The 110,779-nt window shown below is 66.7% G+C and carries 117 protein-coding genes, 2 tRNA genes and 1 riboswitch (1 of these 120 cut by a window edge); of the genes, 69 read left to right on the top strand and 50 right to left on the bottom strand.

Annotated elements, in window-relative coordinates:
- Together OM960_RS07560 and OM960_RS07555 are read left to right on the top strand one after the other, a co-directional pair.
- On the top strand, nt 1-527 hold the final stretch of the coding sequence (locus tag OM960_RS07560) for a class I SAM-dependent RNA methyltransferase (protein ID WP_264771546.1). The gene continues 685 nt to the left of window position 1, outside the view; only the last 527 of its 1,212 coding nucleotides appear in the window; its start codon lies beyond the left edge, outside the window; the stop codon is at nt 525-527.
- A gap of 96 nt (nt 528-623) precedes the next feature.
- Nucleotides 624-1,118, top strand: coding sequence for a L,D-transpeptidase family protein (locus OM960_RS07555; protein WP_264771545.1), 495 nt, complete (start codon nt 624-626; stop codon nt 1,116-1,118).
- A 46-nt stretch (nt 1,119-1,164) separates the two neighbouring features.
- Here the strand turns inward: OM960_RS07555 and dalA are convergent, their stop codons facing one another.
- A complete protein-coding gene (gene dalA, locus OM960_RS07550) occupies nt 1,165-1,674 on the bottom strand; it encodes a divisome-associated lipoprotein DalA (RefSeq protein WP_263335208.1) in 510 nt (169 codons plus the stop codon).
- Nucleotides 1,675-1,861: 187 nt separating this feature from the next.
- Between dalA and OM960_RS07545 the strand changes: the two genes are divergently transcribed.
- A complete protein-coding gene (locus OM960_RS07545) occupies nt 1,862-2,467 on the top strand; it encodes a L,D-transpeptidase (RefSeq protein ID WP_263335210.1) in 606 nt (201 codons plus the stop codon).
- A gap of 145 nt (nt 2,468-2,612) precedes the next feature.
- A complete protein-coding gene (locus tag OM960_RS07540) occupies nt 2,613-2,795 on the top strand; it encodes a hypothetical protein (RefSeq protein ID WP_263335211.1) in 183 nt (60 codons plus the stop codon).
- A 74-nt stretch (nt 2,796-2,869) separates the two neighbouring features.
- On the opposite strand, the gene hemH is transcribed toward OM960_RS07540, so the two are convergent.
- Nucleotides 2,870-3,937 (bottom strand): ferrochelatase, encoded by a 1,068-nt coding sequence (gene hemH, locus OM960_RS07535; RefSeq protein WP_264771544.1) that lies wholly within the window; start codon nt 3,935-3,937, stop codon nt 2,870-2,872.
- A gap of 50 nt (nt 3,938-3,987) precedes the next feature.
- The gene (locus OM960_RS07530) at nt 3,988-4,833 is read right to left on the bottom strand and encodes a methyltransferase domain-containing protein (RefSeq protein WP_264771543.1); all 846 of its coding nucleotides are present in this window, start codon (nt 4,831-4,833) and stop codon (nt 3,988-3,990) included.
- Nucleotides 4,834-4,864: 31 nt separating this feature from the next.
- Between OM960_RS07530 and OM960_RS07525 the strand changes: the two genes are divergently transcribed.
- The 4 genes from OM960_RS07525 to OM960_RS07510 are packed head-to-tail and all read left to right on the top strand — an operon-like array spanning nt 4,865 to nt 7,155.
- Nucleotides 4,865-5,581: a ComF family protein gene (locus OM960_RS07525; RefSeq protein ID WP_264771542.1), complete on the top strand. Its 717-nt coding sequence runs from the start codon at nt 4,865-4,867 to the stop codon at nt 5,579-5,581.
- Nucleotides 5,582-5,619: 38 nt separating this feature from the next.
- Nucleotides 5,620-5,877, top strand: coding sequence for a glutaredoxin 3 (grxC, locus tag OM960_RS07520; RefSeq protein WP_263335218.1), 258 nt, complete (start codon nt 5,620-5,622; stop codon nt 5,875-5,877).
- Nucleotides 5,878-5,880: 3 nt separating this feature from the next.
- On the top strand, nt 5,881-6,711 hold the full coding sequence (locus tag OM960_RS07515) for a carbon-nitrogen hydrolase family protein (protein WP_264771541.1): 831 nt from the start codon (nt 5,881-5,883) through the stop codon (nt 6,709-6,711).
- A 3-nt stretch (nt 6,712-6,714) separates the two neighbouring features.
- Nucleotides 6,715-7,155: a MarR family winged helix-turn-helix transcriptional regulator gene (locus OM960_RS07510; protein ID WP_263335222.1), complete on the top strand. Its 441-nt coding sequence runs from the start codon at nt 6,715-6,717 to the stop codon at nt 7,153-7,155.
- Nucleotides 7,156-7,158: 3 nt separating this feature from the next.
- Here the strand turns inward: OM960_RS07510 and ubiG are convergent, their stop codons facing one another.
- Entirely contained in the window at nt 7,159-7,902 is a 744-nt protein-coding gene (gene ubiG, locus OM960_RS07505) for a bifunctional 2-polyprenyl-6-hydroxyphenol methylase/3-demethylubiquinol 3-O-methyltransferase UbiG (RefSeq protein WP_264771627.1), read from the bottom strand.
- 67 nt (nt 7,903-7,969) lie between these two features.
- Here ubiG and pip point away from each other — a divergent pair, with 67 nt between their 5' ends.
- The 7 genes from pip (at nt 7,970) to OM960_RS07470 (ending at nt 15,895) form a co-directional block, all read left to right on the top strand.
- Nucleotides 7,970-8,938 carry a prolyl aminopeptidase gene (gene pip / locus OM960_RS07500; protein WP_263335226.1) on the top strand — a complete coding sequence of 323 codons (969 nt, stop codon included), beginning with the start codon at nt 7,970-7,972 and terminating at the stop codon, nt 8,936-8,938.
- A 73-nt stretch (nt 8,939-9,011) separates the two neighbouring features.
- Nucleotides 9,012-9,644 (top strand): CDGSH iron-sulfur domain-containing protein, encoded by a 633-nt coding sequence (locus OM960_RS07495; RefSeq protein WP_263335228.1) that lies wholly within the window; start codon nt 9,012-9,014, stop codon nt 9,642-9,644.
- 154 nt (nt 9,645-9,798) lie between these two features.
- Nucleotides 9,799-10,368, top strand: a complete 570-nt coding sequence (gene rimP, locus OM960_RS07490; RefSeq protein WP_263335230.1) for a ribosome maturation factor RimP — start codon at nt 9,799-9,801, stop codon at nt 10,366-10,368.
- Nucleotides 10,369-11,979: a transcription termination factor NusA gene (nusA, locus tag OM960_RS07485; RefSeq protein WP_264771540.1), complete on the top strand. Its 1,611-nt coding sequence runs from the start codon at nt 10,369-10,371 to the stop codon at nt 11,977-11,979.
- A 23-nt stretch (nt 11,980-12,002) separates the two neighbouring features.
- Nucleotides 12,003-12,632, top strand: coding sequence for an RNA-binding protein (locus OM960_RS07480; RefSeq protein ID WP_263335234.1), 630 nt, complete (start codon nt 12,003-12,005; stop codon nt 12,630-12,632).
- Nucleotides 12,629-15,166 carry a translation initiation factor IF-2 gene (infB, locus tag OM960_RS07475; RefSeq protein WP_264771539.1) on the top strand — a complete coding sequence of 846 codons (2,538 nt, stop codon included), beginning with the start codon at nt 12,629-12,631 and terminating at the stop codon, nt 15,164-15,166. Before OM960_RS07480 ends, infB begins: the two co-directional genes overlap by 4 nt.
- A 423-nt stretch (nt 15,167-15,589) precedes the next feature.
- The gene (locus OM960_RS07470; RefSeq protein ID WP_263335238.1) at nt 15,590-15,895 is read left to right on the top strand and encodes a hypothetical protein; all 306 of its coding nucleotides are present in this window, start codon (nt 15,590-15,592) and stop codon (nt 15,893-15,895) included.
- 114 nt (nt 15,896-16,009) lie between these two features.
- Here the strand turns inward: OM960_RS07470 and mutT are convergent, their stop codons facing one another.
- The 3 genes from mutT to OM960_RS07455 are packed head-to-tail and all read right to left on the bottom strand — an operon-like array spanning nt 16,010 to nt 18,707.
- Nucleotides 16,010-16,408: an 8-oxo-dGTP diphosphatase MutT gene (mutT, locus tag OM960_RS07465; RefSeq protein ID WP_263335240.1), complete on the bottom strand. Its 399-nt coding sequence runs from the start codon at nt 16,406-16,408 to the stop codon at nt 16,010-16,012.
- The gene (argJ, locus tag OM960_RS07460) at nt 16,405-17,835 is read right to left on the bottom strand and encodes a bifunctional glutamate N-acetyltransferase/amino-acid acetyltransferase ArgJ (protein WP_264771538.1); all 1,431 of its coding nucleotides are present in this window, start codon (nt 17,833-17,835) and stop codon (nt 16,405-16,407) included. The genes mutT and argJ overlap by 4 nt, the downstream gene beginning before the upstream one ends.
- 23 nt (nt 17,836-17,858) lie before the next feature.
- Complete coding sequence (locus OM960_RS07455; RefSeq protein WP_264771537.1) at nt 17,859-18,707, bottom strand: peptidylprolyl isomerase; 849 nt, start codon at nt 18,705-18,707, stop codon at nt 17,859-17,861.
- Nucleotides 18,708-18,895: 188 nt separating this feature from the next.
- Between OM960_RS07455 and secA the strand changes: the two genes are divergently transcribed.
- Nucleotides 18,896-21,592, top strand: a complete 2,697-nt coding sequence (gene secA, locus OM960_RS07450) for a preprotein translocase subunit SecA (protein WP_264771536.1) — start codon at nt 18,896-18,898, stop codon at nt 21,590-21,592.
- A gap of 218 nt (nt 21,593-21,810) precedes the next feature.
- On the opposite strand, the gene radC is transcribed toward secA, so the two are convergent.
- The 3 genes from radC to dnaK form a co-directional block, all read right to left on the bottom strand.
- A complete protein-coding gene (gene radC / locus OM960_RS07445) occupies nt 21,811-22,572 on the bottom strand; it encodes a RadC family protein (RefSeq protein WP_263335247.1) in 762 nt (253 codons plus the stop codon).
- A gap of 110 nt (nt 22,573-22,682) precedes the next feature.
- Entirely contained in the window at nt 22,683-23,840 is a 1,158-nt protein-coding gene (dnaJ, locus tag OM960_RS07440) for a molecular chaperone DnaJ (RefSeq protein ID WP_263335249.1), read from the bottom strand.
- Nucleotides 23,841-23,910: 70 nt separating this feature from the next.
- A complete protein-coding gene (gene dnaK, locus OM960_RS07435; RefSeq protein WP_263335252.1) occupies nt 23,911-25,824 on the bottom strand; it encodes a molecular chaperone DnaK in 1,914 nt (637 codons plus the stop codon).
- A gap of 165 nt (nt 25,825-25,989) precedes the next feature.
- On the opposite strand from dnaK, the gene OM960_RS07430 reads away from it, so the two are divergent.
- Nucleotides 25,990-26,634, top strand: coding sequence for an alpha-ketoglutarate-dependent dioxygenase AlkB family protein (locus OM960_RS07430; RefSeq protein WP_411709792.1), 645 nt, complete (start codon nt 25,990-25,992; stop codon nt 26,632-26,634).
- A gap of 105 nt (nt 26,635-26,739) precedes the next feature.
- On the opposite strand, the gene OM960_RS07425 is transcribed toward OM960_RS07430, so the two are convergent.
- Entirely contained in the window at nt 26,740-27,561 is an 822-nt protein-coding gene (locus OM960_RS07425) for an ABC transporter permease (protein WP_263335254.1), read from the bottom strand.
- A 135-nt stretch (nt 27,562-27,696) separates the two neighbouring features.
- On the opposite strand from OM960_RS07425, the gene cysQ reads away from it, so the two are divergent.
- The 7 genes from cysQ (at nt 27,697) to OM960_RS07390 (ending at nt 35,780) form a co-directional block, all read left to right on the top strand.
- A complete protein-coding gene (gene cysQ / locus OM960_RS07420; RefSeq protein WP_263335256.1) occupies nt 27,697-28,494 on the top strand; it encodes a 3'(2'),5'-bisphosphate nucleotidase CysQ in 798 nt (265 codons plus the stop codon).
- On the top strand, nt 28,491-29,291 hold the full coding sequence (locus OM960_RS07415; protein WP_263335258.1) for a 3-deoxy-manno-octulosonate cytidylyltransferase: 801 nt from the start codon (nt 28,491-28,493) through the stop codon (nt 29,289-29,291). Before cysQ ends, OM960_RS07415 begins: the two co-directional genes overlap by 4 nt.
- 227 nt (nt 29,292-29,518) lie before the next feature.
- The gene (gene galU, locus OM960_RS07410; protein ID WP_263335260.1) at nt 29,519-30,412 is read left to right on the top strand and encodes a UTP--glucose-1-phosphate uridylyltransferase GalU; all 894 of its coding nucleotides are present in this window, start codon (nt 29,519-29,521) and stop codon (nt 30,410-30,412) included.
- Between the two features lie 5 nt (nt 30,413-30,417).
- Nucleotides 30,418-31,407 (top strand): UDP-glucose 4-epimerase GalE, encoded by a 990-nt coding sequence (galE, locus tag OM960_RS07405; protein ID WP_263335261.1) that lies wholly within the window; start codon nt 30,418-30,420, stop codon nt 31,405-31,407.
- Between the two features lie 270 nt (nt 31,408-31,677).
- Nucleotides 31,678-32,655, top strand: coding sequence for a glycosyltransferase family 2 protein (locus OM960_RS07400; RefSeq protein WP_264771535.1), 978 nt, complete (start codon nt 31,678-31,680; stop codon nt 32,653-32,655).
- A complete protein-coding gene (locus tag OM960_RS07395) occupies nt 32,652-34,349 on the top strand; it encodes a DUF5927 domain-containing protein (protein WP_264771534.1) in 1,698 nt (565 codons plus the stop codon). Before OM960_RS07400 ends, OM960_RS07395 begins: the two co-directional genes overlap by 4 nt.
- 12 nt (nt 34,350-34,361) lie before the next feature.
- Nucleotides 34,362-35,780: a sulfotransferase domain-containing protein gene (locus OM960_RS07390; RefSeq protein ID WP_264771533.1), complete on the top strand. Its 1,419-nt coding sequence runs from the start codon at nt 34,362-34,364 to the stop codon at nt 35,778-35,780.
- A 7-nt stretch (nt 35,781-35,787) separates the two neighbouring features.
- On the opposite strand, the gene OM960_RS07385 is transcribed toward OM960_RS07390, so the two are convergent.
- From OM960_RS07385 to dapF, 11 genes are all read right to left on the bottom strand, one after another.
- Nucleotides 35,788-36,252: a PTS sugar transporter subunit IIA gene (locus tag OM960_RS07385; RefSeq protein ID WP_263335269.1), complete on the bottom strand. Its 465-nt coding sequence runs from the start codon at nt 36,250-36,252 to the stop codon at nt 35,788-35,790.
- Between the two features lie 38 nt (nt 36,253-36,290).
- Nucleotides 36,291-36,863, bottom strand: a complete 573-nt coding sequence (gene hpf / locus OM960_RS07380) for a ribosome hibernation-promoting factor, HPF/YfiA family (RefSeq protein ID WP_263335271.1) — start codon at nt 36,861-36,863, stop codon at nt 36,291-36,293.
- Nucleotides 36,864-36,940: 77 nt separating this feature from the next.
- On the bottom strand, nt 36,941-38,242 hold the full coding sequence (locus OM960_RS07375; protein WP_264771532.1) for an RNA polymerase factor sigma-54: 1,302 nt from the start codon (nt 38,240-38,242) through the stop codon (nt 36,941-36,943).
- 15 nt (nt 38,243-38,257) lie between these two features.
- Nucleotides 38,258-39,019, bottom strand: coding sequence for an LPS export ABC transporter ATP-binding protein (lptB, locus tag OM960_RS07370; RefSeq protein WP_263335275.1), 762 nt, complete (start codon nt 39,017-39,019; stop codon nt 38,258-38,260).
- On the bottom strand, nt 39,016-39,519 hold the full coding sequence (lptA, locus tag OM960_RS07365; RefSeq protein WP_263335277.1) for a lipopolysaccharide transport periplasmic protein LptA: 504 nt from the start codon (nt 39,517-39,519) through the stop codon (nt 39,016-39,018). Before lptA ends, lptB begins: the two co-directional genes overlap by 4 nt.
- A gap of 10 nt (nt 39,520-39,529) precedes the next feature.
- Nucleotides 39,530-40,135, bottom strand: coding sequence for a hypothetical protein (locus tag OM960_RS07360; RefSeq protein ID WP_263335278.1), 606 nt, complete (start codon nt 40,133-40,135; stop codon nt 39,530-39,532).
- Nucleotides 40,136-40,139: 4 nt separating this feature from the next.
- On the bottom strand, nt 40,140-41,108 hold the full coding sequence (locus tag OM960_RS07355) for a KpsF/GutQ family sugar-phosphate isomerase (protein ID WP_263335280.1): 969 nt from the start codon (nt 41,106-41,108) through the stop codon (nt 40,140-40,142).
- Nucleotides 41,109-41,111: 3 nt separating this feature from the next.
- Nucleotides 41,112-41,726, bottom strand: a complete 615-nt coding sequence (locus OM960_RS07350; RefSeq protein ID WP_264771531.1) for a ribonuclease D — start codon at nt 41,724-41,726, stop codon at nt 41,112-41,114.
- A 111-nt stretch (nt 41,727-41,837) separates the two neighbouring features.
- Entirely contained in the window at nt 41,838-42,245 is a 408-nt protein-coding gene (locus tag OM960_RS07345; RefSeq protein WP_263335283.1) for a c-type cytochrome, read from the bottom strand.
- Between the two features lie 95 nt (nt 42,246-42,340).
- Nucleotides 42,341-43,594, bottom strand: coding sequence for a tRNA (N(6)-L-threonylcarbamoyladenosine(37)-C(2))-methylthiotransferase MtaB (mtaB, locus tag OM960_RS07340; RefSeq protein ID WP_264771530.1), 1,254 nt, complete (start codon nt 43,592-43,594; stop codon nt 42,341-42,343).
- Nucleotides 43,591-44,430, bottom strand: a complete 840-nt coding sequence (dapF, locus tag OM960_RS07335) for a diaminopimelate epimerase (protein WP_264771529.1) — start codon at nt 44,428-44,430, stop codon at nt 43,591-43,593. Before dapF ends, mtaB begins: the two co-directional genes overlap by 4 nt.
- A 96-nt stretch (nt 44,431-44,526) precedes the next feature.
- Here dapF and OM960_RS07330 point away from each other — a divergent pair.
- A tRNA-Lys gene (locus tag OM960_RS07330) sits at nt 44,527-44,602 on the top strand.
- 161 nt (nt 44,603-44,763) lie between these two features.
- Here the strand turns inward: OM960_RS07330 and OM960_RS07325 are convergent.
- The 5 genes from OM960_RS07325 to OM960_RS07305 all read right to left on the bottom strand — a co-directional run bounded on the left by OM960_RS07325 (nt 44,764) and on the right by OM960_RS07305 (nt 49,762).
- A complete protein-coding gene (locus OM960_RS07325) occupies nt 44,764-45,669 on the bottom strand; it encodes a DUF2950 domain-containing protein (protein ID WP_264771528.1) in 906 nt (301 codons plus the stop codon).
- Between the two features lies 1 nt (nt 45,670).
- On the bottom strand, nt 45,671-46,969 hold the full coding sequence (locus tag OM960_RS07320; RefSeq protein ID WP_264771527.1) for a DUF3300 domain-containing protein: 1,299 nt from the start codon (nt 46,967-46,969) through the stop codon (nt 45,671-45,673).
- Nucleotides 46,970-47,273: 304 nt separating this feature from the next.
- Nucleotides 47,274-48,389 (bottom strand): site-specific DNA-methyltransferase, encoded by a 1,116-nt coding sequence (locus OM960_RS07315; protein ID WP_263335292.1) that lies wholly within the window; start codon nt 48,387-48,389, stop codon nt 47,274-47,276.
- 84 nt (nt 48,390-48,473) lie between these two features.
- Nucleotides 48,474-49,109, bottom strand: coding sequence for a ribonuclease HII (rnhB, locus tag OM960_RS07310; RefSeq protein WP_264771526.1), 636 nt, complete (start codon nt 49,107-49,109; stop codon nt 48,474-48,476).
- 125 nt (nt 49,110-49,234) lie between these two features.
- Nucleotides 49,235-49,762: a hypothetical protein gene (locus OM960_RS07305; protein ID WP_264771525.1), complete on the bottom strand. Its 528-nt coding sequence runs from the start codon at nt 49,760-49,762 to the stop codon at nt 49,235-49,237.
- A 184-nt stretch (nt 49,763-49,946) separates the two neighbouring features.
- Here OM960_RS07305 and OM960_RS07300 point away from each other — a divergent pair, with 184 nt between their 5' ends.
- From OM960_RS07300 to OM960_RS07285, 4 genes are all read left to right on the top strand, one after another.
- Nucleotides 49,947-50,183, top strand: coding sequence for a hypothetical protein (locus OM960_RS07300; RefSeq protein ID WP_263335298.1), 237 nt, complete (start codon nt 49,947-49,949; stop codon nt 50,181-50,183).
- Between the two features lie 19 nt (nt 50,184-50,202).
- The gene (locus OM960_RS07295; protein WP_263335412.1) at nt 50,203-50,907 is read left to right on the top strand and encodes a winged helix-turn-helix domain-containing protein; all 705 of its coding nucleotides are present in this window, start codon (nt 50,203-50,205) and stop codon (nt 50,905-50,907) included.
- Between the two features lie 90 nt (nt 50,908-50,997).
- Complete coding sequence (locus OM960_RS07290; RefSeq protein WP_264771524.1) at nt 50,998-52,092, top strand: carboxynorspermidine decarboxylase; 1,095 nt, start codon at nt 50,998-51,000, stop codon at nt 52,090-52,092.
- Between the two features lie 38 nt (nt 52,093-52,130).
- Nucleotides 52,131-53,372 carry a saccharopine dehydrogenase family protein gene (locus tag OM960_RS07285; protein WP_264771523.1) on the top strand — a complete coding sequence of 414 codons (1,242 nt, stop codon included), beginning with the start codon at nt 52,131-52,133 and terminating at the stop codon, nt 53,370-53,372.
- A 94-nt stretch (nt 53,373-53,466) separates the two neighbouring features.
- Here OM960_RS07285 and OM960_RS07280 read toward each other — a convergent pair whose 3' ends face one another.
- Nucleotides 53,467-54,054, bottom strand: a complete 588-nt coding sequence (locus OM960_RS07280) for a VOC family protein (protein ID WP_263335302.1) — start codon at nt 54,052-54,054, stop codon at nt 53,467-53,469.
- A gap of 337 nt (nt 54,055-54,391) precedes the next feature.
- On the opposite strand from OM960_RS07280, the gene OM960_RS07275 reads away from it, so the two are divergent.
- From OM960_RS07275 to OM960_RS07250, 6 genes are all read left to right on the top strand, one after another.
- Nucleotides 54,392-55,597: a tyrosine-type recombinase/integrase gene (locus OM960_RS07275; protein ID WP_264771522.1), complete on the top strand. Its 1,206-nt coding sequence runs from the start codon at nt 54,392-54,394 to the stop codon at nt 55,595-55,597.
- On the top strand, nt 55,594-56,379 hold the full coding sequence (locus OM960_RS07270) for a hypothetical protein (protein ID WP_264771521.1): 786 nt from the start codon (nt 55,594-55,596) through the stop codon (nt 56,377-56,379). The genes OM960_RS07275 and OM960_RS07270 overlap by 4 nt, the downstream gene beginning before the upstream one ends.
- Nucleotides 56,380-56,452: 73 nt before the next feature.
- Nucleotides 56,453-56,623, top strand: coding sequence for a helix-turn-helix transcriptional regulator (locus tag OM960_RS07265; RefSeq protein ID WP_264771520.1), 171 nt, complete (start codon nt 56,453-56,455; stop codon nt 56,621-56,623).
- A 112-nt stretch (nt 56,624-56,735) separates the two neighbouring features.
- On the top strand, nt 56,736-57,020 hold the full coding sequence (locus OM960_RS07260) for a hypothetical protein (protein ID WP_264771519.1): 285 nt from the start codon (nt 56,736-56,738) through the stop codon (nt 57,018-57,020).
- A 263-nt stretch (nt 57,021-57,283) separates the two neighbouring features.
- Nucleotides 57,284-57,772, top strand: coding sequence for a helix-turn-helix domain-containing protein (locus OM960_RS07255; protein WP_264771518.1), 489 nt, complete (start codon nt 57,284-57,286; stop codon nt 57,770-57,772).
- A gap of 72 nt (nt 57,773-57,844) precedes the next feature.
- Nucleotides 57,845-58,327 (top strand): helix-turn-helix domain-containing protein, encoded by a 483-nt coding sequence (locus OM960_RS07250; RefSeq protein WP_264771517.1) that lies wholly within the window; start codon nt 57,845-57,847, stop codon nt 58,325-58,327.
- Here the strand turns inward: OM960_RS07250 and OM960_RS07245 are convergent, their stop codons facing one another.
- Entirely contained in the window at nt 58,328-58,840 is a 513-nt protein-coding gene (locus OM960_RS07245; protein WP_264771516.1) for a hypothetical protein, read from the bottom strand.
- A gap of 188 nt (nt 58,841-59,028) precedes the next feature.
- Nucleotides 59,029-59,113, bottom strand: a tRNA-Leu gene (locus OM960_RS07240).
- A gap of 147 nt (nt 59,114-59,260) precedes the next feature.
- On the opposite strand from OM960_RS07240, the gene OM960_RS07235 reads away from it, so the two are divergent.
- From OM960_RS07235 to OM960_RS07185, 11 genes are all read left to right on the top strand, one after another.
- Nucleotides 59,261-60,247, top strand: a complete 987-nt coding sequence (locus OM960_RS07235) for a complex I NDUFA9 subunit family protein (RefSeq protein ID WP_263335303.1) — start codon at nt 59,261-59,263, stop codon at nt 60,245-60,247.
- 413 nt (nt 60,248-60,660) lie between these two features.
- Nucleotides 60,661-61,464, top strand: coding sequence for an undecaprenyl-diphosphate phosphatase (locus tag OM960_RS07230; protein WP_263335307.1), 804 nt, complete (start codon nt 60,661-60,663; stop codon nt 61,462-61,464).
- Between the two features lie 160 nt (nt 61,465-61,624).
- Nucleotides 61,625-63,061, top strand: a complete 1,437-nt coding sequence (locus OM960_RS07225; protein ID WP_264771515.1) for an NAD(P)-dependent oxidoreductase — start codon at nt 61,625-61,627, stop codon at nt 63,059-63,061.
- Nucleotides 63,062-63,183: 122 nt separating this feature from the next.
- The gene (locus OM960_RS07220) at nt 63,184-63,906 is read left to right on the top strand and encodes a hypothetical protein (protein ID WP_264771514.1); all 723 of its coding nucleotides are present in this window, start codon (nt 63,184-63,186) and stop codon (nt 63,904-63,906) included.
- A complete protein-coding gene (locus OM960_RS07215) occupies nt 63,903-64,343 on the top strand; it encodes a GFA family protein (protein ID WP_264771513.1) in 441 nt (146 codons plus the stop codon). The genes OM960_RS07220 and OM960_RS07215 overlap by 4 nt, the downstream gene beginning before the upstream one ends.
- The gene (gltB, locus tag OM960_RS07210; RefSeq protein ID WP_263335313.1) at nt 64,340-68,878 is read left to right on the top strand and encodes a glutamate synthase large subunit; all 4,539 of its coding nucleotides are present in this window, start codon (nt 64,340-64,342) and stop codon (nt 68,876-68,878) included. The genes OM960_RS07215 and gltB overlap by 4 nt, the downstream gene beginning before the upstream one ends.
- 214 nt (nt 68,879-69,092) lie before the next feature.
- On the top strand, nt 69,093-70,037 hold the full coding sequence (locus OM960_RS07205; RefSeq protein ID WP_264771512.1) for a Hint domain-containing protein: 945 nt from the start codon (nt 69,093-69,095) through the stop codon (nt 70,035-70,037).
- Nucleotides 70,038-70,090: 53 nt separating this feature from the next.
- Nucleotides 70,091-70,837 (top strand): monofunctional biosynthetic peptidoglycan transglycosylase, encoded by a 747-nt coding sequence (gene mtgA / locus OM960_RS07200; protein ID WP_432759513.1) that lies wholly within the window; start codon nt 70,091-70,093, stop codon nt 70,835-70,837.
- A gap of 52 nt (nt 70,838-70,889) precedes the next feature.
- Complete coding sequence (fzlA, locus tag OM960_RS07195; protein ID WP_264771511.1) at nt 70,890-71,555, top strand: FtsZ-binding protein FzlA; 666 nt, start codon at nt 70,890-70,892, stop codon at nt 71,553-71,555.
- A 76-nt stretch (nt 71,556-71,631) separates the two neighbouring features.
- Nucleotides 71,632-72,669 (top strand): tRNA epoxyqueuosine(34) reductase QueG, encoded by a 1,038-nt coding sequence (queG, locus tag OM960_RS07190; protein WP_264771510.1) that lies wholly within the window; start codon nt 71,632-71,634, stop codon nt 72,667-72,669.
- A 112-nt stretch (nt 72,670-72,781) separates the two neighbouring features.
- Nucleotides 72,782-72,976: a hypothetical protein gene (locus OM960_RS07185; protein ID WP_263335320.1), complete on the top strand. Its 195-nt coding sequence runs from the start codon at nt 72,782-72,784 to the stop codon at nt 72,974-72,976.
- 24 nt (nt 72,977-73,000) lie between these two features.
- On the opposite strand, the gene OM960_RS07180 is transcribed toward OM960_RS07185, so the two are convergent.
- The gene (locus OM960_RS07180; RefSeq protein WP_264771509.1) at nt 73,001-73,750 is read right to left on the bottom strand and encodes an ankyrin repeat domain-containing protein; all 750 of its coding nucleotides are present in this window, start codon (nt 73,748-73,750) and stop codon (nt 73,001-73,003) included.
- A 1-nt stretch (nt 73,751) separates the two neighbouring features.
- On the opposite strand from OM960_RS07180, the gene OM960_RS07175 reads away from it, so the two are divergent.
- Entirely contained in the window at nt 73,752-74,540 is a 789-nt protein-coding gene (locus OM960_RS07175; protein ID WP_263335323.1) for an ion transporter, read from the top strand.
- A gap of 6 nt (nt 74,541-74,546) precedes the next feature.
- Here OM960_RS07175 and dxs read toward each other — a convergent pair whose 3' ends face one another.
- The 6 genes from dxs to OM960_RS07145 form a co-directional block, all read right to left on the bottom strand.
- Nucleotides 74,547-76,463, bottom strand: coding sequence for a 1-deoxy-D-xylulose-5-phosphate synthase (gene dxs / locus OM960_RS07170; RefSeq protein WP_264771508.1), 1,917 nt, complete (start codon nt 76,461-76,463; stop codon nt 74,547-74,549).
- 82 nt (nt 76,464-76,545) lie between these two features.
- Nucleotides 76,546-77,412, bottom strand: coding sequence for a polyprenyl synthetase family protein (locus tag OM960_RS07165; protein ID WP_264771507.1), 867 nt, complete (start codon nt 77,410-77,412; stop codon nt 76,546-76,548).
- Nucleotides 77,413-77,649 carry an exodeoxyribonuclease VII small subunit gene (locus tag OM960_RS07160; protein WP_263335328.1) on the bottom strand — a complete coding sequence of 79 codons (237 nt, stop codon included), beginning with the start codon at nt 77,647-77,649 and terminating at the stop codon, nt 77,413-77,415.
- The gene (locus OM960_RS07155) at nt 77,646-78,578 is read right to left on the bottom strand and encodes a histone deacetylase family protein (protein WP_264771506.1); all 933 of its coding nucleotides are present in this window, start codon (nt 78,576-78,578) and stop codon (nt 77,646-77,648) included. The genes OM960_RS07160 and OM960_RS07155 overlap by 4 nt, the downstream gene beginning before the upstream one ends.
- 75 nt (nt 78,579-78,653) lie before the next feature.
- Complete coding sequence (locus tag OM960_RS07150; RefSeq protein WP_264771505.1) at nt 78,654-79,373, bottom strand: response regulator; 720 nt, start codon at nt 79,371-79,373, stop codon at nt 78,654-78,656.
- On the bottom strand, nt 79,370-79,879 hold the full coding sequence (locus OM960_RS07145) for a MarR family winged helix-turn-helix transcriptional regulator (protein ID WP_264771504.1): 510 nt from the start codon (nt 79,877-79,879) through the stop codon (nt 79,370-79,372). Before OM960_RS07145 ends, OM960_RS07150 begins: the two co-directional genes overlap by 4 nt.
- A 167-nt stretch (nt 79,880-80,046) precedes the next feature.
- Between OM960_RS07145 and OM960_RS07140 the strand changes: the two genes are divergently transcribed.
- Nucleotides 80,047-80,916: a branched-chain amino acid aminotransferase gene (locus OM960_RS07140; protein WP_264771503.1), complete on the top strand. Its 870-nt coding sequence runs from the start codon at nt 80,047-80,049 to the stop codon at nt 80,914-80,916.
- 36 nt (nt 80,917-80,952) lie between these two features.
- Here the strand turns inward: OM960_RS07140 and OM960_RS07135 are convergent, their stop codons facing one another.
- Both OM960_RS07135 and OM960_RS07130 read right to left on the bottom strand, forming a co-directional pair.
- Nucleotides 80,953-81,222, bottom strand: coding sequence for a hypothetical protein (locus OM960_RS07135; RefSeq protein WP_264771502.1), 270 nt, complete (start codon nt 81,220-81,222; stop codon nt 80,953-80,955).
- 286 nt (nt 81,223-81,508) lie between these two features.
- Entirely contained in the window at nt 81,509-82,366 is an 858-nt protein-coding gene (locus OM960_RS07130) for an SDR family oxidoreductase (RefSeq protein ID WP_264771501.1), read from the bottom strand.
- A 94-nt stretch (nt 82,367-82,460) separates the two neighbouring features.
- Between OM960_RS07130 and OM960_RS07125 the strand changes: the two genes are divergently transcribed.
- The 5 genes from OM960_RS07125 (at nt 82,461) to OM960_RS07105 (ending at nt 86,291) form a co-directional block, all read left to right on the top strand.
- Nucleotides 82,461-83,090: a class I SAM-dependent DNA methyltransferase gene (locus OM960_RS07125; protein ID WP_264771500.1), complete on the top strand. Its 630-nt coding sequence runs from the start codon at nt 82,461-82,463 to the stop codon at nt 83,088-83,090.
- Nucleotides 83,090-83,386 (top strand): Rdx family protein, encoded by a 297-nt coding sequence (locus OM960_RS07120; protein WP_411709793.1) that lies wholly within the window; start codon nt 83,090-83,092, stop codon nt 83,384-83,386. The genes OM960_RS07125 and OM960_RS07120 overlap by 1 nt, the downstream gene beginning before the upstream one ends.
- A gap of 4 nt (nt 83,387-83,390) precedes the next feature.
- A complete protein-coding gene (locus OM960_RS07115; RefSeq protein ID WP_264771499.1) occupies nt 83,391-84,230 on the top strand; it encodes an SDH family Clp fold serine proteinase in 840 nt (279 codons plus the stop codon).
- Between the two features lie 150 nt (nt 84,231-84,380).
- Nucleotides 84,381-85,862, top strand: a complete 1,482-nt coding sequence (locus OM960_RS07110) for an AMP nucleosidase (protein WP_264771498.1) — start codon at nt 84,381-84,383, stop codon at nt 85,860-85,862.
- A gap of 141 nt (nt 85,863-86,003) precedes the next feature.
- Complete coding sequence (locus tag OM960_RS07105) at nt 86,004-86,291, top strand: HU family DNA-binding protein (RefSeq protein WP_263335347.1); 288 nt, start codon at nt 86,004-86,006, stop codon at nt 86,289-86,291.
- Nucleotides 86,292-86,449: 158 nt separating this feature from the next.
- Here the strand turns inward: OM960_RS07105 and OM960_RS07100 are convergent, their stop codons facing one another.
- A complete protein-coding gene (locus OM960_RS07100; protein WP_264771497.1) occupies nt 86,450-87,409 on the bottom strand; it encodes an MBL fold metallo-hydrolase in 960 nt (319 codons plus the stop codon).
- Between the two features lie 158 nt (nt 87,410-87,567).
- Complete coding sequence (locus OM960_RS07095; RefSeq protein ID WP_263335352.1) at nt 87,568-87,789, bottom strand: hypothetical protein; 222 nt, start codon at nt 87,787-87,789, stop codon at nt 87,568-87,570.
- A gap of 147 nt (nt 87,790-87,936) precedes the next feature.
- On the opposite strand from OM960_RS07095, the gene OM960_RS07090 reads away from it, so the two are divergent.
- Nucleotides 87,937-88,827, top strand: coding sequence for a DMT family transporter (locus OM960_RS07090; RefSeq protein ID WP_264771496.1), 891 nt, complete (start codon nt 87,937-87,939; stop codon nt 88,825-88,827).
- On the opposite strand, the gene OM960_RS07085 is transcribed toward OM960_RS07090, so the two are convergent.
- Complete coding sequence (locus OM960_RS07085; RefSeq protein ID WP_264771495.1) at nt 88,824-89,720, bottom strand: LysR substrate-binding domain-containing protein; 897 nt, start codon at nt 89,718-89,720, stop codon at nt 88,824-88,826. The genes OM960_RS07090 and OM960_RS07085 overlap by 4 nt on opposite strands.
- A 130-nt stretch (nt 89,721-89,850) precedes the next feature.
- Here OM960_RS07085 and OM960_RS07080 point away from each other — a divergent pair, with 130 nt between their 5' ends.
- From OM960_RS07080 to OM960_RS07070, 3 genes are read left to right on the top strand one after another with little or no spacing between them, the layout of a single operon-like run.
- Complete coding sequence (locus tag OM960_RS07080; RefSeq protein WP_264771494.1) at nt 89,851-90,819, top strand: NAD(P)-dependent oxidoreductase; 969 nt, start codon at nt 89,851-89,853, stop codon at nt 90,817-90,819.
- A gap of 11 nt (nt 90,820-90,830) precedes the next feature.
- Nucleotides 90,831-91,856 (top strand): sterol desaturase family protein, encoded by a 1,026-nt coding sequence (locus tag OM960_RS07075; protein ID WP_263335359.1) that lies wholly within the window; start codon nt 90,831-90,833, stop codon nt 91,854-91,856.
- Between the two features lie 23 nt (nt 91,857-91,879).
- The gene (locus OM960_RS07070; RefSeq protein ID WP_263335361.1) at nt 91,880-92,203 is read left to right on the top strand and encodes a 2Fe-2S iron-sulfur cluster-binding protein; all 324 of its coding nucleotides are present in this window, start codon (nt 91,880-91,882) and stop codon (nt 92,201-92,203) included.
- A 58-nt stretch (nt 92,204-92,261) separates the two neighbouring features.
- On the opposite strand, the gene aroC is transcribed toward OM960_RS07070, so the two are convergent.
- Nucleotides 92,262-93,371 carry a chorismate synthase gene (aroC, locus tag OM960_RS07065; protein WP_264771493.1) on the bottom strand — a complete coding sequence of 370 codons (1,110 nt, stop codon included), beginning with the start codon at nt 93,369-93,371 and terminating at the stop codon, nt 92,262-92,264.
- A gap of 182 nt (nt 93,372-93,553) precedes the next feature.
- Nucleotides 93,554-93,658: riboswitch (TPP riboswitch) on the top strand.
- Nucleotides 93,659-93,697: 39 nt separating this feature from the next.
- On the opposite strand from aroC, the gene thiB reads away from it, so the two are divergent.
- From thiB to OM960_RS07050, 3 genes are read left to right on the top strand one after another with little or no spacing between them, the layout of a single operon-like run.
- Nucleotides 93,698-94,687: a thiamine ABC transporter substrate binding subunit gene (gene thiB / locus OM960_RS07060; protein ID WP_264771492.1), complete on the top strand. Its 990-nt coding sequence runs from the start codon at nt 93,698-93,700 to the stop codon at nt 94,685-94,687.
- Complete coding sequence (locus OM960_RS07055) at nt 94,663-96,228, top strand: ABC transporter permease family protein (protein ID WP_264771491.1); 1,566 nt, start codon at nt 94,663-94,665, stop codon at nt 96,226-96,228. Before thiB ends, OM960_RS07055 begins: the two co-directional genes overlap by 25 nt.
- Nucleotides 96,215-96,910, top strand: a complete 696-nt coding sequence (locus OM960_RS07050; RefSeq protein ID WP_264771490.1) for a thiamine ABC transporter ATP-binding protein — start codon at nt 96,215-96,217, stop codon at nt 96,908-96,910. Before OM960_RS07055 ends, OM960_RS07050 begins: the two co-directional genes overlap by 14 nt.
- A gap of 87 nt (nt 96,911-96,997) precedes the next feature.
- Here the strand turns inward: OM960_RS07050 and OM960_RS07045 are convergent, their stop codons facing one another.
- The 5 genes from OM960_RS07045 to OM960_RS07025 all read right to left on the bottom strand — a co-directional run bounded on the left by OM960_RS07045 (nt 96,998) and on the right by OM960_RS07025 (nt 100,807).
- Complete coding sequence (locus tag OM960_RS07045; RefSeq protein ID WP_263335371.1) at nt 96,998-97,792, bottom strand: cytochrome c1; 795 nt, start codon at nt 97,790-97,792, stop codon at nt 96,998-97,000.
- Nucleotides 97,793-97,810: 18 nt separating this feature from the next.
- Complete coding sequence (gene petB, locus OM960_RS07040; RefSeq protein WP_263335372.1) at nt 97,811-99,133, bottom strand: cytochrome b; 1,323 nt, start codon at nt 99,131-99,133, stop codon at nt 97,811-97,813.
- A gap of 11 nt (nt 99,134-99,144) precedes the next feature.
- Nucleotides 99,145-99,708 (bottom strand): ubiquinol-cytochrome c reductase iron-sulfur subunit, encoded by a 564-nt coding sequence (gene petA, locus OM960_RS07035; RefSeq protein ID WP_263335373.1) that lies wholly within the window; start codon nt 99,706-99,708, stop codon nt 99,145-99,147.
- A 202-nt stretch (nt 99,709-99,910) separates the two neighbouring features.
- Nucleotides 99,911-100,519: a glutathione S-transferase gene (locus OM960_RS07030; RefSeq protein ID WP_264771489.1), complete on the bottom strand. Its 609-nt coding sequence runs from the start codon at nt 100,517-100,519 to the stop codon at nt 99,911-99,913.
- A 9-nt stretch (nt 100,520-100,528) separates the two neighbouring features.
- Entirely contained in the window at nt 100,529-100,807 is a 279-nt protein-coding gene (locus OM960_RS07025; protein ID WP_264771488.1) for a hypothetical protein, read from the bottom strand.
- 277 nt (nt 100,808-101,084) lie between these two features.
- Between OM960_RS07025 and pcaF the strand changes: the two genes are divergently transcribed.
- The 8 genes from pcaF to paaZ are packed head-to-tail and all read left to right on the top strand — an operon-like array spanning nt 101,085 to nt 108,787.
- On the top strand, nt 101,085-102,290 hold the full coding sequence (pcaF, locus tag OM960_RS07020; RefSeq protein WP_264771487.1) for a 3-oxoadipyl-CoA thiolase: 1,206 nt from the start codon (nt 101,085-101,087) through the stop codon (nt 102,288-102,290).
- Nucleotides 102,291-102,302: 12 nt separating this feature from the next.
- Nucleotides 102,303-103,298: a 1,2-phenylacetyl-CoA epoxidase subunit PaaA gene (gene paaA / locus OM960_RS07015; RefSeq protein WP_264771486.1), complete on the top strand. Its 996-nt coding sequence runs from the start codon at nt 102,303-102,305 to the stop codon at nt 103,296-103,298.
- Between the two features lie 10 nt (nt 103,299-103,308).
- Nucleotides 103,309-103,593, top strand: coding sequence for a 1,2-phenylacetyl-CoA epoxidase subunit PaaB (gene paaB, locus OM960_RS07010; protein ID WP_263335383.1), 285 nt, complete (start codon nt 103,309-103,311; stop codon nt 103,591-103,593).
- Nucleotides 103,593-104,348 carry a 1,2-phenylacetyl-CoA epoxidase subunit PaaC gene (gene paaC, locus OM960_RS07005; RefSeq protein WP_264771485.1) on the top strand — a complete coding sequence of 252 codons (756 nt, stop codon included), beginning with the start codon at nt 103,593-103,595 and terminating at the stop codon, nt 104,346-104,348. The genes paaB and paaC overlap by 1 nt, the downstream gene beginning before the upstream one ends.
- 4 nt (nt 104,349-104,352) lie before the next feature.
- Nucleotides 104,353-104,862: a 1,2-phenylacetyl-CoA epoxidase subunit PaaD gene (gene paaD / locus OM960_RS07000; protein ID WP_264771484.1), complete on the top strand. Its 510-nt coding sequence runs from the start codon at nt 104,353-104,355 to the stop codon at nt 104,860-104,862.
- Between the two features lie 16 nt (nt 104,863-104,878).
- Complete coding sequence (locus OM960_RS06995) at nt 104,879-105,955, top strand: 2Fe-2S iron-sulfur cluster-binding protein (RefSeq protein WP_264771483.1); 1,077 nt, start codon at nt 104,879-104,881, stop codon at nt 105,953-105,955.
- 7 nt (nt 105,956-105,962) lie between these two features.
- Nucleotides 105,963-106,730 carry a Phenylacetic acid catabolic protein gene (locus tag OM960_RS06990; RefSeq protein ID WP_263335389.1) on the top strand — a complete coding sequence of 256 codons (768 nt, stop codon included), beginning with the start codon at nt 105,963-105,965 and terminating at the stop codon, nt 106,728-106,730.
- Entirely contained in the window at nt 106,730-108,787 is a 2,058-nt protein-coding gene (paaZ, locus tag OM960_RS06985) for a phenylacetic acid degradation bifunctional protein PaaZ (RefSeq protein WP_264771482.1), read from the top strand. The genes OM960_RS06990 and paaZ overlap by 1 nt, the downstream gene beginning before the upstream one ends.
- Before the next feature lie 5 nt (nt 108,788-108,792).
- Here the strand turns inward: paaZ and OM960_RS06980 are convergent, their stop codons facing one another.
- Both OM960_RS06980 and paaI read right to left on the bottom strand, forming a co-directional pair.
- Nucleotides 108,793-109,392 (bottom strand): TetR/AcrR family transcriptional regulator, encoded by a 600-nt coding sequence (locus tag OM960_RS06980; protein WP_264771481.1) that lies wholly within the window; start codon nt 109,390-109,392, stop codon nt 108,793-108,795.
- Between the two features lie 39 nt (nt 109,393-109,431).
- Entirely contained in the window at nt 109,432-109,857 is a 426-nt protein-coding gene (gene paaI / locus OM960_RS06975; RefSeq protein ID WP_263335394.1) for a hydroxyphenylacetyl-CoA thioesterase PaaI, read from the bottom strand.
- A 273-nt stretch (nt 109,858-110,130) separates the two neighbouring features.
- Between paaI and OM960_RS06970 the strand changes: the two genes are divergently transcribed.
- Nucleotides 110,131-110,779: ABC transporter transmembrane domain-containing protein (locus OM960_RS06970; RefSeq protein ID WP_264771480.1), on the top strand; the 649-nt coding region annotated here is incomplete at its 3' end.

Genomic DNA, 110,779 nt, shown 5'->3' with positions numbered 1-110,779 from the left:
CAAGCGTCTCTCCGCCGGCCGGCGCCTTTCTGCAGGCCACGGAGGAAGGCGAGGCGGCGCTGGTCGCGGCGGTGCGCGACGCGGTCGGCAACGCGCGGCGGATTGCCGACCTCTTTTCCGGCTGCGGGACCTTCGCGCTGCCCCTGGCCGAGAATGCCGAGATCCATGCGGTCGAGGGTGAGGCAGCGATGCTCGCCGCGCTCGATGCCGGCTGGCGGCGCGCCGAGGGGCTGCACCGGGTCACGACCGAGGCACGCGATCTGTTCCGGCGGCCGCTTATGCCGGACGAGCTGAAGCGGTACGACGCGGTGGTGATCGACCCGCCCCGCGCGGGGGCCGAGGCGCAGGCGCGCGAACTCGCGGGTTCGGGGGTACCCGTCATTGCCGCCGTCTCGTGCAATCCAGTCACCTTCGCGCGTGATTCGCGAATCATCGCTGCCGCCGGCTACCGCCTCGACTGGGTCCAGGTCGTGGACCAGTTCCGCTGGTCGCCGCATGTCGAACTGGTGGCCCGGTTCTCGCGCTGACCGGATTTCCCATCGGCGGAAATCTGCCTGCTTCCGGTACGGCGCAGTTGCGTGTAAAAAGGAAGAAAACAAAGTTGGCAGGCAAGGGCAGTGATCATGTTGAACCGCAGATCATTCGTGTGGATGGCGGCGCTGGGCGCGCTGGCCGGGTGCGGATCGAAATTCCGGACCTACAACGGGCCTGAGGTCACCCGGATCGTCATCTACAAGGGAGAGCGCAAGATGCATCTCGTCAACGGGACGACTGCGCTCAAGAGTTACAAGATTGCGCTGGGCGGCAATCCGATCGGCGACAAGCAGTACGAAGGAGACCAGCGTACGCCCGAGGGCGCCTATCTGATCGACCGTCGCAACCCGAACAGCAGCTACCACCTGTCGCTCGGCATCTCCTATCCGAACGAACAGGACGTTGCCCAGGCCAATGCGATCGGCAAGTCTGCGGGCGGGGACATCTTCATCCACGGCCGTGCGAGGAAGCATCGCAGGCGCGGCAAGGACTGGACGGCGGGCTGCATCGCCGTCAAGGACCGCGAGATGGAGGAGGTCTACTCCATGGTCCGGGTCGGCACGCCGATCTATATCCTGCCATGAGAAAAGGCGGCCCGAAGGCCGCCTTTTTCACTTGTATCGCAATGATTTAACCGCCGGTGACCAGCGTCCACCAGATCTTGCCGCTCGGCTCCTGATACCAGGAGAAGCCGACATCGCGCGCGTTCGGATCGAGGATCACCGCGCGCGTGTCAGGCACGTCCATCCAGGCCGAGAGCGTCTCGAGCTCGGTCTCGTAGGTCTCCGAGATGTTCTCGCCGAGCATCATGCCGGGATAGCCCGCGCGCTGCACTCGCAGGAGCGGCGAGGAACCGTCGGAGCCGAAATGCCACGGCCGGTTCTGCACGGCCATGTCGCGCGAATGGGTCGCCGCAGCGGCGGTAAGCTGCGAATTCAGGTTCAGTGGTGCGGCACCGGAGGCGCCGCGCAGCGTGTTGACCGAATCCACCATGGAATAGGTGACGCGTCCCTCGTCGCCGGGCTTGATCACATATGCCTTGGGCAGGGGGCGCCCGTCAGGACCGACCGCCGGCGGTGTCGTGGCGCAGCCCGCGACGGTCAGCGCGGCGACAAGAAACAGGCCGAGAAGTCTTATCATGGAATGGCTACCTTCGTTTCTGCAATCCCGTCCTTTACAGGCTCGGCCAACGGTGTTCAAACGCGTTCTTGCGCGGTCGGCATGTTCTGACGTCAGAGTGAATTGAGAAACTCGGCCGGTGCCGATAATCTGCGCCGCGTCACGGGCAACGGCCCGCCTAATAACATCGGAACAAGGTGACCTGAGGATGAGCTCCAATCCCACCCGCACATTCAGCCGCCGCGCGGTCCTGGGAACCGCGGCCGCGTTCGGCGCGACGCTCGCGGCGCCCGCGCTGGCGCAGACCGGTCCCGAAACCTACGAGGTCGAGGGCGATATCGGCTCCAACACGCGCCGCAACGTCTCGAGCTTCCGCTCGTTGCAGTGGCAACCCTATTTCAGCAACACACGGAATGGCGCGGTCCTCGTGGACACGACTTCGCGTGCGCTGCACTTCTGGTCTGAAGACCAGACGATCTACCGGCTCTATCCGACCAGCGTGCCGCTGACCGAGGACCTGACCCGTCGCGGCCGGACCGAGATCGTGCGCAAGGTCGTGGGCCCGGAATGGCGCCCGACGCCGGAAATGAAGAAGCGCAACCCGGAATGGCCGGACTATGTCGGACCGGGGCCGGACAATCCGCTCGGGACCCACGCTCTGTACCTGTCCTGGCAGTATTATCGGATCCACGGGACGCACGACACGCGCAAGATCGGCCGTCGGTCGTCGAATGGGTGCGTCGGCCTTTATAACGAACACATCGCCGAACTCTATTCGCTCACGCAAGTTGGCACACAGGTGTTGCTAATTTGACGACAAGCGCGAAACCTTTGGTATTACCCGCTAACTGCCGGTTGCAATGTCGGAATCTTGTGCGCTAGTGGGTATTACGAGGTGAAGTATGAAACCGTGGCGGACCTCACCGCAACTTTCGCTACGGCATAAATGGAGAGAATACATGAAAAAGCTCGCGCTTGCCGCTGCCCTTTCGATTTCCGCCACCACCGCTTTCGCCGGTGGCATGGCTGAGCCGGTCATGGAGCCGGAGCCGATCGTCGAAGAGCAGTCCAGCAGCTCGTCGGCCGGTATCGTTGTCGGCATCCTCGCGCTCATCCTGATCGCGGCTGCTGCCAGCAACTGATCGGACGCACGTCGTTCAAGGAAAAGGCGGTGGCTCGGTCCACCGCCTTTTTCTTTGCCTGACTTTCACATCGGTCAGGCGATCCAGCCTGCCAGATTGTCGGTGATGATCGCCATCAGCGCCGCGATATGAGCGTCGTCGTCGTTGAGGCAGGGGATGTAGGTGAAGCTCTCGCCGCCGGCATGTTCGAAAGCCTCGCGAATCTCGCCCTGGATCTCCTCCAGCGTCTCGATGCAATCGGCCGAGAACGCGGGCGAGATCACCGCGATCCGCTTCTTTCCCGCTTTCGCCAGTTCGGCGACATGCTCCACCGTATAGGGGCGCAGCCATTCTTCAGGTCCGAAGACCGACTGGAACGTGGTGTCGATCGCGCCTTCGCCCCAGCCGAGCCGCTCGCGCAGGAGCCGGGAGGTCTTCTGGCACTGGCAGTGATAGGGGTCACCCTCCATCAGGTAGCGCTTTGGCATCCCGTGGTAGGAGGCGACAAGCACATCCGGTTTCTGATCGAGCCCGGCATAGGCGCGTTCCACCGATTGCGCCAGCGCCTCGATATAGAGCGGATGGTCGAAATACTCCGGCGTGGTTCTGACCGCCGGCTGGCGTTTTTCGTCCATCAGGGCGCGGAAGAACTCATCGTTCGCGGTGGCCGAGGTTGCGCCGGCATATTGCGGGTAGAGCGGCAGGAACAGGATCTTCTCGCAGCCCGCGGCAACCATCCGGCGCACGACGCTGGCCGTCGAGGGATTGCCGTAGCGCATGCAGAACTCGACCATCACGCCGTCGCCGAACCGCGCCGCCGAAGCCTCGCGCAGCTTCGCGACCTGCGCCTTCGTGATCGTCATCAGCGGGCTTTCGCCCTCCTCGTGGTTCCAAATCGAGCGGTAGTTCGCGCCCGAGGTGAAGGGCCGCTTCGACAGGATGATGAGCTGCAGGAGCGGCTGCCATTTCCACGACGGATAGTCGATGACCCGCTTGTCGGAGAGGAACTCGCTCAAATAGCGCCGCATCGGCCAGTAGTCGTAGCCGTCCGGCGTGCCGAGATTTGCGACGAGGATGCCGATGCGCGGCCGCGCCACGGGCGGATGGTCGGCGGGTGCATGGACGAGGCGCCCGTCGCCGGGCCGGTCGATCTGGTCCTTCATGTCCGCTCCCTTGCTGTCCGAGTTCCGAGATAGTCGGATTGGCGCCCGCGTCAATGATCGCCCGGCTTCATGACGGGCCCGAGCGGCGTCTCGGCGGTACCGAGCGCGTCTGCGAGCCGCGCTGCGGCCGAGCCGGGACGGAGCGGTTTTTGCTGGCTCGGATCGGGCGCCCAGCCGGTGAGAAAGATCAACTCGAAGGTCGCAGCGATGCGGCCGTCGTTGGCGGGATAGCTCTCCGCATAGATTCGCGACGCCTCGGGGAAGAGCGCGCGCGGCGTCGCACGGCGGGTGCGGGCGCTGAGCGCGTTGCCCTCGCCCATCGCTCTCAGATCCGCGATCAGGTGGAAGGCGGTGCGGTAGGTCACCGTCTTCTTTACCGCGTCGGCGACCGGCAGCGCGAAGCCCGCGCGCTGCAGGAGCGCGCCGAGGTCACGGATCTCGCCCATCGGCAGGACGCGCGGCGACAGCCCGCCCGAGATCCGGCTTTCGGCCTCGGCGAGCGCGGCGCGAAGTTCGGCAAGGGTGCGCCCGCCGAACATCGCGCCGAGGAACAGCCCGTCCGGCCTCAGCGCCCGCCGGCATTGCACGAGCTGGCCGACCGGATCGTTGGCCCAGTGCAGGCCAAGACCGTGAATCACGAGGTCATGGGCGCCGGGTTCCAGATCCAGCGTTTCCGTATCCTCGACAATCCGCGCGCCGGGCAGGATCGTCGCCCAGGGCTCCGGGAAACCGGTGACCACCACAGGTGCGGTAAACCGTTTGTTAACCTCGCTCAGCCTTTCCTCAATCTCGGCGGCGGCCTCGTCATGCAGGAAGGTCTCGGCGCCCTGGCGTCGGGCGCGGGCGCGGTTGCGGCGAAGTGCGGCGCGGTCGGTGAGGGGCGGAGGCTGGGTCATGATCGGCGAAACTAGAAGCCTTCGGGGCGGAATGCAAAGCGCGCTTGCGGTGCTCTTCCCGCCGCAATGCATCAGCTGCGGCGAGCCGACCGATGCCGATTTCGGCCTCTGCGGCCCATGCTGGCGCACGACACCCTTCATCACGGGCCTCGTCTGCGACCGCTGCGGAGCGCCGCTGCCCGGCGAGGACGAGGGCCGGGCGGAGTATTGCGACGACTGCCTGACGCTCGCGCGGCCCTGGCAGCGCGGGCGGGCGGCGATGCTCTACACCGATAACGGCCGCAAGCTGGTGCTTGCGCTGAAGCATGGTGACCGGCTCGACCTCGCGCGACCGGCCTCCGACTGGCTCCTGCGTGCGGCGCGGCCGATTGTCACGCCGGGCATGCTCGCGGTGCCGGTGCCGCTCCACTGGACTCGGCTCCTGAAGCGGCGTTTCAACCAGTCGGCGGAGCTGTCGAAGGCGCTCGCGCGCAAGGCCGGGCTCGACCATTGCCCCGACCTGCTGCAGCGGGCGCGGCGGACCGTAAGCCAGGATGGCCGCGATCGCGACGGCCGTTTTCGCAATGTCGCGGGCGCGATCCGGCTCCATCCCCGGCGCGGCAATCTGGTCCGGGACCGTGACATTCTGCTCATTGACGACGTGATGACCTCGGGCGCGACGCTTGCGGTGGCGGCCGATGCCTGTCTCGGCGCGGGGGCTGCCTCGGTCTCGGTCCTGGTTCTGGCACGCGTTGCGAAGGACGCCTAAATCCCTATAGTCGCCCCGACCAAAGGATCAGGACCTTCATGCCCCGCGTCGAGATCTACACCACCCCCTGGTGCCCGTATTGCCTTGCCGCCAAGCGGCTGCTGCTCGCCAAGGGCGTCGCTTTCGAGGAGATCGACGTCTCGGGCGACCCCGAGCTTCGCGCCGCGATGATGGAGCGCGCGCATGGTCGCTACACCGTGCCGCAGATCTTCATCGACGGGGCACACATCGGTGGATCGGACGACCTCCACGCGCTCGACCGGATCGGCAAGCTCGATCCCATGCTGGCGGCTTGAGTCATGAAGGCGGCGCTTCTGCAACTCTCATCCAGCGACGACCCGGCGGAAAACCTGCCGGTTGTCCGGACGATGGTGCGGGAAGCCGCCGCTGCGGGCGCCGGATTCGTGCTGACGCCCGAGGTCACCAACTGCGTCTCCTCGGACCGCGACCACCAGACCGCGGTGCTGCGCCACGAGGAGGACGATCCGACGCTCGCAGCGCTTCGGACCGAGGCGGCGGAGCTTCGCCTCTGGCTCCTGATCGGCTCGCTCGCGCTCAAGACCCACGACGCGGACGGGCGATTCGCCAACCGGTCGTTCCTGATCGGTCCCGATGGTGCGATCGCCGCGCGTTACGACAAGATCCACATGTTCGACGTCAAGGTGTCGGAGGCAGAGCAGTACCGGGAATCGGCCGGCTACCGCCCCGGCGCACGGGCGGTTCTGGCCGGGACGCCCTTCGCCACGATCGGCATGACGGTTTGCTACGATGTCCGCTTCCCGCATCTCTACCGCCGCCTTGCCAAGGCCGGGGCCGAGGTGCTGACGGTGCCCGCCGCCTTCAACGACACCACGGGTGCGGCGCATTGGGAATCGCTCCTGCGCGCCCGCGCGATCGAGAACGGTGCCTATGTGCTCGCCCCGGCCCAGACCGGAAGTCACGCCGCACATGGCGGCAGGCAGCGCCGGACTCATGGCCATTCGCTTGCCATAGCCCCCTGGGGCGAGGTCATTTGCGACGGCGGGACCGGGATCGGCATCAGCTATGTCGATCTTGACTTGGCCGAAGTGGCGAAGGCGCGCGGCCGGGTACCCTCGCTTGCCCACGACCGCGACTACGAGGGGCCGTGACCGATGGCGGAAGCAAATGACCCCCTGGCCATTGCGCTCTTCTCCGAGGTCTTCATGGCCGACCAGCTTGCGCGCAACCTCGTGAGCCGGGCGCTGCCGAAAGGGATGGAGCTCAGCCATTTCTCGGTGCTGAACCACCTTGCCCATGTGAACGACGAACGCTCGCCGGCGCAGCTCGCGGATGCCTTTCACGTCACCCGCGGGGCGATGACCAACACGTTGAGCAAGCTCGAATGGGCGGGCCATATCCATATCCGGCCCGATTGGGACGACGCGCGGCGCAAGTTCGTCTCGATCAGCCCGGCGGGAAGGGCCGCGCGCGATGCCGCGCTCGCCTCCGTTGCGCCGATCATCGGCGATGTCGTCAAGGCGATCGGTTCCGACAAGGTGCGCGCGGTCCTGCCGATCCTGCGCGAACTCAGGCTGCGGCTCGACAAGGCGTAAGGGTCAGCGCCGCAGGCCCGCCGCGACGTGGTTGACGGAAAGGTCGCGGTCCGAGATCGACCATTGCCAGCTCACCGGATTGAAGACGAAACCCTTGCGGTCGACCGGGTCAAGCCCCGCCTTCCGCATCTGCCCGGCCAGCTCGTCGGGGGTGATGAACTTCGCCCAGTCATGGGTGCCCTTCGGCAGCCAACGCATCACCCATTCGGCGCCGATGATCGCAGCGAGGAAGCTCTTGGTGTTGCGGTTGATCGTCGAGGCGATCATCAGCCCGCCGGGCTTCAGAAGCTCACGGCAGGTGGTCACGAATTCCTGCGGGTCGGCGACATGCTCGACGATCTCCATCGCGAGGACGACGTCGAAGACCTCGCCCGCGACGGCGAGCGCCTCGGCGGTGGTGTGGCGGTAGTCGATGCCGAGCCCCTGCGCCTCGGCATGGAGTTGCGCGACGGGAATGTTGCGCGCCGCCGCGTCGGCGCCGATGACGGTGGCGCCGAGCCGTGCCATCGGCTCGCTGAGAAGCCCGCCACCGCAGCCGATATCGAGCAGCCGCAAGCCGTCGAAGGGCCGTTCCGACGCCAGGTCGCGGCCGAACTCTGCGGCGATCTGGCGGGTGATGTAGTCGAGCCGCACCGGGTTCATCATGTGGAGCGGCTTGAACTTGCCATGCGGATCCCACCATTCGGCGGCCATCGCCTCGAACTTCGCCACTTCGGCGGGATCGACCGTGTTGGTCTCGGCGTGCATCATCGTCTCCGGCATTTCCTGTCGGACCCCATAGCGGGCCGCTTCGATTGCGTTATATAATTTAATCATGGACCGGGTCGCAGGGCAAAAGCGCGCAGGCGCCTTTCTTTATCCGCAGATCGAACCGTTCGATCAGCGCATGATGGATGTGGGCGACGGCCACCAGATCTATGTCGAACAATGCGGCCACCCCTCGGGCCTGCCGGTGGTGATCCTGCATGGCGGGCCGGGCGGCGGTTGCTCGCCCGCGATGCGGCGCTATTTCGACCCCTCGGTCTACCGGGTGATCCTCTTCGACCAGCGCGGCTGCGGCCGCTCGCGGCCCCATGCCAGCGTCGAGGCGAACACGACCTGGCACCTCGTCGCCGATATCGAGCGGATCCGCGAGGCGCTCGGCATCCGGAACTGGATCGTCTTCGGCGGCAGCTGGGGCGCGACGCTCGCTTTGATCTACGCCCAGACCCATCCCGAACGGGCCCGCCATCTGGTACTGCGCGGCGTGTTCCTGATGACCGAGGGCGAGCTCGGCTGGTTCTATGGCGGCGGCGCCGGGGCGTTCTGGCCCGACCGCTGGGCCGATTTCACCCGGCCGATCCCGCCGGATGAACACGGCGACCTGATCGCCGCCTATCATCGCCGCCTGTTCTCGGGCGACCGCGCCGAGGAGACTCGCTACGCCCGGAACTGGGCGGCCTGGGAGAACGCGCTTGCCAGTGTCGAGCATGACGGGATCGTCGGCGAGGCGCCGGCCGACTATGCCCGCGCCTTCGCCAGGCTCGAGAACCACTTTTTCCTCAACAAGGGGTTTCTCGAGACCGACGGCCAGATCCTGCGCGACCTGCCGAAGCTGCGCGACGTCCCCGCGACGATCGTGCAGGGCCGCTACGACATGATCTGCCCGCCGGTCTCGGCCTGGACGCTCGCGCAGAACTGGGCGCGTGCCGATCTGCGGATGGTCGCGAGGGCCGGTCACGCGCTGTCCGAAGCCGGGATCAGCGCCGAACTGGTAAGGATCATGGACGGGCTTCGGGCCTGAGTCTCACGCCATCGGGATTTGACGCCTGTCGGTTGCGCACCGACACTGCCCTTTGAACCTAAGGGAGAAGCGCATGACTGATGACACCAAAGTCACCATCGAGGCGCGCGAGAACGGTCCCTTCGTGGTCAAGCGGCTGACCCGCCTCAAGGGCGAGGACGGGGAGATGCTGGAAACCAAGTCCGTCACCACGCTTTGCCGCTGCGGCCACAGCGCCAACAAGCCTTTCTGCGACGGCAGCCACAAGCGCGTGGGCTTTCAGTCGGGCGCGGAGATCCCGGCCGCCGGGCGCGACCGGCTGATCGCCTACGAGGGCGAGGAGGTCACCGTCACCTACAACCCGCGGCTTTGCTCCCACGCCGCCGAATGCGGCCGCATCGCCGGGCATGTCTTCAACCCGGCGGAAAAGCCCTGGGTCCAGCCCGACAGGGGAAGCCGCAACGAAATCGAGGCGGTGATCGCCGCCTGTCCCTCCGGCGCGCTGGCGCTCGCGGGGCCCGAGCACCTGCTGCCGCACGGTCGCGCCGAGATCGAGGTGCAGAAGAACGGACCCTACTGGGTGCTCGGCCTCGAGCTTGTCGGCGCACCGCCGGCGGGCGAGGGGGCGAGCCGCGAGAAATACGTCCTCTGTCGCTGCGGGCTCTCGGGCAACAAGCCCTATTGCGACGGCAGCCACCGCGACAAGGGCTGGAAAAGCGGGGGGTAGGGTGGAACGCATCTGCGCTTGCAGACTCACCCCCTTTCGCCTATATCCGCTTCAACAGCGGCGCTGCGGGGTCCAAACTCGCAGCCCACCGGGAAAGATCGACGGGCCGCAGGGCCCGTTTTTTATTGCCCGAAGCCAGGACAGACAGAGACCGATGACCGAACTGATCGCCAAGACCGCCATCGACCGGCGCCTCGCCGAGATCGTGACCCCGACCATCGAAGGCCTCGGGTTCGAACTCGTGCGGATCCGGCTCATGGGCGGCAATACCAAGACGCTGCAGATCATGGCCGACCGGCCCGAGGGTGGCATCGACGTCGACGATTGCGGGAAGATTTCCGTCGCGGTCTCGGCTGTCCTCGATGTCGAGGACCCGATCGACGAGGCCTATCACCTCGAGGTCTCCTCGCCCGGCATCGACCGGCCGCTGACCCGGCTCAAGGATTTCGACGCTTGGAAGGGCTACGAGGCCAAGATCGAGACCTCCGAGCTCATCGACGGGCGCAAGCGGTTCAAGGGTCAGATCGCCGGGACCGAGGGCGACGAGGTGCTGATCGAGATCGAGGAAGGCACGATCGGGCTCAAGTTCGACTGGCTCTCGGACGCCAAGCTGGTGCTGACCGACGAGCTGATCACCGAAATGCTGCGGCAGAAGAAGGCCACCCAGGCCGTCGACGAATCCGCGTTTGACGACATCGAAGAAGAGACTTCCGAGGAGGAGTGAATGGCGATTACCTCTGCCAACCAGCTGGAGCTGCTGCAAACCGCCGAGGCGGTCGCGCGCGAGAAGATGATCGACCCCGGCCTCGTGATCGAGGCGATGGAGGAAAGCCTCGCCCGTGCCGCGAAGTCTCGCTACGGGGCGGAGATGGACATCCGCGTCGCGATCGACCGCAAGACCGGCCGCGCCACCTTCACCCGCGTCCGCACCGTCGTCGAGGATGACGCGGTGGAGAACTACCAGGCCGAGATGACGGTCAAGCAGGCCAAGCAGTACATGGCCGATCCCCAGATCGGCGACGTCTTCGTCGAGGAAGTGCCCCCCGTGGACCTCGGCCGGATCGCGGCGCAGTCGGCCAAGCAGGTCATCCTCCAGAAGGTGCGCGAGGCAGAGCGCGACCGCCAGTTCGAGGAATTCAAGGACCGCAAGGGCACGATCATCAACGGCGTCGTCAAACGCGAGGAATACGGCAACATCATCGTCGATATCGGCCGCGGCGAGGCGATCCTGCGCCGCAACGAGAAGATCGGCCGCGAGAGCTACCGCCCGAACGACCGCATCCGCTGCTACATCAAGGACGTGCGCCGCGAGCCGCGCGGCCCGCAGGTGTTCCTTTCCCGCACCGATCCGCAGTTCATGGCCGAGCTCTTCAAGATGGAAGTGCCGGAGATCTACGACGGCATCATCGAGATCAAGGCCGTGGCCCGCGATCCCGGTTCGCGCGCGAAGATCGGCGTCATCTCCTATGACAACTCGATCGACCCGGTCGGCGCCTGCGTCGGCATGCGCGGCTCCCGCGTGCAGGCGGTCGTGAACGAGCTTCAGGGCGAGAAGATCGACATCATCCCGTGGAACGAGGATCAGGCGACGTTCCTCGTCAACGCGCTGCAGCCCTCCGAGGTCGCGAAGGTCGTGATCGACGAGGAGGCCGGCAAGATCGAGGTCGTGGTGCCGGACGAGCAGCTTTCGCTCGCGATCGGCCGGCGCGGCCAGAACGTGCGGCTCGCCTCGCAGCTCACCGGGCTCGACATCGACATCCTCACCGAGGAAGAGGAAAGCCGCCGGCGTCAGGCGGAATTCGCCGAGCGCACCAAGCTCTTCGTCGAGGCGCTCGATCTCGACGAGTTCTTCGCCCAGCTTCTGGTCGCGGAAGGCTTCACCAGCCTCGAAGAGGTCGCCTATATCGAGATCGACGAACTTCTGTCGATCGAGGGCGTCGACGAGTCGACCGCCGAGGAGCTTCAGGCGCGCGCCCGTGACGTGATCGAGGAGCAGAACCGCAAGGCGCTCGAGAACGCCCGCGCGCTGGGCGTCGAGGACAGCCTGATCTCGTTCGAGGGGCTGACGCCGCAGATGGTCGAGGCGCTGGCCAAGGACGACGTCAAGACGCTCGAGGACTTCGCCACCTGTGCCGATTGGGAACTGGCCGGCGGCTGGACCACCGTGAACGGCGAGCGGGTCAAGGACGAGGGCATCCTCGAGAAGTTCGACATGAGCCTCGAAGAGGCGCAGCACCTCGTGATGACCGCGCGAATCCAGCTCGGCTGGGTCGATCCGGCCGAGCTTGAGGCCGAGGCCGACGAGGGCGAGGAAGAAGAGGAGGCCGAGGCCTGACAAGGGCCTCGGGAGTGACAGCGATGACCCGCGGGGGAAGCGACAAGGTGAGGGACGAGCCGGAACGGCGCTGCATCGTCACGGGCGATGTGCAGCCGAAGGCCGGGCTGATCCGCTTCGTCGTCAGCCCCGACGGGCAGGTCGTCGCCGATCTTGCCGGCAAGCTGCCGGGCCGCGGCATCTGGGTCACCGCCGACAAGGCGGCAATCCAGAAGGCGGCGGCGAAGGGGCTCTTCTCGCGCGCCGCGAAGGCGCCGGTGACGGTGCCCGCGGATCTCGCCGATCTGGTCGAGGCGGCGGTCGCGCGGCGGGTCGTCGACCTCGTGTCGCTGGCGCGCAAGGCGGGCCGCGCGGTCGCGGGGTTCGAGAAGGTCAAGGGCTGGCTGGCCGAGGGCAGGGCCAAGGTGCTGCTCCAGGCCTCCGACGGATCGGAGCGCGGCAAGGGCAAGCTCTGGACCCCGGAGGGCGGGCGCTGGTTCGGCTGCCTGACCTCCTCGGAGCTCGGGCTGGCATTTGGCCGCGATAGTGTGATACATGGCGCGCTTGCCGCTGGCGGACTCTCTGCGCGTGTAGTAGAGGAAGCGGCAAAGCTTTCGGGTTTGCGAAAAGATGACGGCGGAAGGTCCGCCGGGAAGGATACGAAGTCGGCATGAGCGAAACAGACGGTAAGAAACCTCTCGGCCTCGGTGGCGGGCGTTCCGGCCAGGTGAAGCAGAGCTTCTCGCATGGCCGGACGAAGAGCGTCGTCGTCGAGACGAAACGCAAGCGCGTCGTCGTGCCGAAGCCCGGTGCCGCTGCGGGCTCGTCCGGTTCTGCCGGCGCCAAGGGTGCGGGCGATCCGTCGCGCCGTCCGGCCGGGATCTCCGATGCCGAGATGGAGCGCCGTCTGAAGGCGCTGCAGGCCGCCAAGGCGCGCGAGGTCGAAGAGGCCGCTCAACGCGCCGAGGAGGAGCGTCAGCGCGAGGAAGAGCGCGAGCGTCGCCGCGCCGAGATCGAAGCCAAGGAGCGCGAGGATCGCGAGCGCGAAGAGGCGCTGAAGGCCAAGGCCGAGGAAGAGGCCCGCAAGGCCGAGGAAGCCGAGGCCCGCGCCGCCCGCAAGGAAGAGTTCAAGAAGCCGGCGGCGGCGAAACCCGCGCCGGTCGACCCGGCGGCCGTCGAGGCTGCCGCGAGCCGTGCCGAAACCAAGGGCGTCAGCGTCGGTGGCCCGCGCAAGACCGACCGTGAGCGCGACACCCGCGGCGCCGCCACCGACAAGGATTCGCGCGGCAAGGGCGCGCGCGACGACAGCCGTCGCGCCGGCAAGCTGACGCTTTCCGAGGCGCTTTCCGGCGAGGGCGGGCGCCAGCGTTCGCTGGCCGCGATGAAGCGCAAGCAGGAGCGTGCCCGCCAGAAGGCGATGGGCATGAGCCAGCGCGCCGAGAAGCAGTCGCGCGACGTGCAGCTGCCCGAGACGATCATCGTCTCGGAACTTGCCAACCGGATGGCCGAGCGCGCCGCCGACGTGGTCAAGGCGCTGATGAAGATGGGCATGATGGTCAACATGAACCAGCCCATCGACGCTGACACCGCCGAGCTGGTGATCGAGGAGTTTGGCCACCACGCGGTCCGCGTCTCCGACGCCGACGTCGAGCAGGTCATCGACACGGTCGAGGACAAGGCCGAGGATCTTCAGCCGCGCCCGCCGATCATCACGATCATGGGCCATGTCGACCACGGCAAGACCTCGCTGCTCGACGCGATCCGCCAGACCAACGTCGTCTCCGGCGAGGCCGGCGGCATCACCCAGCACATCGGCGCCTACCAGGTGACGACCGAGTCGGGTGCCGTGCTGACCTTCCTCGACACGCCGGGCCACGCCGCCTTCACCTCGATGCGCGCCCGCGGCGCGCAGGTGACGGATATCGTCGTGCTCGTGGTCGCCGCCGATGACGCGGTCATGCCGCAGACGATCGAGGCGATCAACCACGCCAAGGCCGCCAAGGTGCCGATGATCGTCGCGATCAACAAATGCGACAAGCCGTCCGCCAATCCGCAGAAAGTGCGGACCGATCTGCTGCAGCACGAGGTTGTCGTCGAGGCGATGTCGGGCGAGGTGCAGGATGTCGAGGTTTCGGCCAAGACCGGCAAGGGGCTCGACAGCCTCCTCGAGGCGATCGCGCTGCAGGCGGAGATCCTCGAACTCAAGGCCAACCCGGAACGCGCCGCGATGGGTGCGGTGATCGAGGCCAAGCTCGACGTCGGCCGCGGCCCGGTTGCCACGGTTCTCGTCCAGCACGGCACGCTGAAGCAGGGCGACATCTTCGTCGTCGGCGAGCAGTGGGGCAAGGTGCGCGCGCTGATCAACGACCAGGGCGAGCGGGTAACCGAGGCCGGGCCGTCGGTGCCGGTCGAGGTCCTTGGCCTCAACGGCACGCCGGAGGCCGGCGACGTCCTCAACGTGGTCGAGACCGAGGCGCAGGCGCGCGAGATCGCGAACTACCGTGAGCAGGCCGCAAAGGACAAGCGCGCGGCGGCCGGTGCGGCGACGACGCTCGAACAGCTCATGGCCAAGGCCAAGGAAGACAAGAACATTTCCGAGCTGCCGATCGTGGTGAAGGCCGACGTGCAGGGTTCCGCCGAGGCGATCGTCCAGGCGATGGAGAAGATCGGCAACGAGGAAGTGCGCGTCCGCGTGCTGCATTACGGCGTCGGCGCGATCACCGAATCGGATATCGGTCTTGCCGAAGCGTCGGGTGCGCCGGTGATCGGTTTCAACGTGCGGGCCAACGCGCCGGCACGGACGGCGGCGAACCAGAAGGGCGTCGAGATCCGCTACTACTCGGTCATCTACGATCTCGTGGACGACGTGAAGAAGGCGGCCTCGGGACTTCTCTCGGCCGAGATCCGCGAGAACTTCATCGGCTATGCGTCGATCAAGGAGGTCTTCAAGGTCTCCGGCGTCGGCAAGGTCGCGGGCTGCCTCGTCACCGAGGGCGTGGCGCGTCGCTCGGCCGGCGTCCGGCTCCTGCGCGACGATGTCGTGATCCACGAGGGCACGCTGAAGACGCTGAAGCGCTTCAAGGATGAGGTCAAGGAAGTGCAGTCCGGCCAGGAATGCGGCATGGCGTTCGAGAACTACGACGACATCCGCCCGGGCGACGTCATCGAGATCTTCGAGCGCGAGGAGGTCGAGCGCAAGCTCGCCTGATCGCGCCCGCGATTGTGAATTGGAAAGGCCGCCCGGGTTCGGGCGGCTTTTTCTTTGGAGATGTCCGCAAGTCGTGTTGGTCCGCCTTGTGGACCCGGCAGACCTTTGCATGCGCAGCGGATTCATGCCTATGATCGGACCGTTCGCAGAGAATTTTGTTAACAGGCGCCCTCTTTTGCCAAGTTTCAGATCTATCTTGTTGAGCTTGGCAATCCAACTCGCTTGCTTCGTGCAAGCCCAGGCGGATCAATGGGGATCCGTGGTTCTGGCACATTGCTACGAGCTTGATGGTATTTCCTATCAGCAGCATTTCTTCGTCAGGGTATTTCGGACTGAAGTCGGAGGGGGCAGCTCCATTCAGATGCCCGAGAGCGAGATGCTCCCCGCGATTTGCATGCCCTTAACGAGGACCCGGCAGAGTGCATGATCGAGAACAAGAAGGTCGTTTTTGAGACCGTCGATTATCGCGCGCCGACACTCCGAGGCGCATGCGGTCTTTGTGAGCAAACCGGATTTCGAATTACTGTCGATCGCGAAGCTGTCTGGGAAACAAGAAGGCCGGACAAGAGGGGCGATTCGATTTTCAATGGCACAATAGACATGCACAAAGACATGCTGCGTGTCTGCGAAGAACACCCGCCTGCAGCGCTCGGCGTTGATATCCCCTTCGCACGGGACTTTTTCACCTCACGAACGAGCATTCTGGTTTGTGAAACGCACTCTTACTGATTTCCCGAGCACAGCTCTGGGAATGCGATGCCGCCATGTGGCTTTGGGTTCAATCCCGGCCAGCACGATTTGCGGACACCCCACTTTGTTGGCGGATCGTCGCTCGGGTGGCTATCAGAGCCAGTCGCGCAGGATCGGGATGAGCGGGACGTCGGCGGGCGGCATCGGGTAGCTGCGCAGGTCCTTCGGGCGGACCCAGGCCAGTTCCTGACCCTCGCGCGACTGCAGCATGCCCTGCCATTTCCGGCAGGCGAAGAGCGGCATCAGCAGGTGGAAGTCGTCGTAAGCGTGGCTCGCGAACGTCAGCGGCGCAAGGCAGCTTGCCCAGGTGTCGATGCCAAGTTCCTCGTGCAGTTCGCGGATCAGCGCGGCCTCCGGCGTCTCGCCGGGTTCGACCTTGCCGCCGGGAAACTCCCACAGGCCCGCCATCGACTTGCCCTCCGGCCGGCGTGCAAGGAGCACCCGGCCGTCGGGATCTATGAGCGCCACCGCCGAGACGAGGAGCGTTCTCACGACCGGTAGTCGGCGTTGATGTCGATGTAGCGATGCGTGAGGTCGCAGGTCCAGACCGTGCGCGCGCCCTTGCCGAGGCCGAGGTTGACCGAGATCACCAGCTCGTCGCGCTTCATGTAGGCGGCCGCCTCCTCCTCGCTGTAGTCCGGGCTGCGCCAGCCCTTCTCGGCCAGGAGCAGGTCGCCCAGACGGATCGACAGCGTGTCGCGGTCGGCCTTGGCGCCGGACTTGCCGACCGCCATGACGATGCGCCCCCAGTTCGGGTCCTCGCCCGCGATCGCGGTCTTCACGAGCGGCGAGTTGGCGATCGCCATCGCGACCCTGTGGGCGTCGCTGGCGTCGGCTGCGCCGGTGACGCGGACCTCGACGAATTTCGTCGCCCCTTCGCCGTCGCGCACCACCTGTTTCGCCAGATCCAGCATCACCACGCCGAGCGCCTTTTCGAAGGCCTTGGCGGGCGCCGAGCGCATGTCCGCGATCTCGGCGGCTGGGCTCTTGCCGGTCGCCGCGACGATCAGCGCGTCGGAGGTCGAGGTGTCGCTGTCCACAGTGATCGCGTTGAACGAGGCGTCGACCTGGCGCGAGACCATTTTCTGCAGGTTGGCCGAGGAGATCCTCGCGTCGGTGAAGATGTAGACAAGCATCGTCGCCATGTCGGGCGCGATCATGCCGGAGCCCTTGGCGATGCCGGCGATGCGGATCGGCCCGCCGTCGCCCTTGATCTCGGCGGAGGCGCCCTTGGGGAAGGTGTCGGTCGTCATGATCGCGCGCGCCGCCAGCTCGATCCCGCCGGCGTCGAGCGCGGTTCTGAGGTCACCAAGCTTGGCGGTGATCCGGCCATGCGGCAGGGGTTCGCCGATCACGCCGGTCGAGGAGGAGAGGACCCGCGATGACGGGATCGAGAGCGCGCGGGCGACGGCATCGGTGACAGCGTCGACCGACTCCTGCCCGGCCTTGCCGGTGAAGGCGTTGGCGTTGCCGGAGTTGACGACGATCGCCGCGCCCTCCTCGGAGGCGGGCTTCCCGGCGAGCTTGGCCTCGCAGTCGAGCACGCAGGCCGCGCGGGTGGCCGAGCGGGTGAAGGCGCCCGCGATCGCGGTGCCGGGGGCGAGCCGCACCAGCATCACGTCGGTGCGGTTCTTGTAGCGCACGCCGGCCTCGACGGCGGCGAACTCCACGCCGTCGATCACCGGCAGCGCGGGGAAACCGTCCTGCGGGGCGAGCGGCGAGACCGGGCTCGGCTGCTTCACCCGCGCGCTGACCGCTTCCGCACCGGTCGCGACCGCGTCGATCACGGCGTCGACGCCGGCCTCGACAGTCTCGCCCAGGGCCGGCAGGACGCGGTCCTCGATGGTCTTGCGCAGCCGCTTGACCTGATCCTTCAGCTTCTTCGCCTCGGCCTTCCAGTCGTCGTCCTTCTTGGCCATGTCGGTCCCCCGTTCCGGCGTTGTCAGTTCTCGATGAGCGCGGTGTTCTTGAGGATGGCGGGATCGATTCCCTCGACCATCTTCTCGACCTTCGCCGCCTCGGTCAGTTCCGTCACCTTGGCCTCGACTGCCGAGCCCTGCAACTCGCCTTCGAGTTCGGCGCGCACGTCCTCGATCGTCGGCGCGGTGGCGGCGCGGGTCTCGTTGAGCTTGATCAGGTGCCAGCCGAAATCGGACTGGACCGGATCGGAGACCGTGCCGGCCTCCATCGCCAGAACCGCGTCCTCGAAGGGCTTCACCATCATGCCGACGCCGAACCAGCCAAGGTCGCCACCGGCTTCCGCCGAGCCACGATCGGTAGATTTCTCCTTGGCGATCACGGCAAAATCGGCGCCGCCGTCAAGTTCGGCCTTGATGGCCTTGGCCTCGTCCTCGGTCGCGACGAGGATATGGGCGGCGTTGTATTCGGTGCCGGGATCGGTGTTGGCGTATTTCTCGTCGTAGAGCGACTGCACCGCCTCGTCGGTGACCGCAGAGGCGGCAGTTTCCTCGAGCGTGGTGCCGGCAAGGTAGCTGCGGCGCTGGTTGTCGAGGAAAAGCTTGTCGCGCGTGCCCATGTCGGCCTCGGCGGCCTCGGCGAGCGCGGCCTGCTGGATGATCTGGTCGAGGATGCCGTTGAACAGCGTCTCGTCGTCGAGCTGGAGATATTGCGGCGGCAGGCTCTCGCGCAAAGCGATCATGTGGCCGAGCGTGATGTCCACGCCGTTGACGGTGGCGACAACGGTCTCGGCGCTCGGTTCGGCGGCGAGGACGGGCGCCGACAGCGCCAGCGACAGGGCAACAGCGCCAAGGCGGGCGGCTGGTTTCAGCATGATCTCAACTCCTCATCGGGCCGCGCACGGGGCGCGACGTTGACTATCGGACGGCAGACCCTTACATCGCGATGGTCCCGTGAGGGCCGAGCCGCACCCGGTTTCGCAGCCGTTCTAGGCACAGCGCGAGGCAGCGGCAAGGCCGCGTTTCTTCACAGGTCAGTCAGTCGAACCCGAGCGGAGAAAAAATGCTGGGCCTCGGAACAATCGCGAAGAAGGTCTTCGGCACGCCGAACGACCGCATGGTCAAGTCGGTCCGCCCGCTGGTGGTGAAGATCAACGCGCTGGAACCGGAGTTCCAGAACCTCACCGACGAGGGGATAAAGGAGAAGACCGAGGAGCTGGCCAAGCGGGTGCAGTCGGGCGAGAGCCTCGACTCGGTGCTGGTCGAGGCCTTCGCCAACTGCCGCGAGGCGGCGAAGCGGGCGCTGGGGCTTCGGGCCTTCGACGTGCAGCTCATGGGCGGGATCTTCCTCCATCAGGGCAACATCGCCGAAATGAAGACCGGCGAGGGCAAGACGCTGGTCGCGACCTTCCCGGCCTACCTGAACGCCCTCTCGGGCAAGGGTGTGCATATCGTCACCGTCAACGACTACCTCGCCAAGCGCGACGCGGAATGGATGAGCAAGGTCTACGGAGCGCTCGGCCTGACCACCGGCGTCGTCTATCCGTTCCAGTCGGCCGAGGAGAAGAAGGCCGCCTACGAGGCTGACATCACCTACGCCACGAACAACGAGCTCGGCTTCGACTACCTGCGCGACAACATGCGCAACTCGATCGACGAGATGATGCAGCGCGGCCATTTCTTCGCCATCGTCGACGAGGTCGACTCGATCCTGATCGACGAAGCGCGGACGCCGCTGATCATCTCGGGGCCGAGCCAGGACCGGTCGGAGCTCTACAAGACGCTCGACGCCTTCATCCCGGAACTGACCGAGGAGCACTACAAGCTCGACGAGAAGGCACGCAACGCGACCTTCACCGAGGAGGGCAACGAATACCTCGAGCAGCGGCTGACGGAGGCCGGCGTGCTGCCCGAAGGCCAGACGCTCTACGACCCGGAATCGACCACCATCGTCCACCACGCCACCCAGGCGATGCGGGCGCATACGCTCTTTCACAAGGACCAGCACTACATCGTCCGCAATGGCGAGATCGTGCTCATTGACGAATTCACCGGCCGGATGATGCAGGGCCGGCGGCTCTCGGACGGCCTCCATCAGGCGATCGAGGCCAAGGAAGGCGTGTCGATCCAGCCCGAGAACGTGACACTCGCCTCGGTGACCTTCCAGAACTACTTCCGCCTCTATGACAAGCTCGGCGGGATGACCGGCACGGCTTCGACCGAGGCCGAGGAATTCATGGAAATCTACGGGCTCGGCGTGGTCGAGGTGCCGACCAACCGGCCGGTGGCACGGAAGGACGACCACGACCAGGTCTATCGCACGGCGCGAGAAAAATACGAAGCGATCCTAAAGCGAATCAAGACCGCCAACGAGAAGGGCCAGCCGGTCCTCGTCGGCACGACCTCGATCGAGAAGTCCGAGATGCTCTCGGAGCTGCTGAAGAAGGAAGGCATCAGGCACAACGTGCTCAATGCCCGCCAGCACGAGCAGGAGGCGAAGATCGTCGCCGATGCCGGCAAGGTCGGGGCGGTGACGATCGCAACGAACATGGCCGGTCGCGGTACCGACATCCAGCTTGGCGGCAATGTCGAGATGAAGGTGATGGAGGCGCTTGCCGCCGATCCCGAAGCCCATCCCGACGAGATCCGCGCCCGGATCGAGGCGGAGCATGCCGAGGAGAAGAAACAGGTCCTCGAGGCCGGCGGGCTCTTCGTCCTTGCCTCCGAGCGGCACGAGAGCCGGCGCATCGACAACCAGTTGCGCGGCCGGTCGGGCCGTCAGGGCGATCCGGGGCGGTCGTCGTTCTACCTTTCGCTCGAGGACGACCTGATGCGGATCTTCGGGTCCGAGCGGCTCGACAAGGTTCTGTCGACGCTCGGCATGAAGGAGGGCGAGGCGATCATCCACCCTTGGGTGAACAAGTCGCTGGAGCGGGCCCAGGCCAAGGTTGAGGGCCGCAACTTCGACATCCGCAAGCAGCTCCTGAAATTCGACGACGTGATGAACGACCAGCGCAAGGTGATCTTCAGCCAGCGGCTGGAGATCATGGAGGCCGAGGATCTCGAGGAGATCGTCGGCGACATGCGCCACCAGGTCATCGACGACGTAGTGGACCAGTTCCTGCCGCCGAAAAGCTATGCCGAACAGTGGAACATCTCCGGGCTCGACGCCGCGGTGAAGGAGAAGCTGGCGCTCGCGCTTCCGGTCGCGGACTGGGCGGCCGAGGAAGGCGTCGATCAGGAAGAGATGCGCGAGCGGGTCTGCAAGGCCTCCGACGAGCTGATGGCCGAGAAGGCCGAGGCGTTCGGGGCCGAAACCATGCGCCAGATCGAGAAGCAGTTCCTGCTGCAGACCATCGACACCAAGTGGCGCGAGCATCTGGTGACGCTGGAACACCTGCGCTCGGTCGTTGGCTTCCGCGGCTATGCGCAGCGCGATCCGCTGTCGGAGTACAAGACCGAGGCCTTCACGCTCTTCGAGAATCTGCTCGACGGCCTGCGCGAGGACGTGACGCGCAAGCTCGCTCAGGTCCGGCCGATGACCGAGGAGGAGCAGCAGGCAATGTTGCGCCAGATCAACGAGCAGCAGGCCGCCCAGAACGCCAATGCTGCGGCGGCGGCTCCGGTTGCCGCGATGGCCGGGGCGGCGGCGGGATTCGATGAGACGGATCCGGCAAGCTGGGGCGACCCCGGACGTAACGATCCCTGCCCGTGCGGGTCGGGGGAAAAGTTCAAGCATTGCCACGGCCGGCTGGCCTGACGCGGGTTCGTACTGCCGACCGCATAGCAAGACGGACGCACGGCTTAAGGGAATATGCCAACGGCTGCGTATTGATGGCGGGTACCCGGATCGGGGCCCGCCATTTTCACGAATGGTCGTGTGTAATGTCACGCCCGGACCGCGCGACGCAACTGCGGTCCGGGTGCAACGCGCGTATACGCCACGATTGCCGGAGTCTCATGATCCGGGCCGGTTCATCAGAAGTACCCCTCGGCCCGGAAGCTGAGTTCGCGCGATTTGCCGACGATCAGATGGTCGTGGACGACGATCCCCATGACGCGAGCGGCGTCCTGGATCTGGCCGGTGACGACGATGTCCTGCTCCGACGGCGTCGGGTCGCCCGAAGGGTGGTTGTGGACGAGGATGAGAGCGCTCGCATTGAGCTCCAGCGCCCGCTTGACCACTTCGCGCGGATAGACCGGCACATGGTCCACGGTGCCGCGCGCCTGTTCCTCGTCGGCGATCAGCACGTTCTTGCGGTCGAGGTAGAGCACCCGGAACTGCTCGGTCTCCCGATGCGCCATCGCGGTGCGGCAATAGTCGAGAAGCTGGTCCCACGACGACAGGACGGCGCGGTGCATCACCCTGGTTCGCGCCAGCCGGTGCGCCGCCGCCTCGACGATCTTCAGCTCCTGCACCACGGCGTCACCGACGCCCTGCACCTCGGTGAGCCGGTGCGCCGGCGCGGAGAGCACGCGGTTGAAATCGCCGAACAGGTCGAGCAGCCGACGGGCGAGAGGCTTCACATCCTGGCGCGGGATCGCTCGGAAAAGCACGAGTTCAAGGAGTTCATAGTCGGGAATCGCCGCCGCGCCGCCGTCCATGAAACGGGCGCGCAACCGTTGGCGGTGGTCCTTGATGTAGGAGGGCAGCCTGCCCTCGGGCAGCGCGACCGCGAGCGCTTCGTCGCCCGGAAAGAGCGGCATCGGAGCTTCATGAAAGGCGCGAGTCGGTCCCATGCGGCCAGATTCCCGCGTCGTGGTGAAGGATTGGTTAACATGCGCCCGAAAGACAAACGGCGCAGCCGGGGAGCCGCGCCGTCAAATTCAACCTTCTCAGGAGGCCCGGCTCAGCCCTTCATGCCGTCCCAGAAGCTCTTGACCTTGGAGAAGAACGACGAACCTTCGGGGTTGTTGTCCTCGCTCAGGCGTTCGAACTCGCGCAGGAGCTCGCGCTGCTGCGCGGTGAGGTTCACCGGCGTTTCGACCGCAATCTCGATCAGCATGTCGCCGACGCCGCCGCCGCGCAGCGCCGGCATGCCCTTGCCGCGCAGCCGCAGCTGCTTGCCGGTCTGCGCCCCCGACGGGATCTTCACCCGGCTGCGGCCGCCGTCGATCGTTGGCACCTCGACCTCGCCGCCGAGCGCCGCGGTGGTCATCCAGATCGGCACCCGGCAGAAGAGGTTGACCCCGTCGCGCTGGAAAAGTGCGTGTTCGCGGACCTCGATGAAGATGTAAAGGTCGCCGGCCGGACCGCCGCGCAACCCGGCTTCCCCCTCGCCGGCGAGGCGGATCCGCGTGCCCGTCTCGACCCCCGCGGGGATGTTGACGGAAAGCTGGCGCTCCTTCTCGGTACGCCCGGCGCCGTGGCAGACCTTGCACGGGTTCTTGATCGTCTGGCCGAGCCCGCCGCATGTCGGGCAGGTGCGCTCGACCGTGAAGAAGCCCTGCTGGGCACGGACCTTGCCCATGCCCGAACAGGTCGGGCAGGTCTGCGGTTCGGCGCCGCCCTCGGCCCCGGTGCCGTTGCAGATGCCGCAGGCAACCGAGGTCGGCACGGTGATCGACTTCTGGGCACCGCTATAGGCCTCCTCGAGCGTGACCCGAAGATTGTAGCGCAAGTCCGAGCCGCGCTGGGCGCGGTTTCGTCCGCCGGCGCCGCCGCGGCCGCCCATGAAGTCGCCGAAGAGGTCCTCGAACACGTCAGAGAAGGCGCTGGCGAAATCGCCCTGCTGGCCATAGCCGCCGCGCCCGCCGCCGCGCGGACCGCCACCCATTCCGCCCTCGAAGGCGGCATGGCCGAAGCGGTCATAGGCCGCCTTGCGGGTGTCGTCCTTGAGGACGTCGTAGGCCTCGTTCACTTCCTTGAACTGGGCCTCGGCCTCCGGCTTGTCCTTGTTGCGATCGGGGTGAAGCTCCTTGGCCTTCGCCCGATAGGCCTTCTTGATCTCGTCGGCCGATGCGCCGCGTCCGACACCCAGAACCTCGTAGAAGTCGCGTTTCGCCATTCTTCGCCCTCTCGGGGAACGCGCGGGCCGGCCCGACGCGCGTCAGGCCGGCCCCGGGGTTCCGGTCGCGTTACTTGCGCTTGTCTTCGCCCAGATCCTCGAAGTCGGCATCCACGATGTCGTCATCGACGCCGCGCGGACCCTCGTCGTCACCTTCCGGCGCCGCGCCTTCGGCCTGTTGCGCCTTGTAGATCGCCTCGCCGAGCTTCATCGCCGCGTCGGTGACGTTCTGGATGCCGCCCTTGATCTTGCCGGCATCCTCGGACTTCAGCGTTTCCTCGAGCGCGCCGATGGCCAGCTCGATCGCCTCGACGGTGGAGGCGTCGACCTTGTCGCCATGCTCCTCGAGCGCCTTGCGGGTGGAGTGGATCAGGCTTTCGGCCTGGTTCTTGGCCTCCACCAGCTCCTTGCGCTTCTTGTCGCCCTCGGCATTGGCCTCGGCGTCCTTGACCATCTTCTCGATCTCGTCGTCGGAAAGTCCGCCCGAGGCCTGGATGGTGATCTGCTGCGCCTTGCCGGTGCCCTTGTCCTTGGCGTTGACCGAGACGATGCCGTTCGCGTCGATGTCGAAGGTCACCTCGATCTGCGGCAGGCCGCGCGGCGCGGGCGGGATTTCCTCGAGGTTGAACTGGCCGAGGAGCTTGTTGTCCGCTGCCATCTCGCGCTCGCCCTGGAAGACCCGGATCGTCACCGCGTTCTGGTTGTCTTCGGCCGTCGAGAAGATCTGGCTCTTCTTCGTGGGGATCGTGGTGTTGCGGTCGATGAGGCGGGTGAAGACACCGCCGAGCGTCTCGATGCCGAGCGAGAGCGGGGTCACGTCGAGCAGGACCACGTCCTTCACGTCGCCCTGCAGCACGCCGGCCTGGATCGCCGCACCAAGCGCCACGACCTCGTCCGGGTTCACGCCCTTGTGCGGCTCCTTGCCGAAGAAGTTCGTCACTTCCTCGATCACCTTCGGCATCCGGGTCATGCCACCGACGAGCACGACCTCGTCGATGTCGCCCTTGGAAAGTCCGGCATCCTTGAGCGCGTCGGCGCAAGGCTTCATCGACTTCTTGATAAGGTCCGCGACCAGCGATTCGAGCTTCGCACGGGTCAGCTTCATGACCATGTGCAGCGGCGTGCCGGTGTTCTTGTCCATCGAGATGAACGGCTGGTTGATCTCGGTCTGCTGGCTGGAAGAAAGCTCGATCTTCGCCTTCTCGGCCGCTTCCTTGAGACGCTGCAGCGCCATCTTGTCGCCGGTCAGGTCGACGCCATGCTCCTTTTTGAACTCCTCGGCGAGGTAGTTCACGATGCGCATGTCGAAGTCCTCGCCGCCGAGGAAGGTGTCGCCGTTGGTCGACTTCACCTCGAAGAGGCCATCGTCGATTTCGAGGATGGTGATGTCGAAGGTGCCGCCGCCGAGGTCATAGACCGCGATGGTCCGGGTTTCCTTCTTGTCGAGACCGTAGGCGAGTGCCGCCGCCGTCGGCTCGTTGATGATCCGCAGGACTTCGAGACCGGCGATCTTGCCGGCGTCCTTGGTGGCCTGACGCTGGGCGTCGTTGAAATAGGCCGGGACGGTGATGACCGCCTGGGTGACCGATTCGCCGAGGTAGCTTTCGGCGGTTTCCTTCATCTTCTGCAGGATCACAGCGGAGATCTGCGCGGGAGAGTATTTCTCACCCTTCACCTCGACCCAGGCGTCGCCGTTGCCGCCGTCCACGATGTGGTAGGGGACGAGCTTCTTGTCCTTCTCGACCTCGGCGTCGCCGATGCGGCGGCCGATCAGGCGCTTGACGGCATAGACCGTGTTGGTCGGGTTGGTGACCGCCTGGCGCTTGGCCGGCTGGCCGACGAGACGCTCGCTGTCGGTGAAGCCGACGACGGAGGGCGTGGTGCGGGCGCCTTCCGAGTTCTCGATGACGCGCGGCTGCGCCCCGTCCATGATGGCGACGCAGGAGTTCGTGGTCCCGAGGTCGATCCCGATGACTTTGGCCATGTATGTACCTTTCCTTCGGCGATGATGTGGCGCCAGATCCGATCGCGGCCCCTGACGCCGATCCCTAGATTTCGGCCGGGTGATCCCGACCGGCTTCGTGGGGTATATAAGGAGGGGAATCTGACGCTGCAAGCGCCGTGACGGCGGGAAAAACAGGGAAAATCCGTGGAAAATCGCGACCACTCTCCGGCGTCGCCCGTACCGCCCGATCCCACCGCCCGGATCGCGGGCGCGGCCTTGTATGCTCTCTATCTCGACGCAGACGAACAAGCTGCGCTGGTCGGGGATATCCGCGCCGTCGTCGCGGCTGCGCCCCTGTTCTCGCCGCTGACCCCATGGGGCAAGCCGATGTCGGTGCGGATGACCTCGGCCGGGAAATACGGCTGGTACGCGGACCGGAAGGGCTACCGCTACGTTCCGCGCCATCCCTGTGGCTCAGACTGGCCGCCGATCCCGGAGCGGGTACAGGCGGTCTGGCGCCGTCTCGTGGGCGCGGAGCGCGCTCCCGATTGCTGTCTGGTGAATTTCTACGATGTAGATGCGCGGATGGGCCTGCATCAGGACCGTGACGAGGCCGATTTCCGCTGGCCGGTCCTGTCGATCAGCCTCGGTGACGACGCCCGGTTTCGGATCGGCGGCACGACCCGCGGCGGGCCGACGAAAAGCTTCTGGCTTCGTTCCGGTGACGTCCTGGCGCTCGGCGGGGAGGCGCGGCTCGCCTATCATGGCGTCGACCGGATCGCGTCCGGCTCATCGACGCTCCTGCCGAAAGGCGGACGCATCAACCTCACGCTCCGGGTCGTGGACTGAACTGCGAATCGCCACCCGGACAAAGACCGACAGAGCAAGACGCCGGGCCCAATCACGGCCACACTCGCCGGCCCAACTGTCGAAATCCGCGACGGAGCACCCGGATCAGCGCGCCGCGTTCCAGCTCGCTGAGGCGTGTTTGCGGGTCTTGAACTCGCCCATCAGCCCGACGGCGATCAGCGCGAGCGTGAAATAGACAGGGTAGGTCAGCGACGAGTTGTGCGGATTGTAGTTGATGAACACGAAGCCGCGCATCTGGTCGATGATGTGAAAGAGCGGGTTCCAGTCGAACATCGCCAGCAGCGAGAAGCTGAGTGTGTTGCCGACGAACATCTTACCCGAGGCGAACATGTTGACGCGGGTGTAGATCTGTTGCGCGACGCGTGCGAACGCCGGCCACCACGGCTTGATCGCGAGCACGACCATGCCGATCCCGATCCCGTAGAGCCAGGAGAGGATGAGCATTCCCAGCGCGCCAACGGGATCTTCGATCTGCACCGGCGCGTAGGCCATGTGATAGACCCCGAGTATCACGACGATCGACAGGACCTGGGTGTAGAGAGCCGCGAGCGCCGCCGAGCCGATCGCGATGGCGGTGTTCATCGGCGCGTGCAGCATCATTCCCGAGGTCGGACCTTCCGAGCCGATGACCGCGCCCGACGTCTTGATGTTGCACATGAACGTGAAGATGCCCGTCATGATGTAGACGGTGAAATCGCCGCGAATCGCGCTGCCGCGCATGCCGAGCAGGTTGAAAGTTACGATGAAGGCGCCGATGAAGATCACCGTCTGCAGGATGTTGGTCAGAAGCCCCACCAAGGCATTCTTGTGGTTGCGCCGGATCGCGCGCACCGTGCTGTGATAGATGAGTTCGAGGATCGCCAGCGACGAGTTCAGCCGGGATTTCCGCCGCTCTACTCCGAACATGCCGCTCTGCCCGATTCCGCTGATGATGCCTGAGACTGGTGTTTTTTCGCCCGGAAATCTTGCCGATCCCTTAGCGGGCGATCATAAGGTGAACCGCTCTGCCGATCAACTCGCACCGAATGAGGAGATGCCGCCTTGGATTTCGACCGCCTGACAATGGTGATGCGGCGCCTCGCGCTCGAGGCCGGGGACCGGATCATGGAGATCTACAGTTCCCCCGATTTCGAGGTGCGGTCCAAGTCCGACGCGAGCCCGGTGACCGAGGCCGACGAGGCTGCAGATGCGCTGATTTCCGAAGGACTCGCCGAGGCGTTTCCCGCCGTGGCGCTCGTGACCGAGGAGCAGGCGGCGAGCCACGGGCAGGCGGTCTCGACCTTCCTCATCGTCGACCCCCTGGACGGAACCAAGGAATTCGTCCAGCGGCGCGGCGACTTCACCGTGAACATCGCCTATGTCGAGGCCGGCGTACCCTTGCGCGGCGTCGTCTATGCGCCGGCCAAGGGACGGCTCTTCTACACGCTCGGCGATGGCCGCGCGGTGGAGGAGAAGGGCGCCTTCGACAAGGAAGCGCCCGGCGAACAGGTGCCGATCACGGTTTCGGTGCCCGACAACCGGGGCCTGATGGTGGTGGCCTCGAAGTCGCATCGCGACCAGGCGACCGACGACTACATCGCGGCATATGCGGTGCGCGACATGACGAGCGCGGGGTCGAGCCTCAAGTTCTGCCTCGTCGCGACCGGCGAGGCCGATCTCTACCCGCGGCTCGGGCGGACGATGGAATGGGACACCGCCGCGGGCGACGCGGTGCTGCGCGGCGCGGGCGGCGAGGTCGTGCGCTTCGACGACCACAGTCCGCTGACCTACGGCAAGCCGGGTTTCGAGAACCCGTTCTTCATCGCCTATGCGCCGGGTGTTCTTCTGGTGAAACAGTGACCGTTCTCGTCGTCATTCCCGCCCGCTATGCCTCGACACGCTATCCGGGCAAGCCGCTCGTCGCGCTGAAGGGTGCTGACGGCGAGGCGCGCACGCTGATCCGGCGCAGCTGGGAAGCGGCGACGCAGGTCAAGGGTGTCGACCGCGTCGTCGTGGCGACCGACGATGACCGTATCAAGGCGGAAGCCGAGGGTTTCGGCGCCGAGGTCGTGATGACGTCGGAAGCCTGCCGCAACGGCACCGAACGCTGCGCCGAGGCGCATGCGGCGCTTGGCGGCCGCTATGACATCGTCGTCAACCTGCAGGGCGACGCGCCGCTCACGCCGCACTGGTTCGTCGAGGCGCTGGTCGCGGGGCTGCAGGCCGATCCCGGCGCCGATATCGCGACGCCGGTGCTGCGCTGCGACGGCCGCGCGCTGAACGGGTTCCTCGAGGATCGCCGCGCGGGGCGCGTCGGCGGCACGACCGCGGTTTTCGGCGCCGGCCGCCGGGCGCTCTACTTCTCGAAGGAAGTGATACCATATACCGGCCGGCGTTACGGCGCGGACGAGGCGACGCCGGTCTTCCATCATATCGGCGTCTATGCCTACCGCCCCGCCGCGCTCGCCGCCTATCCGGGCTGGGAGACCGGTGCCCTGGAGACTCTCGAGGGTCTGGAACAGCTCCGGTTCCTCGAGTGCGGACGGACGGTTCTTTGCGTCGAGGTCGAGGCGCGCGGGCGGCAGTTCTGGGAGCTGAACAACCCGGAAGACGTCCCGCGAATCGAGGCGATGTTGGCCGAGATGGGCATGTCCTGAGCGCGGCCTGATAGCGCGCCCAAGGTCCTGATTCGGGACACTATACGGTGAAACGGAACACTGTCCGGCGAAAGGCCGCTCCGGGCAGGTGTTTTCGAACTTTTTTCCGGAAACCGAGGGAAAACATCGTATGGTTGTCGTTCGGGATTAGAACCGAGTATCAGTCGACGCAAAGCATACGAACGCAGGGCGACAGGCCCGCGGGGAACGAAACGACGGTGGTTTAAATGAACTCGAAAGTCACGAAAGCAATTTTTCCGGTTGCTGGCCTTGGAACGCGTTTCCTGCCGGCAACGAAGTCGATTCCGAAAGAGATCATGACGCTCGTTGACCGGCCGCTGATCCAGTACGCCATCGACGAGGCCCGCGCCGCGGGGATCACGGAGTTCATCTTCGTGACCTCGCGCGGCAAGAGCGCGCTCGAGGATTACTTCGACCATGCCAACGAGCTCGAGGCGACGCTCGAGGCAAGCGGCAAGACCGCGCTGCTCGAGACACTGCGGGCGACCAACATGGAATCGGGGGCCATCGCCTACATCCGCCAGCACAAGGCGCTTGGCCTTGGCCATGCGGTCTGGTGCGCGCGTCGGCTTCTGGGCGACGAACCCTTCGCGGTGATCCTGCCCGACGACGTGATCGCCGCCGAGAAACCCTGCCTGCAGCAGATGGTCGAGGCGCATGCCGAGGTCGGCGGCAACATGGTCGCCGCGATGGAAGTGGCGCCGGAGAAGGCGTCATCCTACGGCGTGCTCGACATCGGCGAGGACATGGGCTCGATCGTGTCGGTCAAGGGCATGGTGGAAAAGCCGAAGCCTGCGGATGCGCCGTCGAACCTTGCGGTGATCGGGCGCTATATCCTGACGCCCGAGATCATGACCAACCTCGACCGTAAGAAGACCGGCGCCGGCGGCGAGATCCAGTTGACCGACGCGATCGCCGAAGAGATCGCCAAGTCGAACAACGTCTACGGTTTCCGCTTCCGCGGCCAGCGGTTCGATTGCGGATCGAAGGCGGGCTATCTTCAGGCGACGGTCGCCTTCGGGCTGGCCCGCGAGGAGCTGCGTGACGAGTTGCGCGACTTCCTCGTCGGCATCACCGCGATGCAGAAGGCGGCCGAATAGCGTCGATGGACCGGCACATCCTCGTCACCGGGGGCGCGGGGTATATCGGAGCTCACGCCTGCAAGGCGCTCAAGGCGGCGGGCTACGTTCCGGTAACTTTCGACAACCTCGCCACCGGCTGGCGGGCGGCCGTGAAGTTCGGCCCGTTAGAAGAGGGCGACCTTTCCGACCGGGCCCGGCTTGACGAGGTCTTCGCGCGCTGGCGGCCCGAGGCGGTGATGCATTTCGCCGCGTTGAGCCTCGTCGGCGACGCGATGCGCGACCCCGGCCCCTACTGGCGCGTGAACGTGCTCGGCGCGCTCAACCTCGTCGAGGCGGCTCTGGCCGCGGATTGCCGGCGCTTCGTCTTCTCGTCGACCTGTGCGACCTATGGCGACCAGGACGGCGTGATGCTCGACGAGGAGACGCCGCAGGAACCATTGAACGCCTATGGCAAGTCGAAGCTCGCGATCGAGCAGATGCTCGGCGACTTCGGCGCGAGCCAGGGGCTCGAAGCGGTGATCTTCCGCTATTTCAACGTCGCCGGCGCCGATCCCGAGGCCGAAGTGGGCGAGTGCCACCGGCCCGAGACCCATCTCATCCCGCTGATGCTCGACGCGATCGAGGGACGGCGCGCGGCGCTGACGGTGTTCGGCACCGACTATCCGACCCGCGACGGAACCTGCGTCCGCGACTACGTCCATGTGGCCGATCTCGTGGACGCACATGTGGCCGGGCTGCGGTGGCTTGAGGCGGGCAAGGGCTCGCGGGTCTACTGCCTCGGCACGGGGCGGGGGTTCTCGGTGCGCGAGGTGATCGACCAGTCGCGCGCGGTCACCAACCGCGAGGTGCCGGTGACCTTCGGCGCGCGCCGTGCCGGCGACGCGGTGAGCCTCGTCTGCGGCAGCGCGCGCGCGGCGCAGGAACTCGGCTGGCGGCCGGCGCGGTCCGACCTCGCGACGATGATCGCCGATGCCTGGCGCTGGCACCGCTCCGGCGGCTACGACGGGGCGTGACCGCGCTGCCTCTGCGCCGTGCGGCGGCCGGTTTGATCGTCATTCCGCAGTTTACCTGAAGGGTCGCCACCTGTATTGTCCCGTCCCAACAAGAAAGTTCTGTTGGGGCTGGAACTGACGGGCAGGAACGGAAGCGGACATTTCGGCCGCGATCCGGCCAGTTGGTGCAACCTCACCTTAATCAGAATGCGTCAAGGATGACGCGGCCGCCTAATATTGCGGGGCGAGAGGGTCGGGTTGGGAGTCTGGAAGCGATATCGTTTGCGGCTCATGCGCAAGAGGATGCGGTTCCGCGCGTTCCGCAAGCGCCGCGATTTGTCGATGGTGGCGGACCGGCTGCGGCGGATCCGGCGCAGCGACATTCTCGTCGCCGCGGTGCTCCGTAACGAACGGATCCGCCTGCCCTATTTCCTGCGCTATTACCGCGAGCTCGGGGTCGGTCACTTCCTGTTCGTCGACAACGGCTCCGATGACGGCTCGCGCGAGTATCTCGCCGCGCAGGAGGACGTGACCCTGTGGACGACGCGGGCGAGCTACCGCGAGGCGCGCTACGGTGTCGACTGGCTCAACTGGATCCTGATGCGCCACGCGCGCGAGCACTGGGTGCTCGCGCTCGATGTCGACGAGTTCTTCGTCTACCCGTTCTGCGACACGCGGCCGATCCGCGCATTGACCGACTGGCTCGACACCTACGAGATCCGCAGCTTCCCGGCCATGCTCGTCGACATGTACCCGAAGGGCGCGATCAACTCAGTGTCCTATCGCGAGGGCATGAACCCGTTCACGATCGCCGATCATTTCGACAGCGGCAACTACACGATCTCGAAGAACGCCGAGTTCGGAAACCTCTGGATCCAGGGCGGACCGCGGGCGCGGGTCATGTTCGCGGAAACGCCCAAGGAGGCGCCGAGCCTGAACAAGATCCCGCTGGTGAAATGGCGCTGGGACTACTGCTTTGTCAGCTCGACCCACACGTTGCTGCCGCGCTCTTTGAACCTGACCTATGACGAGATGGGCGGCGAAAAGGCTTCAGGATGCCTGCTGCACGCCAAATTCCTGTCGACTTTCGAGGCCAAGGTCGACGAGGAGTTGACGCGGCAAGAGCACTTCGCCACCGGCCGGGAATACGCCGCCTATGCCGAAGCCCTGAAAGAACAGCCCGACCTGTGGTGCAGATGGTCCGAGAAATACATCAACTGGCGCCAGCTCGAGATCCTCGGGCTGATGTCGAAGGGCAACTGGGCATGACGCTCGGTTTCATCATGATGTGCCACACCGCACTCGACCGCGCCGCCCAGGTGGCGCGGTTCTGGGCCGAGGCCGGCTGCCCCGTCGTCATCCACGTCGATCGCCGGGTGAAGCCGCGGGCGTTTCGTGCGATGACCGGCATGCTCGCCGACCTTGGCAACGTGAGCTTTTGCGAGCGCTTCGCCTGCGAATGGGGAACCTGGTCGCTGGTGGCCGCGACCCAGGCCGCCGCGGCGCAGATGCTGGCGCAGCATGCGCATGTCCGGCATGTCTACCTCGCCTCCGGTTCCTGCCTGCCGCTCCGGCCGGTCGAGGAACTCACCACCTATCTCGACGCGCGCCCGGACACCGATTTCATCGAGAGTGTGACCACCGCAGATGTCGGCTGGACCGTGGGCGGCCTCGATGTCGAGCGGTTCATGTACCGGTTCCCGTTTTCCTGGCGCCGCCAAAGGGCGCTGTTCGACGCCTATGTGAACCTGCAGCGGCGGCTCAAGCTCCGGCGCCGGATTCCCGACGGGATCGTGCCGCATCTCGGCTCGCAATGGTGGTGCCTGACCCGCCAGACGCTGTCGGCGATCCTCGACGCTCCCGACCGGCCCGCCGTCGACCGGTACTTCCGGCGTGTCTGGATCCCTGACGAGAGCTATTTCCAGACACTGGCGAGGCGCCATTCGCGGCAGATCGAAAGCCGCTCCCTGACGCTGTCGAAATTTGACAATCAGGGCAAACCGCACACGTTCTACGACGATCACCTGCAGCTTCTCCGTCGGTCCGACTGTTTCGTCGCGCGCAAGATCTGGCCGCGCGCCGACCGCCTCTACCGCACGCTGCTCGCGCCCTCCGAGGCGCAGCCGGAGCGGGCCGAGCCCAATCCGGGCAAGATCGACAGGCTGTTTTCCAGCGCGGTCGAACGGCGGGTGCGCGGCCGGCCCGGTCTTTACATGCAAAGCCGCTTTCCGAGGAATGACCGCGAGAACGGCAGGACCTGCGCACCTTATTCGGTGTTTCACGGCTTTACCGACCTGTTCGAGGATTTCGACCTCTGGCTGGCCAAGACGATCGGCGGCCGCGTGCACGGCCATCTCTTCAGCCCGGAAGGCGCGGAGTTCTCGGGTGGCGCCTCCGTCTTCAACGGCGCCCTTAGTGCCGATGCAACCTTGCGCGACTACAATCCGCGCTCCTTCCTCACCAACCTGGTCTGGAACTCCCGCGGAGAGCGGCAAGTCTTCCAGTTCAGCCCCCGTGACAACCAGGCCTGCAACGCGTTTATGGCCGCCGATCCCAATGCGCAGATCTCGGTGATTTCCGGCACCTGGGCGGTGCGGCTCTGGCAATCCGGCGGCGATTTCCCCGATATCCGCCGCAACGCGGCCTTGCTGCAAAAGCGCGAGGCCGAGCACCTGGCGATCCTGCGGTCGATGCAGGTCAAGGCGCGTGTGCGGAGTTGGACGATGGCAGAGTTTATCGAAAGCCCGATGGAATCCCTGCAACCGATCTTAGACGAGATCCGGCCGCGTGGGGCGCCTCCCTTGGCCGAGGCTCCGCGGATGGCGGACCTGTCAGGATTCCAAGCGTTTCTGCAACGGCTCAAGAACGAGGGCATGCAGCCGACGCTGGTCGGAGACGTCAGTTTAGCCGGCGCGCAACGGCCGGCAGTGCAGGACTGTGCACGCCCCTATCTGGTTCGCTAAGGAGGACGCCGGTTGCGGGGCGATTTCGACTATTTCGTGATCTTTGGCGAGATGCGCACCGGCTCGAACCTGATCGAGTCGACGCTTTCGACGGCTCCGGGCATCAGTTGCCACAGCGAGGCGTTCAACCCGGTCCATATCGGCGGGCCGAATATCGAAGAGATCCTCGGCATCACCATGGCCGAGCGGCAGCGCGACCCGATGGAACTGCTCGACCGGATCCGCAATGCCGAGGGTCTGAACGGCTTCCGGTTCTTCCACGACCACGAGCCGCGGGTGCTCGACGCGATTCTCGCGGATCCGCGCTGCGCCAAGATCGTGCTGACACGCAACCCGGTCGACTCGTTCATCAGCCTGCGGATCGCAAACGCGACCAAACGCTGGAAGATGACCAATGTGAAGCACCGGACCACTTGGCAGCCGGTGTTCCAGTTCGAGGAATTCGAGTCGTTCCTCGCCGAACGGCAGGCGTTCCAGCTCCGTCTGCTCAGCGCGCTTCAGGTCTCCGGACAAACCGCCTTCTACCTTGATTACGACGATTCGCTCCGGGTCGACGTGATCAACGGGCTCCTTCGATTCCTTGGCGTCGACGCGGAAGTCGCGCGGATCTCCAACAAGCTCGTGCGGCAGAATCCCGAGGACATGGAGCAGAAGGTCCGCAACTTTCCCGAGATGGAGGCCGCGCTGCAGCGGATCGACTGGGCCAACCTCTCTCGCACGCCCAATTTCGAGCCGCGTCGCGGGCCCGGCACGCCTCAGGCGGTCGCTGCGGCCGGCGCGCCCCTGCTCTACGTTCCGATCCGCCCAAGGCGGGACGAGGATCTGCGCGCCTGGCTGTCGCAGCTCGGATCGGGTGGTCTCGTTGACGGGTTCAACAATATGACGCTGCGCGCCTGGAAGCGCGACCGGCCGGGCCACCGCAGCTTCACTGTCCTGCGCCATCCGCTCGCGCGCGCGAACGAGGCGTTCAGTGAGGTTCTGACCAGCGACACCTACACGGATATTCGCACCGCGCTGCGCAAGCGACACGATGTGCCGGTTCCGCCCGAGGACGAAATCGAAGGGCTGGGCGACACGGCCTATCGGGCCGCCTTTCTCGCGTTCCTGAGATTCGTGACGGTCAATCTGAACGGCCAGACCTCGATCCGGCAGGACGTGCTGTGGGCCAGCCAGTGGTCCGTGATCCAGGGCTTCGCGCAGTTCGCGACTCCCGACCTTCTGTGCCGCGAGGACCATCTCGTCGAAGATCTTGCCTATCTCGTACGGTCCGTCGGGCTTCATGATGCGCCGACTCCGCCGGCAGCCGGGCCGGAGCTTGCCCTGGTGCCGCTGGCGCGGATCTATGACGCCGAACTCGAGAAGGCGGCGCGCGGCGCGTACGGGCGTGACTACGTGTCTTACGGTTTCGGGAACTGGAGCTCGGGGGCCTGAGCGCCGCTCACGCCGCCTGGGAGGAGCGCGCTTCGGTCAGCACCGCATGGAGCGCTGCGGGATCGTTGTTGGCGCGCAGCTTGACGCAGGTGGCCGGGTCGCGCATCCGGCGCGAGACCGAGGCCAGCGCCTTCAGGTGCTCGACCCCGGAATCCTTCGGCGCGAAGAGGGCGAAGACCAGATCGACGGGCTGGCGGTCGACGGCGTCGAAATCCAGCGGCTTCTCCAGCCGCAGGAAGACGCCGACGACCTGATCCAGGCCATCGATTCGTGCATGCGGCAGCGCCACGCCGTGGCCGACGCCGGTCGGCCCGAGGCTTTCACGCTCCTGCAGCGCGTCGACGGCTTCAGACGCATCCAGCCCGCAGACCGAATGCGCCACTTCCGCAAGATCCTGAAACAGGCGTTTCTTGCTGGTTGCGTGACCGATAACCCGGACCGCCGCCGGCTTGAGAAGGCTCGAAAGGTCCATTTGCCTCTACTGTCTCACGCCGGCGGGCCGGCGCTATCCTAGCCGGCCGACGTATCGATCCAGCCCACGTTTCCATCGTCGCGGCGGTGGACGACACTGACCCCGCCGTTCTTCTCGTTGCGGAACACCAGAAGCGGTGTGCCGGCCAATTCCATCTGCATCACCGCCTCGCCGACCGAGAGCGAGGGGATCCTCGTCTCCATCTCGGCGATGATCATCGGCTGCAGGCTGTCCGGCTCCATGTCCGACGTCTCGCCATTCGCGGCGAGCACATACATGGGCGCGCCCGCGAATTCAACAGGCTCCGTCCGATCGCGGTGATGGTCCTTCAGCCGGCGCTTGTAGCGGCGCAACTGCTTTTCCATCTTCTCGCGGCAGTTCTCGAAGGCCGCGTAGATGTCGGTGGCGTGGCCCTTTGCGGCTGCGGTCAGGCCGGTCGAGAGATGGACCGTGGTCTCGCAACTGTATTCGTAGGCGTCGCGGGCGAAGATGACGGTCGCGTCGGTGGGCCGCTGCGAGAACTTCTCCACGGTCTCGCCCAGTTCGGACTTGACATGGGTCTGCAGAGCGTCACCCACGTCGATCTGCTTGCCACTGATCCTGTATCGCATGACACCTCCTTCTACTTGATGGGTCGGTTCCGGCCCGCCCTTTGCGGCGCCGGTCCGGCGAATGCCGTGTGCTCGGGTCAGGAAATCTTGTCGTTCTTGTGCACCGTCCGCGGCTGGTTCTGTGTGGAAACCTTCCGACGCTTTCGCCCGAACGATGAGGGTATGCGCATGCATTTGCGGTATTTGGCGACAGTTCTGCGGGCGATGTCAACGCCCTCTCTCCTCAACTGTGCACAAATAACTTCGTCTGCAAGGGGCGCATCGGCGGATTCAGCGGCGATCAGCTCACGCATCCGCCGCTGGACGTCGAACGGAGACACACGGCCGTCGGGGCCGTTCAATGCGCGCGAGAAGAAGTGAGAAAGCGGGTACACACGGTTCCCGGCCATGAGCGCCTTGCCCGCCAGTGCGCGGCCAAGCGTCGAGCCGTGCATGGAGAGTGCCGCGGCGGCCTCCGCGCGCGTGACCGGCCGGATCGTGTCATGGGAGCCGAGGAAGAAGGCCGACTGCGTCGTCGCGATGAAGCGGCCGATCCGCAATAGGGTTTCGCTTCGCGCCGCGACTCCGCGCACCATCAGGCTGGCGCGGTCGTAGAGCGCCCTGAGCGCGTCGGTGTCGAGCGTGTCGCGGCGCGCATCCAGCACGCCGAGCCGCGGAAACGCGGAGTGCACGGGCACAACGGAGATCTGCCCCTGCGGACCCGTTTCGACCACGAGTTCCGGCACGATCATCGCCACCATGTCCCGATCATCGCGCACCGGCGCAGAGGACAGGCCGCGCAGAAGACCGGAGATCCGCGTCAACTCGGCGGGCGCGAGGCCGAGTTCGCGGCCAAGCCGGGCCCAGCGTTCGAGCGCGAAATCATCGATCCGGAGCGCGACGGCACGGGCCAGACTGCGTTCCAGCCCAGCCTCGGCGAGTTGCAGCTCAAGGCACTCCGCGAGCGTCCGTGCGCCGATTCCCGCCGGCTCGCAGCGTTGCAAAGCGGCGAGCCCGGCTTCGAGGATGGCACGGGGGAGGCCGGCTGCATCGGTCAGTTCCCCAAGTGGTTGGTCGAGATAGCCGTCCTCCCTGAGCTCGCCGACGAGGTAGAGCGCGGCGGCCTGCTCGACCGACCCGAGCCGCTGCAGCGCGATCTGGCGGTGCAGGCTTTCCACCAGCGATTCCGTCGCGGCGGTGGTGGCGAGCGCGTAGTCGTATGCGCTCGATCCGGTGCCGGGATCAGCGACGGTCAGGAACGGATTCTCGGCCGCCTCCCGGGCGATCTCCTCGGCGAGGGCGGCCGTCGGCAGGCGCAGGATCGCGAGCGACTGGCGCAACTGCGGCGACACCGCGAGCCGCTGCCGCTGCGCGAGGTCAAGCCGGGCAGTCAGCGCCATCGAGGCCCCGATGGCTCAGGAGATCCGGAAACTCTGACCGAGATAGACCCGGCGGACATTCTCATCGCGCACGACCTCCTCGGCGCTGCCGCTCATCAGCACCGCGCCGTCATGCAGGATATAGGCCCGGTCGACGATTTCCAGCGTCTCGCGGACATTGTGGTCGGTGATCAGCACGCCGATGCCGCGGGTCTTGAGGTCGTGGACCAAGGCGCGGATGTCACCGACCGAGATCGGGTCGACACCGGCGAAGGGCTCGTCCAAGAGCAGGTATTTCGGATCGGCGGCAAGACAGCGCGCGATCTCCACCCGGCGCCGCTCGCCGCCCGACAAAGCCAGCGCGGGGGCGCGGCGCAGATGGGTGATGGAGAATTCCGACAGAAGCTCCTCAAGCCGCTCGCGGCGTTTGTGGACGTCGCTCTCGGTGATCTCGAGCACGGCGAGGATGTTGTCCTCGACCGAGAGACCCCGGAAGATCGAGACTTCCTGCGGCAGGTAACCGATACCGAGCCGGGCGCGGCGGTACATCGGAAGGCCGCTCACGTCGCGGCCGTCGAGCATGACCTGGCCGGCATCCGGCGCGATCAGCCCGGCGATGTTGTAAAAACACGTCGTCTTGCCCGAGCCGTTGGGACCGAGCAGCGCCACCACCTCGCCCCGCGCGAGATCGAGCGAGACATCGCGGATCACCGGGCGGCGGCGATAGCTCTTGCGCAGCTGGCGAACCCTGAGACCGGCCTCGCCCTCGGCCACGGTGAGCGTCGACCGGACGTTCATTTCTGCGTGCCCGGCTGGAGGATGGTGCGTACCCGGCCTTCCATCTGGCCGGTTCCGGTCGTCAGGTCGACGGTCAGAACCTTGCCGGCAATAGTGCTGCCCGCCTGGGTGAGAAGCACGCTCCCGGTCATTACCACTTCGCCGGTATCGACCGTGTAGACCGCCTCGTCGGATTCCGCGGCCTCGGTGGCGCTGACCAACGTCACCCCGCCGGTCGCGTGCATCCGCTCGATCCGCCGCTGGTCGCCGGTGGCGTATTCGACCAGCACCTTCGGCGCGGTCAGCCGCATCTCGCCCTGGATGACCACGACATCGCCGGTGAAGAGCGCGGTACCGTCGTTCTGGTTGACCGCGAGTCTCTCGGAGGTGACCTCGACCGGCAGTTCGGGATCGGCCTTGATCCCGCCGAAGGCGACCTCGGCCGTCTGGGCGCGCGCCGCCAGCGGCGCGGCAGCCGCCAGGGCCAAAGCGGCCGTCAGGGCGCGGAAAATCGTCGGCATGCGGGATCCTTCAGTTCGCAGGCTCGTATATCAGTTTCACGCCACCGTTGAAAACCAGAACGTAGCCGGGAGCCTCGCTCCCTTCGAGCGTGATCTGCATCCGGCCGGCTGTGATCGTTCCGAACGGCGCCCAGGCGTCGACGGCGCTGTCGGCGAAAAGTTCGGTCCGGTCGAGCGCGCCGTCAAGACGTTCCGTGACCATCCGGTAGCCGGTCGAGGTCACAATCTCGACACCGCCGCCCAGACGCATGCGCCCGGCGTCGTTGTCGAGCCGCCCGGTGGAGGCGACGAGATCGATCCGCTGCCCGTCCTTGAGATCATAGGCGGCGATCACCGCCTTGGCGTTGGCATTGCCGCCGTCGGTGTCGGGCCAGGCCGTCTCGGCATCCACCGTGACCGCGCCGCCGTCGGAGGTGACGCCGGAATATTGCGGCGCGATCATGCGCCGGTCGCGGGCGAGCTCCTCGACGTCGATGTCGGTGTACGGAAGCGCCGCGTCGGTGTCGATCCGGCGCGAGACGAGGAACAGCGTGGACAGGATCACGAGAGCCGCGAGCGGCAGCGCGACCTTCAGCCAGAAGACCACGCGGGAATGCAGGTTGTCGCGCGCGGCCATCGCCCTAGACCACGCCGGCGCGCAGGCAGTCGTGAATGTTGAGAATGCCGGCCGCGCGGCCGTCGCCGTCCGGCGCCACGACGAAGAGGCAGGTGATCTTGCGGTCCTTCATCAGCGCGACCGCCTCCTCGGCGAGCTGGTCGGGACCGATGGTCCGGGGATCCCGCGTCATCACGTCGCCCGCAGTGTGGTCGAGAAGCCCGTGCATGTGGCGGCGCAGGTCGCCGTCGGTGACGATCCCGGCGAGCCGGCCCGCCGCATCGGTCACGCCGACCACGCCGAAGCCCTTCTGGCTCATCACGAGGAGCGCCTCGGTCATCGGTGTCGCTTCGGGAACCAGCGGCAGGTCGGCACCGTCATGCATCAGGTCGCCCGCCTTCAGGAGCTTCGCGCCGAGCTTGCCGCCGGGATGGAAGGTGCGGAAATGCTCGGGCGTGAAGCGCCGGTGCTCCATCAGCGCTACCGCGATCGCGTCGCCGAGCGCCAACGTCATCGTTGTCGAGGTGGTCGGCACGATGCCGGTGCCGCAGGCTTCCTCGGCGCGGGGCAGGACGATCGCCACGTCCGACTGGCGCAGGAGCGTCGACTCGGCCCGGCTCGCGACGCCGATCAGCGGGATGCCGAACCGGCGGGTATGGGCGATGATGTCCGAAAGCTCCGGCGTTTCGCCCGAGTTCGACAGGACGAGCGCCACGTCGCCCTCGGTCACCATGCCGAGATCGCCGTGGCTCGCCTCGGCGGGGTGGACGTATTGCGCGGGTGTGCCGGTCGAGGCGAGCGTCGCCGCGATCTTGCGGCCGACATGGCCGGACTTGCCCATGCCCGAGACGATCACCCGGCCCTTGGCGTCGAGGATCAGCCGGATCGCGGCCGCGACGCTATCGCCGAGCGCGGCAGCGAGCGCATCGAGGCCGCGTGCCTCGATCTCGATGACGCGGCGGGCGGTGGCGAGGAAGATCTCGGGCTCGGTCATGGCTCAGTGGGTAAAGATGTCGGCGGTGTCGTCCCAACCGAGCAGGTCGAGCGTCGCGCGGGTGGGCAGGAAGTCGAAGCAGGCCTTGGCCAGGTCGGTCCGGCCCTCGCGGGCGAGGCGGGCGTCGAGCTCGGCCTTGATCCGGTGCAGGTAGAGCACGTCCGAGGCGGCATAGTCCTGCTGCGCCTCGGTGAGTTTCGCCGCGCCCCAGTCGGAGGTCTGCTGCTGCTTGGAAATGTCGATGCCGACAAGCTCCTGCAACAGGTATTTCAGCCCGTGGCGGTCGGTGAAGGTGCGGATGAGCTTGGAGGCGATCTTGGTGCAGTAGACCGGCGCGGTGGTGACGCCGAAGGCGGCTTTCAGCGCGGCGATGTCGAAGCGGCCGAAATGAAAGAGCTTCAGCACGTTCGAATCGGTAAGGAGCCGCTCCAGATTGGGCGCGCTTTTCTGGCCTTTCGTGATCTGGACGAGATGCGCGTTGCCGTCGCCGGCCGACAGCTGCACGACGCAGAGCCGGTCTCGGCGGGGATCGAGCCCCATCGTTTCGGTGTCGATTGCGACAACGGGGCCGAGATCGAGCCCGTCGGGCAGGTCGCCCTGATGAAGTTGCACCGCCATATCCCGTCCTTTGCTAGCCGTGCCTGCCAATAAAGCCTGGCGCGGCCCCGCGCAACATGGCTTGCCCGGAAGTGGGGGCCGGGCGGCGGCGGTGCAAGGGGGCGTAGCGGTCTACTTCTGGAGCGATTCGAGGTAGAGCGCGAGCGACAGCGTGCGGCCACGCACTTCGAGCACAGAGCCGTATGGGTTCGCCGGCCCCGGCTCGCTCGAGGCGAAGACGCGCCCGAAGACCGGCATCGGGCCGCCGTGGGCACGGATTCCGGTGCGCCCGTCGATGATGTGGATCACCTTCAGCATCGGGAACTCGCCGTCATTGGCCTGCGCCAACAGTGTCAGGTTCGGCGAGGGAATCGTCATGACATTGGCCATGTCGCCGTCGCCGAGCGCGTTCGCGCCGTGGCAGGCAGCGCAATAGTCCGCGTAAAGCGCCGCGCCGACATCCCCGTCCTGCGCCCCCGCCGCGGTCGCCGCGCCGAGGCCAAGGGCCATGCAGGCGGCGCTTATCATTGCAGTTTTCATGTCAACATCTCCCCGGTTACACGCGATTCCTCGGGGATAGGGTAGCGCCGCCGCCGCGTCCGGGACTGATCGGGATCACTCGCCCCGGCGGGCGCTCAGGCGCAAAGCCGCTCGCCGTCGCGGCCGGTGATCGTCGCAGTGACGATCGTGCCCTCGGGCTGGTCTGTGGCGAAGTCGACCTCGGTGAACTGCTCGGTGCGGCCGAGGCGCGGGCCTTCGGTGAGGATCCGGTGGCTGCGCCCCTGCTGCGCGACGAGATGGCGCGACAGCGCCGCCTCGCCCGCGGCGCGGAGCTGGGCGGCCCGCTCCTTGATCGCGGGGCCATTCACCTGCGGCATCCGCGCGGCGGGCGTACCGTCGCGGCGCGAGTAGGGGAAGACGTGGAGGAAGGTCAGTCCGCAGTCCTCGACGAGCTTCAGCGAATTGGCGAACATCGCCTCGGACTCGGTCGGGAAACCCGCGATGATATCGGCGCCGAAGACGATGTCGGGGCGGAGCCGCCGCGCCTCCTCGCAAAAGCGGATCGCGTCGTCGCGGAGGTGACGGCGCTTCATCCGTTTCAGGATCAGGTCGTCGCCATGCTGGAGCGAGAGGTGGAGATGCGGCATGAGGCGCGGCTCGGTGGCGATCGCCAGCATCAGGTTATCGTCCGCCTCGATCGAATCGATCGAGGAGATGCGGAGCCGGGCGAGGTCCGGCACCAGCCTGAGGATCCGCATCACCAGATCGCCGAGCCGGGGCTGGCCCGGCAGGTCGGCGCCCCAGGAGGTCAGGTCGACCCCGGTCAGCACCACTTCGAGGAAGCCCTTGTCGACGAGCCGCCGGATCTGGTCGACCACCACGCCGGCCGGGACCGAGCGCGAATTGCCGCGCCCATAGGGGATGATGCAGAAGGTGCAGCGGTGGTCGCAGCCGTTCTGGACCTGAACATAGGCTCTGTGCCGGCCGAATCCGTCGATGAGATGCCCGGCGGTCTCGGTCACCGACATGATGTCGTCGACCATCACGCGCTCGGTCTCGCCGATCAGATCGGGGGCCTTCAGCGCGCGCCAGGTCTCGGCTTGCATCTTCTCGGTATTGCCGATGACGCGGGTTACCTCCGGCATCGCCGCGAAGGTCTCGGGCTCCACCTGCGCCGCGCAGCCGGTGACGATCAGCACCGCCTCGGGGTTCTCGCGGCGGAGCTTGCGGATCTCCTGCTTGGCCTTGCGCACCGCCTCGGCGGTCACCGCGCAGGTGTTGACGATGACGGCGCCCTCGATCCCTGCCTGTTCGGCAAGCTCCTTCATCGCCTCGGTCTCGTAGGCGTTGAGACGGCAGCCGAGGGTGGAGAAAACCGGCGCGATCATGCGTGCGCGGCGAGGAATTCGGGTGCGAGCCAGCCGTCGAAGACCCTCGCCGTCGGGCCGGTCATCCAGACCCCGTCGTCGCGCCAGTCGATCTCCAGCGTGCCGCCGTCGAGGTCGAGTACCACATGCCGCCCGGCCAGGCCCCTGAGATGCGCCGCGACCGCGGTGGCGCAGGCGCCTGAGCCGCAGGCGAGCGTGATGCCGGTGCCGCGTTCCCAGACCCGCATCCTGAGCCGGTCGGGGCCGGTCAGGCTTGCGTATTCGACATTGGTGGCCCTGGGGAACAGGGGATGATGCTCGATCTTCGCGCCCTCGCGGGCAAGGTCGATCGCCTCGGCATCGTCGACGAAGAAGACGCAATGCGGGTTGCCCATGCCGACTGCGGCCGGATCGCCCGGAATCGGCAGGTGCAACAGGTCGCTCGGCTCCGCGAGCGGCACGCCGTCCCAGTCGAGGATCGGCGCGCCCATGTTGACGCTGACGAGCCCGTCGGCGCGTCGCGTCGCGGCGAGCGTGCCGCGCGCGGTCCCGAAGCGGACGGAGTCGCGGCCGAGCCCCGCCATTACCAGATCCGCGACGCAGCGCGAGGCATTGCCGCAGGCGCCGGCGCGGCTGCCGTCGTTGTTCCAGAAGTCGAGCGTGAAATCGGCACCCTCGGCGTCGCGGATCTCGGCGAGCTGGTCGAAGCCGACGCCGCGATGACGGTCGCCGAGTGCCGCAGCGAGCGCAGGCGTGGTCACGGGCTGTCGCCCTCGTGAATCGAGGATCACGAAGTCATTGCCCGCGCCGTGCATCTTGATGAACGGCAGGCCCTGGGGCGGCTGCATCTGTCTCATGGCGCGCATATACGCCGCGCGAAAGGATTTTGCCAGTGGCGGCTTCTTTTGCTCTTGACCACCCCGAGCGGGGTTCATAAAGAGGCGCCCTGTGATGGGCCCGTAGCTCAGTTGGTAGAGCAACTGACTTTTAATCAGTGGGTCACAGGTTCGAATCCTGTCGGGCTCACCACTGTACTCGCCACCGGCGCAACAAGCGGCCACGGCGAGACGCCGTTGCAGCTCCCTGCGAACCGATCCAGAGGACCTGGCGTCCGACAAGGCATTGATTTGGCGCCGTCGGGCAATCCGGCCGCTCGTTTTCCTCACACCATCCGAAACCCGCGTCTCGCGCTATTCCTCCAGCTCGGTCGGTGTCCATCCTTCGCCGGGATCGTAAAGCGTGATTGCGAAACCCTTGTCGAGCGTTTCCTCGCCGAGATCCGCCTCCAGGATCGTGCCGTTCTCGGAAGCCATGAAGCTGTGCACGCCGGATGCGCCGTAATCGGCCGGGATCGCGAGCACCGCGTGGCCGCCGATCATGTTGCCGTTGACGACATAGCTCATCTCGCCGCCGGGGGCGTTCTGGGTTTGGCCGGTCAGGATCCGGAAGTAGTAGCCCTTGTAGGGTTCGGGCGGAACGTCCTCGGTCCCGTCGTTGAACCCGTCGAGCGAGGCACGGGCGCCGGCCTCGCCGATGGGACTGTCGTCCCCCGGCCAGTAGAGCCCGTCCCGCTGACCTTCCGAAGACACCACGGATTGCGCGAATTCCATCACGCCGTCGCCGTCGTGATCGGTCAGCCGGTACTGGATCTGAAGGTCCAGATAGGCGTCGAGCAGGGTCATCACCTCGATCTCGTTCATGCCGATCTCGCGGGCGGCCATTTCCACCCGGCCTGCCTCGACGTCGAATGACCAGCCGGCGTCTCTTTGCGCGAGGGGGATGGGAAACGGCCAGCCGTCGGTACCGAGCTCGAGCACGACGCCGCCGTCTTCCTGCGGCACGAAGCGGTAACCCTCCGCGTACATTTCGAGGAACTGCCGGCGCTGGCGCCTCAGTTCCTTGCCATCCTCGGAAAAGAGATCCTCCGCCTCCTCGCCGAAGACCGCGAGGATCGCTGCGCGGTCGCGGTCCTCCACGGCCGAGATCAGGGCGGACAGCGCGTCCTGCGGGGCGTCGTAGACGGCCGGGGCGGCAAGCGCGGAGGAGGTCGTCGCGACGGCAAGCAGACAGGCCGCTGGCAATGCAGGCATCTTCATGTCATCTTCTCCTCTTGATCTGCGCCGAGCCGCCCTTGTTGCCGCGCCGCGATGCGGCTTTCGTATTCTTGGCGGGCGCGGTTTTGTTCAGAGCACTGTTCCTTTTCGCGGGTGCTGCGGACTTCGCGGGCTTCTTGGGCCCCGATCCGCTCTTTGCGATCGGTTTGGAGGCAGATGGCTTTCGGGTCGCAGAGGACCGTACACCCCGGTCGCCGGACTTGGTCTTCCGAACGGCGTCGGCCTTGCGGTCGGGGCTGACCTTCGATGGTCGATCGACTTGCGGGAGATTGCCCGCCCTGTCGCGGTCGGTCCTGCGGGATATGTCGCGGGTTCCCGTCCGATTGCCGATCGAGCTGCGCAACTCGTCTTGCCTCGATGGACGTTTGTCGATCTTCAACTTGGTGTTGCCGGATTCGTTCCGGTTCCTCTCGATGCGCTGCTTGGCCTGGATCTGCCTGCTGTTGTCCGGCTTCCAGGCGATCTTGTCCCGGTCGATATCGACCCTGTTCCCGATGTTGACATTGCCGTCGACGTCGATGTCGATGTTGGGATTGCGGATGATCGGTTGACCGTTCCAGCCACCGCAATTGCGGCAGCCCCAGTAGTTGTTCCAGTCGTCGTCATCGTCGAAAATCTCGTCGATGATCGACACGGTTCCCCAGATCATGGCGCCGGTGAGCAGGACGCCACCGACATCGCTGAAGACCGTGTTGTGATCGTATTGCGGAACATAGACCACTTCGGGATTTGTCGGCTGGATGATGACGGTCTCCGCCTGGGTGGTTTCGTCGCGGGTCACCTCCACCGTTTGCTGCTCACCACTGACGAGCACCTGGTTGTTGATCGCCGACTGGCGCATGGTCTGGATGGCGCTCATGACGTCGTCGCTTTGCACCAGCATCGCGTCGCCCATCGTCTCGGTCCACTCGATGTTGTCGGCCATGTCGCCGATAACGTCGGGAAACGCGGTCGCGAGAACCTGTACGCTCATGTCCCAGTCCGTGGCCTCGATCTCCTGCTTGAGCGCGTCGGGGTCCGCATCGGGATTGGACTGCAGGAAATTGTCAGCCTTGATCACGTCGAGCGGCGCGGTCGCGGCGATGAGGATTTGCATGAGAAGCGTATCGGGATAGAGCGCGACAGGCGCGACAAGGGACTCCAGCTCTGTCTGTGTGAGCAGGGCTTCGGTGTCCGCGACGGCGGCGGTCGCGTCTCCGGTTTCGGTTCCGGTCGTTTGCGCAAGTGGTGCGGTTGCGAAGGCCAGCCCGGCGGCCACAATGCACACGGATTTGATATTCATCAACGTCCTCCCTGATAGGTGCCGTGGGCTTGAGCGCCATTTCTCGATCGGCAGACGAGAAGGTTATAAAAGTCCAGTTTGCTGTTCGGTTTTGTTCGAATCTGAGCAGTGTAGCATCTTTTTTTGCCATGAGGACTCGGACGTTATGCCGGAGGTCACGAACGCCGCGCTGGGCTGCCGCCGACCCGTGCGGGCATAAACGCGGAAGGCCGGCCGCGAACAAAAAAACCCCGCCGGGGGTGCAATCCGGCGGGGCAAGGTTGTGCCGTGGTACTCCCCACAGGCACCGGCGGTAACGTGTTTCTCAATGCGGGCGGGCGTCGTCCATCTCGGCCCGGATCTGCTGGCGCAGAAGGTCGATCGGCACCATCTTCCCGTCGCGCTTGAAGTGCCAGTAGGTCCAGCCGTTGCAGGATGGTGCCCCTTCCAGATGCGCACCGACCTGGTGGATCGAGCCCTTGACGTCATTGCCAATGAGGGTGCCGTCCGCGCGCACCTTGGCCTTGAAGCGGTTGCCGATCGAGTAGAGTTCCTCGCCCGGGCGCAGCATGCCACGCTCCACGACCTGGCCGAAGGGCACGCGCGGTTCGGCGCGTTTCGACTGGCTCGTCTCCAGCGCCTCGCGGTCGAACTTGCGGATCTTGGCGATCCGTTTCGCCGCTGCTTCGCGGTAGCTCTCCTCGCGTTCGATGCCGATGAAGTCGCGGCCGAGCATCTTGGCGACGGCGCCGGTCGTGCCGGTGCCGAAGAACGGGTCGAGCACCACGTCGCCCGGATTGGTCGTGCCGACGAGGATCCGGTGCAGAAGTGCCTCGGGCTTCTGGGTGGGGTGCGCCTTGTCGCCGTTCGAGTCCTTCAGCCGCTCATGGCCGGTGCACAGCGGGATCACCCAGTCCGAGCGCATCTGCACGCCGTCGTTCAGCGCCTTCAGCGCCTCGTAGTTGAAGGTGTACTTGCCGGCTTCGGACTTCGAGGCCCAGATCAGCGTCTCATGGGCGTTGGTCAGCCGCTTGCCGCGGAAGTTTGGCATCGGGTTCGACTTGCGCCAGACCACGTCGTTGAGGATCCAGAACCCCTGGTTCTGCAGTTCCGCCCCCATGCGGAAGACGTTGTGGTAGGAGCCGATGACCCAGATCGCGCCATTGGGCTTCAGGAGACGGCGGGCGGCGGCGAGCCAGTCCTTCGTGAACTTGTCATAGGCCTTGAAGCTGTCGAACTGGTCCCAATGGTCGTCGACCGCGTCGACCTTGGAGTTGTCGGGGCGGTGCAGGTCACCGCGAAGTTGCAGGTTATAGGGCGGATCCGCGAAGATCAGATCCACCGAGCCCTCGGGCAGCGAGCGCATCACCTCGATGCAATCTCCGGCCAGAATTTCATTGCGCGGAAGCCCCAGGGCCCCCTTCACCATCGTCTTCGTCATCGCTGCCTCATCCCCGGCGTTGGCGCCGTTCTTGTTGCTTCCAAGATGAGTCAGGACCGATTCGCCGTCAAATTCTTTTTTGAATCAACGGCTTATGGTTTGGTCTTGATACAAGATATGGTGCACCGGCTTGAACGAACGTCTATGGTGTGGGGTCACACCGAGATTTCGGAGCGCCTCGAGGTGGTCTTTGGTCGGGTAACCGGCGTTTCTTTCCCAGCCGTAGCCAGGATGCTGTTGCGCCAAATCCACCATGATGCGATCGCGCCACACCTTGGCGACGATCGAGGCCGCCGCGATCGACTGCGACCGCGCATCGCCCTTCACCACCGCCTCGGCCGAAAGCGCGAGGTCGCGTGGCAGCCGGTTGCCGTCGACGAGCACATGGTCAGGCGCTTGCGCCAGCCCGGCGACCGCCCGGCACATCGCCAGATGGCTCGCCTGGAGGATGTTGAGCCGGTCGATCTCCTCGACGCTCGCCTCGGCCACGGCGACATCGGCCCGCGCCATGATCTCGGCCGCCAGTGCCTCGCGCCGGGCCTGCATGAGTTTCTTTGAATCGTCGAGACCGGGCGGAATCCTCAGCGGATCAAGCCGCACGGCGGCGGCGACGACCGGGCCGCAGAGCGGTCCCCGGCCGACCTCGTCGACGCCGGCCACATAGGTCAAGCCGCGCGCGAAGGCGGCCTCTTCGAAGCTGAAATCGGGTGTGCTGGTCATGCGGCCACCTTGCGCGGCGGGGCGGCGGGCGCAAGAAAAAAAAGGGCGGGTGATGATCACCCGCCCTCAGATCCGGCTTCGGTGCACAACATTAACCGTCGCCGACTGCTCGACCGGCCCGCGCTTCAGCGGACTCGTGCGATCTGGAACCCCCGGCTCTGGAGGCAATTCGTGCCGTAGACCGTGCGGTTGCCCCAGCGGTCGCGGATGCGGAAGGCGCAATTGTCCGGCAGGCGGTAGCCGCGGCCGAACTCGGCCAGGCAGCGCGCCGACACGACGTCGCGGCGGCCGTGCCCGCTGCGGATCGGGAACACGCATTGCGCCGGGATCAGTTGACGGCGCGCGTGGCCATAGTGCTTGTGCCGCTTGTGGGCGTGCTTGCGCTTGTAGACATGCCGGTCGTCGCGGTCGTCGAAGTAGCGACGGTTGTCGTCGTAACCCCGGTAGGGCCGGTAAGGCTGATAGGACCGGCTCGGCGAGGCATAGCCATAGGACTTGCGCTTGTTGGACTCGTTGAGGATCAGCCCGAGCGTGATGGCGCCAAGCGCGAGGCCGAGCGCCTCGTCATTGTCGAGCGCGGCGGCCGGCGTGGCCACCATGGAGGACAGGGCTAGGGCGGCGGCGGCAGCTGCGGCGATCAGTCGATTCATCATCGTGGATCTCCTTGCTATGAGGTGGCGGGCAGGGCGCGATGCCGCCCGGGTCATGGCCGAAACTGGCGCCGGCTGCCCGGGACAAGCAATAACGCCACCTTGCTAGCGGATAACTCCGGCGCGGCACGGCTTTGTTATTGATTAGCCTTTTGCGCCGTCGCAGGTTGGCGGCATGATGAAACGCATGGCACCCATCCTCCTGGCGCTCGCCGCCCTGACGCAGGCCGATCCGGCCTCCGCCGCCTGCCGCGTCGAATACAAGGCGAAGCAGGACAATCCCCTGCGCCTCGATTTCGGCACCGCGCAACTGCCCGACAGCGCCTGCGCCTCGAAAGAGGCCGCCGCCAAGGCACTGGCGCCGAGACTGAAAAAGGAAGGCTGGACGCTGCTGGCCATTGTGTCCATCCTTGGCGGCGGATAACCGCACCGGGGACAACGAATTGGCCGAGATCACCAGCGTGACAACCGAAGCCCTGCGCTCCGGCAACCGGGTCGTGGTCTGGGGCATTGCCGGAATCGTCGGCATCCTCGCGCTCGCGGCCGTGTTCCTCTTTCTGTCGCTCCCCGACGCCAACATCTTCAACGCCCGCGTCGAGCGCATCTTCATCGAGAACGACGCGCTCACGACACGCGAGCAGATCAAGCTCCTCGAGGTTCTCGCCCAGTCCGGCACCGCCTTCGCCGAGGTGCTGACGAGCTACCGGATGGTGATCTTCGTGCTCCTGCTGTTCGCGACCGGGCTTCTGATCGCGGCGCTCGTCTTTCTCGTGATGATCGTCGCTCTCAACAAGCGCATGGGCGAGATCGAGCGTCAGGGCATCCAGATCTCCTCGCTCCTGATCAGCCGGGCGCAGAACGCGGTCGTGCTGAACAACATGGAGTTCAAGCTCACCCCCGCCGCGGTCGAGACGCTTTCAGTCCTCGCCGAGGCGCGGATGGACGACGACGTGATGTCGGGTGCCGAGATCGAGGCGGTGATCTCGGGCAAGAACGCCGCCGATTGCGACGAGAGTGCGGGCGCGATGCGGATCAAGCGGCTGAGGGATGCACTAGGCAACCAGATCGTGTCCGAGCTTCTCGTGAAGAACATCGCCCGGCGCGGCTACATGCTCGCGGTCGACAAGGATACGATCCGGATGATCTGAGCCCTTGCGCAGGGCGCGGCCAAGCCGCACTTGCGCGTGAAGGTCCGCGGAATTATACCGACGCTTCCACTTGCCGACCGGGGGGCGCGCGTGATCCAGACACCCTTCTATCTGATCGACAAGGCGAAGCTGCTTCGCAACATGGAGATCATCGACCGGCTGCGCGAGGGTTCCGGCGCCAAGGCGCTCCTGGCGCTGAAGTGCTTCGCGACCTGGTCTGCCTTCGACCAGATGCGCGAGCATATGGACGGCACGACCTCCTCCTCGCTCTTCGAGCTGCGGCTCGGGCGCGAGAAGTTCGGCAAGGAGACCCACGCCTATTCCGTCGCATGGGCCGATCACGAGATCGCGGAGGCGGTGGGCTACGCCGACAAGATCATCTTCAATTCGATCGGTCAGCTCGAACGCTTCGACAACCAGTCGGCGGGCATCCAGCGCGGGCTGCGCCTCAATCCCCGCTTCTCGACCTCCGGCTTCGACCTCGCCGACCCGGCGCGGCCGTTCTCTCGGCTCGGCGAATGGGACGCGACGAAGATCATGGCCGTGATCGACCGGATCTCGGGCTTCATGATCCACTACAATTGCGAGAACCGCGATTTCGACCTCTTCGACCACCAGCTTTCCCGGATCGAGGCGGAGTTCGGCGACCTTCTCGAAAAGGTCGAATGGGTCAGCCTCGGCGGCGGCATCCATTTCACCGGCGAGGGCTATCCGGTCGACGCGCTGGCAGCCCGGCTGAAGGCTTTCGCCGGGAAGTTCGGCGTGCAGGTCTACCTGGAACCGGGCGAGGCCGCGATCACCAACTCGACCTCGCTCGAGGTGACCGTGCTCGACCTTCTCAACAACGGCAAGGATCTCGCGATCGTGGACAGCTCGATCGAGGCGCACATGCTCGATCTCCTGATCTACCGCGAAAGCGCCAAGCTGCCGCAGACCGGGGATCACGAATACCAGATCTGCGGGAAATCCTGCCTGGCCGGCGACATCTTCGGCGAGGCGCGGTTCGAACGCCCGCTCGCCGTCGGCGACCGGATCTCGGTCCGCGACGCGGCCGGTTACACGATGGTCAAGAAGAACTGGTTCAACGGCGTCAACATGCCGGCAATCGCGATTCGCGAACTTGACGGGACCATCCGCCTGGTTCGCGAATTCGGCTATCAGGATTACCAGGACAGCCTCTCCTGAGGTTCCATTCCCCGCCTGACGAAGGGAGACACACCGAAGTGAAAAAGAACGTGCTGATCATTGGCGCCGGCGGCGTCGCGCAGGTCGTGGCGCATAAATGCGCGCAGCATAACGACGTGCTGGGCGCGCTGCACATTGCCAGCCGGACGAAATCGAAATGCAACGACATCATCGCGAGCGTCCACGAGAAGGGCGCGATGAAGGTCGCAGGCACGTTCGAGGCGCATGCGCTCGACGCCAAGGACACGAGCGCGGTGGCGGATCTCATCCGCAAGACCGGAAGCCAGATCGTGATCAACGTGGGCACGCCCTACGTCAACATGTCGGTCCTCGATGCCTGTATCGAGACCGGTGTCGCCTATATGGACACCGCGATCCACGAAGATCCGGCGAAGATCTGCGAAACCCCGCCCTGGTACGCGAACTACGAATGGAAGAAGCGCGAGGCCTGCGAGAAGGCGGGCGTGACCGCGATCCTCGGCGTCGGCTTCGATCCCGGCGTGGTGAACGCCTATGCGCGGCTCGCCGAGGACCAGTATCTCGACACGATCACGGAAATCGACATCGTCGACATCAATGCCGGCTCCCACGGCAAGTATTTCGCGACGAACTTCGACCCCGAGATCAATTTCCGCGAGTTCACCGGCACGGTCTATTCCTGGCAGGGCGGCGAGTGGCGTGAGAACAGGATGTTCGAGGTGGGCAAGGAGTGGGATCTGCCCGTCGTCGGCAAGCAGAAGGCATATATGAGCGGCCATGACGAGGTGCATTCGCTCGCCAACCGCTATCCCAAGGCGGACGTGCGGTTCTGGATGGGCTTCGGCGATCACTACATCAACGTCTTCACGGTGCTGAAGTCGATCGGGCTGCTTTCGGAGCAGCCGGTGACGACCGCCGAGGGGTTGGAGGTCGTGCCGCTGAAGGTCGTGAAGGCCTGCCTGCCCGATCCGGCGAGCCTTGCGCCCGGCTATACCGGCAAGACCTGCATCGGCGATCTGGTGAAGGGCACCAAGGACGGCAAGCGGGCCGAGGTCTTCATCTACAACGTCGCCGACCACAAGGAAGCGTTCAACGAGGTGGGCAGCCAAGGCATCTCCTACACCGCCGGCGTTCCGCCGGTCGCCGCGGCGATCCTGATCGCCAACGGCTCCTGGGACGTGAAAAAGATGGCCAATGTCGAGGATCTCGACCCGAAGCCCTTCATCAGCCTCCTGAACCGCATCGGCCTGCCGACGCGGGTGAAGGATGCCGAAGGCGACCGTGCCGTCGATTTCGGCTGAGATCGCCGCTCCGAAAACAGCGAATGGCGGCGCCCCGGCGCCGCCATTCGCGTTTCCGACCTCGGACTGGGGCTATCCTGCAGCCTGCGCGCCCTCAACTCTTGTAGGGATCCTTCGGCGCCCGGTCCTGCGAGAGCGAGCCCTGTCGCCGCGCGATCAGCACCTCGATCGCGTCGGCGAGGTGGATCTCGGCGATGTTGTAGTCGCCCCGTTCGACCCGGATCCGGTGCGCCTCGTGCAGCACGTCGGCATGGCTGTAGCCGAAGGGCGGCTCGAACCTGTAGGCGGCGAGCTCCACCAGAAGGCCCAGCGGATCGCGGAAATAGATCGAATCCATGAAGCCGCGATCCTTCACGCCGGAATGGCTGACGCCGCGTTCGTCGAGCCGCTCGACGGCTTGCGAGAAGCTCGCCTTGGAAACGGCGAAGGCGATGTGGTGCACCTCGCCCGGCAACGGCCGGCGCGGCGTCGGATCGGCCGCCCGGTCCTCGTTGGTGAAGACGGTGATGAGCCGCCCGTCGCCGGGATCGAAATAGAGATGCCCTTCGCCCGGATTGTCGAGGTTGGGCTGATCGAAGACGAAGGGCATGCCAAGCAGCCCTTCCCAGAAGTCGATCGACGTCTTGCGGTCCGCCCCCATCAGCGTGATGTGGTGAACGCCCTGAGCCTGGATCTTTCGCATGGCCACCTCCGAGGATCGGATCTTAGCAGCTTCCTCCCGCGGCAGAAACGAAAGAGGCTGATGCCGGTCCGCGGGTTACATTTGCTTCGGTGCTGTCACGGCAGGCCGGTGGCGCGGGAACCGTCCGGGCAACAAAAAACCCTCGGAAAATCGAATTTCCAAGGGCTTTGGAAAGACTTGGTGCCCAGGAGAGGCATCCAATCCCTATATCTTGGCGCCCCACCGCGCACTGGATCTGCAATAAAGTAGAGAAAAATAAGCACTTACCTGTTTCACCCCGTTCCAACCTGCCCCAGTATACCCCATATGTTGAGGGTGGACGAAAAGGGGGACAGGGATGAGCCGAGCGCTTCACAAGCTGACTGCCCAAACAGCTAAGGCCGCTGCGCCAGGAAAATACTCTGATGGCGGCGGGCTTTGGCTTCACAAGCGACCGGACGGCGGCGCGCAATGGGTGTTGCGCGTGTCGATTCACGGTCGTCGGCGCGAAATGGGCCTTGGGGCTTTCCCCGACATCTCCTTGAAGGGCGCGCGCGAGTCGGCGGAGAAGTGGCGCGCGTTGGTCCGCGAAGGTCTGGACCCGATCAAGGAACGTGACCGCCAGCGCCGTGATTCGGCGCGCAAGCTGCACCTCCTGAATGATGTGGCACTTGATGCCTTCGAGAGCCGCAAGGCGGAACTGAAGGGCGACGGCAAGGCGGGCCGGTGGTTCACCCCGCTTGAACTCCACGTCCTTCCGAAGTTGGGTAAGGTGCCGGTCGGTGACATCGACCAGAAGGACATCCGCGATACGCTCTCGCCGATCTGGCACACGAAAGCCGACACCGCGCGCAAAGCGATGAACCGGCTGGCGATCTGCTTACGTCACGCGGCAGCGCTGGGCTTGGACGTCGACTTGCAGGCAACGGAGAAGGCGCGCGCACTCTTGGGCAAGCAACGCCACAAGGCGACGAACATTCCCGCGCTGCCCTGGAAGGACGTGCCCGACTTCTATCAGAGCCTTGACGGCGGTTCGGTTACAGAACTCGCATTGCGCTTGCTTATCCTGACGGCTGTGCGGTCCTATCCCCTGCGCCATATCCACGAAAGCCAGATCGAGGACGGCATCTGGACGATCCCCGCAGAGGCAATGAAGGGCCGCGTGGGGGCGACGACTGATTTCCGGGTTCCGCTGTCCTCTGAGGCGCTTGCGGTCATTCAGGAAGCCCGCAAGTTCGCCCGTGACGGCTTCCTCTTTTCCGGCGTTCGCAGGGGTGTAATCTCCGACATGACGATGAGCAAATTCATGGAGCGGCGAGGGATGGATGAGCGCCCACACGGGTTCCGGTCCTCATTCCGGGACTGGACCGCAGAAGCGACGAAAACGCCGCGCGAAGTGGCCGAGATGTGCCTTGGGCATGTGTCGGGCAGCAAGGTTGAGCGCGCATACAGGCGCACGGATTTCATGGAGCAGCGGAAAGTGTTGATGGCTCGGTGGAGCAGCTTTGCCTCCAGCCCGAGGGATGGTGTGGTCAGCCAATTTTCGGGTGCGGCAGCACGATGACGACGAAAGACGCAAATTCTGACGACGAGTTCGCCAAGCGCTTCGGCCGGTTTACTCTTCAACCGGCAACTGGCGGCATCAGTAGCCATGCCCTACCCCAATTTATTCCGGGATCAGATAACGATTACGCGGTGCGAGTAGCAGGTAAAGTGGGAAGTGCGTATGCATGGGAACCGCAATCGACTGCGCGACAGGTCGGCATTGACCTCTGCCTTGATACGCTTCGCCAAGGGTGCTGGGCAGGGGGAAATTCGTTGCCGAGGCAACAGCGGAAGCGGGTTCGCGATGAGATCGGGGAAGGGGCTTTTCGAACACTTTGGCGAACTCTAACGTTCGACAGCCCGATCAAAGAAGAACTCTCTAAACGGCGCAGTTGGGGTGATTTTCGTAAGGTTTGGAACTGCGCGATTACCGCATTCTGGTGTCACCATTTCGAAGAGCCTTTTAGCAAGAACTGGGTCGCCGCATGCGCTCTTTTCAAACTGTACGGACGGCGAGACGAAATCACCTTTGGCTTTCTGTGCTCTGAACTCGCGCAGAAAATTTCGCACGAAGAAGATGCAATGCGCGGGGCTGGTACGGTCAGTTCTGCTCGGCGGGGCGGACATGCAGCTAGCCAAAAACGTGCGTATAGCCGAAATCAGATCCTCTTGGAGATGTCCGGTCTGATTCATGGAGAGGGGCAGGCGGTAATGAGTGCCGCCCGCAAAGTTGCGCGGCGGACCTGCGCCGCGTCGCCCGAGGCGATCAGACGACTTTGGTATCGTCACCAAGAAAGATAGTTGTGACACTGCGCGCCAGTGTCACAGCATGCTTGGTCCATATTGATTCCGTGGAACAGCACGGAGCACCAACATGCACTACATTTCTTTCTACGAGCTGCGATTGAAGCTCGGCGGTCGCGGTCGAACGACTATCTACCGCGACATTGAAAACGGGTGGCTTCCGAAGCCAATCAAGATCGGCTCCAGACTCTATTGGCGCGAAGCCGACGTCGAGGCCGCAATCTCGAAACTGGTGAAATGAGAACGACCCCGGCCTTGGCCGAAACCAACGGCGCGGGGTCGCTGCTGTTCCCTGGTAAGAACGTCGGCAGCATATGCCCAGCGCCTTTCACTTACAATCGAAAGGCAATCTGATGAACTCAGGACATTGGTATTCCCGGCCGTCTCAGGTCTACTGGGCATGCAAGGCGCTCTTGGATGGGCGCACGATCAGCCACAGGACCGAGATCCGCGAGGTGCGCGGCTGGCGGTTGGGAGCAATCATCTTTCGGCTCAAGAAGCGGTACGGCTGGCCCATAGAGGCGGAGTATCGCGGCTCGGAGAATGTCGCGCACTATTTCCTCAAGGCAGGAACCGATCCGCATTCGCTGCGCTACCCGCCGAGCGCGCGGGCGCTCTCCCCTGCGGAGGGAAAGTGATGGATCGGTTCCGCATCACCCGGCTCCGCCTCACGCTCGGGCTTACCGAGGCTCAAGCCCGCCTTCTGGCGTCAATGATCTACGGAGAATGACATGAGGCACGATGAGGTGAGCATTCAGCGTAAAGGCGACAGGTGGCACGTCCTCGTTCGTAGGGGCGTCTACAGCGCCACGGAGGCCGCATGGCTGTCTCTAGGGGGCTGCGGCGATCTGAGGACCGCCCTGCGCCTCTGGCTGGCTATCGTCGGCGGAGACGCCGGGAGATGAGCCGCAAGACCTACAAGCAGAAGAAGAAGGGGGCTGGGCGGTTCGTCCAGCTTCCCCACTGGATCTTGGCGACCGAGGCTTGGTCAAGCCTCAAGCCCGGTCCGCGCGCGCTCTACATCGAACTCAAGCGCCGCTACACCGGATCGAACAACGGCAGAATCCGTCTGAGTCATCGCGAGGCGGCGACGGCGCTCTCGGTCACGCGCAATACGGTCGGCGCTTATTTCGAGGCGCTTATTGAGCACGGCTTCATCCACATGACGCAGGCCGCGCACCTTGGCCCGTCCGGGATCGGTTTGACATCGGAGTGGGCGCTTGAGGAGTACCCGACCGACGACCTGAAGCCCGCCCGCATGACGTTTGTAAGGTGGCGAGAAAAGCAGAATCCCCGCCCAAAAAATGGGACACCCCGTCACGATATTCGGGACACCTCCTGCGGTTCGGGCGTGGATTCGAGCGGAACCGTCCCGAATTTTGGGACGTGAAAGGGCGACACCGCGAGATGCGCGTCACAGAAACCGGGACATATATACATCTAGCCAGGGGCAGGGGATTTGATGGGCGTGAAACTTAGCGGCAAAGCACTGGCTGCGAAGCGCATGGCGGCGGGCCTGAGCCAGCGGGAACTCGCACGCCGGGCGGCCATCGATCACCGGGCGGTGCAGTACTGGGAGAACTCGACCGCTCTAGATCTTTACGGGTACGCGGTCAAACGCATGGTCGATGCGCTGGGCTGGCGAATTTCCCCGCACCACTACGCGCGCGCGCGTTATGGGGTCTTATCGGATGGCGAAGAAGCTGCCCTGTTCCTGGACATCATCCGTGCGATGCCGAAGCGGCTGGCGATGGCCCTCGTAGCGCCTCGCGTCAAATGCGGGGCCAAGACCCGGAAGGGCACGCCATGTCGCGCGCTATCCGAACCGGGCCGACGGCGGTGCCGGTTTCATGGTGGGTTGAGTACCGGCCCTCGAACAAAAGAGGGCCGGAATAGGATTGGAGCGGCGCAGCGGCTGCGGTGGCAGGCATCAAAGCGCCAATAACTAAGCCTCTGGCTTGAGCACGTAACCTGTAGACGTTCCACAAAGCACGTCTGCCGCCTTTGGCAAACTCTGCGTACCCGGTCCTACCACGACACCAAGCTTCTCTTGCTCTTTGGTGCAGGTCGGCACCGTGATCTGGGTATAGCCTGCGTTCGCCATACATTGCCCAAATACGCGCTTTCGCAGATCCAGATTGGCGTCGTACGAATAGACTTGGCCGCCATACGTCTGTCCGCCGGTGACGTTCCCCCCGGTGGTGTAGCAGTTCACTGAGTAGCCATAGCCATAACAGCTAGTACTCGACGGCGTTACGTAGGTTGGCGTGGTGTATGTGGGCGTCGTTCCGACCTTCATGGCGGTCGGTACTTTGTTCACCGCATCCACCTCGCAGTTCGTATAGTCATTTTGTCGCCGCGCGACACTCCCACCATCTTTCCAATACTCAGACTGAGATGTGGGCTGACAGCCTGCCACGGCTATCACTGCGAAACACGCAGCCAGCTTCAATTTCATAGAGATACCCTTCTACACGCCCCCTGCCGCGCAGGCTCTAAGGGCGTGGCGACTTTTTCAAGCGATTCCGTCAGGACATATTCGCGCATGCGGCGACTTTGATCGGCGCCCCAAGGGTGGACAGAAAGGGGGATGGTTTCGGGTTAAATTCCGGAAATCTAAGTTTATCAATAGCTTGTGCGATAAAGTGGTGCCCAGGAGAGGACTCGAACCTCCACGCCTTGCGGCACACGGACCTGAACCGTGCGCGTCTACCAATTCCGCCACCTGGGCAGGTGTCGTGACGGGCGATGTATAGGGGCCGCGATGCACTGTCAACGGGGTCCGGCACGAATCCCGCCTGCGATCATTCGCGCCTTGTTCACAACGTCGCGCGGCGCTAATCAGGGGCAAGAGCGGATGATTGCCGGAGGCTTGCCCATGTCGAAACTCGTAACGATCTACGGCGGTTCGGGATTTCTCGGGCGGTACATCGCAAGGCGCATGGCCAAGGAGGGCTGGCGCGTCCGCGTCGCCTGCCGCCGCCCGAACGAGGCGCTGTTCGTCAAGCCCTACGGCGCCGTCGGCCAGGTCGAGCCGGTCTTCGCCAACATCCGTGATGACGCATCGGTGCGGGCCGCGATGAGCGGGGCAGACGCGGTCGTGAATTGCGTCGGCACCTTCGACAAGGGCGGCCGGAACAACTTCGAGGCGGTGCAGGCCGAAGGCGCCGCGCGGATCGCTCGAATCGCCGCCGAGACCGGCGTCGGGACCATGGTCCATATCTCGGCCATCGGCGCAGACGCGCTGAGCGACAGCGATTACGCCCGCACCAAGGCCGATGGCGAGGCTGCCGTGCGGATGCATTTCCCCGAGGCGCTGATCCTGCGCCCCTCGGTCATGTTCGGCCCCGAGGACGGGTTCTTCAACCGCTTCGCGTCGATGTCGCGCCTCGGGCCGATCCTGCCCGTGGTCGGGGCGGCGACGAAGTTCCAGCCGGTCTATGTCGACGACGTCGCCAAGGCCGCGGTCAGGGGCATCCTTGGCGAGGCCCACGGCACCTACGAGCTTGGCGGCCCCGAGGTCGCGAGCTTCCGCAAGCTGATGCAGGACATGCTCGCGGTGATCAATCGCCGGCGCCTCGTGCTCAACATGCCGTTCTGGATCGCGCGGATCATGGCCTCGCTGCTGGACTTCGGCTCGGTCGTCACCGGCCGTCTGGTCAGCAACAAGGTGCTGACGCGCGACCAGGTAAAGAGCCTGCGGCGCGACAACGTCGTTTCGGACGAGGCCAAGGGGCTGGCCGATCTCGGGATCGCCGCGACCCCGTTCTCTGCGGTGGTGCCGGATTACCTCTGGCGGTTCCGGCCCTCGGGCCAGTATGACGCGATCAAGGCCTCGGCTAAGAACCTGCGCCGGCACGGCTGAACCGGCTCCCGGCGTCACGCCGACCGCGGGCTCGGGTTCCGCGGGTTTCGGGTCGAGCATCTCGAGTATCACCGGTTGGTCGCACTCTACGACAAGCTGTCCGGCGCCTCGAATGTCTTGGTCCTGTCGCAGGAAAGCCCGAAGGCCGACATGGATGGCGCGGCCAGTCGGACCGCGTGTTTCGCCGGGCACCGAGATGCCGGCAGCCGCGCCCCGTGCGAGACGCCCTGCGGGGATGTGGCCTTGCCGGCCGGAGGCGCCAACCCCGAGGCCGCCGCGGGCTGAAGGACGCCTGACGGCCGCTGGCACTCGAGGATTGCCGGGGGCGGAAGGGCGGCCGACCTTGCCTCCACGCCGGGCCTTGGCTAGGCTCGCTGCCGGTTCGGTTCTGGCCAGCAAGGAAATCCCCGACAATGAGCGACACCACGCTGAGCGCCCTGCTGCTGGGCCTTCTCGAAGGGCTGACCGAGTTCATTCCGGTCTCCTCGACCGGCCATATCCTGCTCGCCGGGCATTTCCTCGGCTTCGAGAGCGCGGGCAAGACCTTCGAGGTGGTGATCCAGCTCGGCGCGGTACTGGCGGTCATGGGTGTTTATGCCGCGAAGATCGGCCGTACCATCGTCGGGTTGCCGAACGACCGCCATGCGCAGCGGTTCGCCGCCTCGGTGCTGATCGCCTTCCTGCCGGCGGTGGTCGTGGGGGTGCTTGCCCATGACGTGATCAAGACCGTGCTGTTCGAAAGCCCGCGGCTCATCGCCTCGATGCTGATCCTCGGCGGCGTGGTGCTGCTGATCGTCGATCGGCTGCCGCTGACGCCGCGCCATCATGATGCCGAGCGGTTCCCGATCCCGATGGCTTTCGGGATCGGGGTGATCCAGTGCCTCGCGATGATTCCCGGCGTCTCGCGCTCGGGGGCGACGATCGTGGGGGCGCTGGCGCTCGGGGCCGACAAGAGGTCGGCGGCGGAGTTCTCGTTCTTCCTGTCGATGCCGACGATGGCCGGGGCCTTCACCTATGATCTTTACAAGAACCGCGACGTGCTCGACCTCGGTGCGGTGTGGGAGATCGCGATCGGCTTCGCGGTCGCCTTCGTCGCCGCGGTGCTCGTGGTCAACTGGCTTCTAGGCTATGTCAGCCGGCACGGATACGGCCTCTTTGGCTGGTGGCGAATCATCGTCGGAACGGTGGCTCTGGCGGCTTTGAGCATGGGGTTCTGATGGATAGGTATCATTTGCTGACCTAATTTAGGTCAAAAAACCTGCCCCAAAGCCGGCCGAGCTAAAAAATCCTCAAATTATGTCAGTCATTCTGACTTTTATTTCCGAAGCCACGGGAGTAGCAATGCGCACCCTGCATTGCCTGCCCGAAGGATGTCCCATGGCCCAGAACCGCATGCTCCAGTTCGTGACCCGCGCGCGCGAGATGCCGGAAAAGCGTGAGGCCAGTGTCCGCGCACAGGATTTCAGCGAGATTTACCGCGAGTTCGCCGCCGCCAAGGCGGCCGAGCAGGCGGGCCGCTGCTCGCAGTGCGGCGTGCCCTACTGCCAGACCCATTGCCCCCTGCACAACAACATCCCCGACTGGCTGCGCCTGACCGCCGAGGGCAGGCTGCAGGAGGCCTACGAGCTTAGCCAGGCCACCAACACCTTCCCCGAGATCTGCGGCCGGATCTGTCCGCAGGACCGTCTCTGCGAGGGCAATTGCGTCATCGAGCAGTCGGGCCACGGCACCGTGACGATCGGCGCGGTGGAAAAGTACCTGACCGACACCGCCTGGGACAATGGCTGGGTCAAGCCGGTCAGGCCGGCTACCGAGCGTACCGAGAGCGTCGCGATCATCGGCGCCGGGCCGGGCGGGCTCGCCGCGGCGGACGTGCTGCGGCGGCGGGGCCTGCAGGTCACGGTCTATGACCGCCACGACCGCGCCGGCGGCTTGCTGACCTACGGCATCCCCGGCTTCAAGCTGGAAAAGGACGTGGTGATGCAGCGCATCGCCCAGCTCGAACAGGGCGGCGTGCAGTTCGTGCTGAACTGCAACGTCGGCGAGGACATCAGCTTCGACGCGATCCGCGGCAAGCATGACGCGGTGATCATCGCCACCGGCGTCTACAAGAGCCGCGACCTTTCCGGCCCGAACGCCACCGCCGCGGGCATCGTCCGGGCGATCGACTATCTCACCGCTTCGAACCGCAAATCCTTCGGCGACGAGGTGCCGGAGTTCGACTCCGGCGAGCTCGATGCCAAGGGCAAGCGCGTCGTCGTGATCGGCGGCGGCGACACCGCGATGGACTGCGTCCGCACCGCGATCCGCCAGGGCGCGCAGTCGGTGAAATGCCTCTACCGCCGCGACCGCGCCAACATGCCGGGCTCGCAGCGCGAGACCGCCAATGCCGAGGAGGAGGGCGTCGAGTTCGTCTGGCTCACCGCGCCGAAGGGCTTCACCGCGGGCGACGCGGTCGAGGGCGTTCTGGTGCAGCAGATGCGGCTTGGCGCGCCGGACGCGTCGGGCCGGCAGTCGCCCGAGGTGATCGAGGGCGCGGATTATGTCGAGGACGCCGATCTGGTGATCAAGGCGCTTGGCTTCGAGCCCGAGTACCTGCCGAAGCTCTGGGGTTCGGAAGGGCTGGAAGTGACGCGCTGGGGCACGGTGAAGGCCGATTTCCGCAGCCATGCGACCAGCCTGCCCGGCGTCTTCGCGGTGGGCGATATCGTGCGGGGCGCGAGCCTCGTGGTCTGGGCGATCCGCGACGGGCGCGAGGCGGCGGAAAGCGTGCTCGACTACCTCGCCGGGGCGCAGGCCGTCGCGGCGGAATGAGCCGGAGCGGCGCGGTGGCGGCGTCCTGTCGGCAAAACGTATGGCATCCGGTCCGTTTACCGGATCCGAGGATAGGTTAATCGGTCAGGTCCGCTGACCCGGAGGATGAAGGAAGTCTGAACGTGACACGGATCGGCGCGATCATCGGCCTCGGCGTCCTGGCGCTCGGCCCGGCCCTGCCGGCGTCGGCCGGCGGCAAGTTCAAGGCACCGGAGGGCTGCGAGGTCTTCACCACGGTCCAGCTTCGCGGCTGCCAAGTCTCGCAGCACTATCGCTGCGAGAAGGACCAGCCGGGCGACCAGTGGGCGGTCTATCTCGACCAGGACGGCCCGTTCTATGCCAGCCGCGTCGATGCCGAGACCCGCTGGGTCGAAAGCTACGACCTGACCACCGGCGAGCGCGACACGATTCTGTCGGAGGCCGATCCGGCCTCGTTCACCATGTTGCTCGCCACCGGGCGCGACGATTACGACTTCCGGATCAAGAGCTCGACCGGCGAGGTCCGCCATTACACCGGCTGGGACACGCTGACCGGCGAGGCGGTGACGATCGACGGCGTGGTGCTGGAGCGCACCCGGTTCGACCTGACCGCGGAGGCCGAGGACGGCACGGTGCTGTGGCACCGCTCCGGCCAGCAGTTCGTGCATCACGACTGGCGGCTCTTTTTCGCCGACCAGGAGACCTTCGAGGCCGGCTCCGGCGAGACCGAGAGCCGCACCGACACGCCGGTCGATTTCGCCTTTCCCGGCGACAAGGGCTTCCTCGCGACCGAGCCGAGCTACGACTGCAACATGACGATGACCGAGGCCGTGCTGCCGCTCGATGGCGAAGGATACCGGCAATGAGCGGCAAGACCCTGACCGGGCACTGCCTCTGCGGCGCGGTGACCGTCACGATGGAGCCGGCGAAGCCCGAGCTCAACGCCTGCCATTGCGGCATGTGCCGGCGCTGGACCGGCGGCGTCTTCATCGAGATCGACGCCCGGCCCGGCACGCTGACGGTGGAGGGGCCGGTGCGATCGTTCCGGTCCTCGGACTGGGCGGAGCGGGCCAGCTGCGCGACCTGCGGTTCGCCGCTCTGGTACCGGCTGACCGATCCGAAGGCGGATTTCCACGCCGTTTCGGCGGGGCTCTTCGACGATGCCGGGGGCTTCCCCCTGACCAAGGAAATCTATGTCGACCGCAAGCCCGGAGGCTTCGCCTTCGCCGGCGACCACCTGCGGCAGACGGAAGCGGAATTTCTCGCCTCGATCGGGCTGAGTGCAGAAGGAGAAGGCCAATGACGCGGTTCGATGCAGAGTGGATGGCGGCCGAGGAGGCCAAGCGCCAGTGGATGGCGGAGAACTCGCTCTACCGCGCGGAGGACGAGCATTCGTCCTGCGGCGTGGGCCTCGTGGTCTCGATCGAAGGCAAGGCCTCCCGCAAGGTCGTGGAGAACGGGATCGACGCGCTGAAGGCGGTCTGGCACCGGGGCGCGGTCGATGCCGACGGCAAGACCGGCGACGGCGCGGGGATCCATGTGCAGATCCCGGTCAAGTTCTTCTACGACCAGATCCGCCGCACCGGCCACGAGCCCGACATGAAGGCGCTGGTCGCGGTCGGCCAGGTCTTCTTGCCGCGCACCGATTTCGGCGCGCAGGAGAGCTGCCGCACGATCGTCGAGACCGAAGTCCTGCGGATGGGCTATTACATCTACGGCTGGCGCCATGTCCCGGTGAACACGGAAGTGCTGGGCGAGAAGGCCAATGCGACGCGGCCCGAGATCGAGCAGATCCTGATCAAGAACTCCAAGGGCGTCGACGAGGAGACCTTCGAGCGCGAGCTCTACGTCATCCGCCGGCGGATCGAGAAGGCCGCGGCGACCTCGGGGATCGCGGGGCTCTATCTCTGCTCGCTGTCGTGCCGGTCGATCATCTACAAGGGCATGATGCTGGCCGAGCAGGTCGCGGAGTTCTATCCCGACCTCAAGGACGAGCGGTTCGAGAGCGCCTTCGCTATCTATCACCAGCGCTATTCGACCAACACCTTCCCGCAGTGGTGGCTCGCCCAGCCGTTCCGCATGCTCGCCCATAACGGCGAGATCAACACGCTGAAGGGCAACCTCAACTGGATGAAGAGCCACGAGATCCGCATGGCCTCGGCGACGTTCGGCGAGCAGGCGGGCGACATCAAGCCGATCGTCGCGCAGGGCTCGTCGGATTCGGCGGCGCTCGATGCGGTCTTCGAGGTGCTGGTGCGCGCGGGGCGCTCGGCGCCGATGGCCAAGACCATGCTGGTGCCCGAGGCCTGGTCGAAATCGGCCGTCGAGATGCCGAAGGCCTGGCAGCACATGTATGCCTATTGCAACGCGGTGATGGAGCCGTGGGACGGGCCGGCGGCGCTGGCGATGACCGACGGGCGCTGGGTCTGCGGCGGGCTTGACCGCAACGGGCTCCGGCCGATGCGCTATGTCATCACCGGCGAGGGGCTCCTCATCGCGGGGTCCGAGGTCGGCATGGTGCCGGTCAACGAGGCCGGGGTGCGCGAGAAGGGCGCGCTCGGGCCGGGGCAGATGATCGCGGTCGACATGGTGGAGGGCAAGCTCTACCACGACGCCGAGATGAAGGACAAACTCGCGGGCGCGCAGCCCTACGCGGACTGGCTGTCGAAGGTCGTCGATCTCAACGCGATGATGCACGACGTGCCGGAAGTGGCGCTCTTCGAGGGCGCCGAACTGCGCCGGCGCCAGATCGCGGCGGGCTATTCGCTGGAAGAGCTCGAGCAGGTGCTGGCACCCATGGCCGAGGACGGCAAGGAGATGGTGGCGTCGATGGGCGACGACACCCCGGCGGCGGTGCTGTCGAAGACCTACCGGCCGCTGTCGCACTTCTTCCGGCAGAACTTCTCCCAGGTCACCAACCCGCCGATCGACAGCTTGCGCGAAAGCCGGGTGATGAGTCTCAAGACCCGGTTCGGCAACCTCAAGAACGTGCTCGACGAGGACAGCAGCCAGACCGAGATCCTGGTCTTGGAAAGCCCGTTCATCGCCAATGCCGAGTTCGACGAGATGGTGCGCCAGTTCGGCGCGAGCGTGGCCCATATCGACTGCACCTTCGCGGCGGGCGGCCAGCAGGACGCGCTCCGGCAGGGGCTGGAGCGGATCCGCGCCGAGGCCGAGGACGCGGTGCGCTCGGGGGCGGGGCATATCGTGCTGACCGACCAGCACCAGGGCGAGGACAAGGTGGCAATGCCGATGATCCTTGCGACCTCGGCGGTGCACAGCTGGCTGACCCGCAAGGGGCTCCGGACCTTCTGCTCGATCAACGTGCGGGCCGCCGAATGCATCGACCCGCATTACTTCGCGGTGCTGATCGGCTGTGGCGCCACCACGGTCAACGCCTATCTCGCGCAGGATTCGATCGCCGACCGCGTGCGGCGCGGCCTGATCGAGGGCACGCTGGTCGAGGCGATGCGGCGCTATCGCGACGCGATCGACGCGGGCCTTCTTAAGATCATGTCGAAGATGGGGATCTCGGTCATCTCCTCCTATCGCGGAGGCTTGAACTTCGAGGCCGTCGGGCTGTCGCGCGCGATGGTGGCGGAGTATTTCCCCGGCATGCATTCGCGGATCTCGGGGATCGGCGTCAGCGGCATCCAGCACAAGCTCGAAGAGGTTCATGCCAAGGGCTGGACCTCGGGCACCGACGTGCTGCCGGTCGGCGGCTTCTACAAGGCGCGCCGCTCGGGCGAGAAGCACGCCTGGGAAGCGCAGACGATGCACATGCTGCAATCGGCCTGCGACCGGGCGTCCTATGACCTCTGGAAGCAGTATTCGGCCGCGATGCGGGCGAACCCGCCGATCCATCTGCGCGACCTTCTCGACATCAAGGCTTTGGGCCGGCCGGTGCCGATCGAGGAGGTGGAATCGATCACCTCGATCCGCAAGCGGTTCGTGACGCCGGGCATGTCGCTCGGCGCGCTGAGCCCCGAGGCGCACAAGACGCTCAACATCGCGATGAACCGGATCGGCGCGAAGTCCGATAGCGGCGAGGGCGGCGAGGACCCGGCGCATTTCGTGCCCGAGCCGAACGGCGACAACCCCTCGGCCAAGATCAAGCAGGTGGCCTCGGGCCGCTTCGGCGTGACGGCGGAATACCTCAACGCCTGCGAGGAACTGGAGATCAAGGTCGCTCAAGGAGCGAAACCCGGCGAGGGCGGCCAGCTTCCGGGCATGAAGGTGACGAAGCTCATCGCGCGCCTGCGTCACTCGACGCCCGGCGTGACGCTGATCTCGCCGCCGCCGCACCATGACATCTACTCGATCGAGGATCTGGCGCAGCTGATCTACGACCTGAAGCAGATCAACCCGCGCGCCAAGGTGACGGTGAAGCTGGTGGCCTCCTCCGGCGTCGGCACGATTGCCGCGGGCGTGGCCAAGGCCAAGGCCGACGTGATCCTGATCTCGGGCCACAATGGCGGCACCGGGGCCTCGCCTGCGACCTCGATCAAATACGCGGGCCTGCCGTGGGAGATGGGCCTGACCGAGGCGCATCAGGTTCTCGCGATGAACAAGCTTCGCGACCGGATCACGCTCCGGACCGATGGCGGGCTGCGGACGGGTCGCGACATCGTCATCGCGGCGATGATGGGAGCCGAGGAATACGGCATCGGCACCGCCGCGCTCATCGCGATGGGCTGCATCATGGTGCGCCAGTGCCAGTCGAACACCTGCCCGGTCGGCGTCTGCACCCAGAACGAGGCGCTTAGGCAGAAGTTCACCGGCTCGGCCGACAAGGTGGTGAACCTCATCACCTTCTACGCCCAGGAAGTGCGCGAGATCCTCGCCCAGATCGGCGCGCGGTCCTTGGACGAGGTGATCGGGCGGGCGGATCTTCTGAGCCAGGTGAGCCGCGGTTCGGCGCATCTCGACGATCTCGACCTCAATCCCCTCCTCATCACCGTCGATGGCGCGGAGAAGATCGTCTACGACCGCTCGAAGCCCCGGAACGTGGTGCCGGATACGCTCGACGCCGAGATCATCCGCGATGGGGCGCGGTTCTTCGAAGACGGCGAGAAGATGCAGCTTTCCTATGCGGTGCGGAACACCCACCGCACCATCGGGACGCGGGCGTCGAGCCTCATCGTGAAGAACTTCGGGATGCGCAACGCGCTGCAGCCGGACCACCTGACGGTGAAGTTGACGGGCTCCTGCGGTCAGTCCTTGGGCGCCTTCGCGGCGCCGGGGCTGAAGCTCGAAGTGGCGGGCGATGCCAACGACTATGTCGGCAAGGGCCTCTCGGGCGGTCTCATCGTGGTCAGGCCGCCGATGGCCTCGCCGCTTGAGGCGTCGGAGAACACGATCATCGGCAACACCGTGCTTTACGGCGCGACCGACGGCTATCTCTTCGCCGCCGGCCGCGCGGGCGAGCGCTTCGCGGTCCGGAACTCGGGCGCGAAGGTGGTGATCGAGGGCTGCGGATCGAACGGCTGCGAGTACATGACCGGCGGCGTCGCGGTCATCCTCGGCCGGATCGGCGCGAACTTCGGCGCCGGCATGACCGGGGGCATGGCCTATGTCTACGATCCCGACGGCAAGTCCGAGGAGCTGATGAACCTTGAAAGCCTCGTCACCTGCGCGGTGAGCCACCCGCATTGGGAGGCCGAGCTCAAGGGGCTGATCGAGCGCCACGCGGCCGAAACCGGCAGCGTCAAGGCCAACCGCATCCTGCAGCACTGGGAGAGCGAGCGGGCGAACTTCCTGCAGGTCTGCCCGAAGGAGATGCTGGTCCACCTGCCGCATCCCCTGAGCGCGGACGCCGAGGCGGTTCCGGCCGAATAGGCGGGCGCGCCAAGATCATCGGGGCCGGGCGGAGTGCCCGGTCCCGTGCTTTCCGGCACGGCACTTTGCCGGAAACGGGTAGCGATGCCCGACCGAAAGTGGGGCTTTGGCAACACTTCCTTGACTTTCCTCCCGGATATTCCGTTGGACGCCGCGAGCGCTTATTCTCATCGTGACGGCAGTCGTGTTCGTAACGGTGGGAGGGGTCGGAAGAATGGCCACGTTCACTTTGACGGCGCAGGACGTGAACGGCGATCCGCTCCAGTCGGGCGGGAACATAAATATCGTCACCAACGCCTGGACGTCGCTGACCTTTACTGATGTCGACGGCAAGCTCGGCACGGTGCAGCCTGGCGAATATGTCTCGCTCGACGGCGGCACGACGCAGCTTACGTACGCGTTTCTCGGGTTCGGAAATGTCCGTGGCGATCCGACGCAGCAGGCGGGTTTCATCCGCGTCGATCTCGGTGACGGCACGTTTCTGACCTTCGCCATCGACATGAATGCCGATGCCGACGACACGCCGGATCTCCAGAACGGCAACACCCAGCTGAACATCGATGATCTCGTCGTGAGCCCTCCGGCGCCCTGGCCGGTGCCGCCCTGCTTCACGCCGGGCACGCTGATCGCGACACCCGACGGGCCTCGGAAGGTCGAGGAGATCGGCGTCGGCGATCTTGTGACGACCATGGATCACGGGGCGCAGCCGGTGCGCTGGGCAGGACGGCGGCGGGTCGGCGGCATGGACCGCTTCGCGCCGGTACGGATCTCGGAGGGTGTGCTTGGCAACCGCCGCGCGCTTCTGGTCTCGCCGCAGCACCGGATGCTGGTCAGCGGCTGGCCGGCCGAACTTGTCACCGGTGAGGGCGAGGTGCTGGCCGCGGCCGCGCATCTCGTCGGCATGCCCGGCATCGCTCGCGCGCCGATGGCTGAGGTCGATTACCTGCACCTGATGTTCGACCGCCACGAGATCATCTTCGCCGAGGGCGCGGCCACCGAAAGCTTCCATCCCGGCGAAGTCGTTCTGGAGAGCGACCGGGCGCTCAGGGAGGAGATCCTGGCGATCTTCCCCGAGCTCGCGACGGCCGCGGCGCGACGCCGTTCGCGCACGGCGCGTCCGGTGGCCAACGCGCGCGAGGCGCGGCTCTTCGTGGCCTGAGCTGGCGGGAATGGCTTGACCCCGGGGGGGCGGCCGTGGCTATGGTTCCGGCAATGGCGAAGGGCAGGTCAACAGCAGGGAAACCACCGCGGAAGGCGGCGCCGAAGGGCGCGGCAGCGGTTTTGGCGTTGACGCCGCGCGACCTTCTGCGCTGGGCCCGGCGCGGGGTTGCGGGCGTGGTCGGAGGGTTCCTGTTCCTGGTTCTCGCCTTCACCCTCATCAACCCGGTCATGACGCCCTACATGGTCGCCGAAAGCTGGCGCCGCGGCGGCATCGCCCGCGACTGGGTGCCGATCGAGGAGATCGCGCCGGAGCTGGCCCGCGCGGTGGTCGCGGCGGAGGACGCGAATTTCTGCCTGCACTGGGGCTTCGACATGCGGGCGATCCGCGCCGCGCTCGACGAGGGGTCGGGGCGCGGGGCCTCGACGCTCAGCCAGCAGGTGGTGAAGAACGTCTTTCTCTGGCAGGGGCGGAGCTGGCCGCGAAAGGCGCTCGAGGCGCTGATGACGCCGGTGGTGGAACTGGTCTGGACCAAGCGGCGGATCCTCGAGGTCTATCTCAACGTCGCCGAGACCGGGATCGGCACCTTCGGCGCCGAGGCCGGCGCGCAACGCTATTTCGGTGTTTCGGCAAGCGAGCTTGGCGCCGGGCAGGCGGCGCTGATCGCCGCGACGCTGCCCGATCCGAAGGGCCGCAACCCGGTCCGGCCCTCGGGCTTTCTGAAAAAGCGCGCCCGCGCCATCGGCGAGGGGGCGGCGACGATCCGCGCCGACGGGCGTTCGGCCTGTTTCGAGGATTGAACCGCCGGGGCCGCGCCGCTATCACCGGGGAGATTGCAACCGAGTTCAGCCCATGACCCGTCTTTACCACGTTCCGCTTTCGCCCTTTTGCCGCAAGGTGCGGCTGACGCTTGCGGAGAAGCGGATCGAGGTCGAGCTGGTCGAGGAGCGCTACTGGGAACAGGGGCCGGATTTCCTGCGCCGCAACCCGGCCGGCAAGATCCCGGTCCTGCGCCATGACGGGCGGGTGATGTCGGAAAGCCAGGCGATCTGCGAATATCTCGACGAGACCGTGCCGGAACCGCGGCTGATGCCGAAGGATCCCGACGCGCGCTACGAGGTGCGCAGGCTCTGCGCCTGGTTCGACGACAAGTTTCATGACGAGGTGACCTCGAAGCTCCTCTACGAGCGGGTCAACAAGAAGGTGATGGGGCTCGGCTATCCCGAGTCGAAGAACGTCAAGGCGGGCGCGACGAGGATCAAGTACCACCTCGACTACCTGAGCTGGCTGCTCGACCAGCGCCGCTGGCTCGCGGGCAACGAGATGACGCTGGCCGATTTCGCCGCCGCGGCGCATCTGTCGAGCCTCGACTACATTTCGGACGTCGACTGGAACCGCAGCCAGAACGTCAAGGACTGGTATGCCAAGATCAAGTCGCGGCCCTCGTTCCGGTCGCTCCTCGCCGACCAGGTGCCGGGCTTCCCGCCGCCGCCGCATTACGCGGATCTGGATTTCTGATCCCGGCCGCCGGGGGTTTCACACCCCCGGACCCCCGTGGAGTGTTTTCGGACAGAAAGTGAGCAGGAGCATGGATATGTCCGCGCTCAAGGCACGGATCGCGGCACGGGCGCTGGAGGAGGGATTCTCGGCGGCCGGGTTCTGCGCGCCAGGGGCGATCCCGGAGGCGGCGGCGCGGCTTTCGGCCTTCGTCGCGGCCGGCCGGCACGGGCAGATGGGCTGGATGGCGGAGCGCATGGGCTGGCGCGGCGATCCCGCGGCGCTCTGGCCCGAAGCGCGGACGGTGATCATGCTGGCCGAGGTCTATACGCCGGAGGCCGATCCGCGCGAGGTTCTGGCGGAGCGCGACCGCGGTGCGGTCAGCGTCTATGCGCAGGGCAAGGATTACCACGATCTGGTGAAGAAGCGGCTGAAGCGGCTCGGGCGCTGGCTGATCGAGGCGGCGAAAGAGGGGCCGGCACCGGAGATCAAGGTCTTCGTCGATACCGCGCCGGTGATGGAAAAGCCGCTCGGCCAGGCGGCGGGGATCGGCTGGCAGGGCAAGCACACCAATCTCGTCAGCCGCGAGCTCGGCAGCTGGTTCTTCCTCGGCGCGATCTTCACCACGCTCGACCTGCCGAAGGACATGGCCGAGGGCGACCATTGCGGCTCGTGCCGGGCCTGTCTGGACGCTTGTCCGACCGCGGCCTTTCCGGCGCCCTATGAGCTCGATGCGCGGCGCTGCATCTCCTACCTCACGATCGAGCACAGGGGCCCGGTGGCGGAGGAGTTGCGCGGCCTCGTGGGCAACCGGATCTATGGCTGCGACGACTGTCTTGCCGCCTGTCCGTGGAACAAGTTCGCGGCGGCGGCGCGCGAGATCGGCTACCAGCCGCGGGTCGGTGCGCCGGAACTGGCCGAGCTCGCCATGCTCGACGATGCGGGGTTCCGGGAGCGGTTCTCGGGCTCGCCCATCAAGCGTATCGGGCGTGACAGGTTCGTGCGCAACGTGTTGTATGCAATCGGAAATTCTGCTAATCTGGCGCTCTGGCCGGTGGCGGGGGCGCTTTGCGACGATCCCGATCCGGCCGTGGCCGACGCCGCGCGCTGGGCCGTCGCCCGGCTGGCGGAGTGAGGCCGGAGCGGGACTTAGGAGGGCATTGGGGGTGGTCATGTGGCCGATTCGGCCCCATGCTGGACTTCGCCCCGACGCCTGGGGGCAGACGAAACCGAAGGAGGAGGAGAGTATGAGCCGGCATGCCGTCGACCGTCGGAAATCACCCGAAGGTGGCCGTCTGAAGAACTATGTCGAGGTCGAGAAGACCCATGGCGAGGAAGGCACGCATCCCGCCACCAAGGCGCTGCACGAGCGCACCACCGAGCGCAACAACGATGCGAAGCTCCGCGAGTATCTGAGGATCGAGCGCGGCCACCAGGCCTGACGGGTCCAAGGCCGGACCGGGCGGTCACTCGGCCGTTCGGATCAGCCGGGCGATCGCGTCGAAGCCGCGGGCCTCGGCATGGGCGAGAGGCGTCGTGCCGCCGCGATCCGCGATCGCGGGATCGGCGCCCGCCGTGATGAGGGCTTGCACCACCGCTTGGTGGTTCTCCCCGCCGTCGCCGAGGATCACCGCCTCGATGAGCGCGGTCCAGCCGAGATTGTTAACATGATCGAGCGGCGCGCCCGCCGCGATCAGCCGGCGCACGACCTCGGCATGGCCGAGATGGGCGGCGGCGATGAGCGCGGTGCCGTCATAGGGGCTGGTCGTGAGCCCCGGATCATTGCCGAGCGCGATGGCGAGCGACATCAGGTCCGGGTCGTTCGCGACCGCGGCGATGGTGACGGTGTCGTAGGCGTCGGCATCGAGCGCGTTCATGTCCGCCCCGGCCTCGGCCAGCGCGCGGAGAGCTTCGTCCTGCGAGGCGAAGGCGGCGACATGGGCCGGGGTGCGGCGGCGGCCGTCGCGGGCGTTGACGTTCGCGCCCTGGGCGGCGAGGCGGCGGATCGTGGCGACATCGCCCTCTTGCGCGGCGCGGTGGAGCCCGTCGTAGGCGGCGATCTCGGCCGCCGAGGGCGCGGTCTGGGCGGCGGCGGGCAGTGCCAGCATCGCGAGTGCGAGGATCAATCCGAACATGGTGCCTCCTGTCGTTTCGGCGGTCTTGTCGGCCCGCCCGCCTGCGTCCATATGAGAGCCGAACAGGACGAGGGATACCATGATGACGCCGCGCGAACGAGTTTCGGCATTTCTTGAGACACCAACCGTGCGCAATGCGATCATCGGGGTGATCCTTTTCAACGCGGTGATCCTCGGGCTCGAGACCTCGCAGGTGGTGATGGCGCGGGCGGGCGGGCTTCTGCACCTGCTCGACACGCTTTGCCTGACGGTCTTCGTGGCCGAGATCGCGGCGAAGCTCTATGCGCGGCGGCTCGGGTTCTTCCGCAGCGGCTGGAACCTCTTCGACTTCGTCATCGTCGCGGTGGCGATGGCGCCGGCGGCACAGGGCTTCGCGGTCCTGCGGGTGCTGCGGATCCTGCGGGTGCTGCGGGTCATCTCGGTCACGCCGCGGCTCAGGCGCGTGGTCGAGGGCTTCATCTCGGCGCTGCCGGGGATGGGCTCGGTGTTCCTGCTGATGGGAATCATCTTCTATGCCGCCTCGGTGATGGCGACGAAGCTCTTCGGCGCGAGTTTCCCGGAGTGGTTCGGCACGCTTGGCCGGTCGGGCTACTCGCTCTTTCAGGTCATGACGCTGGAGAGCTGGTCGATGGGGATCGTGCGGCCGGTGATGGAGGTCTATCCGCTGGCCTGGGCCTTCTTCGTGCCCTTCATCCTGATGACCACCTTCGCGGTGATGAACCTCGTCGTCGGCCTCATCGTCAACTCGATGCAGGAGGCGCATGGCGAGGAGGAACACGCGATGACGGATGCCTATCGCGACGAGGTGCTGACCCGGCTCGCCGCGATCGAGGCGAAGCTCGATTCCAGCCGGATGGACCGGACCGGCTGAGGGGGCTCAGGCGCGCTTGGTCGCGACGCTCGCGACGCCGAGAACCTCGAGCACCTTGGCCTCGATCTCGGGCGCGTTCATGCCGGCGGTGGCGTACATGTCCTCGGGGCTCGCCTGGTCGATGAAGGTGTCGGGCAGGACCATCGAGCGGAACTTGTAGCCGCGGTCGAAGACGCCCTCCTCGGCGAGGAGCTGGGCGACGTGGCTGCCGAAGCCGCCGATCGCGCCTTCCTCGATGGTGATCAGCGCCTCGTGGTCGCGGACCAGCCGCAGGATGAGGTCGCGGTCCAAGGGCTTCGCGAATCGGGCGTCGGCCACGGTCGGCGCGAGGCCGCGCGCCGCGAGGGATTCGCGCGCCTTCAGGACCTCGGCGAGTCGGGTGCCGAAGGAGAGGATCGCGACGCGGCCGCCGGTCGCGACGATGCGGCCCTTGCCGATTTCGAGCGGCGTCCCGCGTTCCGGTATCTCGACGCCCACGCCGTCGCCGCGCGGGTAGCGGAAGGCGGAGGGGCGGTCGTCGATCGCGGCGGCGGTGGCGACCATGTGGACAAGCTCGGCCTCGTCGGCGGCGGCCATCACCACCATGTCGGGCAGGTTGGCGAGGAAGGCGATGTCGAAGGCGCCGGCATGGGTGGCGCCGTCGGCGCCCACAAGGCCCGCGCGGTCGATCGCGAAGCGCACCGGCAGGCGCTGGATCGCGACGTCGTGCACGACCTGGTCGTAGCCGCGCTGCAGGAAGGTCGAGTAGAGCGCGCAGAAGGGTTTAAGCCCCGCTGCGGCGAGGCCGGCGGCGAAGGTGACGGCGTGCTGTTCGGCGATGCCGACGTCGAAGCAGCGTTTCGGGAAGCGTTCGGCGAAAAGGTTGAGGCCGGTGCCGTCGGGCATCGCCGCGGTGACCGCGACGATCTTGTCGTCACGCTCGCCCTGCCGGACCAGCGCCTCCGCGAAGACCCTGGTGTAGGAAGGCGCGTTCGAGGGTGCCTTCTTCTGCTCGCCGGTGATGACGTCGAACTTGGCCGTGGCGTGGCCCTTGTCGGCGGCGCGCTCGGCCGGGCCGTAGCCCTTGCCCTTCTTGGTCAGCACATGGAGGAGGATCGGGCCGGTGGCGCGTTCATGCACCGTGCGCAGCACCGGCAGGAGCTGGTCGAGGTCATGCCCGTCGATCGGGCCGATGTAGGAAAACCCGAGCTCCTCAAAAAGAGTGCCGCCGATGGTCATGCCCTTCAGCATCTCCTTGGCGCGGCGGGCGCCTTCCTGGAAGGGCTCGGGCAGGAGGCTGATCGCGCCCTTGGCGGCGGCCTTGAACTCCTGGAACGGCGCGCCGGCATAGAGCCGCGAGAGATAGGCCGACATCGCGCCGACCGGCGGCGCGATCGACATCTCGTTGTCGTTGAGGATGACGAAGAGCCGCTTGCCGAGGTGGCCGGCATTGTTCATCGCCTCGTAGGCCATGCCCGCCGACATCGCGCCGTCGCCGATCACGGCCACCGCGTCGCCCGCCTCGCCGCCGAGGTCGCGGGCGGCGGCGAAGCCGAGCGCGGCCGAGATCGAGGTCGAGGAATGGGCGGCGCCGAAGGGGTCGTAGGGGCTTTCCGAGCGCTTGGTGAAGCCCGAGAGCCCGCCCTTCTGGCGCAGCGTGCGGATCCGGTCGCGGCGGCCGGTGAGGATCTTGTGCGGGTAGCACTGGTGGCCGACGTCCCAGATGATCTTGTCGCGCGGTGCGTCGAAGACCGCGTGCAGCGCGACCGTCAGCTCCACCACGCCGAGGCCGGCGCCGAGATGGCCGCCGGTGACCGAGACGGCCGAGATCGTCTCGGCCCGGAGCTCGTCGGCGAGGCGGCGCAGGTCGCGGTCGGAGAGCGCCTTGAGATCGGCGGGAACCGTCACGCGGTCGAGCGTCGGGGTGTTCGGTCTGTCACTCACTTGGGCGCCTGCTTGCGGTTTCCGGCCGGTTTAGACGGAATCGGGGCCGGGAACAATCGCCTTGGCCCGATATGGCCCGCGCTCAGGCGTCGCGGTCCACGACGAACCGCGCGGCCTCGCGCAGCGCCTCGGCCTTCGCGCCGTAGGGTTCGAGTGCCGCCTCGGCCTCGGCGACCAGCGCGCGGGCGCGGGCCTTCGCGGCCTCGAGGCCAAGGAGCGAGACGAAGGTCGCCTTGCCCGCCGCCGCATCCTTGCCGAGCGCCTTGCCGGCCTTCGCGGGGTCGCCCTCGACGTCGAGGATGTCGTCGGCGATCTGGAAGGCAAGGCCGAGCGCCTTGGCGTAGGCGGCCAGGGGCGCGGGGTCGGCCGCGGCGAGAAGCGCACCCGAGGTCGCGGCGAAGGCGATGAGCGCGCCTGTCTTGCCGGCCTGGAGTGCTGTGATCTCGTCGAGCGTCAGGGCGCGCGGCGCGGTCTCGGCGGCGATGTCGAGTGCCTGGCCGAGCACCATGCCCTCGGCGCCGGAGGCCAGCGCCAGCGCCCGGACCAGCGCGATCCGGCGCTCGGCGGGGCCGAGGGCGGGGTCGCAGAGAAGCTCGAAGGCGAGAGTCTGGAGCGCGTCGCCGGCGAGGACCGCTGTCGCCTCGTCCCATTTGACATGGATCGTCGGCTGGCCGCGGCGGAGATCGTCGTCGTCCATCGACGGCAGGTCGTCATGAACGAGCGAATAGGCGTGCAGAGCCTCGACCGCGGCGGCGGCGGGCATGGCGCCCTCGGCCGCGATCCCGTGCAGCGCCGCGCTTTCAAGCACAAGAAACGCCCGGAGCCGCTTGCCACCCTGAAGGGTGTAACGCATGGCCTGGACGACGGGCACCTCGGCCCGGCTCGCAAGGGCGGCGTCGAGCGCGGCCTGCACGCCCGCCTGTGCCGCCTTCAGACGATCTGGGAACACTCAGAGACCTTCGACAGGGGTGAGGCCGTTCGGCTGGCCGTCGGGGCCGAGCGTGATCTTCGCGACCTTCTCCTCGGCTTCCTTCAGCTTCTTCTCGCAATGGGCCTTGAGCTTCGCGCCCTCTTCATAGAGCGCGATCGACTTCTCGAGCTCGACATTGCCGGATTCGAGGTCGCGCACGACCGTTTCCAGCGCCTTCATCGCCTCTTCGAAGCTCATCTTCCCGATCTCGCTCATGCGCCCCGCTCCATCAGCACCTTCACATGCTGGGCGACCGAAGCGCCCAGCGCGTCGAGATCATAGCCACCCTCCAGGGAGGATACCACCCGGCCCGCGCAGGTCTCCTCGGTGAGGTCGCAGATCGCATGGGTGATCCAGGCGAAGTCGGCCTCGGTCCAGTTGAGGCCGGCGAGCGGGTCATCGCGATGGGCGTCGAAGCCGGCCGAGACGAGGATCAGCTCAGGCCTGAAGGCGGCGACGCGGGGCAGCGCCGCCTCCCAGGCCACGCGCATCTCGTGACCGCCCGAGCCGGGGCCGAGCGGAAGGTTGACGATCTGGCCATGCGCGCCGGTCTCGTCCGCCGCACCGGAGCCGGGATAGAGCGGCATCTGGTGCGAGGAGACGAACATCGCGCGCGGCTCGTCCCAGAGAAGATCCTGGGTGCCATTGCCGTGATGGACGTCGAAATCGAGCACCGCGACGCGGGACAGCCCGTGATGGTCGAGCGCGTATTTCGCGGCGATGGCGACGGTGCCGAAGAGGCAAAAGCCCATCGCCCGCGCTCGCTCGGCATGGTGGCCGGGCGGGCGCATCGCGACGAAGGCGTTCGCGGCCGCGCCCGAGAGCACCGCGTCGACCGCCGCCTCCGCCGCGCCGACGGCGCGCAAGCCGGCCTCGAAGGAAGCGGGCGCCATGAAGGTGTCGGGATCGAGCTGCGCCCAGCCGGTGCCGGGCGAGGCCTTGCGGATCAGGTCCAGATAGGCTGGCGTATGGCAGCGCAGCACCTCCTCGGCGGCGGCCAAGGGCGAAGTACGGCGGTCGAGCCCGGCGAATTCGGGATCGCGAAGCGCCGCGTAGATCGCTTCGAGCCGCTCGAGGCGTTCGGGATGGCCGGCGGGGGTGACATGGGCGAGTCCCGCCTCATGGGTGAAGAATGCCGTGCTCACCGGACCAGCCCTTTCATCTTGCTTCAAATATCCGCGCCGAAGGCCCGGCCGGCCGCGAGACCGGCCGGTCCAAGGTCATTCCGGCGCCAGCATGTAGCCCGCGCCGCGCACCGTCTGCAGGTAGCGCGGCTGTTTCGGATCGGCCTCGAACTTGCGCCGGAGCCGGGTGATCTGGACGTCGACCGCGCGTTCCTGGGCCTGGCCGCCGTCGCCCTTGCCGCCGCCGCCGCGGCCGAGATCCTCGACGAGCTCGGTGCGGCTCACCGGTTCGCCGGCGCGGCCGGCAAAGATCCGCATCAGCGCGGCCTCGGTCGCGGTCAGCCGCACCAGGCTGTCGCCGCGCCACATCTCGCCGCGGTCGACATCGTAGCGCACGTCGCCGAGATGCAGCACCTTCGGCGCCTTTGGCTCGGCCACCGTGGGAGTGCGGCGCAGGATCGCGTTGATCCGCAAGAGCAGCTCCTTCGGCTCGAACGGCTTGGCGAGGTAGTCGTCCGCCCCGGCCTCGAGTCCGGCGATTCGGTCTGCGGTCTCGCCGCGCGCGGTCAGGAGCAGGATCGGCGTCGTCATCTTCTCGCGAAGGTCGCGGGTCAGGCTCACCCCGTCCTCGCCGGGCATCATCACGTCCATGACGATCAGGTCGAAGTCGAGCCCCTTCAGGAGCCGCCGCGCATGGGCGGCGTCGCGCGCGGTCGAGACATAGAAGCCCTGACGGGCCAGGAACTTCTGCAACAGCCCCCGGATCCGCTCGTCGTCGTCGACGATGAGTAGATGCACGTCGTTCGGCGCGCTCATGCGGTGTGGTCCTTCATCGACTGGTAATGGCGGCGGATGTCGGGATCCATCATCGCCTCGAGCACCTGGCGGAACCCGGCCACGGCGGCCGGGCCGGCGGCGCGGTAGGCCGCGCGCATCCGGGCGCGCTGGGCGTCGGAGAGTTCGCGTTCCAGCATCGCGCCCTTCTCGGTCAGGTGGAGATGGCGTTCGCGCTTGTCGCGCCGGCCGACGCGGCTTTCGACGAGGCCGTCCTCCACCAGCGTCCGGAGCACCCGGTTCAGTGACTGCTTGGTCACGCCGAGCATCGTCAGGAGCGTGTTGACCGTCAGCCCGGGCTGGCGGTTGATGAAATGGATCGCCCGGTGGTGGGCGCGGCCGTATTCGTAGTTCTCGAGAATCCGGTCGGGATCGGCGGTGAAGGCGCGATAGGCGAAGAACATCGCCTCGATGCCCTTCCTGAGCTGTTCGTCGGTCAGGAACAGCAGGCTTTCGCCGCCTTGCGTTCCCGGGCTGCCCGCCGCCATTTCCGCGATCCTCTGTGTCTGTCGTCCGGTTCCCGCCGATTTTATGTCAGCTATGTTGACTTTCCAAGAATCAATTGCTAGCCGTTGCCGGAAATCGCGCAATATTATGTCCGCATCGGACTTATTGCGCGCAACATTTGGAAATCGGCGGGGCCGAGGAGGGCAAGATGGCTGGTGCCTATGACGATCGCGACGGCAAGATCTGGATGGATGGCAAGCTCGTGGAGTGGCGCGACGCGAAGGTTCACATCCTGACCCACGCGCTGCACTACGCCTCCTCGGTCTTCGAGGGCGAACGCTGCTACAACGGCAAGATCTTCAAGAGCTCCGAGCATTCCGCGCGGCTCTTGCGCTCGGGCGAGCTTCTCGACATGCCGATCCCCTATTCGGTCGAGGAGATCAACGCGGCCAAGGAAGCGGTGCTGAAGGCCAACGGCTGGGACAACGCCTATGTCCGCGCGCTGGCGTGGCGCGGGTCGGGCGAGGACATGGGTGTCGCGGCCAAGCGCAACCCGGTCCGGCTCGCGGTCGCGGCCTGGGAATGGGGCAGCTATTACGGCGACGCCAAGATGAAGGGCGCCAAGCTCGACATCGCCAAGTGGCGGCGGCCGGATCCGGCGACGATCCCCTGCGAGGCGAAGGCGGCCGGGCTTTACATGATCTGCACGATGTCGAAGCACGCCGCCGAGGCCAAGGGCTGTTCGGACGCGATGATGTTCGACTACCGCGGCTATGTCGCAGAGGCGACCGGCGCCAACATCTTCTTCGTCAAGGACGGCGAGGTGCATACGCCGAAGCCCGACTGCTTCCTCAACGGCCTGACGCGCCAGACGGTGATCGGGATGCTGAAGGACATGCAGGTCAAGGTGCATGAGCGCCACATCATGCCGGAAGAGCTCGAGAGCTTCGAGCAGTGCTGGCTGACCGGCACCGCCGCGGAGGTCACCCCGGTCGGGCAGATCGGCGACTATCACTTCGAGGTCGGCGAACTGACGAAGCGGGTCGCGAGCGAGTACGAGAAGCTCGTGCGGGCCTGAGGTGTGAAAGGAGGCGGGCTTTCGCCCGCCTCTCGTTCAGGCGTTCTCCTTGATCCACTTGGTGATTTCACCGGAGTGGCCGCGCCAAGCTGCTTCGCCCTGCAACTTAGCAACGAACAGCTTATCATTTGCGTCCAAGCACGAACTGAGGTTATCCCGCACTTGCACGCAGTTGTTGCTCGTTGAGATTAGCCATACAGACTGTTGCAAGTGGCACCAGCCCGGATATGCCTTTATCTTTTTGATTAGGCAGTCGTAGTTCTGACCTTGATTCAAAAGGTCATAAGTCACCATCAAAGTCGACATTTGTCGCTCCGTGTTAACGACAGCCGCCTTGACACAAAGTCGAAGTGCTGATCCACTCAGCGTGCATCCACGACTAGGCCCGCAGCGACTGTCTAGGTCTGTGCGGCTTGAGGGTTGTACGCCGTCGACGCCCGCCAGCGTCGGCGGCGACTCTCTCTCAAGGTCGCTTCAAAGATCACAGCGAATCGTCGGGGGGTCAAGAAATCTCTACTAGATTTCGGTCTATCTACTAGACACCCACAAATTGTACCGCAATGTAGCGTGAGATACTCGTCGCAGACCGGGGTCAGCCGGTTGCGTGCAGGAGCGCGCGGAGTCCCGCCCGGTAATCGGGATAGGCGAGCGCGACCCCAAGGTCGCGCTTGATCCGGTCGTTCCGCACCCGCTTCGATTCCGCGTAGAAGCTGCGGGCGAGCGGGGTCATCTCGGCCTCGTCGAACGGCACTTCGGGCGGCAGTGGCAGGCCGAGGAGGCGCGCGGCCTCGGCCAGCACGTCCTCGGGCGGGGCGGGGTCGTCGTCGGCGAGGTTGTAGACGGCACCGGGGTCGGGCCGGGCGATCGAGGCGGCGAGCACCGCCGCGATGTCTTCGACATGGATGCGGCTGAAGTACTGGTTTTCCCGGATGATGCGGCGCGCGGTGCCGTTCCGGACCTTCTCGAACGGGCCGCGGCCGGGGCCGTAGATTCCGGCGAGGCGGAAGATGTGGAGCGGCAGGCCGCTGCGTTCGGCGAGGGCTTGCCACTGGCTTTCGGCCAGCACCCGGATCCGGCCGCGCTTCGTTGTCGGCGTGAGCGGCGTCGTCTCGTCGACCCAGCCGCCCTGGTGGTCGCCGTAGACCCCCGTCGTCGAGAGGTAGCCGACCCATTGCAGATGCGGCGCGGCGGCGGCGATCGCGTCGGCATGGGCGGCGAGGACCGGGTCGCCCGCCTCGTCGGGCGCGATCGAGACGAGGACATGCGTGGCGCGGGCAAGTGCGGGCTTGAGATCGTCGCCGGGCCAGATCAGCGCCTCGATGCCTTCCCGACGGAGCCGCTCGGCCTTCTCGGCGCGCCGGGTGGTGCCGATGATCGTCCAGCCGTCGAGCCGGCGGGCGAGGGCGGCGGCGGAATAACCGTGGCCGAGGGAGAGAAGCGTCGCTGTCATGGCGCGACTATCCGGCGCGACCCCGGCCGGCGCAAGGGGGCGCGACAATGCGCGCCCACTTGACGGCGGGCCTTCGCGATGGCTGGATGCGGGCATGGGAGACCAGGATCAGGAACTCGACGCCGCCTATGCGCTGAAGACGCCCGAGGATTCGGTGCGGCTCTATGGCGACTGGGCGACGACCTATGACACCGATTTCGCGGCGGCGATGGACTACCGCTCGCCTGTCGAGGTGGCGCGCGCATTTGCGGGGCTCGGGGGCGCGGGGCCGGTGCTCGATGTCGGCGCCGGGACCGGGCTGGTCGGCGAGGCGTTGAAGGCGGCGGGGATCGGACCGGTGGACGGGCTCGACATCTCGGCCGCGATGCTGGCCGAGGCTGCGGCCAAGGGCGCCTACCGGGACACGATCGTCGCGGACCTGACGGGCAAGCTCGACCTGTCCGACTCGGCCTACGCCGGCGTGGTCAGCGCGGGCACCTTCACCTCGGGCCATGTCGGGCCGGAGGCGTTCGAGGAGCTTCTGAGGATCGCCGTGCCGGGGGCCATCTTTGCGGTCACGGTGCACAGCGCGGTCTATGAGGCCGGCGGTTTCGCCGCCCATTTCGCGTCCTTGGGCCCCAGGGTCGCCGATTTCCGCACCGTGCCGTTCCGGGTCTACGGACCGGCCGCAGAGGGCGAACACAGCGACGACATCGGCTGGATCGTCAGTTTCCGGAAGGCATGATGGACGACGCCACGCCCCGGCCGGGGATCACCATCCGCTACTGCACCCAGTGCAACTGGCTTCTGCGCTCGGCCTGGCTGGCGCAGGAACTGCTGTCGACCTTCGGCGAGGAACTGGGCGGGGTGACGCTGATCCCCGGCAGCGGCGGCGTGTTCGAGATCCGCGTCGACGGCGAGACGGTCTGGGAGCGCAAGCGCGACGGCGGCTTTCCCGAGGCGAAGGTGCTGAAGGCGCGGGTGCGCGACCGGATCGCGCCGGGGCGCGATCTCGGCCATATCGACCGGGCGGGGGGGTAGCCTCATGTCCTTCTCGATTACCGACGCGCTCTGGCTCTTCCTGATCCTCTCGGCCCTGCAGCCGATGATCGCGCGCAAGATCACCGACATGCGGCGGCTGGCGATGATCTCAGAGATCGAGAAGCAGCGCGGCAGCCGGGTGATCCTGATGGTGCACCGGCAGGAGACGATGCGGCTCCTGGGCTTTCCGCTGGTGCGCTACATCGACATCCAGGACAGCGAGGATGTGCTCCGCGCGATCCGCATGACCGACGACGACATGCCATTGGACATCGTGCTGCACACGCCGGGCGGGCTCGTCCTCGCCGCGTTGCAGATCGCCCGCGCGGTCGAGGCGCACAAGGGCAAGGTGACGGTCTTCGTACCGCATCACGCGATGTCGGGCGGCACGCTGATCGCGCTTGCCGCCGACGAGATCGTGATGTGCGAGCATTCGGTGCTTGGGCCGATCGATCCGCAGATCGGACAGTATCCCGCCGCCTCGATCCTGAGCGCGGTGGAGCGAAAGCCGGTGGCGGAGGTCGACGACGCGACGCTGATCCTTGCCGATGTGGCGAGGAAGGCGCTCGACCAGGTGATCGGAGCGGCGACGGCGCTTCTCTCGGTCCGGATGCCGAAGGAGAAGGCGGCGGCACTCGCCGGGACGCTCGCCTCGGGGACCTGGACCCATGACTATCCGATCGCGGCGGCCGAGGCGGCGGCCCTCGGCCTGCCGGTCACGACCGCGATGCCGGAGGAGGTGCTGACGCTGATGACGCTCTATCCCCAGCCGGTGCGGCAGTCAGGCGGGGTCGAGTACCTGCCGGTGCCGCGCGAACGCCCGGCGCGGGCGCCAAAGAGCTGACGTGCCGGGCCTTGCGAGGCCCCGGGCGATCTGTCACGGTTCGGCATGACGAAACGCAGCGATTTCCCCGAACCGAGACCCGCAACCAGCCACGAGGCGAAGCCCCGGCGGCCTAAGCCGGGCCGGGCGGGGGGCGGGGGAGCCAGCCCGATGAACGTGCCCGACCATGCGCCGACCCTGATGCCGAAGGCGGCCGCGCCCGAGGCCTTCACCGATGCCGCCTCGGCGGTGGCGCGGCTCGAGGCGCTCTATGCCCAGGCAACGCGGTTCCTCTTCGACCGCTTCAACGAGACGCTGTCGGGCGCCCGGCCCGAGGCAAGGATGCGCGCCTTCTACCCGGAGGTGCGGATCACCACGACGAGCCATGCCAAGGCCGACAGCCGCCTGAGCTTCGGCCATGTCGCGAGCCCCGGCACCTATACCGCGACGATCACCCGGCCCGACCTTTTCCGCAACTACCTGATCCAGCAGCTCGAGCTTCTGATCCGCAACCACGGCGTGCCGGTCGTGGTCGGCCCCTCGGCGACGCCGATCCCGGTGCATTTCGCGGTCGCCTCTAACCCCGCGGTCTCGGTGCCGCAGGAGGGGGTGCTCGACTTCCCGCTGCGCGACGTCTTCGACGTGCCGGATCTCGCGACGACGAGCGACGACATCGTCAACGGCACCGCGAAGCCCAATCCCGACGGTTCCGGCCACCTCGCGCCCTTCACCGCGCAGCGGGTGGACTATTCGCTCGCCCGGCTCTCGCATTACACCGCGACGGGGCCGGAGCATTTCCAGAACCACGTCCTTTTCACCAACTACCAGTTCTATGTCGACGAGTTCGAGGCCTTCGCCCGGCAGGCGCTGGCCGATCCGGGCTCGGGCTACACGAGCTTCGTGTCGCCCGGAAACCACGAGATCACCGATGCCGATGGCGGCATCCCGGTGCTGCCGAAGATGCCGCAGATGCCGTCCTACCACCTCAAGCGGCGCGGCGGGCAGGGGATCACGCTGGTCAACATCGGCGTCGGCCCGTCGAACGCCAAGACCGCGACGGACCATATCGCGGTGCTGCGCCCCCATGCCTGGCTGATGGTCGGCCACTGTGCCGGTTTGAGAAACAGCCAGTCGCTGGGCGACTTCGTCCTCGCCCATGCGTATCTGCGAGAGGACCGGGTGCTCGACGACGACCTGCCGGTCTGGGTGCCGATCCCGGCGCTCGCGGAGATCCAGATCGCGCTGCAGGAGGCGGTGGCGGAGGTCGCCGAGGTCGAGGGATTCGAGCTGAAAAGCATCATGCGGACGGGTACCGTGGCCACGGTCGACAACCGCAACTGGGAGCTTCGCGACCAGACCGGGCCGGTGCACCGGCTGTCGCTGTCCCGCGCCATCGCGCTCGACATGGAAAGCGCCACGATCGCGGCGAACGGGTTCCGGTTCCGGGTTCCCTACGGCACGCTCCTTTGCGTCTCCGACAAGCCCTTGCACGGCGAGCTGAAGCTGCCGGGCATGGCGACGGATTTCTACCGCACCCAGGTCAGCCGGCACCTCCTGATCGGGGTTCGGGCGATGGAGCGGCTGCGCGACATGCCGCTCGAACGCATCCACAGCCGGAAGTTGCGCAGCTTCGAGGAGACGGCGTTCCTCTGAGGGCGTGGCAAAACGGCCAGAATCCCCGAAAAACCGCGAAAATCGCTTGCTTTGGGCCACAAAAGATTGTGTAGCAACACTACATGACGCTTAATGGCGCAGAATAACCCCCATCCGAGGGGTCACAGTGAGGAGACATACATGTCGAAACCGATGACCAAGACCCAGCTCGTCGCCGCTCTGGCCGAAGAGATGGGCGCCGATAAGAAAACCGCCTCGGGCGCGCTGGACGCGATCGCCTCGGTCGTGACGCGTGAGGTAGCCGCCGGCGGCGCCGTCACCATTCCCGGCATCGGCAAGGTCCAGTGCCGCGCCCGCCCCGAGCGCCAGGTGCGCAACCCCGCCACCGGCGAAACGATGATGAAGCCGGCCGACAAGGTCGTGAAGGTCTCGATCGCCAAGGCGCTGAAGGACACCGTCAACGGCTGAGTCCCGCGCGGACGCCGCCACCATCGCTTGGGCCGCCTTCGGGCGGCCTTTGTTTTGGGCGGCGGGCGCGATTGTCCGTGATCCGTCGGCAAACCGGACGGGGCGGCGTGTCAGGCAAGCTCGGCTGATACCCACCTTTTCTCACGTCCGGTACCGTATCATTTCAGGTCGTTGTAGGCCGCCGGCACATTCAGCCCCGGATGGACCCAGCCAAAAAGCGCATAGCCGCCGTAGTCGGGCAGCGTCACCCGCGCCACGGTCTCCTCCAGGCTGAGCCCCTCGTCGACCGCGGCCTGTACCCCGTCGCGCACCGCGCCGAGATAGTCGACGTGCCAATGGATCGCCTCCATCCCGGTCACCGGACCATGCCCCGGCACGACGCGGGTATCGGCGTCGAAAGCGGCATGGACGCTCCGCAGCGTCTCCAGCGTCTCGACGAGATGGCCGTCGAGCAGCCAGGGCAGCGCCGGCTTCTCGGCGACGACCGCGTTGCCGGTCCAGAGCACCTTGGCCGCCGGCACCGAGACGAACAGGTCGCCGCCGGTCTGCGCAAAGCCGAAGTCGCGGATTTCGACGGCGATCCCGCCGAGATCGACCGCGAGATGTCCGCCCGCGCCGACGAGAAGGTCGGCGGTGACGGGTGCGACCTCCTCAATGCCGCGCCCGGCGCCGAAATTCTGGATCATGAAGGCGCGGTCAGCCTCGAAATGTTCCCCGATATAGGCCGCCGTTGCCTCGTGCTGGATGATTGAGACCTCCTCGGGCACGAAGGCGTTGCCGTAGGAATGGTCGCCGTGAAAGCTCGTGTTGACGAGGTAGCGCACCGGCCTGTCGGTCCGCGCCGCGATCAGGTCGAAGAGCTGGCGATTCAGCCGCTCGTTGAGCATGGATTCCACGACCAGCACCGCATGCTCGCCGATGACGAAACCGCCGGTCGTGGCGATCGGCGCGCCCTCGGCGGCCATCCCGGCCGCGCCTTCGGGCACGACGGCGAAGACGCCGTGGGCGAGTTCCTGGGCTTCGAGGACCACGGTGTTGCCGTCCCAGACCGGATCCTGAGCGCTGGCGGCGCCCATCGCCGCGGCAAGGAACGCGGCGGCGGCTATGACGTGCTTCATCTTTTCCTCCTTCAAGGGCAAGGCAGCCTGCTGCTGTCCCGACAGGGTAGCGCATCGACCCGAAGATAGGAGTCGCGCAGGCACTCAGCCTGTGTGCGCAGAAGAACAGATTGCGGCATTATCTGCTTGATCCGTGCGGCGATTGGACCGCATCGAGATCAGCTGAACCCGTCGCCGCGACAGGCCGGGCAGCGCGAGACCTTGATGCCGAAGCAGCCGGTGCAGCGGTCGAACTGCGGGTTGCCGCGGTGGTCCGCCCCGCGCGCCACTTCGCCCTTGCCGCCGCAGATCGTGCAGGGCACCCGCCCCGTGCCGTGGCAGCGGTGGCATCTGCGTTTCACATCGGGAGTCTGGCTCCCGCCGGGGCTGGGCTTCTTCATCGCTCGTCCGGTTCCTTCTCGGCGCCTGTCCTCGAGTCTCTGCCCCGCAGGAAACCATGTGGGGCCGCGCCTGTCACGCCGCTCACGAAATATTGGTTTCCCGGCCGGGATCGTGTAGGGCGGCGGCAGGGTGGCCGGAGGGACGGAATGGACATACGCGCGATCTTCATGGGCCTCGCCTTCGCGCTGATGTGGTCCTCGGCCTTCACCTCGGCTCGGATGATCGTCGCCGACGCGCCGCCCTTGACCGCGCTGTCGCTGCGGTTCCTGATCTCGGGGTTGATCGGCGTCGGCATCGCCGGCGCGATGGGGCAGAGCTGGCGGCTCTCGCGCGGCCAGTGGCGCTCGGTCGCGGTCTTCGGCCTCTGCCAGAACGCGCTCTATCTCGGGCTCAACTTCGTCGCGATGCAGTGGGTCGAGGCCTCGCTTGCCGCGATCATCGCCTCGACGATGCCGCTGCTGGTGGCGCTGCTGGGTTGGCTCTTCTTCGGCGAGAAGGTGCGGCCCCTGGGAATCGCCGGGCTTGTCGCCGGGGTCGCCGGGGTCGCGATCATCATGGGCTCGCGCCTCACCGGCGGGGTGAGCCTGCCGGGTATCGCGCTCTGCGGCGCGGGGGCCTTGGCGCTCGCGGTGGCGACGCTGACGGTCCGGGGGACGTCGTCGAAGGGCAACGTGCTGATGATCGTCGGGCTGCAGATGTTCGTCGGCGCGGGCGTCCTCGCGGTGGCGGCGGCACTGACCGAGAGCTGGCAGGTGAACTGGACGCCGCGGCTCGGGCTCGCCTTCGCCTATACGACGCTGGTGCCCGGCCTGATCGCGACCTGGGTCTGGTTCCGGCTCGTCGACCGCATCGGCGCCGTGCGGGCCGCGACCTACCATTTCCTAAACCCGTTCTTCGGCGTTGCTGTGGCCGCGGTCCTGCTCGGGGAAACGCTCGGGCTCGCCGACATCGTCGGCGTCGTCATCGTCGCGGCCGGCATCCTCGCGGTGCAGCTCTCGAAACGCGCTCCGGCGCCAGTCGTGGCGGTGGCGCGCTAGCCGGAGGCGCCCGCGTCCTCGGCGAAGCGGGCAAGCAGCCAGTCCTCGAAGAGCGCCGCCTCGGGGCGGGGCCGCCGCGCCGTGGCGGGGCGCATGAGGTAATGTGCCTGCGGAAACTCGACCGGCTCGCCGACGATGGCGACGGCCCGGCCGGCGCGCACCGCGCATTCGGCGAAGCGGGCGACGACGCAGGCATGGCCGCCTCCGGCCTCCACCAGTTCGAGCGCGGCAATCGAGGTGTCCACGGCGAAGCGGTGGCCGGTGCCGTCGCTCTCGATTCCCGCGGCGGCGAAGTAGCGCCGCCAGTTGTCGTCATGGCCGAGGATGTGGATCAGGGGACCGGCATCGAGATCCTCGGGACCGCGGATCTGCGAGGCGCTCCGCGACGCGGTGACCGGGACGATGGCCTCGGTCGAGACCTTCAGCGCCTGGGCATCCGGCCAGTCGCCGTGGCCGAGCCGGATCTCGACATCGACATCCTCGCCAAGGGTCGAATCCGCCCAGATGTTGGAGACCATGCGGATGTTGATCTTCGGATGGGCGCGGGCGAAATCGGGCAGGAGCGGGGCGAGCCAGAGCGCCGCGGTCGATATCGGCAGCTTGACGACGATGGTCTGCTTCGCCGTCGGGCCGAAGAGGCTCGTCGTGGTGCGGCCGATGTCTGAGAGCGCCTGGCGCACCGTCGGCAGGTAGGCCTTGCCGAGATCGGTCAGGTCGAGACCGCGCGCCTTGCGCGTGAAGAGACGGCAGCCGAGCGCGGATTCGAGCGCCTTCATATGCTGGCTGACGGCGGTCTGGGTGAGGCCGAGTTCGCGCCCCGCCTCGGTGAAGTTCAAGAACCGCGCCGCCGCCTCGAAGGTGCGCAGCCAAGTCAGGTTCGGCAGGCGGTGCATCTCAGAAGACCAAAAAAATCTTACCCCTAATAGCCAAATATATTCGTTATTCTTTCTACACGCCAGTACCTAACCTTGCTGCGATGAGCCCGCCGCCAGATCGGCCGGGACGCGGACAAGGGGAGCGCGAATGAAAGTCGGATTCATCGGTCTTGGCAACGTGGGCGGCAAGCTGTCGGGGAGCCTTCTGCGGAACGGCGTAGACCTCACGGTGCATGACCTCAACGCGGCCCTCGTGGCCGATTTCGTCAAGCGCGGCGCCAAGGCCGCCGAGAGCCCGGCGCAGCTGATGCGCGACTGCGACGCGGTGATCACCTGCCTGCCCTCGCCCGCCGCCTCGGATGCGGTGATGGCCGAGATGCTGCCCGAGGTGGGCCCCGGCAAGATCTGGATGGAGATGTCGACCACCGACTATGCCGAGGTGCAACGCCTCGGCGCCAAGGTGATCGGACAGGGCGGCGCGGCGGTCGACTGCCCGGTCTCGGGCGGCTGCCACCGAGCGGCGACCGGCAACATCTCGATTTTCGCGGGCTGCGACCGCGTCACTTTCGAGCGGATCCTGCCGTTCCTGACCACGATGGGCCGGCGCATCCTGCATACCGGGCCGCTCGGCTCCGCTTCGATCCTGAAGGTCGTGACCAATTACCTCGCAACCGCGAACCTCGTCACCTGCTGCGAGGCGCTGGTGGTGGCCAAGGCCGCCGGCATGGATCTCAATACCGCTTACGAGGCGATGAAGATCTCCTCCGGTACCTCCTTCGTGCACGAGACCGAAAGCCAGGTGATCCTGAACGGATCGCGCGACATCTCCTTCACGATGGACCTCGTGAAGAAGGATATCGGCCTCTTCCAGGAGGTCGCCGACCGCGCCAAGGTGCCGCTGGAGGTGAGCCCCGTCCTCATCGACATCTTCAATGACGGCATCGCCCGCTACGGCGACCGCGAATACTCGCCGAACATCATCAAACGGCTCGAGGAGGCGACCGGCCTCGACATCCGCGCGCCGGGCTTCCCGCCCGAGATGCTCGACGACGAGCCGGAGGAGCCGGGCTACGAGGTCATCCCGCAGAGCGCCGACCGGCGCGTTGCGGCCGAGTGAGGATCATCCCCATGACCGACATCACCGCCGAACCCAGTCGCGCCGCAGCACCCGAGCCCGGCGCGATGAGCCGGGAATGGCACTGGCACCCGGAGCTGCCGGTCCGGCACGCGCCCTACTGGCACTGGCCGCCGAGGCCGCTCAAGCTCGCGAAATGGCTCTGGACGAACTACCTGCAGGTCTCCGACCGCTCGATGTTCCTCGCGTTCGCCTTCGTGGTCGCCTTCTGGCTGCAGCCGGTGACCGCAGAGCAGGCCACCTTCCAGCCCGGCTGGATCGGCTGGGTGCTCTTGCGCAACTACCTTTCGCTGATCGTGGTCGCCGGCGGGCTGCACTACTGGTTCTATGGGATCGACGGCCAGGGCAAGCGGCTGAAATACGACCCGCGCCCGATGTCGAAGCGCAAGAACGCGCTTTACAAGTTCAACTCGCAGCTTGCCGACAACATGTTCTACAACCTCGCCTCGGCGGTGCCGATCGTCTCCGCCTACGAGGTCGTGTTCCGCTGGCTCTATGCCAACGGCACGCTGCCGACGCTGGGCTTCGCCGAACATCCGGTCTGGTTCGTGCTCGTCTTCCCGCTGCTGGCGCTGTGGCAGAGCCTGCATTTCTACGTCATCCACCGGCTGATCCACTGGCCGCCGCTCTACCGCCACGTCCATTCGGTGCATCACCGCAACGTCAATCCCGGCCCGTGGTCCGGCAACTCGATGCATCCGGTGGAAAGCGCCGCCTATTTCAGCGCGCTATTGCTGCTCGCGGTCCTGCCCGCCCATCCGGTGCATTTCCTCTTCCTCACCTACTGGCTCCTCCTCGGCGCGGCCTCGTCGCATTCGGGCTACGAGGGGATCTGGGTGAAGGACAAGTCGCGGTTTTTGATCGGCGCTTTCTTTCACCAGCTCCATCACCGCTACTACGAGTGCAACTACGGCAATTCTGAAATGCCCTGGGACAAGTGGTTCGGCACCTTCCACGACGGTTCGGAGGAGGCAACGCGGGAAACCCGCGACCGCAAGCGGCGGATGCACGGGCAATAGGCGCAGCCAACGGAGGACAAGCCATGGCGAAAATCACTTACATCGAGTTCGGAGGTGCGGAGCACATCGTCGAGGTGCCGGACGGCAGCACGGTCATGGAAGGGGCGCGCGACAACGGCGTACGCGGCATCGAGGCCGACTGTGGCGGCGCCTGCGCGTGCTCGACCTGTCATGTCTATGTGGATCCGGTTTGGGTGGACCGGCTTCCGGCCAAGCAAGCGATCGAGGCCGACATGCTCGACTTCGCCTATGACCCCGATCCGCATCGCTCGCGCCTCACCTGCCAGATCCGGATCAGCGCGGACCTGAACGGCCTGCGGGTGTTCATGCCGGAAAAACAGATCTGACCGCAGCCGGGGCCGGGCGCACGCGGCCGGCCCCTTCCCTCGCCCGCCCGCTACCGCCTCACGACGCCCCGATCGGGCCCCGCGCGCCGCCGGTCTGCGCCCGGTCCAGAAGCAGGTGGTCGAGGATCACGCAGGCCATCATCGCCTCTCCCACCGGCACAGCGCGGATGCCGACACAGGGATCGTGACGGCCCTTGGTGACGATCTCGCTTTCCTCGCCGGAGATCGAGATCGTCTTGCGCGGCGTCAGGATCGAGGAGGTCGGCTTCACCGCGAAGCGCACCACGACGTCCTGCCCGGTCGAGATGCCGCCAAGGATGCCGCCGGCATGGTTCGAGGAATAGGCCGGGCGCCCGTCATTGCCCATGAAGATCTCGTCGGCATTCTCGACGCCGGTCAGTTCCGCCGCCGCCATGCCGGCGCCGATCTCGACGCCCTTCACCGCGTTGATCGACATCATCGCGGCGGCCAGCTCGGTGTCGAGCTTGCCGTAGACCGGCGCGCCGAGCCCCGCCGGTACGCCCGAGGCCACGACCTCGACCACCGCGCCCACCGAATTGCCGGACTTCCTGAGTTCGTCGAGATGCCCGGCCCAGATCGACGCCGCAGCGGCATCGGGGCACCAGAACGGGTTGTTCTCCACCTCCGCCATGTCGAAGCGGTCGCGGTCGGCCCTGAGCCGACCCATCTGCACCATGTAGCCCGTGATCCGGACCTCGGGCGCGAGCAGCTTCAGCACCTCGCGCGCGATGCCGCCGGCGGCCACCCGCGCCGCCGTCTCGCGCGCCGAGGAGCGCCCGCCGCCGCGCGGGTCGCGGATCCCGTATTTCTGCCAGTAGGTTATGTCGGCATGACCGGGGCGGAACCGCTGCGCGATCTCGCCGTAATCCTTCGAGCGCTGGTCGGTGTTCTCGATCATCAGCTGCACCGGCGTCCCGGTGGTCCGCCCCTCGAAGACGCCGGAGAGAATGCGCACCGCATCCGGCTCGCGCCGCTGGGTCGTGTACTTCGACTGCCCGGGCTTCCTGCGGTCGAGCCAGTGCTGAAGCATCGCCTCGTCGACCGCCACGCCCGGCGGGCAGCCGTCGACCGTCGCGCCAAGCGCCGGCCCGTGGCTCTCGCCCCAGGTGGTGACGCGGAAGAGATGTCCGAACGTGTTGAGGCTCATGGGCGGGCTCCTTTGCCTTCGCGGCATAGCGAAGCCCGCGCCCCCGCTCAAGCATTCTCCCGCCCCGCCCCTTCATCTTGCCCGAAATATCCCGGGGTGAACCCCGGATCTGATCCAGGGCGAGGGGCAGCGCCCCTCCCTTCGCGTTTCCGCTTGCGCCGGGCCCCGCCGGCGCTATGGTGCGCCCCACCTCGGGGTGCCCTCGATCCAGGGCTGAGATGCGGCGACGCGAACCCGTAGAACCTGAACCGGTTAAGACCGGCGGAGGGAAGGTCCGGCCCCGCGCCACCACCATCTCCGCCCGCCTGACCATTGGAGGATGAGAGATGAGACATTCCCTGATGATCGCGGGTCTCCTGTGCGCCACCACCGCCGCCGCGCAGGACAAGCCCGTGCTGACCGTCTACACCTATGACAGCTTCGTCTCCGAATGGGGGCCGGGACCGCAGGTCGAGGCCGCCTTTGAGGCCGAGTGCGGCTGCGACCTCAACTTCGTCGCGTCCGGCGACGGCGCGGCGCTGCTTGCGCGCGTGCTCCTCGAAGGCGACAGCACCGAGGCCGACATCGTGCTCGGGCTCGACACCAACCTCACCGCGAAAGCCGCCGAAAGCGGGCTCTTCGCCGAGCACCCGGCGCTCGACGTGAACTGGAGCCTGCCCGTCGACTGGGCCGACCCCATCTTCGTGCCCTATGACTGGGGCCAGTTCGCCTTCGTCTACGACAAGACGAAAACCGAGACTGTCCCGACCGATTTCGAGGCGCTCGCCGCCTCCGACCTGACAATCGTGATCGAGGATCCGCGCTCCTCCACCCCCGGCCTCGGGCTTCTCTACTGGGTCAAGCAGGCCTATGGCGAGCGCGCGCCGGAGGTCTGGGCGGGGCTCGCCGACAATGTCGTCACGGTGACGCCGGGCTGGTCGGAGGCCTATGGGCTCTTCCTCGAGGGCGAGGCCGACATGGTGCTCTCCTACACCACCTCGCCCGCCTATCACCTGATCGCCGAGAGCGACGACACCAAGGCCGCGGCCCCCTTCACCGAGGGCCATTACCTGCAGGTCGAGGTCGCCGCGAAGCTCGCCGGCACCGACCAGGGCGCGCTGGCCGACCGCTTCCTCGCCTTCATGACCTCGGACGCGTTCCAGTCGATCATTCCGGAAACCAACTGGATGTACCCGGCCGTCACCCCGGCGGCCGGCCTGCCCAAGGGTTTCGAGACCCTGATCCGGCCGGAAAAGAGCCTGCTCTATTCCGCTACCGAGGCCGCCGCGATCCGCGACGCGGCACTTGCCGAATGGCAGACCGCGCTCAGCCGCTGAGCCGCGGCCTCGGCGCCGGTGCTGGGATCGCGGCGACGCTGATCCTCGCGCTCACGCTCGGCACGCTCGGCGCGGTGATCCACCGCGCCGGGGGGTTCGGCAGCCTCGGGCCGGCCGATTGGGCGGCGCTGCGCTTCACCGTGACCCAGGCGGCCCTTTCGGCGGCCCTCAGCCTCCTCCTTGCCATCCCCGTCGCGCGCGCGCTGGCCCGGCGCCGGTTTCCCGGCCGGGGCGTCCTCATCACGCTCCTTGGCGCCCCCTTCATCCTGCCGGTGATCGTCGCGGTGATGGGGATCCTCGCGATCTTCGGTCGCGCCGGGCTCCTGAACGACGCGCTCGCCGCGCTGGGGGCGGAGCGGGTCTCGATCTACGGGCTGTCGGGCGTCGTCCTCGCCCATGTCTTTCTCAACCTGCCCCTCGCGGTGCGGCTCCTCCTTCAGGGCTGGCGCGGGATCCCGGCCGAGCGCTTCCGCCTCGCCGCCGCGCTCGGCTTTTCCAGCACCGACATATCCCGCCATCTGGAACGGCCGATGCTGCGCGCGCTCGGCCCCGGCATCTTCGTCACCATCTTCCTGATCTGCCTCACCAGTTTCGCGGTCGCGCTGACACTCGGCGGCGGCCCGAAGGCGACGACGGTCGAGCTTGCGATCTACCAGGCGTTCCGCTTCGATTTCGACCTCGGCCGCGCCGCTCAGCTCGCGAGCCTGCAGCTCGCGCTCTGCGCCGCGGCGACGCTCGCCGCCGCCCGCCTCACCCTGCCCGCGGGCTTCGGCGCCGGCCTTGACCGTGCGCTCGCCCGGCCCGATGCGGCGACGCTTCCCCTGAAGCTGCAGGACGCCGCCGCGATCTCGGTCGCGAGCCTCTTTCTCCTCGCGCCCCTCGCCGCCGTGATCCTCGCGGGCCTGCCACGCCTCGCGACGCTCCCCGCCCCGGTCTGGGAGGCCGCCCTGCGCTCTCTTCTCGTAGCGCTCGCCTCGACGCTCCTCGCGCTCCTTCTAGCGCTGCCGCTCGCGCTCGCCATCGCCCGGACCAAGGGGCGGCTCCTCGAAACCATTGGCATGCTGCCCCTCGCGACCTCGGCGCTCGTCATCGGCACCGGCCTCTTCCTTCTCCTCCGCGGCCTCGCGAGCCCCGCCGCGCTCGCGCTGCCGGTCACCGCCGCCGTAAACGCGGTGATGGCGCTGCCCTTCTGCCTGCGGGCCCTGATCCCCGCCGCGCGCGACCTCGAAACCGATTACGGGCGGCTCGCCGAAAGCCTCGGGCTCTCAGGCGCCGCGCGGCTCCGGCACCTCACCCTGCCGCGGCTGCGCCAACCGCTCGGCTTCGCCGCCGGGCTGACGGCGGCGCTCTCGATGGGCGATCTCGGCGTCATCGCGCTCTTTGCCGATGCCGAGCGGGCGACGCTGCCCCTGCAACTCTACCGGCTGATGGGCGCCTACCGTATGGCCGACGCCGCCGGTGCGGCGGTGCTGCTCCTTGCCCTCAGCCTTGCGCTCTTCTGGATCCTCGACCGCGGAGGCCGCGCCGATGCTCAGGCTTGACACCCTCGTCATCACTCAGGACGACTTCCGGCTCACCGCCGATTTCAGCGTCGCCGCCGGCGCCCGCGTCGCGGTGATCGGCCCCTCCGGCGCCGGCAAGTCGACGCTTCTGTCGGTGATCGCGGGCTTCTACCCCGCCGCCAGCGGCCGCGTCCTCTGGAACGGTGCCGACATCACCCGGCAGCCGCCGGCGCGCCGGCCGCTCTCGATCCTGTTTCAGGACCAGAACCTCTTTCCCCACCTGACCGTGGCCGAGAACGTCGGCCTCGGCCTGCGCCCCGACCTCCGTCTCTCGCCCGCCGAACGTGCCGCCGTTACCCGCGCGTTGGAGCGCACCGGCCTCGCCGGGCTCGAGGCGCGTCGGCCCGCCAGACTCTCGGGCGGCCAGCAGAGCCGGGTGGCGCTCGCCCGCGCGCTCCTGCGTGCCCGGCCCCTGATGCTGCTCGACGAGCCCTTCGCCGCCCTCGGCCCCGCGCTCAAGGCCGAGATGCTCGACCTCGTGGCCGAGATCGCCGCCGAGACCGGCGCCACGGTGCTGATGGTCAGCCACGATCCCGACGACGCCCGCCGATTCGCGCCGGAGACGATCGTCGTTGCCGGGGGCATCGCGCATCCGCCCCGCCCGACCGCCGCGCTCCTCGACAGCCCGCCGCCCGCGCTCGCCGCCTATCTCGGAAAATGAAAACGCGCCCCCGAAGGGACGCGCCATATCTTCTTCATTGCCCCAATACCCCGGGGGTCCGGGGGCAGCGCCCCCGGCGCCACCGTGTCAGGCCTGGACCTTCTTCTTGCCCTTGTGGGGCGCCCAGAGCCGCTTGTTGGTCAGATAGAGAAGCACGGTCAGAAGCCCGATGAACAGCACCGCGACGAAGCCCGCCTGCTTGCGTGCCATCATCTTCGGCTCGGCCGCCCACATCAGGAAGGCCGCGACATCCTCGGCCATGTGATGAGCCGAGTTGTCGTGCCCGTCGGCATATTCGACCTGCCCGTCCGCGAGCGGCGGGCTCATCGCGATCAGCCCGCCCGGGAAAGCGGAGTTCTCATAGAACGTCGTCCCGGCCTGCTCGACCTCATGGCCGGTATAGCCGGTGAGGATCGAGACGATGTATTCCGGGCCGCCGATGCCGCGGAGGAACTGGTTGATGCCGGTGCCGTAGGGCCCGTGGAAGCCCGCCCGCGCCTTCGCCATCAGGCTCAGGTCGGGCGCGTTCTCCAGCGCGGATTTCGGGAAGAAGTCGTTCGGCGTGGCCTCGCGCTCCTCTCCGGTGTCCTTGTCGATCGCGGTGAACTGGGTGGCATAGGCGCGCACCTGGTCTTCCGGCAGATGCGGCCCGCCCTCGTCGGACAGCGAGCGGATTGGCACCAGTTTCATGCCGTGGCAGCCGGCGCAGACCTCGGTATAGACCTGCAGCCCGCGCTGGAGCTGGTGCTCGTCATATTTCCCGAACGGGCCCTCGAAGGAGAAGGCCACGTCCTCGATATGCTGCTCGCCGCCGCCGGCCGCGAGGGCCGCGCCCGAAAGCGCCAGGACGGAGGCCGCCGTGATTGCGATTTTCCTCAGCATCTCAATCGGTCCTTTCCGTCACTCGGCCACGTGGGCCTTGGCGCCGTAATGCGCGTTGAAGTCGTCCTCGATCGTCGCCGGCTGGGCGGTCGGCTTCTCGATCACGCCAAGAAGCGGCAGGATGACGAGGAAGTAGGCGAACCAGTAGGCAGAGGCGATGAGCGAGATCCAGGTGTAGATCCCCTCGGCCGGCTGCGCGCCCACCCACATCAGCACGACGAAGTCGATGATCAGGAGGTAGAACCACCAGCGGAACATCGGCCGGTACTGGCCCGAGCGCACCGAGGAGGTGTCGAGCCACGGCACGATCGCCATGACCGCGATCGACCCGAACATCGCGATCACGCCGAAGAACTTCGCGTCGACGATGCCAAAGGTGATGAACTGCACCAGCTGCACCAGCCAGACGTCGCCGGTGAAGGCGCGCAGGATCGCGTAGAACGGCAGGAAGTACCATTCCGGCACGATATGCGCGGGCGTCGCCAGCGGGTTCGCGGGGATGTAGTTGTCCGGGTGGCCGAGATAGTTCGGCATGAAGCCGACAATCGCGAAGAAGACCAGCAGAACGACGCCGAGCGCGAAGAGGTCCTTGATCACGAAATACGGCCAGAACGGCAGCGTGTCCTTCTCAGCCTCGGCCTTGGAGCCGCGGCGGACCTCGACACCGGTCGGGTTGTTGTTACCCGTGGTGTGGAACGCCCAGATGTGCACCGCGACCAGCGCCGCGATGACGAAGGGCAAGAGGTAGTGGAGCGAGAAGAAGCGGTTCAGCGTCGCGTTTTCCACGGCCGGCCCGCCGAGGAGCCAGGTCTGGATCGGCTCGCCGATGCCCGGAATCGCGCCGAAGAGGCCGGTGATCACCGTGGCGCCCCAGAACGACATCTGGCCCCAGGGAAGCACGTAGCCCATGAAGGCGGTGCCCATCATCGCGAGGAAGATCAGGATGCCGACGATCCAGGTGATCTCGCGCGGGGCCTTGTAGGAGCCGTAGAAGAGGCCGCGGAAGATGTGGATGTAGACGGCGAGGAAGAACAGCGAGGCGCCGTTGGCGTGAATGTAGCGCAGCATGTGGCCGCCGTTCACGTTGCGCATGATGTGCTCGACCGAGGCAAAGGCCTTGTCGACATGCGGCGTGTAATGCATCGCGAGAACGATGCCGGTGACGATCTGAAGAACGAGGCAGAAGGCAAGGACGATGCCCCAGATCCACCACCAGTTGAGGTTCTTCGGCGTCGGAATCATCAGCGTGTCATAGGCGAGGCTGACGATCGGCAGGCGGCGGTGAAGCCACTGCTCGAAGCCCGTCTTGGGCTCGTAATGGTCGTGCGGAATACCAGCCATGGTCAGTCCCCTCAGCCCAGCTTGATCGTGGTTTCGTCGGTGAAGGCCGCGGTCGGAACCGGCAGGTTCTCGGGCGCGGGACCGCGGCGGATGCGGCCCGACGTGTCATAGTGCGACCCGTGGCAGGGGCAGAACCAGCCGCCGAAGTCGCCGGCGCCGTCGCCGAGCGGCACGCAGCCGAGATGGGTGCAGACGCCCATCATCACCAGCCATTCGCCGGCCTCGTCCATGGATCGGTTCTCGTCGGTCGCGGGCGCCCCGGCCGTGCCGTTGGCGTTGCGCGCGTCGGCATCGACGAGCTCGCTCACGTCGACGGCACGGGCGGCCTCGATCTCTTCCGCGGTGCGGCGGCGGATGAAGACCGGCTTGCCGCGCCACTTCACGGTGAGCTGGGTGCCGGTCTCGACGCCCGAGATGTCGACGAAGATCGACGACAGCGCCTGGACGTCGGCGGAGGGGTTCATCTGGTCGACGAGGGTCCAGACGGCTGCGCCGCCCGCAACCGCGCCGGCCCCGGCGGTGGCGTAATAGAGGAAATCCCTCCTCGTGCCGGTATGGTCTTCTGCTTGGGACACGGAAACATTCTCCCTTTCCTGACCGGATGACCGGCCCTGCGACGAACGGGCCGCAGTCTCCCGCAGCCTTCCCGGGCGGTTATTAGCGGCCAAATTCAAGCCCGTCCAGCGGACAATCGGGCGCAACGCGGCACTGTGACGCAACCGCTGCAGGGGCGCGGGGCACGCATCGCGCTGGATTCGGCGCGCGTCGGCCGCGGCCTCAGCCCTGCGGCTCGGTCGCGGCCATGCTGGCGCGCCGGGCGAAGCCGTCGTGCCAGGCCGCGAGTCGCGGACGGCCGGCACGCCAGTCGCGCTGGCCGTGGCGGAAGTCGAGATAGGATAGCGCGCAGGCGGCGGCGATCTGGCCCATGTCGACGGGACCGCCGAGATGATCCATCCAGCGCGCCTCGAGCGTGTCGAGCGCGCGGGCGATCTTGGCCCATTGGGCTTCGGTCCATGCCTCGTAGCGCTTGTCCTCGGGCCTCAGCCGCGACTCGTAGAGCATCAGGATCGCCGCATCGAGGATCCCGTCGGCGGTGGCCTCGAGCGTCAGAACCTCCCAAAGGCGCGGCTCGGGCGGGTAGAGCCGGCCGCCCGCGCGCGCGTCGAGATAGCGGCAGATCACCCGGCTGTCGTAAAGCGCCGGCCCGTCGTCGCGTTCGAGCGCGGGGATCTTGCCGAGCGGATTCTGCGCCACCGGCAGCGAGCCGGGATCGAGCGGCCCGCCGGTCGCGGCAACGATCTCGACATCGGCGGTCTGGCCGGTCTCGTGGAGGGCGACCACGACCTTGCGCCCGAAGGGTGTCGTCGGCGAATGATAGAGCCGCATTCCGGGCGCTCAGACCTTGCGGAGCCGGAACCGGCCCAAGGCGGCGGCGTCGATCTCGACCGCGGTGCCGCCGAAGCGGACCACCCGGCGGAACCGCGCCGCGGCATTGGTCTGGCCGCGGTCCTGCGGACGGTGGACGGCGAGGCCTTCGTCCATGTCGTCGAGCGCATCCTCGGCCCGCTGGTCGGTGCGGCCCTTGCGCAGCGCGCGGCGAAGCCCGTAGGCGGCGACGGCGAGCGCGCCGTAGCGGATGGCGAAACCGGCGATCGGGGCGAGCGGCAAGGGCATGGGATCCTCCTGAGGCTGTGCGACGATGCTAGGGGCGGGGGCCGGGCCTGTCCATTCAAGTTTCCGCGTCCGGCTTGCCGCGCCGGCCGGCCGCGTTTCCCTTTTGCCCGGCTCCGTGCCATGATTTCGTAAAGGTTTAGGCGGCATGCCGGGGCGCGTCGGCAACCGGTAAGAAACGAATCGTTTGGCCGTGATGGGGCACCGTTCTATAACTGACCGGCCGGTCGGTTAATGAATGAGAAGGGGTCTGCGAGGCCCGGATCGGGAGGAGGCGGGAATGGCCGAGGCGTTCATCTGCGATGCCGTTCGCACCCCGATCGGGCGTTACGGCGGGGCGCTGGCGGGGGTCAGGGCCGACGATCTTGCCGCGCTGCCGCTCCGAGCGCTGATGGCGCGCAATCCGGGCGTCGACTGGGCCGCGGTCGACGATCTCATCTATGGCTGCGCAAACCAGGCGGGCGAGGACAACCGCAACGTCGCGCGGATGGCGGCGCTTCTCGCCGGGATGCCGGTGGCGGTGTCGGGGACGACGGTCAACCGGCTCTGCGGCTCGGGGATGGATGCGGTCGGCATGGCGGCCCGCGCGATCCGGGCGGGCGATTGCGATCTGGTGATTGCCGGCGGGGTCGAGAGCATGAGCCGCGCGCCCTTCGTGATGCCGAAGGCGGAGGCGGCGTTCTCGCGCGCCAACGTGGTCTACGACACCACGATCGGCTGGCGCTTCGTAAATCCGGCGATGGCGGCGGCTTTCGGCACCGATTCGATGCCCGAGACCGCCGACACTGTCGCCGCCGAGTACGGCATCAGCCGCGCCGATCAGGACGCCTTCGCGCTCCGGAGTCAGCGGCGCTGGGCCGAAGCTGCCGAGGCCCGGCGCTTCGCCGAGGAGATCGTGCCGGTCGAGATCTCGCAGCGGAGGGGCACCCCGATCGTCGTCGCGGCCGACGAGCATCCGCGGCCAGAAACCGACGCGGCGCAGCTCGCCCGGCTGAAGGGCATCAACGGGCCGGAATTGTCGGTGACGGCGGGCAATGCCTCGGGCGTCAACGACGGCGCGGCGGCTCTGATCGTCGCCTCCGCCGATGCGGCGAAGGCGCAGGGGATTGCACCGAAGGCGCGGATCGTCGCGATGGCGGCGGCGGGGGTGGAGCCGCGGATCATGGGGATCGGGCCGGTGCCGGCGGTGCGGAAGGTCCTCGCCCGCGCCGGGCTGACGCTTGGCCAGATGGATGTGATCGAGCTCAACGAGGCCTTCGCGGCACAGGCGCTCGCGGTCCTGCGCGAGCTTGGATTGTCCGACGACGCACCCCATGTGAATCCCAATGGCGGCGCGATCGCACTCGGCCATCCCCTGGGCATGAGCGGCGCCCGGCTGGTCACCACCGCGATGTACGAGCTTCGCCGCCGCAATGGGCGCTATGCGCTCTGCACGATGTGCGTCGGTGTCGGGCAGGGCATCGCGCTCATTCTCGAACGCACCTGAAGGGAGGCGAAGATGTACGCCCAGATGGTCAAGACCGAGGCGAAGCGGGTGAAGAGCCGCGAGGAGATGACGCCCGAGGAGGCGGCCTTTCAGGACCGGATCGAGGCCGGCGAGAAGATCGAGCCGAAGGACTGGATGCCCGAGGGCTACCGAAGGACGCTGATCCGCCAGATCGGCCAGCACGCCCATTCCGAGATCGTCGGCCAGCTTCCCGAAGGCAACTGGATCACGCGCGCGCCGACGCTGGAGCGCAAGGCGATCCTGCTCGCCAAGGTGCAGGACGAGGCGGGCCACGGGCTCTACCTCTATTCCGCCGCCGAGACGCTGGGGGTGAGCCGCGACGCGCTGATCGCGAAGCTCCATGACGGCTCGATGAAGTATTCCTCGATCTTCAACTACCCGACGCTGACCTGGGCCGATATCGGCGCGGTCGGCTGGCTCGTCGATGGGGCCGCGATCATGAACCAGGTGCCGCTGCAGCGCACCTCCTACGGGCCCTACTCCCGCGCGATGATCCGCATCTGCAAGGAGGAGAGCTTCCACCAGCGGCAGGGCTACGACATCCTGATCAAGATGTGCCTGAAGGGCACGCCTGCGCAGAAGGCGATGGCGCAGGATGCGCTGAACCGGTTCTGGTATCCCTCGCTGATGATGTTCGGTCCCTCGGACAAGGACTCGGTCCATTCGGCGCAGTCGATGGCCTGGAAGATCAAGATCAACACCAATGACGAGCTTCGGCAGAAATTCGTCGACCAGACCGTGCCGCAGGCCGAGTACCTCGGCCTCACCGTCCCCGACCCGGATCTGACATGGAACGAGGACAAGGGCGGCTACGATTTCACCGAACCCGACTGGGCGGAATTCTACGCCGTCCTTGCCGGCAACGGCCCCTGCAACAGGGAGCGCATGGCCGCCCGCGTCGCCGCCTGGGAGGACGGCGCCTGGTTCCGCGAGGGGCTGATGGCGCATGCGCGCAAGGCCGCCAAGCGCGGCGTCGCGGCCGAATGAGGAGGGTATGATGTCGAGCGAATGGCCCCTGTGGGAAATCTTCATCCGCGGTCAGCACGGGCTCAACCACCGCCATGTCGGCAGCCTGCACGCGCCCGATGCCGAGATGGCGATCCGCCATGCCCGCGACGTCTATACGCGGCGCAACGAGGGCGTCTCGATCTGGGCGGTGAAGTCCGACGATATTGTCGCCTCGGCGCCGTCGGAGAAGGGGCCGCTCTTCGATCCGTCGAATTCCAAAGTCTACCGCCACCCGACCTTCTTCGACATTCCCGACGAGGCGGGGCACATGTGATGGCCGAGGCTGACCTGTTCGAGTTCCTCACCCGGATGGGGGACAACACGCTGATCCTCGGCCATCGGGTCTCGGAATGGTGCGGCCATGCGCCGGTGCTGGAGGAGGACATCGCGCTCGCCAATACCGCGCTCGACCTCATCGGCCAGACCCAGCTCTGGCTCGGGCTCGCGGCGGAAGTCGAGGGCAAGGGGCGGACGGCGGACGATCTGGCGTTCCTGCGCGATGCCGGGGCGTTCCGGAACCTCCTCCTCGTCGAGCGCCCGAACGGCGATTTCGGCCAGACGCTGATGCGGCAGTTTCTGTTCGACGCCTGGCACCATGCGATGCTCTCGGCGCTCTGCCAGTCGGCCGATCCGCGGGTGGCGGCGATCGCGGAGAAGGCGGTGAAGGAGGTCGCCTATCACCTCGAACGCTCCGCCGATCTGGTGATCCGGCTCGGCGACGGCACCGAGGAGAGTCATGGCCGGATGCAGGCCGCGCTCGACGACATCTGGCCCTATGCCGGCGAGATGTTCCTTGCCGACGCCACCGACGCCGCGATGGCGGAAGCCGGGGTCGCCCCCGATCCCGCCGCGCTGAAGCCGGTCTGGCAGGCGACGGTGGGCGAGGTCCTCTCGGACGCCACCCTGACCGCGCCCGACACCGATTTCAGCCATAAGGGTGGTCGGATCGGCATCCATACCGAGCATCTGGGCTACATTCTCGCCGAGATGCAGTTCCTCCAGCGCGCCTATCCCGGCGCGGTGTGGTAAGCCGATGCGACCCGAACCCGACCGGATCTGGCGCTGGCTCGCCGAGGTTCCCGACCCGGAGATCCCGGTGATCTCGGTCACCGATCTCGGCATCGTCCGAGACGTGGAATGGCAGGGCGAGACACTCGTCGTCACCGTCACGCCGACCTATTCGGGCTGCCCCGCAACGACCGCGATCAACCTCGACATTGAGGCGATGCTGCGGGCAAAGGGCATCGCGGACCTGCGCATCGAGCGCCGCCTCGCGCCGCCCTGGTCGACCGACTGGATCTCCACCGAGGGGCGCGAGAGGCTTCGCGCCTACGGCATTGCCCCGCCGATCGACGGCACCGCGCCGGACGGGCGCACCATCGCCCGCGCGACCCGGCTCTCCGGTGCCAACCTGACGGTGCCCTGCCCGCGCTGCGGCTCGGCCAGTACCGAGCGGATCAGCCAGTTCGGTTCCACCCCCTGCAAGGCCGCCTGGCGCTGCAAGGATTGCCTTGAACCCTTCGACTACTTCAAATGCCACTGAGGAGGCCGGACCCGGCATGGCGCGCTTCTACCCCCTGACCGTCACCGACCTCCGCCACGATACCCGCGATGCGGTGGTGGTGACGCTTGCGCCGCGCGAGGCCGACCGCGCCGCGTTCCACTTCCTGCAAGGCCAGTACCTCACCTTCCGCCACGCCTTCGACGGCGAGGAGCTGCGCCGCTCCTATTCGATCTGCTCGGGGCTCGACGACGGCACGCTCCGCGTCGGCATCAAGCGGGTCGAGGGCGGCGCCTTCTCGACCTGGGCGAACGAGGAACTGGCCGTCGGCGCGGTGCTGGAGGCGATGCCGCCGATGGGCCGCTTCCATGCACCTATCGAGCCGTCTCAGGCCCGGCACTACCTCGGCTTCGCCGGCGGCTCCGGCATCACGCCCATCCTGTCGATCATCCGGACCGTGCTCGCCCGTGAGCCGAGGTCGCGCTTCACGCTCGTCTATGCCAATCGCCAGATCAGCTCGATCATGTTCCGCGAGGAACTGGAGGATCTGAAGAACCTGCACCTCGGCCGGCTCTCGATTCTGCATGTGCTGGAGACCGAGGCGCAGGAGATCGAGCTCTTCACCGGCCTCATCGACGCGGCGAAGATGGAGGCGCTGTTCCGGTCCTGGATCGACCCCGGATCGGTCGACATGGCCTTCATCTGCGGGCCGGAGCCGATGATGCTGGCGATCGCGAAATCGCTGCGCGCGCACGGGATCGCGGACGACCGGATCAAGTTCGAGCTCTTCGCTTCCGGCCAGCCGGGACGGGCGAAGCAGAAGGCGGTGTCGGTGACCGCTGCGGCTTCGGCCCACGCGACCGAGGCGACGGTGACGCTCGACGGCACGGCGCGGACCTTCCGGATCGAGAAGGAGGGGCCGAGCCTGCTGGAAGCCGCGCTCGCCCACCAGATCGACGCGCCCTATGCCTGCAAGGCCGGGGTCTGTTCGACCTGCCGCGCGCGGGTGACCGAGGGCGAGGTCGAGATGGCGGTGAACCACGCGCTCGAGGATTATGAGGTCCGGCAGGGCTATGTGCTGACCTGCCAGTCGCGCCCGCTCACCGACCGGGTGGCGCTCAGCTACGACGAGTGAGGGAAAGATGGCAGAGGCGATGCGGATCGAGGACTACCTGGCCGAGGGCGGCGTCCTGACCTCGCCCGACAACGTGCCGGCGCGCTACCGGGGCGAGCTGATGCGGCTCATGGCCTCCTTCGTCGACAGCGAACTCGCGGGCGCGGCGGGCTTTGCTGACAGGATCAACGATGCGCCGGGGATCACGGCACGGATCGCGGCGGCGCGGATCGTCGCGGAAAAGACCGCTCATGCCGGCCGGGTTCTGGAGATCATGGGCGAGTTCGGCGCCGATACCGCGCGCTACGCCACCCGCCATCCCTGGGCGGCGCGGGTGGCCCGCGACGCCGATCTCGGTCAGGCGCGGGCGGGCGCCGACATGCGGCTGTCGGTCTTCCACTATCCGCTGACCGGATGGGTCGACGCGGTGGCGATGAACGTGCTCATGGGCCTCGCGACCGGGGTGCAGCTCGAGGAGCTGTCGCGCGTCTCCTACGCGCCCTTGGCCGAGGCCTTCCGCGAGATCGCCCCGGCCGAGGCCCGCCATGCCGAGCTTGGCCTCGAAGGCCTGCGCCAGATCGTGGCGACGCCATCGGGCCGGGCCAAGGCCGAGGCCGCGCTGTCCTATTGGTGGCCCAAGGTGGCCGAGACCTTCGGCCGCGCCGGATCGGAGCGGTTCGCTATGCTGAAGCGACTCGGGCTGCGGCACCGACCGAACGAGGCGCTTCTGGCGGACTGGACTGCCGCCGCCGAGGCTGCGCTGGGCGGGCTCGGGCTTCGGATTGGGGGGCGCTGATGGACGTTTCCGTGAAGCCGCGCCGGCTCGAAAGCTATCTCGCCGGGCACTGGCAAAGGGGCGCGGGCGACGGCACCGTTCTGCGCGATGCCTCGACCGGAGCGCCGGTCGCCGTTATCGACGCGAGCGGGCTCGACTTCGCCGCGGCGCTCGACTGGGGGCGGCGTGTGGGCGGGCCGGCCCTGCGCGCGATGACGCTCCACGACCGGGCACTGATGCTGAAGGCGCTGGGCCTCAGGCTCATGGAGATGAAGGAACTCTTCTACGCCGAGAGCTTTGCCACCGGCGCCACCCGCGCCGATGGCTGGATCGACATCGAGGGCGGGATCGGCACGCTTCTCTCCTATGCTTCGAAGGCGCGTCGCGAGCTTCCGAACACCCGCGTCCTGACCGAGGGCGCGGTCGAGCCTCTGTCGAAGGACCAGAGCTTCTCCGCCCAACATATCCTGGCGCCGCGCCACGGCGTCGCGGTCCATATCAACGCCTTCAACTTCCCTTGCTGGGGGATGCTGGAGAAACTCGCGCCGACGCTGCTTGCCGGCATGCCCGCGCTGATCAAGCCGGCGAGCCAGACCGCCTATCTGACGGAACTGATGGTGCGGAAGATCGTCGAGACCGGGATCCTGCCGGAAGGCGTCCTGCAGCTCGTCTCCGGCGCGGCGGGCGACCTGTTCGACCATGTGGACGGGCAGGACGCGGTGACCTTCACCGGCTCGGCCGAAACCGGTCGGCGCCTGCGCACCCATCCGGCGATTGTCGCGAATTCGGTGCCGTTCACCATGGAGGCGGACAGCCTCAATGCCTCGGTCCTCGGCTCCGATGCCGCGCCGGGAACGCCGGAGTTCGACCTTTTCGTCAAGGAGGTGGCGCGCGAGATGACGGTGAAGGCGGGGCAGAAATGCACCGCGATCCGCCGCGCCTTTGTGCCGCGCGCCCATGCCGACGCGGTCATCGCGGCTTTGCGCGGGCGGCTGGCGAAGACTCCCATCGGCGATCCCGCCGCCGAGGCGACACGAATGGGCCCGCTCGCCAGTCTCGCGCAGCGCGAGGAGGTCCGCGCCCGGACCCGCGACCTGCGCGCCGAGGCCGAGGTCGTCTCGAGCGATCCCGACCGGGTGGTGCTCGCCTCGGGCGACGCCGAAGCGGGCGCCTTCCTCGGCCCGGTGCTGCTTTACTGCGACCGGCCCGGCGCGGCAGAGGCGGTCCATGATGTCGAGGCCTTCGGCCCTGTCGCCACCCTCATGCCCTATGACGAATTGGAGGAGGCGGTGGCGCTGACCCAGCGGGGCAAGGGGTCGCTCGTCGCCTCGCTCTTCACCGATGATCCGGGCGTCGCCGAGGAAGCGGTGATCGGCATGGCGCCGTTCCACGGCCGCATCCTGATTGGCAATCGCGCTGCCGCGAAATCCTCGACCGGGCACGGCTCGCCCCTTCCGATGCTCGTCCACGGCGGGCCGGGCCGCGCCGGCGGCGGCGAGGAGATGGGCGGGGTGCGCGGCATCGCCCATTTCATGCAGCGCACCGCGGTGCAGGCGCCGCCGCGGCTCCTTGGCGCCGTCACCGGGCGCTGGAGCGAGGGTGCGGCGACACAGGCCGGCACCCATCCGTTCCGCAAGTCGCTTGCCGACCTCAAGATCGGCGACCAGCTTGTCACCGGCCCGCGCGAGGTCACGCTGGCCGATATCGAGCACTTCGCCAGCTTCACCGGCGACACGTTCTACGCCCATATGGACGAGGCCTCGGCGAAGGCGAATCCGTTCTTCGAGGGCCGCGTGGTACACGGCTACCTCATCGTTTCCTTCGCCGCCGGGCTCTTCGTCGATCCTGCGCCGGGTCCGGTCCTGGCCAATTACGGCATCGACAACTTGCGCTTCCTGACCCCGGTCTATCCCGGCGACACGCTCCGGGTGCGGCTGACCGCGAAGGAGATCAACCCCCGCGCCAATGCCGATTACGGCGAGGTGCGCTGGGACTGCCGGGTGACGAACCAGAGGGATGAGGCGGTCGCGGAATACGACGTGCTGACGATGGTCGCGAAGGTCTGGCCGCCCGAGTAGGCGCCTCAGCGCACCGCGCGGACGCCGTCGAGGATCAGCGTGGTGGCGAGGTCGGCATAGTCCGCCCGGCTGACCGGTCCGCCCTCGCGGAACCACTGATCGATCCAGTTCATCATCCCGAAGAGCGACATCGTCACCGGCATGAGATTGCGCCCGTCGCCCTTCCCGAGCGCCGGGTTCACCGCCGCGAGCACCGCCGAGAAGCGCCGCACGATGCGCCGCTCGACCGCGAGGATCTCGGCCTTCTCGGCCTCGCCCAGCACCGGCCCGGCGTTGAGCTGCACCTTGTGCTGGTCGGCGGCGTCCCGGTAGGTCTCGATCACCGCGCGCACCAGCGCGCGCAGCCGCGCCTCGGGCGGAAGTTCGGGATCGTCGGCTGCCGCGATGGCGGCGTCGAGCTCCTCAAGATGGGTGTGGATGATCGAGAAGATCAGCTCGGCCTTGCTCGGGTAATAGTGGTAGAGCAGCGACTTCGACACGCCCGACTGCGCGGCGATACGGGCCATCGAGGCCTTCTCCATCCCCTGCTCGGCAAAGACCGCCGCGGCGCTCCTCAGGATCGCGCGCCGCTTGTCGTCGAAGTCTTCCGCTCGGGTGCGGGCCATGTCTTTCCTCTTTCTCGCGGCTGCGCGGATGATGCCTGGTCACCCCGGCAGATGGCTGCCCGGAACGACGCGCGAATGGCCGCGGAACTCCGCGACGGTCGCGCCGTCCTGATTGGTCACGCTGACGTCGTAGATCCCCGAGCGCTCACGCCGGACGATCTCGCGCGCGGTGGCGGTCAGGCGGTCGCCGGCCCGCGCCGGGATCAGGTAGGTGATGCTGCACTGCTGCGCGACCGCGACCCGGTTGTGGGAATTGCAGGCGAAGGCGAAGGCGCTGTCGGCAAGCGTGAAGATGTAGCCGCCGTGACAGCTGCCATGCCCGTTCGCCATCGCCCCGGTGACGGTCATCGACAGCACCGCCGCACCCGGCGCGATCCGGTCGAGCGTCATGCCGAGCTCTTGCGAGGCGGCATCGCCCGCCCACATCGCCTGCGCGGCGGCTTCCGCGAGCTCCTGCGGGGACATGTCGGCGGCGGGTTTCATCGGCCGCAGGCCCCGAGCGCGCGGCGGTCGTGGCACCTGCAGGGCTTCTGCAGATCGACGAGTACGCTCTTGGTCAGTCCCATCCTGTGATTCCCGTTCGCAGCGGCTCCAATGCTACGATGAACGACCGGTCGGTCAATTATCAATCATGCGTCATCTCACGGGTCCGGGCGCCTCTGTGGCCTGCCGGCCTTTACACACTTGGCTTTCGCGCCTAGCTAGTCCGGAGCCCGCGCCGCAGAAGAGCCTATCCGCATGTTCCGCAAACTTCTCGCAAGGTTGTCCGACAGGATGCTGTGGCGGCTCCTGCGCGAGAACATGCGGCTGCAGGTCTTCAACTACGGCACCGCGATCGCGGCGATGGTCGTGATCGCGGTGACGACGGCGCTCACCGCCTGGATCATGCGCGACATCATCGATTCGATGATGACCTCGGGCGACCGCGCCCAGGTCTTCGCGGTCGCCGCCTCGGTGGCGCTGATCTTCGCGGTCAAGGGGCTCGCGACCTATCTCCAGGTGGTCTCGCTCAGCCGCGCCGGCAACAGCATCGTCGCGGCCCAGCAGCGCAAGCTCTACGACCGCATCCTCCAGCACGGCGTCGCCTTCTTCAACGACCGCGCCTCGTCGGACCTGCTGATGCGGATGACGCTCTCGGCGGAATCGGCGCGGCGGGTCATCGACACGATCGTGATGTCCTTCGTGCGCGATCTGCTGTCGCTGCTCGGCCTCGTCGCGGTGATGTTCTACCAGCAGCCGGCGCTGTCGCTCTTCTCGCTGATCTTCGGCCCGGCGGCGATGTTCGGGATCCGCAAGATCCTCGGCCGGGTGCGCCAGATCATGGAGGCCGAGATGGCCTCGGCGGCCGAGATCATCAAGGTGATCCAGGAGACCTCGGCGGGGATCC

It is taken from the genome of Defluviimonas salinarum, from assembly GCF_026013545.1.
Classification (GTDB): Bacteria; Pseudomonadota; Alphaproteobacteria; order Rhodobacterales; family Rhodobacteraceae; genus Albidovulum; species Albidovulum salinarum.
The sequence above is the reverse complement of the archived record's forward strand: the minus strand, read 5'-3'. Positions and strand labels throughout refer to the sequence as shown.

Coding starts and splice junctions, on each gene's coding strand:
- OM960_RS07555 (WP_264771545.1), top strand. CDS start 624: ATGTTGAACCGCAGATCATTCGTGTGGATGGCGGCGCTGGGCGCGCTG.
- dalA (WP_263335208.1), bottom strand. CDS start 1,674: ATGATAAGACTTCTCGGCCTGTTTCTTGTCGCCGCGCTGACCGTCGCG.
- OM960_RS07545 (WP_263335210.1), top strand. CDS start 1,862: ATGAGCTCCAATCCCACCCGCACATTCAGCCGCCGCGCGGTCCTGGGA.
- OM960_RS07540 (WP_263335211.1), top strand. CDS start 2,613: ATGAAAAAGCTCGCGCTTGCCGCTGCCCTTTCGATTTCCGCCACCACC.
- hemH (WP_264771544.1), bottom strand. CDS start 3,937: ATGAAGGACCAGATCGACCGGCCCGGCGACGGGCGCCTCGTCCATGCA.
- OM960_RS07530 (WP_264771543.1), bottom strand. CDS start 4,833: ATGACCCAGCCTCCGCCCCTCACCGACCGCGCCGCACTTCGCCGCAAC.
- OM960_RS07525 (WP_264771542.1), top strand. CDS start 4,865: ATGCAAAGCGCGCTTGCGGTGCTCTTCCCGCCGCAATGCATCAGCTGC.
- grxC (WP_263335218.1), top strand. CDS start 5,620: ATGCCCCGCGTCGAGATCTACACCACCCCCTGGTGCCCGTATTGCCTT.
- OM960_RS07515 (WP_264771541.1), top strand. CDS start 5,881: ATGAAGGCGGCGCTTCTGCAACTCTCATCCAGCGACGACCCGGCGGAA.
- OM960_RS07510 (WP_263335222.1), top strand. CDS start 6,715: ATGGCGGAAGCAAATGACCCCCTGGCCATTGCGCTCTTCTCCGAGGTC.
- ubiG (WP_264771627.1), bottom strand. CDS start 7,902: ATGCACGCCGAGACCAACACGGTCGATCCCGCCGAAGTGGCGAAGTTC.
- pip (WP_263335226.1), top strand. CDS start 7,970: ATGGACCGGGTCGCAGGGCAAAAGCGCGCAGGCGCCTTTCTTTATCCG.
- OM960_RS07495 (WP_263335228.1), top strand. CDS start 9,012: ATGACTGATGACACCAAAGTCACCATCGAGGCGCGCGAGAACGGTCCC.
- rimP (WP_263335230.1), top strand. CDS start 9,799: ATGACCGAACTGATCGCCAAGACCGCCATCGACCGGCGCCTCGCCGAG.
- nusA (WP_264771540.1), top strand. CDS start 10,369: ATGGCGATTACCTCTGCCAACCAGCTGGAGCTGCTGCAAACCGCCGAG.
- OM960_RS07480 (WP_263335234.1), top strand. CDS start 12,003: ATGACCCGCGGGGGAAGCGACAAGGTGAGGGACGAGCCGGAACGGCGC.
- infB (WP_264771539.1), top strand. CDS start 12,629: ATGAGCGAAACAGACGGTAAGAAACCTCTCGGCCTCGGTGGCGGGCGT.
- OM960_RS07470 (WP_263335238.1), top strand. CDS start 15,590: ATGATCGAGAACAAGAAGGTCGTTTTTGAGACCGTCGATTATCGCGCG.
- argJ (WP_264771538.1), bottom strand. CDS start 17,835: ATGGCCAAGAAGGACGACGACTGGAAGGCCGAGGCGAAGAAGCTGAAG.
- OM960_RS07455 (WP_264771537.1), bottom strand. CDS start 18,707: ATGCTGAAACCAGCCGCCCGCCTTGGCGCTGTTGCCCTGTCGCTGGCG.
- secA (WP_264771536.1), top strand. CDS start 18,896: ATGCTGGGCCTCGGAACAATCGCGAAGAAGGTCTTCGGCACGCCGAAC.
- radC (WP_263335247.1), bottom strand. CDS start 22,572: ATGGGACCGACTCGCGCCTTTCATGAAGCTCCGATGCCGCTCTTTCCG.
- dnaJ (WP_263335249.1), bottom strand. CDS start 23,840: ATGGCGAAACGCGACTTCTACGAGGTTCTGGGTGTCGGACGCGGCGCA.
- dnaK (WP_263335252.1), bottom strand. CDS start 25,824: ATGGCCAAAGTCATCGGGATCGACCTCGGGACCACGAACTCCTGCGTC.
- OM960_RS07425 (WP_263335254.1), bottom strand. CDS start 27,561: ATGTTCGGAGTAGAGCGGCGGAAATCCCGGCTGAACTCGTCGCTGGCG.
- galU (WP_263335260.1), top strand. CDS start 29,519: ATGAACTCGAAAGTCACGAAAGCAATTTTTCCGGTTGCTGGCCTTGGA.
- galE (WP_263335261.1), top strand. CDS start 30,418: ATGGACCGGCACATCCTCGTCACCGGGGGCGCGGGGTATATCGGAGCT.
- OM960_RS07400 (WP_264771535.1), top strand. CDS start 31,678: ATGCGCAAGAGGATGCGGTTCCGCGCGTTCCGCAAGCGCCGCGATTTG.
- OM960_RS07395 (WP_264771534.1), top strand. CDS start 32,652: ATGACGCTCGGTTTCATCATGATGTGCCACACCGCACTCGACCGCGCC.
- OM960_RS07385 (WP_263335269.1), bottom strand. CDS start 36,252: ATGGACCTTTCGAGCCTTCTCAAGCCGGCGGCGGTCCGGGTTATCGGT.
- hpf (WP_263335271.1), bottom strand. CDS start 36,863: ATGCGATACAGGATCAGTGGCAAGCAGATCGACGTGGGTGACGCTCTG.
- OM960_RS07375 (WP_264771532.1), bottom strand. CDS start 38,242: ATGGCGCTGACTGCCCGGCTTGACCTCGCGCAGCGGCAGCGGCTCGCG.
- lptB (WP_263335275.1), bottom strand. CDS start 39,019: ATGAACGTCCGGTCGACGCTCACCGTGGCCGAGGGCGAGGCCGGTCTC.
- lptA (WP_263335277.1), bottom strand. CDS start 39,519: ATGCCGACGATTTTCCGCGCCCTGACGGCCGCTTTGGCCCTGGCGGCT.
- OM960_RS07360 (WP_263335278.1), bottom strand. CDS start 40,135: ATGGCCGCGCGCGACAACCTGCATTCCCGCGTGGTCTTCTGGCTGAAG.
- OM960_RS07355 (WP_263335280.1), bottom strand. CDS start 41,108: ATGACCGAGCCCGAGATCTTCCTCGCCACCGCCCGCCGCGTCATCGAG.
- OM960_RS07350 (WP_264771531.1), bottom strand. CDS start 41,726: ATGGCGGTGCAACTTCATCAGGGCGACCTGCCCGACGGGCTCGATCTC.
- OM960_RS07345 (WP_263335283.1), bottom strand. CDS start 42,245: ATGAAAACTGCAATGATAAGCGCCGCCTGCATGGCCCTTGGCCTCGGC.
- mtaB (WP_264771530.1), bottom strand. CDS start 43,594: ATGATCGCGCCGGTTTTCTCCACCCTCGGCTGCCGTCTCAACGCCTAC.
- dapF (WP_264771529.1), bottom strand. CDS start 44,430: ATGAGACAGATGCAGCCGCCCCAGGGCCTGCCGTTCATCAAGATGCAC.
- OM960_RS07325 (WP_264771528.1), bottom strand. CDS start 45,669: ATGAAGATGCCTGCATTGCCAGCGGCCTGTCTGCTTGCCGTCGCGACG.
- OM960_RS07320 (WP_264771527.1), bottom strand. CDS start 46,969: ATGAATATCAAATCCGTGTGCATTGTGGCCGCCGGGCTGGCCTTCGCA.
- OM960_RS07315 (WP_263335292.1), bottom strand. CDS start 48,389: ATGACGAAGACGATGGTGAAGGGGGCCCTGGGGCTTCCGCGCAATGAA.
- rnhB (WP_264771526.1), bottom strand. CDS start 49,109: ATGACCAGCACACCCGATTTCAGCTTCGAAGAGGCCGCCTTCGCGCGC.
- OM960_RS07305 (WP_264771525.1), bottom strand. CDS start 49,762: ATGATGAATCGACTGATCGCCGCAGCTGCCGCCGCCGCCCTAGCCCTG.
- OM960_RS07300 (WP_263335298.1), top strand. CDS start 49,947: ATGGCACCCATCCTCCTGGCGCTCGCCGCCCTGACGCAGGCCGATCCG.
- OM960_RS07280 (WP_263335302.1), bottom strand. CDS start 54,054: ATGCGAAAGATCCAGGCTCAGGGCGTTCACCACATCACGCTGATGGGG.
- OM960_RS07275 (WP_264771522.1), top strand. CDS start 54,392: ATGAGCCGAGCGCTTCACAAGCTGACTGCCCAAACAGCTAAGGCCGCT.
- OM960_RS07270 (WP_264771521.1), top strand. CDS start 55,594: ATGACGACGAAAGACGCAAATTCTGACGACGAGTTCGCCAAGCGCTTC.
- OM960_RS07265 (WP_264771520.1), top strand. CDS start 56,453: ATGCACTACATTTCTTTCTACGAGCTGCGATTGAAGCTCGGCGGTCGC.
- OM960_RS07260 (WP_264771519.1), top strand. CDS start 56,736: ATGAACTCAGGACATTGGTATTCCCGGCCGTCTCAGGTCTACTGGGCA.
- OM960_RS07255 (WP_264771518.1), top strand. CDS start 57,284: ATGAGCCGCAAGACCTACAAGCAGAAGAAGAAGGGGGCTGGGCGGTTC.
- OM960_RS07250 (WP_264771517.1), top strand. CDS start 57,845: ATGGGCGTGAAACTTAGCGGCAAAGCACTGGCTGCGAAGCGCATGGCG.
- OM960_RS07245 (WP_264771516.1), bottom strand. CDS start 58,840: ATGAAATTGAAGCTGGCTGCGTGTTTCGCAGTGATAGCCGTGGCAGGC.
- OM960_RS07235 (WP_263335303.1), top strand. CDS start 59,261: ATGTCGAAACTCGTAACGATCTACGGCGGTTCGGGATTTCTCGGGCGG.
- OM960_RS07230 (WP_263335307.1), top strand. CDS start 60,661: ATGAGCGACACCACGCTGAGCGCCCTGCTGCTGGGCCTTCTCGAAGGG.
- OM960_RS07225 (WP_264771515.1), top strand. CDS start 61,625: ATGGCCCAGAACCGCATGCTCCAGTTCGTGACCCGCGCGCGCGAGATG.
- OM960_RS07215 (WP_264771513.1), top strand. CDS start 63,903: ATGAGCGGCAAGACCCTGACCGGGCACTGCCTCTGCGGCGCGGTGACC.
- gltB (WP_263335313.1), top strand. CDS start 64,340: ATGACGCGGTTCGATGCAGAGTGGATGGCGGCCGAGGAGGCCAAGCGC.
- OM960_RS07205 (WP_264771512.1), top strand. CDS start 69,093: ATGGCCACGTTCACTTTGACGGCGCAGGACGTGAACGGCGATCCGCTC.
- mtgA (WP_432759513.1), top strand. CDS start 70,091: ATGGCGAAGGGCAGGTCAACAGCAGGGAAACCACCGCGGAAGGCGGCG.
- fzlA (WP_264771511.1), top strand. CDS start 70,890: ATGACCCGTCTTTACCACGTTCCGCTTTCGCCCTTTTGCCGCAAGGTG.
- queG (WP_264771510.1), top strand. CDS start 71,632: ATGTCCGCGCTCAAGGCACGGATCGCGGCACGGGCGCTGGAGGAGGGA.
- OM960_RS07185 (WP_263335320.1), top strand. CDS start 72,782: ATGAGCCGGCATGCCGTCGACCGTCGGAAATCACCCGAAGGTGGCCGT.
- OM960_RS07180 (WP_264771509.1), bottom strand. CDS start 73,750: ATGGTATCCCTCGTCCTGTTCGGCTCTCATATGGACGCAGGCGGGCGG.
- OM960_RS07175 (WP_263335323.1), top strand. CDS start 73,752: ATGACGCCGCGCGAACGAGTTTCGGCATTTCTTGAGACACCAACCGTG.
- OM960_RS07160 (WP_263335328.1), bottom strand. CDS start 77,649: ATGAGCGAGATCGGGAAGATGAGCTTCGAAGAGGCGATGAAGGCGCTG.
- OM960_RS07150 (WP_264771505.1), bottom strand. CDS start 79,373: ATGAGCGCGCCGAACGACGTGCATCTACTCATCGTCGACGACGACGAG.
- OM960_RS07145 (WP_264771504.1), bottom strand. CDS start 79,879: ATGGCGGCGGGCAGCCCGGGAACGCAAGGCGGCGAAAGCCTGCTGTTC.
- OM960_RS07140 (WP_264771503.1), top strand. CDS start 80,047: ATGGCTGGTGCCTATGACGATCGCGACGGCAAGATCTGGATGGATGGC.
- OM960_RS07135 (WP_264771502.1), bottom strand. CDS start 81,222: ATGTCGACTTTGATGGTGACTTATGACCTTTTGAATCAAGGTCAGAAC.
- OM960_RS07130 (WP_264771501.1), bottom strand. CDS start 82,366: ATGACAGCGACGCTTCTCTCCCTCGGCCACGGTTATTCCGCCGCCGCC.
- OM960_RS07125 (WP_264771500.1), top strand. CDS start 82,461: ATGGGAGACCAGGATCAGGAACTCGACGCCGCCTATGCGCTGAAGACG.
- OM960_RS07120 (WP_411709793.1), top strand. CDS start 83,090: ATGGACGACGCCACGCCCCGGCCGGGGATCACCATCCGCTACTGCACC.
- OM960_RS07115 (WP_264771499.1), top strand. CDS start 83,391: ATGTCCTTCTCGATTACCGACGCGCTCTGGCTCTTCCTGATCCTCTCG.
- OM960_RS07110 (WP_264771498.1), top strand. CDS start 84,381: ATGAACGTGCCCGACCATGCGCCGACCCTGATGCCGAAGGCGGCCGCG.
- OM960_RS07105 (WP_263335347.1), top strand. CDS start 86,004: ATGTCGAAACCGATGACCAAGACCCAGCTCGTCGCCGCTCTGGCCGAA.
- OM960_RS07100 (WP_264771497.1), bottom strand. CDS start 87,409: ATGAAGCACGTCATAGCCGCCGCCGCGTTCCTTGCCGCGGCGATGGGC.
- OM960_RS07095 (WP_263335352.1), bottom strand. CDS start 87,789: ATGAAGAAGCCCAGCCCCGGCGGGAGCCAGACTCCCGATGTGAAACGC.
- OM960_RS07090 (WP_264771496.1), top strand. CDS start 87,937: ATGGACATACGCGCGATCTTCATGGGCCTCGCCTTCGCGCTGATGTGG.
- OM960_RS07085 (WP_264771495.1), bottom strand. CDS start 89,720: ATGCACCGCCTGCCGAACCTGACTTGGCTGCGCACCTTCGAGGCGGCG.
- OM960_RS07080 (WP_264771494.1), top strand. CDS start 89,851: ATGAAAGTCGGATTCATCGGTCTTGGCAACGTGGGCGGCAAGCTGTCG.
- OM960_RS07075 (WP_263335359.1), top strand. CDS start 90,831: ATGACCGACATCACCGCCGAACCCAGTCGCGCCGCAGCACCCGAGCCC.
- OM960_RS07070 (WP_263335361.1), top strand. CDS start 91,880: ATGGCGAAAATCACTTACATCGAGTTCGGAGGTGCGGAGCACATCGTC.
- aroC (WP_264771493.1), bottom strand. CDS start 93,371: ATGAGCCTCAACACGTTCGGACATCTCTTCCGCGTCACCACCTGGGGC.
- thiB (WP_264771492.1), top strand. CDS start 93,698: ATGAGACATTCCCTGATGATCGCGGGTCTCCTGTGCGCCACCACCGCC.
- OM960_RS07055 (WP_264771491.1), top strand. CDS start 94,663: ATGGCAGACCGCGCTCAGCCGCTGAGCCGCGGCCTCGGCGCCGGTGCT.
- OM960_RS07050 (WP_264771490.1), top strand. CDS start 96,215: ATGCTCAGGCTTGACACCCTCGTCATCACTCAGGACGACTTCCGGCTC.
- OM960_RS07045 (WP_263335371.1), bottom strand. CDS start 97,792: ATGCTGAGGAAAATCGCAATCACGGCGGCCTCCGTCCTGGCGCTTTCG.
- petB (WP_263335372.1), bottom strand. CDS start 99,133: ATGGCTGGTATTCCGCACGACCATTACGAGCCCAAGACGGGCTTCGAG.
- OM960_RS07030 (WP_264771489.1), bottom strand. CDS start 100,519: ATGCGGCTCTATCATTCGCCGACGACACCCTTCGGGCGCAAGGTCGTG.
- OM960_RS07025 (WP_264771488.1), bottom strand. CDS start 100,807: ATGCCCTTGCCGCTCGCCCCGATCGCCGGTTTCGCCATCCGCTACGGC.
- pcaF (WP_264771487.1), top strand. CDS start 101,085: ATGGCCGAGGCGTTCATCTGCGATGCCGTTCGCACCCCGATCGGGCGT.
- paaA (WP_264771486.1), top strand. CDS start 102,303: ATGTACGCCCAGATGGTCAAGACCGAGGCGAAGCGGGTGAAGAGCCGC.
- paaB (WP_263335383.1), top strand. CDS start 103,309: ATGTCGAGCGAATGGCCCCTGTGGGAAATCTTCATCCGCGGTCAGCAC.
- paaC (WP_264771485.1), top strand. CDS start 103,593: ATGGCCGAGGCTGACCTGTTCGAGTTCCTCACCCGGATGGGGGACAAC.
- paaD (WP_264771484.1), top strand. CDS start 104,353: ATGCGACCCGAACCCGACCGGATCTGGCGCTGGCTCGCCGAGGTTCCC.
- OM960_RS06995 (WP_264771483.1), top strand. CDS start 104,879: ATGGCGCGCTTCTACCCCCTGACCGTCACCGACCTCCGCCACGATACC.
- OM960_RS06990 (WP_263335389.1), top strand. CDS start 105,963: ATGGCAGAGGCGATGCGGATCGAGGACTACCTGGCCGAGGGCGGCGTC.
- paaZ (WP_264771482.1), top strand. CDS start 106,730: ATGGACGTTTCCGTGAAGCCGCGCCGGCTCGAAAGCTATCTCGCCGGG.
- OM960_RS06980 (WP_264771481.1), bottom strand. CDS start 109,392: ATGGCCCGCACCCGAGCGGAAGACTTCGACGACAAGCGGCGCGCGATC.
- paaI (WP_263335394.1), bottom strand. CDS start 109,857: ATGTCCCCGCAGGAGCTCGCGGAAGCCGCCGCGCAGGCGATGTGGGCG.